We start from the raw sequence: 115343 nt of genomic DNA, 5'->3' as shown, positions 1-115343 counted from the left end.
GACTGGTCCAACGAATACATCACGATGACACCGAAGTATTACAGCAAGACGCAGCTCTCCTTTTTGCGGATGCTGGCTTCGGGATATATCTACCAGAGCGAGCACCCGGTCAACTACTGCACCCGGTGCGAGACCGCGATTGCGTTTGCCGAAGTCACCTATGATGACCGGGAAACCCAGCTCAACTACTTCGATTTTGATGGCGTGGAGATCGCGACCACCCGGCCCGAGCTCCTTGCCGCCTGCGTTGCCGTTGCCGTTCACCCGGGTGACGACCGGTACCACAAACTGAAAGGCCGGACCATGAAGGTCCCGCTCTTCGGCCACGATGTCCCGGTCGTGCAGGACGAGGCCGTTGACCCGGCATTCGGTTCCGGCGCAGTCATGATTTGTACCTTTGGCGACAAGCAGGATGTCCACTGGTGGAAGCAGCACAACCTCAATCTGAGGAAAGCCATCGACCGACAGGGAAAGATGACCGCAATTGCCGGCAAGTACCAGGGCCTCGACACCACGGCCTGCAGGAAGGCAATCCTCGATGACATGAAGGCACAGGGCATCCTGCACCGGCAGGAGAAACTCGCCCAGCGCGTGGGCACCTGCTGGCGCTGCAAGACCCCGATCGAGATCCTCTCCGAGCGCCAGTGGTTCGTGAAGATCAAGCCGGACGAGATCCAGAAGGCCGCCCACCAGATAACCTGGTACCCCGAGCACATGCTTCGCCGGATGGAGAACTGGGTGGACCAGATGGAATGGGACTGGTGCATCTCCCGGCAGCGGATCTTCGCCACCCCGATCCCGGTCTGGTTCTGCAAGAAGTGCGGCGAGATGACCGTGCCGGACGAGAAGGACCTCCCATGCGACCCGACGCTGACAAAACCGAAACACCCGTGCAAAAAGTGCGGCAGCACGGAATTTGAAGGAGAGGTCGACGTCCTTGACACCTGGATGGACTCATCCATCTCGGTCTTAAACGTCACCGGCTGGGACGGGAACGGGAATCCCCCCTACTTCCCGGCCCAGATCCGCCCGCAGGGGCACGACATCATCCGCACGTGGGCGTTCTACACCATCCTGCGCTCCGTTGCCCTGACCGGCAGCAAACCGTGGGACCAGATCCTGGTCAACGGCATGGTGCTGGGCGAGGACGGGTTCAAGATGAGCAAAAGCCGGGGCAACATCATTGTCCCGGAGGACATCCTCTCCAAGTATGGCGCCGATGCCCTCCGCCAGTGGGGTGCGATGGGAGCAGCAACCGGCTCCGACATCATGTTCAACTGGAACGATGTGGTCGCCGCGTCCCGGTTCCAGACCAAGATGTGGAACATCACGAAGTTCGCGCTCATCCAGCTCGAAAAGGGCGGCTTTGACAAGAACACCGAGGTTACGGCACTCGCCGACCGCTGGCTTCTCGTCCGGCTCTCGGACACCATCGAGGCGGTCAGCAAGGCGATGGAGGAGTACCAGTTCGATGTTGCGCTCAAAGCGATCCGCGAGTTCGCGTGGGACGTGCTGGCCGACAATTACATCGAGCTCGTCAAGGGCCGGCTCTACCAGCAGGACGGCTCCCGGGCCGGCGCCTGCCTCGCGCTCCACACTGCGTTCGACTCCCTCTGCCGGATGCTCGCCCCGTTCATCCCCTACTTTGCCGAGGAGTGCTACTCGTACCTGAACCCCGGCCAGAGCGTGCACAAGCAGCCCTGGGTCAACTTCACGTACGATGACGATGCAGCGCGGAAGGAGGGAGACACGCTCGTACAGGTCGTAGCTGAAGTGCGGAAGTACAAGCACGACAACAACATGGCCCTCAATGCCCCGCTTGGCAAGGTCACGATCTATGCCCCGCACTCGGTCAATGACGAGGGCGACACCGGCCGCACCATCAATGCCGATGTCCACTGGCGCACCGATGTGGCAAAGCTCGACCGGGCCATCACCGACATCGAGTTCAACCGCTCGGTCGTGGGCAAGACATTCCGGAAGGATGCGCAGGCATTCATGGACGCGGTGAAGGCACTGTCTCCAGCTGAACTGGAGAAGCCACCGAAGACACTGAAGATCAATGGCGTCGAGACCGAGATCCCTGCCGATGCATTTACGCCCAAGTTCTCCTATATGGAGGAGGGCGCGAAGGTGGATGTGCTGACGGTTGGGGATGTCATTGTGACGATTGCGAAGAAGGAATAGAATCGCATCCGTTTTTACGAATAATTATTCTAAATTTGTTTCTTGAATTGTGAATACAGTCTGTTTACCGTGACCTCATAGATAATAGTTTTTCCAATTCAATTGGACGGTAATCTAACAATTCCGCGCTGACATTTATCATGTGGGATTCATTATTTATCAAAGGGTGTTTTTGCAGATTGTTATTGTGATGGTGACCGTGAATTATCCACCGGGGTTTCCACTCTGTTATGATTTTACAAACCTCAGTATGAGCCAATGTTTCCTTGTTATGCCTTCCATCAGGGTCTTCACTATGTACGAGAAGAAGAGGCTCCCCATTGAATTTTATCACAAGGTATGGAAGTTTACATTTTAGGTAAGTGTCATGGTTTCCCCAAATAAAAATCTTTATTCCATTTAATTTGTGCAACCATCCTCTGATATTTCTCCCTTTATTCCTGGAAAAAACCAAATCGCCAAGAAAATAAACAGTATCAAATTTTCCAACTGTTTGGTTCCATCGCGAAACCATTTCATAATTCATCTGTTGAACATCCTCAAATTGGTCCCTATGACAATATTTCATTATATTCGCATGTTCGAGATGCAAATCAGAAATAATAAAAATTCGCGGAGTTTCCATATTATTGCCCTCCCAAAAATCGTTTACCAATAAATGGGATTTTACTAAGCCACGATTCTTGTTTGATTATTTTCTTTAGCGCAGTTTTTTCATTAGGATTATAATTTCCTTTAAAAAATTCTTCAAGAAGTTGAAATGTTTTTGTCAGTTCTTTCTTTGAAAGGGCTTCATTCCGATTTAACAATCGTCTCTGAAGAAAATCATATTCACATAATATTTTACTATTTTTGAGGATAGTGACCCGAATCAGAATTTGTTTATATTTTGGTTCTGTTTGAGTGTCTATATATTTCCGTATTTTGGCAAAATCTCGATCGTTTAGATTCATTGCCAATGTGGCATGGAATTTAAAATCCTGATTATAATCAAATTCTTTTAATTTGCAATAAGGAGTGAATTTTTGAGCAAGTGCCCAACGAAAATTTTTAAGATTTTCGTTTGGGTGTATATTAATAAAAACAACTCCTGTCGCATTTTCAAAATAACCAAATCCATCAACAGTATATTTACAGAGAGGTGTTTCCGAACATATTGACACAAAATCTTTGATGAGCCGACTTTCGTTATCAGTAGTTAAGCCACCAACAAGAGAGATATGAGGTACTGTCTTCCGAAACGATGATAAACGAAATTTCTTTTTAAGGTGATCAATCATACTTCGAATTTCATATTTCGAAGATCCCTGAAAACGATATTCAATTAAATAGTGTGCGTCATTCATTTTACCAAAATTCTGGTGTTTGATATTTTTTTCCAGGATTCCCCTTACCCAATTATAAACTCGTAATACTATACAATTGCTTGATAAATGAATCCTCTTTTATTAATCTTACATTTTTTCAATCTATTGGAAAACTATTGGAATAAAATTTTTCCCGTGCCCTAACAAAAACTATGAGTTTCATTTATCAAATTACGATGCCTGCCGCCGCCCCGAAGGGCGCCCCGCGGCGGCGTTAGTACGGTTTCATGTACACATGCAGGCCGTTGCCCCGCCGTGCCCCGTGAGGGGCCCTGAGGCGGGAAGCCTTCGTAATTCCATATGTTCATTTGAATTTGATTGTCAGTGGAAGAGTCAAATTACTACCCAAACCCCCCTGTGGAAATTCTGGTACATCAGAGCCCGCCACGGTCCCGGTTGTACCTCTTTTCCCTCATACCCCCAATTTTAGAGGTCATAATTCAGAAAAACACGGAATTGGGCCGGAATAATCGGGCGATTTTCGGCGGGAATAAATCAGGTCATATTTAGCAACGTTACAAGGACCGAAAACAAGGGAGGATGGGGTTTACGATGTGGCAGGGACCGGCAACGGGGGGATTTTCGGAACAATGATTGTGAAATGATACTATTTTTACACGGCATGACACATAAACAGTCCTTAGACATTTGCGTAACGCACTTATCTGTACAAAATCTTGATTAAAATTTACCCAGCGAAGCTCCGATAAAGCGGCGGAGCGACCCTCATCTGGGGGTGGGAATCCTCCATAATCCCGATACTTATTTTGGACTGTGAAAAAAATCCAAAAATAATTAATTAGATTCTAAAACGATCCATCCATTCTTCTTCTGGAGTTTTTTTCTTACTACTCTTTTTTGCATTTCCATTTATTTTCTCAATAACCTTTTTTATACAATTTTCTTCTTTTGGACTTCTCATTTTAATGTAACTGCGCAATTGGGCTGGAGTGATCATGTTTCGTTCAGCTTCTCTATGATGAGATTCACAGACTCCTATCATGTTAAGATATGTGTGCTTGCCTTGTGCTGCCCTTGGAGTAATGTGATGAACCGTTTGTGATTTACCATATGGACATTTTGGAATTTCACATCGATGGTTAGTAAGGCAGCTTTGAATATCTCTGCTTTGCGCTCCAGTAAGTTGTGGGGTGGTTAAGCTTTTTTTCTCTTTTTTCAGAAACATCGATGGAGCATCAAAACCGGATCCCATTTTTTTCGGCGGCATAATGTTACTAATCAAAATTATCTATGATTAATCTATTGGGGAAAAATTATTTTTTCATTTATCTTTTTTTTAAACGGAACAGCTCACTTCTTCCGGCCCTTCCGCTTCTTTCCAGTCTCCAGCTCCACCCGGATCGCATCCGCCACGAACCGGGCAACAATCTCCGGAGAAAGCATTGCATCCACGATCACGAACCGCGAGGGCTCGGCCTTCGCGTAGGAAAGATAATTGTTCTGTACCTTCTCGAGCGTCTCCCGCTTCTCAAAATGCTCCCGTTCAGTATCAGGCTTCAGCCGGGTGAGGGCCTCATCGATCGGCAACACACAGAGAAATGTCTTGTCCGGCACAATCGTCCACCCGTTATGCATCGAGCGCAGCCACTTCTCCGGCTCCGGCACAATGCCCTGCAGGGTCACGGACTGGTACGCATACCGGCTGTCGCTGTACCGGTCGGAGATGACAAGCCTGCCTTCCGCAAGCGCCGGGCGGACAACCTTTGCGAGATGGGCAGCATGGTCGGCGACAAAGAGCGTCGCCTCCGTGATCGGATCGATCTGCTCCTTGATCGCCCGCCGGACCTGGTCGCCCACCCACGTTGCCCCCGGCTCCCTGGTCATCAGCGGGTCGAGATCCGCGAGAAGATCTTTGAGCGATGCATGAAGCGTGCTCTTCCCGCTCCCGTCGATACCTTCCAGCGTGATCAGCATACCCTGCCCCTCCGGATCCAGTCAACCGGGATTTTTCCGTGATGCAGGGCTGTGGCAATGATTGCGCCATCGAACCCGGCATCACAGAGCATCGCGAGGTCGTCCTGCGATGCTACACCACCGCCCCAGAATAATTTCCGGTGATACGCAGCCCGCATCGAATCGAGCATTGCCGGATCGAGCCCGGTTTCGGTCCCCACAGCGCTGATATTCAGGATAATGCACCCGTCGAACTTCCAGCCGTTTGCCTGCCGCAGGAAGTCGACCGGGTTGCGCCCTGAGGGGATGACACGGCCGCCTTTCACATCAATACTGATAAACCCGCCCTGATACTGCGAGAGATCATTTCCTCCCGTCTCTGTGCCGACAATGTTCGTGATGTGGTACCCGTCGAGCAGGTCATCCGGCCCCCGGCACCCGCGGTCAACGTAACAGTGCCTGACAAGGGATGCGCACTGCCGGACAGTGGCGTCATGCGAACCGGTCCCCGTGATGCGGTCGAGGTCCGCAATATAGATGGACCGAGGCCGGATGGCCCGGACAAACCCGGGCGGATCCGCCGTCGGAGAAATGCCCCAGTCAAGCGGTTTGTAACGCTCCCGGTGCCCGGATTTGCCATGCACGACCAGATTCTCTTTCAAATCCATTGCAAGGACCAGTTCCATAGACGAACCCAAAACCACTATTATGTCAAAAGATCATTAAATCTTATGCAATTGTTGGTCAGCCCCAGCTCTATCGACGAAGCCAGGCACTCCGTCGCCGCTGACATCATCGACGTCAAGAAACCATCCGAAGGCTCGCTCGGTGCCAATTTCCCCTGGGTGATCCGTGAGATCAAGGAATTCGCCCAAAAACCGGTGAGCGCTGCCATCGGGGATTTCGACTTCAGACCCGGCGGGGCTGCCCTTGCTGCGTACGGCGCTGCCTGTGCCGGGGCTGACTATGTCAAGATAGGGCTCGCGTTCGAGGGAAAAGAACAGGCCCGCGATCTCATTGCCGCCGTTGTCAGGGCAGTCAAGGAACCGTTCCCCCGGAAGTTTGTCGTCATCGCCGCGTACTCCGACTACGAACGGATGCATACCATCTCCCCGTTCGATATGGCCCCCATCGCCGCTGAGTGCGGGGCTGACTTTGCCATGATCGATACCGGCATCAAGGACCGCCAGAGCACCTTTGCCTTCATGGACGAGAAAGCACTCCTCTCGTTCACAGAAGGAAACCGGAAACTCGGCCTTGGCACTGCCCTTGCCGGTGCCCTGAAGTTCGAGGACCTGGATGCACTCAAACGGATCAACCCCGAGATCATCGGTGTCCGGGGGATGGTCTGTGGCGGCGACCGGAATGCAACGGTTCGTGAAGACCTGATCAACAAGGCGCTTGCGCTGATCCGGTGATGATCATGTTTGTGGAAAAACTGGAAGTCCCCCTCTCCTTAACCTTCGACGATGTCCTGCTGGAGCCGCAGGCCTCATGGGTCGAACCGTCCGAGACCGACACATGCTCGCGGTTCTCGAAGAATATCGGCGTCAATATCCCGCTCGTCTCTGCTGCAATGGATACCGTGACCGAAGCACAGATGGCCATCACGCTCGCCCGCCTTGGTGGCATCGGTGTCATCCACCGGAACATGACGCCCGAGCACGAAATGCAGGAAGTCGTTGCTGTCAAGCAGGCAGAGGAGCTCATCGAACGCGACGTGCTCTATGTCGAGGACACGGCAACGGTCTCTGACGCCGAGAACCTCATGCACCAGTACAATATTGGCGGGGTTCCGGTTGTTGCGAAGGAGAAGATCATCGGTATCGTGAGCCGGCGGGACGTCAGGGCCATCGTGCAGAAGAGCGGTAATGAGAAGATCACCACCATCATGACAAGGAAGCCCATCGTGGGCGGCGAGGACATCACTGCTGAGAAGGCCCTTGAGATCATGTACACGAGCAAGGTGGAGCGGCTCCCGATTGTCAATGACAAAGGCAAACTGATCGGTATCGTCACCATGCAGGACATCCTGGAGAAACGCCAGTACCCGCTTGCCTGCCGGGACAAGCGAGGCAACCTCCGCGTGGCTGCTGCCGTCGGCCCGTTCGACTTTGCCCGCGCCGAACTCCTGGACCAGAACGGGGCAGACGCCCTTGTCGTGGACTGCGCCCACGGCCATAACATGAAAGTGGTTGCAGCCGTGAAGGAGATCGCGGGCAGCGTGAACGCAGAGGTGGTTGCCGGGAACATCGCGACAAAGGAGGCGGCAGCGGCACTGCTCGATGCCGGCGTTGACGGCATCAAGGTGGGAATCGGCCCGGGCTCCATCTGCACGACCCGCATCGTTGCCGGGACCGGCGTCCCGCAGATCACGGCCGTTGCGCAGGTTGCAGAGGTTGCCCACGAGGCAGGCGTCCCGGTCATCTCGGACGGCGGTGTCCGGTTCAGCGGGGATGTGGCAAAAGCCATTGCGGCCGGGGCAGACACCGTCATGATGGGCAGCATGTTTGCCGGGACCGACGAATCGCCCGGCAAGGTCATCACGATGAAAGGCCGCCGGTACAAGCAGTACCGCGGCATGGGTTCCCTTGGCGTGATGAGCAGCGGGCAGTCAAGCGACCGGTACTTCCAGAAGAAGGAGATCGGCAGCACGAAATTCGTTCCCGAGGGCGTTGAGGGAGTCACCCCCTATGTCGGCCACGTGGGTGAAGTGATCTACCAGCTCGTTGGCGGGCTCAAGTCCGCGATGGGATATTCCGGTGCAAAGACCATTGCCGACATGCACACGAAGGCCCGGTTCGTCCGGATCACCAACGCCGGCATGACCGAGAGCCACCCGCACAACATCATGATCACCGATGAAGCGCCGAATTACCGGCTCTTCGAGTAATTTTTCACCCGCGTTCTCCGGCAGGATAATAAGATCCGGCGGTTTACCGTATCCTAACGTGATCCTATGCATACTTCTTGCCTGAAATGGGGCGCATTTCTTGTCCTGCTCCTCCTCGTCCCCTGCGTGACGGCGTTCTCTGTCTCCTCAACGACCGTGGATCCCACCATCCTCAATCCCGGTGATTCCGTGAACGTGACCACGAAGGTGTATGTTGCCTCGGGCACCCCGTTCTCCGCCTTTGACGACCTCCAGTTCGTGACAACGCTCGACGACCCGGTCTGGGTCTATACGGTAATCATAGGCGGCGTAGAGAACACCCGGCCTGCCGATCGTGGGAAGATCCTGACCATCGGGGGATACGAGCTCTCTTATCCTGCAAACGAGGAAGTCGTTGTCGATATCGCGCTGAAAGGCCAGGTCCCTGCGGCTACTCCTGAGGGGACAGAGCTCCCCCTTATCACGGTGCAGGAACTGGATGCGCGGAGCAGGGTGATCACATCGTCAGTTACGGAGATCAGGCACCTCATCGGCAAACCCACCCCCACGCCAACCCCGGAGTACGGCCAGATTGTCATCACTTCGGAACCGGAGGGGGCAAACGTCTTCCTGGACAACACCCTGCGGGGGATTACTCCCGTCACCCTCAAAGCCGTGTCCAATGGCCGGCATACCGTGACACTGAGGCTTGAGGGATACGAGGACGTGGTCCGGGAAGTGACCGTTACCGCGGATTCCCCGCAGGTCATCGCATCCCTTGCCCGGCAATCGTCCATTCCGGCAACAGATTCCCCGTCAGTTCCCGCTACAGCAGTACAGGAGACCCCGGGCACCCCCGCACCACAGCCGGCAGCGGCAACAACCGGTTCCCTCTCGATCACGACAACCCCGCCCGGTGCGCTCGTGTTCATTGACGGGCAGATGAAAGGCATCAGCCCGGCAACCATCCCCGGGCTCTCTCCCGGGCCGCACAAGATCCGGCTTGTCCTGGACGGGTACCAGGACTTCGAGACCTCAACAGAGATTGCTGCCGGCTCGACCTCGGAATTTGTCACCGGGCTCTCCACCCGGAAAACAGTCCCCGGGTTTGAAACCGTTACTGCCCTTGCTGCAGTCAGCCTGGTTCTCATCGTTCTCTGCTGCCGGAAGAGGGATTCGTAACTTTCGGAAACGGGCATCTTTTTTTCATAATGCTTATCCCCTGACAGCACACCAGACAGGATGTGGATATCTATATTCTGCGGCACGGGAAAGCGGAGGAGAACACACCAGAAGGTGGCGATGCTGCGCGCCGGCTGACAAAGAAGGGCTCCGAAGAGATCCTCGGCGTCGGGCTCTTTTTGGCCGCGCAGGATCTGGAGTTCGATCTCATCGCTGCAAGCCCGCTTGCCCGGGCGCAGGAAACTGCCGCGATCATTGCCGGCGTCCTGAAATACAAGAAGAAGCCGGCATCATGGAATGTGCTTGTGCCGGGCGGCGAACCGGATGCCGTCTGCCACGAGATCAGCCGTCATGGGAAACCCTCTGCCATTCTTCTCGTAGGCCACGAGCCGCTCCTCTCCTCGCTCATCAGCAGGATCATCTCGGGAACCGAAGATGCGGGGATCGCGATGACCAAGGGAGGGCTCGCAAAGATCCGCGACGTCTCCTTCACCCAGCGCCCGTCCGGGGAGCTCCACTGGCTCCTCACGGCAAAGCAGATGACCCTGCGGAAGTGAGAGGGACGCTTTTTCGCATCCTATCGCAACACCCAAAAATCCCTGACACCAACGATTGATCCATGACAGGTGACCCGGTGTACCGGAAAGCCACGTTTGCCGCCGGCTGCTTCTGGGATGTCGAGGCCGCATTCCGGAACCTCGACGGGGTACTGGAAACGGTCGTGGGCTATACCGGGGGCACTGTCCCGGAACCCACCTACGAGCAGGTTGCCGCGGGCACCACCGGCCACGCGGAGGCAGTGGGCGTTGTCTTTGATCCGGCGGTTATCTCCTACGAGGCGCTCCTCGATGCGTTCTGGGAGATGCACAACCCGACGCAGGAAGGCGGGCAGGGGGATTATTCCGGCCCGCAGTACCGGTCCGTGATCTTTTACCATGACGAAGAACAGAGAGCGGCAGCAACAGCCTCCCGCGACCGGCTGGCGGCAGAAAGGCGGTACGGAGACCGGCCCATCAGGACGGAGATCCTCCCCGCCACGACATTCTGGCCTGCCGAGGAGTGCCACCAGCAGTTCTACGCCAAGTGCAGGCAGTCGTTTGTCACCAGCCGGCAGATATGGGAGTGAAGACCTCCCTGGCCCTGCACCCCGGTGGGCCGGGCAGGATCCGTGGTATAAGCGGCCCGATCTCCGCGTTCTTTGGTATAACCGCGCGGTTTGATCAGCGCACCTTCGCTATTTTACCAATATATGTGCAGCAGCACCCGATGTTCTGATCAGAGTGTTTCGTTTGCCCCATGCAGGCAAAGAAGCACTCGTATCCGGCAAGACCTGTCGTGGAGGTCTGCGGGAGAACGGCTGCCGGCACACTTTCCCCGGCACCCTCTCCCCGGTGGCCTTCCGTACATGTCCCGGATAGCACAGACCACCAGCGGGCTTACTGCCTTCAGGACACCAGCAAGCGTCCTGTGGCAAAAAGCCAGGAGACCATGCCATGACCTCACAAGACAACCCGGCCCCGGGCACACACCTTCCTCCCGCACACCAGAATGCCCGGGAAGGATCCCCGGCCGGCACCCGTGCACGACCGCACCGGATGCCGGCAATGGGATGGATCCGGGAGATCGCACCGAGCGAGAACTGGCGCACGACCACGATTGTTTCGCGCCACCGTGACTCCTCACTTTCACCAGCACCCTGATGTAACTGTCCTTTGCACACGGGACGGTTCAGTCATTGTTCCATACCGCTGTGCCGGGAGACCAGCCCGGCACAGTCCACTCCTCTTCTTAAAAAAAGGAAAAAGAAAAACAGTTACCGGATCTTCGTGCCCGGCTCGACCGGCTTCAGCGGCACGAGCAGCGAGGCCGCGTCCCCGGCAGCGAGCACCATGCCGTTGCTCTCGACCCCGAAGATCTTCGCGGGGGCAAGGTTCGTGACCACGACAACGTCCATCCCGACAATCTCCTCGGGCTTGTAGAACTGCTGCATGCCCGCAACGATCTGGCGCTTCTCGCTCCCGATATCCACCATCAGTTTTAAGAGCTTGTTCGACTTCGGCACGGGCTCAGCGGACAGGACTTTTCCGGTCCGCAGGTCGAGTTTCTGGAATTCTTCGAAAGTTACCACGGGGATCTTCTCCGCTTTCTTGTTCGCATCGGCAACGCGTTTCTGGAGGAGCGCGTCAAGCTCCTTCACCTGCGCCTCTTCCATCTTCACAAAGAGGGGGGTCGGGGGCTTGAGGCAGGCCTCGGGTACCGCGTGCAGCGCATCGCTGACCGGGTGTTTTGCCACCTCGTCATAGAACCCGAGCTCCTTCCAGCACCGCTCCGCCGCCTCCGGCATCACCGGCTGGATGAGGAGCGCGAGGGCTTTGACGATCTGGCAGGCGTTCTTGATCACCTGCGCTGCCGCAGCCCGGTCGGTCTTGACCAGTTTCCACGGGGCGTTCGTCTGGATGTAGGTGTTCCCGAACGCGGCAAGGCCCATCACCGCATCGACCGCTCCCTTGAACTCGTAGTCCCGCATCAGCTGGTCAACATTCGCGAGTGTCTTTTCAATCTCGGCCATGATCGCCGGGTCGACATCTCCCGCGGGAATACCTTCGAACTCTTTCTGGGCAAAGTAGAGCGTCCGGTACACGAAGTTGCCGAAGATATTGACAACCTCGTTATTGATCCGCTCCGCAAAGAGCGGCCAGGCAAAGTTCAGCTCCTTGGTGTGGCTCGTGTACGAGAGGAGGTAGTACCGGAGGTAATCGACCGGCAGGCCCTTGTCGAGATAGTCGTCGTTGGTCCAGACCACGTAGCCCCGGGACTTCGAGAACTTGTGGTCGTCGACTTTGACCATCCCGCTTGCAACAACCGCGTGCGGCACCCCGTACCCCGCACCCTTCAGGAGGGCGGGCCAGAAGATCGCGTGGTGGTAGATGATGTCGCCGCCAATGAAGTGTGTGACGCGGTTGTCCCCGCACCAGTACCGCTTCCAGTCTTTATTGTTCGCCTTCGCCCATTCCTCGGTGAACGCGATGTAGCCGATCGGGGCATCGACCCAGACATAGACCACGAGGTCGTCGCGGCCCGGGAACTTCACGCCCCAGTCAAGCGTCCGCGTGATGCACCAGTCATGGAGTTCGTCCTTGATCCAGCCGATGGCATAGTTCTTCGCATTGGTCGTGCCCCGGAGCTGGTCGAGATGCGGGAGGAGGAAGTCCCGGAACTCCGAGAGTTTGAAAAAGAAATGTTCCTGGTCCCGGAACTCCGCCTTCGTGCCGCAGACCTTGCAGACCGGGTCCTTGATCTCGCCGGGCTCCAGGTGCTTGCCGCATCCCTGGTCGCACTCGTCGCCCCGGGCCGGCTTGCCGCAGTGGGGGCAGACCCCCTCCACGTACCGGTCGGGCAGGAACCGCTTGCACTTCGTGCAGTAGGCCTGGTGGACGACCTGCTTGTAGATGTAGCCGTTCTCCTGGAGCCGCGTGACAATGTCCTGCGTCCGGTGGTGGTTGGCCGGGTCGTCGGTCATGCCGAACCGGTCGAAGACGACACCCATCCGCTTGAACGTCTCGTCGAAGTGCTTGTGGTATTTTTCCGAGAGCGCACGGGGCGTTGTACCGGCCTCCTCGGCAGAAACGACGATCGGGGTCCCGTGATTGTCCGAACCGCAGACGAAGACGACCTCCTCGCCTGCCCGCCGCATGTAGCGGACATACGCATCGGCAGGTACGTATGTTCGCAGGTGGCCAAGATGGCAGGGGCCGTTGGTATACGGCAGCCCGCAGGTGACGAGCAGCGGCGTTTGATTCATCACTATGTTTTAGATGGTTCTGCGTAATAAGATCTGTAGATGGCAAAACAGCTGGACCTCCCTACGCGGGCATTCGGTGCAGAACCCCCGGTCCCGGACCGTGCGGTGCTCGCCGACTGGATCGCAGAGCACCGGGGCAGGCTTGCTGACCTCATCACGTACCGCCTCGACCAGTCCCTTGCACCCCAGCTCCCGGCAGGGATCGGGACGCCCTGCGCCGGGGGAAGATTCTACGCGGACCGTATCCGCGAGTGCATCGAGGGGATCGCGGAAAACCGGGCAACCGGGGAACTGCATGCCGATACGCCCGACATCATCGAGGACGCGGCAGCAATCGTGGTACAGAAGAAGGACGCGTGGTGCGCCATGCCCGCGCCGCATGCACTCGGCATACAGGACGCGTATTACGGCGATGCCGATGAGTGGAACGATGCGATCTGCGGGATCTACCGCACGCTGATGCGGGCCATGCGGGACACGGGAGTTTTTGGTCACGTCCTGATCTGTGAGCAGGCGAACGACCCGGAACTTATCGCGCTTGCCGGCCAGAAGGTCTTCTTTTTCTCTCCCGGACCGGACCGCGAAACCCTTGCGGATATCCTCGAACACCAGCAGCAGGCTGCAATCACGCAAGGCCGGCTGGAGACACTCTTCGATCTCATGAACGAGTATACGGTCAGGAAGATCTTCCTGCTCGACCCGGACGACAGCGCAATCAGACTCGCCCGGACCCACTTCGACCCGGACCAGATTGTCGGCGCAGGATATTGCACGGATGAGTGCGACGCGTACTGGAAGGGTGTTGTTGAGCGGTCGGTGTACGTGCGATAGTTCCAGAATTATCGAATATCAACCAGGTTTTTTACCCATTTAAGAAATTATTCTGCGGGCATGAAAATCCCCGGGATTTTCATCAGCTTTCTATGCTGCTTCGCATCATAGCGCGTTACGAAATCGAGAAGAGCCATCAGGTTCTTCGAGTCGGCGGCGGCAGGCATCGCAATCAGGGGTATGGGAGCATCAGCCCCCATCTTTACAAATAGGGTTTCTTCAGAACAAGAAAGAAAAATTTTACCCGCTCATCACATGCTTCACGGACGGGATGCTGACCTGGTTGTAGAAATATTCCCGCTGCCCGTCAGGGAATGTGACCGTAGTCACCGAGGGAGAGAAATCCGCGGCAACGAGCGGCGCAAACCAGTAGTTCTTCAAAACCTTCTCGGCACGCTCGAATGAGACGGCCGGTGTTGTCATGACTGTTACGCCGTCTTTTGTCGAGACCGAAGCAAACGCGGGCACGAGGACACGGGCGGACGAAGAGGTTGCCGAGATCACGGTTACCCTGCCCGCAGATCCGGTGTCAAAGGCTTTCTGGAGTTCGCTTGCTGGGTCGGCGATCTTGAAGAAGACCGCCCCCTGTTCGAGGAACGTGAGCTCGTAGTTCAGGTCAACCTGTGCAGTGCCGGCCGGATCAAGGTCGATGGAAAGCGAATGCATGGTGAATGCCTGCGCCGGCACGACTACGAGAGTCATGAGGCAGATGAGGGTGATGGGAAGGATGAATTTCTTCATAAGATTCCCTTGGACAAGGGGGATGATAAAAACAGCGGATGGCCGGAGTGATATTAATCACCGCGTCGTCTCAGGTTCTGCACCCATGAAGCGGAAGACGGGAAGATCAGAACTTCTCGGCAACTTTTACCAGTTCATCGAAGTGCCGGCTCTTCTTGAAGAGCCACCAGGTGAAGCGCTCCACGACCGTGAAATGGAACGAACCGCCGGCAGCGCTCGGGTGCCCGCCGCCCCCGAACTCGCGGGCAATGAGGTGGCTGATCGGCGGGACCGACCGGATCGAAAACTTACCGTCCTTTCCGATGATCACCTCGATCTCGGTCTTCTTCTCGTCGCGGATGAAATGGGCGGTCTCGCTCGGATACCCGTACAGCGGCGCAAAGGCGATCCGGTATTTCGTCCCGGTGAACGTTGCCTGCCGCAGGCTGTGCTTCATCATCGACTCCATCTCGTTTCTGATATCCGCGTACTCGCGCTCGATCTGCTCGTCCGTGAAGATCCCGTTGATCAGGCAGTTGCGGACATGGTCACGGTTCTCCTTTCGCTGGAGCACCTGCCCGAGCACGGCCGAACGGGGATCGGCATGCTTCCAGAGATCGTAATCGCAGACAACCCGGGCAACTTCGGCTGCAACCGGATCGCCGGGCATGAGATCGCGGGCAACGATCCCCGTGCCACAGGTCGACGTGTCGACCCGGAGGAGGGAGACCGCACGCCCGATCTTCTCGATCTCCTCCTCCCGCCAGCGGTGGTGGTCGCGCCACTCCACGACCCATCCGTTCTTCTTCGCCTTAACCGCAATGGACTCCGCGTCCGGGTGGAACCCGAGATCGGAGATGGAGAGCAGGTCGCCCTTCCCGTCGCAGGAGGCGACCAGCGAGAAGAGCGCGGCGAACTTTCCCACCGAACACCAGATAGTAAAGACTCCCTCATTCCCGAACTTCATCCGGTGCACCGCGTCTGCACCCACCGCATCGAGATCATTGTGCGTTACGTGGACAACATGTCCTGCGCGGCTCTTTATCGCGTTTGTAAGGCCGGAGTCTTCGCTGCGGTTCGGCGATGCCATGGGTTATTACTCTCCTTTGGGCCTATAAAAATAAACGCCCGGGGCGCGGGTCATGGAGCAACGGGGAACAGATCATTTATTAGTCAACAGGAACAACATTTGTATCCCTGCCCTAGTAGCTCAGCCCGGGAGAGCGCCAGACTGAAGATCTGGTTGTCGCCTGTTCAAATCAGGCCTGGGGCACTATTCTTTTCCCGATTCGCGCACAAGGAGCATACGCCCTGTGCAGAGGAGCATCCCTACGATCACCATGAGCTCATACATCCTACCATTTCACATACTATTCCCGACAAACGATTCTTCGGACATACCGGAAACGGGGAGGACTGCGTAATGGAGTTCATGCTCGGCCTTGTCAGCATCGGGATCATCGCCATCCTCCTGCTTTATATCGGCCAGATGTTCCGGCTCCCGAGCATCGTGGGGTTCCTCATCATCGGCATGCTCGCCGGCCCGTACGGTTTCCGGATCATCTCCGACCAGGCAGCAGTCGAGACTGTCGGCGAGATCGGCATCATCCTTCTGCTCTTCACGATCGGCCTTGAGTTCTCGTTCGAGAAACTCCTGAAATCCTGGCGGACGGTTGTCATCGGCGGGCTGTTGCAGATCGTAACAACCATTGTCGCCGTCACCCTTGTCACGCATGCCCTCCACGTCCCGTTCACTTCGGCGCTCGTCTTCGGGTTCATCATCTCGCTCTCCAGCACGGCCATCGTCATGAAGATCCTCCAGGAGCGCCGCGAGGTGGATACCCTGCAGGGGCGCACGCTCTTTGGGATCCTGCTCTTCCAGGACCTTGCCATCATCCCGATGATGCTCATCCTGCCGGTCTTCATGGGAAGCGAAGGCATGGACTTAAACGACCTGCCGCTTGAGATTGTCAAGGTCATCGTCATCCTGGTCATGATCGTCATCCTCGCCCGCTGGGTCATCCCCGGCCTCCTGTTCCGGGTCGCCTCCCAGCGGAGCCGCGAGCTCTTCTTCATCACGATTGCCGCCATCTGCATCATCGTTGCCTGGCTCACGAACCAGGCCGGCCTCTCCTACACGCTCGGGGCATTCGTTGCCGGCCTCATCATCGGCGAGTCCGATTACAATATCGACGCGCTCAGCCACATCATCCCCTTCCGCGATGTCTTTGCCAGCATCTTCTTCCTCTCGATCGGCATGCTCCTCAACACGGGCGCGATCCTCTCGGACACGTCCTTTGTCCTCCTCATCCTTGTCATCGTCACGCTCATCATCGGCATCAAGATCCTGACCGGGGCGTTTGCCGCCGCAGCGCTCGGCATGCCGGCCCGGATCTGCATCTTCACCGGCTTTGCCCTCTGCCAGGTCGGGGAGTTCTCGTTCGTCCTGGCCCAGACCGGCCTCTCGTCCGGGTTCATCCCGGATAAGGTCTACCAGCTCTTCCTCGCCTCAGCCATCCTTTCCATGGCGCTGACGCCGTTCATGATGAGCGCTGCGCCCCGGTTCACTGACTTCTGGTACCGGGTCGCCCCCTACCGGGCGAAGATTGAGGCACCGTTTGCCCAGGAGAACGAACCCGCCCTGTCTATCCCGAAAGACCATATGGTCATTGCCGGCTATGGCATCACGGGAAAGAGCGTTGCCCGTGCAGCGGAGATCACCGGTATCCCCTACATGGTCATCGAGATGAAGCCGGAGATCATCAGGCGCGAGAGAGCGGCGCGGAAGCCGTACTTCATCTTCGGCGATGCCGCCCAGGAGGAGGTGCTGGAGCATGCCGGCATCCGCGATGCACGGACGCTCGTTGTCGCGGTCTCGGACCAGGAGGCGGTTCCCCGGATCGTCCACCGTGCCCGCCGCATGTCACCGGATATTTACATCATCGCCCGCACCGAGCATGTCCGCCACGCCCAGTACCTGCTGGACCTTGGCGCCGACGAGGTCATCTCGGAAGAGTTCGAGGCCGCCCGCGAGATCTTCACCCGTGCACTGAAAAAATACCGGCTGCCGGACACCGAGATTGCAAAGATTGTCAGCAAGATCCAGAACTGGGGCTATGCCAAGTTCATCAAGAACGGGGACGCGGCGCCACCTTCCACGGGGATGGACACCGTCCTCCTCTCGCTGCGCATCCACGTCCTCACGGTTGAGCCCGGTTCCTCTGCGGAGGGCAGGGCAATCCGCGACCTGGGCTTAAAGGAGCGGCATGGTGTCGCAGACTATGGCCTGCGGCGGAACAACACCATGATGACGGTCGCCAATGACACAGAAGTCCTCGCTGCCGGCGATGCCCTCCTGGTCTTCTGCACGGACCAGGTGGCAGCGGAGATCCGCCCCCTCTTCCGGCGGGGCGAGCCTCAGGTTTTGTAATACCCGGGGGAGTATGGGCGACAGTCTGCGCCACTATTTTTTTTGGTTCGGGGACGGGCGGGAAAAAGAATCATTTTTATGCCCCGGACGAGAGATTTGAGAACAGAACTGGCGATCCCCAGGGAGCTGTCCGAAGAACTTGGCAACGAGATGAAGAAAATCAAGAGGGAACACCACAAACTGGGCCTGGAAACCCAGATCCATGATCTTTCAGCGGAGATCAACCGGGCAGGCCATACGGTCTCGGAAGAGATCAAAAAAGCAATGGACGCTGGAACAGGATCAGCACCCGAAAACACACCAGAGTAACAGATTTCAGAGTAACAGATTTTTTCCCGGAAATGCACATCCCGACGGAGCCGGCGGGAGGGATCATTCCGGTTTCCCGAGGAACTTTTCGAGGCCGGCCTTCAGTTCCGGGATGGAGACCGGTTTCTGGAGCACCCCGAGGTAGGGGTCCTTCATCAGGGCGAGCCGCTCTTCCACCGAAGGGGATGCGGTGAAGAGGATCACGGGCAGTTCGCGGATATTGTACTCGGTCCGGAGTTTCTCTAAAAACTCCCAGCCGTTCATCGGCGTCATCATGATGTCGAGCAGGATGAGGGCCGGCGGATCGCTTTTCACGCGTTCCAGCGCATCCAGTACATCCGGCACGAGCACCGGCTCGTAGCCGATCCTGCGCAGCAGGATGTCCATCATATCGAGAATGGGCTGGTCATCCTCAACAAGCATAATCTTACGCATCATGGTGTATTTCCTCCTTGGGCAGGTGAATGGTGAAGGTGCTGCCGGCATTCACCACGCTCTCGACAGAGATGCTCCCGCCATGCATCTGCACAATCCTCCGGGCAATCGAGAGGGACAGGCCGAGGCGCTCGTACTTCCGCGAGAGGACGGTGCCATCTGCCAGCTGGAACGGTTCGAAGATCGAACTGAACTGGTCCTGCGGGATGCCGACGCCATTGTCCCGGATCGAGATATGATGCTGCCGGTCTCCGACCGGCGAGCGATAGAAGATCCCGATCTTCCGCGGGGGCTTGGAAAAATTGACCGCATTGGAGAGGAGCGCGTCAAGCACCGAGAAGAGCCGGTCCTTGTCACCAATGACCTGGATCGAGTCCTCGATGTCGACCGTGAGCTCGGCCTTGGTCGCATATCCCCCGGCATCCAGCACCTTCCTCACCAGCGGGGCAAGGGGGAACGTGGAGGGGGTCAGGTGGAATTTCCCGCTCTCGAGAACGGAAAGGTCAAGCATCTGGTTGATGATCTGCCGCTCCCGGTCAACACTGACAAGGCAGCGCTCGAGGATTTTCTTTGTGTCTTCCTTGATCCCGAACCCCTCGGCATCGGAAAGCAGAAGGTTGAGGTACCCGAGGATCGGCTGGAGCGGTGTCCGCAGCTCGTGGGCAACGGTCACGATGACTCCCCTCCGCCGCTCGTTGTCCTTGTGGATCTGGTCTTCAAGGCGCTGTTTTTCCGTTATGTCGACGATGTTGATGAGGGTGGCAGGGTTGCCCATGTGCACGACCTGGTTCGTGAACAGTGAGCCAACCCGCGTCTCCCCGGTCTTTGTCAGGAAGCGGAACTCCTTTGCATACTTTGTCGGGAATTTCTGTACCCACTTTGCGGAAAATTCATTGAATGCGTCGAGATCGCCGGGCTCGATAAACGCCGTAAGGCTCTTTCCGGTGATCTCCGCGGGAGAATAACCCACGAATGCGACAAACGAGGGATTGGCAAACCGGATGTACCCGTTCTGGATGATGAGGATGCTTGTCGGGGAGCCTTCCGTGAGCTGCCGGTATTTCATCATGTTGTCGTTGTTGAGTTTCTCGGCAAGCTTCCGTGCATTGATGTTGACGACCGAGCAGCTGACAGTTCCATCGCCGATCTGCCCCCACGAGAGGTTGACCCAGCAGGATGAACCGTCCTTTGCGGCGAAACGTGTCTCGAAATCGGCAGTCGTCATCTCCTTTCCAATCCGCTCAAGGAACCGGCTCTTCTCCCGGGGCGAGAGGAAAATGTCGAGCAGGGACTTTGCAACTACTTCATCCACCGTGTAATTGAGCATGGTGGCAAACTTTTCGTTGCTCTGCTTTATCGAGAAGTCCGCGGCATCAAAGAGGATGATCCCAAGCTGGGAGTTCTCGAAGACCGTGCGATACTTGAGTTCCCCGGCATGGATCCGTTCGATGAAATACGCGATGATGGCGGCGATGACAATGAAGAGGATCGCCTCTGCTGTGATGCTGACAAGGGCTACGGAATCGGGGTAGCTATAGAAATAGCCGATGGTCTGGTACGCGAAGGCGCATGCTGTTGCAACATAGACCCCTTTTTTAGGGGAGACAGACGCGGCATAGATGATGGGGATGAAAAAGAGCTGGGAGGTGATGATGCCAAGAATGCCGGATGAGAAGGAGACTACGGACGTGGCAATGCACAGGATCGTGAGGGAGAGGATGATGACCAGCCGGATGAGATCGGTTTTCTGTGTGCCGTGCGGTCCGATCCAGACCTCTGTCTCCTTCATACCTGATGCCATTTTGGTTCTCTTGTTATTTGAAGATTGCAGGCAGGGCTAACACTCCAAATAGTTGGGAAGAGGCGGCTCCTCTGCAACGGCTCACCGGTCTCAGGGAGAATCCTCCACATCAGCACGAAAGCCGGGCAGTGCCCGGCATCCGTAACGGGATCAGTGGTTTGATATAACTGGCCGGGTAACCTTCGATAGACTATGCGCCCCTACGTGATCGTCAACACAGCAATGAGTGCCGACGGCAAACTCTCCACCCGCGAGCGCCGGCAGGTGAAGATCTCCGGGGCGCAGGACTTCAACCGGGTGGACCGGCTCAAGGCCGGCAGTGACGCGGTGATGGTCGGTATCGGCACCGTACTTGCCGACAACCCGTCCCTGACCGTGAAGTCCGAGGAATGCCGGAACAACCGGCTCGCCCGGGGGACGAGCCTTCACCCGGTCCGGATCGTTGTGGACAGCCACGCCCGCACCCCTCCGGATGCAAAGATCCTGCACAAGGAAGAGGGGAAGCGGGTCATCGCGATCTCGAAACGGGCGGACCCGGCAAAAGTCCGCGAGCTGGAGAAGTTCGCAACCGTCATTGTCACCGGGAATGACCGCGTTGACCTTGCAGAGATGCTGGAGGAACTCGGCCGGATGAAGATCCGGCGGGTGATGGTCGAAGGCGGGGGAACGCTCATTGCCGGCCTGGTCACGGCCGGGCTCGTGGATGAGATCTACACGTTTGTCGGCAACATCATCATCGGGGGGAAGGATGCGCCCACGCTCGCCGACGGGCCGGGGTTTGTGAAGGAGTCCGAGTTCTGCCGGCTTGTGCTCCTTGAGGCACGGAGGATCGAGGACGGGATATTGCTGCACTGGAAGGTGGAACACCGGCAGTAAGCGAGTATGACAACATACCTCCCCATCCTCGTCCTTGCCGCAGTCTTCCTGCTCATCGCAATCAGGCAGGTCGGCCGGTTCAATCTCAAGATCTGGCAGATCATGCTCGGTGGCGCCGTTGCGGTTCTCGTCACCGGCCAGATCTCCCCGGCCGATGCACTCTTCGCCATCGACCCCAGCGTGATGCTCTTCCTGTTCGGCATGTTCGTAGTCGGCGAGGCGATGGTGGCAAGCGGGTACCTCTCCTGCATTGCCCACCGCTTTTTTGCCCGGGCGAAAAACCCGGACCAAGTCGTGCTCTTCATCCTCTTTGGCATGGGCATCCTCTCGGCGCTCCTGATGAACGACACGCTCGCTGTGATCGGCACGCCGCTCGTGCTCGGGCTTGCCGCGTCCCGGAAGATCTCGCCAAAACTCCTGCTCCTCGCGCTTGCCATCGCCATCACGACCGGCAGCGTCATGAGCCCGATCGGCAACCCGCAGAACCTGCTCGTTGCGCTGAACGCCGGCATAACCTCGCCGTTTGTCACGTTCGCGGTCTGGCTTGTCATCCCGACGCTCATCTGTCTCTCACTCTCGTGGGGCGTGCTGCGGTGGATATATCGCGGTGAATTCGCCCAATGCACGTTCGCTGAACTTCCGGTCCCGGCCTGCGATGACAAGCTGATGCTCCTCTCGAAAGTCTCGCTTGCGATTATCCTGCTGCTTGCGGCCATCAACATCACCGCATCGCTCGTCACCGGCTCCATGCTCGTGACTCTCCCGCTGATCGCGATCGGCGCAGCACTTCCCATCATACTCTTCTCGCACCGCCGCGTTGAGATCGTGAAATCGATCGACTGGTGCACGCTCGTCTTCTTTGCCGCGATGTTCGTCCTCATGGAGAGTGTCTGGCAGACCGGGTTCTTCCAGTCGCTTGTCAGCGGCGGGATGCTCGCGTCCATCCCGGCGCTGCTCGGGACAAGCATTGTCTTCAGCCAGTTCATCTCCAATGTCCCGTTCGTTGCGCTCTTCCAGCCGCTCGTGACGGAAGCCGGTGCCGGCACGGCCCAGCTCATGGCGCTTGCAGCGGGGAGTACGATTGCCGGCAACCTCACGATCCTCGGGGCGGCAAGCAATGTCATCATCATCCAGAACGCGGAGAAGCAGGGAGTGCCCCTGACATTTTTTGAATTTATGAAGGTCGGGGTACCGCTCACGGTGCTGCAGGTGCTGGTGTACTGGGGATGGCTGGCACTGGCGGGGTAAGCACGCTGCTAGCCCTGCCGCAAATTCCATTACTTCGCGCGACAAATTCCCGGGAATGCTTGTCTGGATCTGCTGGCTGCTCAGCCTCACCCTCGTGACCTACGCCTCGGTCCGGATTGTCCGGCGCTACCCGCAGTACGGCTTTGCGGCCCTGACCGGGTTTTACGTTGTGTACCTTGCCGCGTCCCAGGTCATTGCGGCACGGGTCGTGGACTTCGATCTCGGCATCTATGTTTTCACCGCCCCTGCCTCCGTCCTGCTCTACCCGTTCATCGCGCAGGTCATCGACATGATCAATGAAGTGTACGGCAAGGCGATGACCCATGCCGCGATCGCCATCGTTTTCGTCAGCCAGGTGCTGCTCGTGATCTTTTTCCTGATGGTGAACTCGCTTACGCCCGCAGCGGTCTTCACACACGAAGCGGCCTGGCAGGACATTTTCTCCATGAGCATCCGGATCACGCTCGCCAGCTGGATCGCGTTCCTTGTCTGCTCCACCATCGATGCCCATATTTTCTCTGCGCTGAAGCAGAGATTTTTACATCGCGAGCTTGCGTTCCGGCACCACACGATGCTCAACCCGTACGTCTGGCTCCGGTCCAGCGTGAGCGATGCCGTCAGCCTCACGCTCGACTCGATCATCTTTGTGACCATCGCGTTCCTGGGCGTGCTCCCAATCCTCCCGCTGATGCTCGGCCAGATCGTGATCAAGAACATCATCGGGTTCATCGACAACCCGTGGTTCGTGTGGTACAAGCACATGCTGAAGAAGGGGGAGATAGAGGGAGCAGGGCAGCAGAGGGCGGCCTAGCCCGTCAATGGATTAATAATAAGAACAGACCAACAACTCACCAACAGAGATCATGGATGCGCTCTCACTCCTCCGCGAGCATGAACCGGAACTTAAGAAGCGGTTTAGTGTAGCGAAGATTGGGATCTTCGGGTCATTCTCACGTAGAGAGGAGCGACTTGATAGCGATGTTGACATCCTTGTTACTTTCCAGGAAGGGAAAAAGACGTTTGACAATTTCATGGGAACAAAATTCTATCTTGAAGATCTATTTCAAAGAAAAGTTGATCTGGTGACGGATGCAGCGCTCAAACCGCTGATCCGCGAACCAATCCTGCAGGAAGTCGTGTATGCCTAGGTCGCAACTGCGGTACCTCAATGACATTACTGAGGCGGCAGGAAATACCGGTCCTATGTTGGCACCATGACATTCGAGGAGTTCAAAAATGACCGGATGCGGATCGATGCAGTTGTCCGTAACTTTGAGATTGTTGGTGAGGCAACAAACCACCTAAGCCCTGATCTGAAAGCACGGTACCCAAATACTGACTGGAAATCGATTGCCGGGTTCCGGGACACGCTCATTCATGGGTATTTCGGTGTTGATCTGGAGATCCTCTGGGATATTATTGTCAATAAGATTCCACTGTTGCAGGTGGAGATCGCAGCCATTGTCGCGCACGAGAAAGGAACCGGGAAATAATTTTCATTTCTCTCTTTTTCGAACAGGCTGAAACGTCACTTACCGCACGGCAGAGGGATTTGTAATCTCAGAATCGCATCTGGAGAACGTGACCACAAAGCACTTGGACCGCAAACAATCACCTGTCAATACAAACGTTCAGGTTTTTTTATGAACCCATCCATTCCCGGATGCGGAGAGCCGCATCCTTATACCCTGGAACAGCTTGGCTGGACAGAAGAACACAAGGAAGCATTCAGAAAATTTTCGGGACCGTACATCCCGGGGCGCGTTGCGTGCCGGCAGAAGACCGTCTGGGAAGTTTTTACCGGAAGCGGGCCGGTCATGGCCGGGATCTCCGGAGCCTTAAAAAAACTCGGACGGTTTCCGGCCGTGGGGGATTTTGTCGTGCTGCTCCACCAGCCGGAGGCCGGATCCATAACGATCGTTGCAATCCTCCCGCAAACGACGGTGTTCACCCGGGGAGCCTCCGGGCGGGAGGGAACGGACCAGGTCATTGCGGCAAACATCGACACGGTCTTTATCGTGACCGCAGCCGGCCCTGAGCTGAACGCCCGCCGGATCGAACGGTATCTCGCGATTGTCCACGCATCCGGGGCCCGGCCGGTGATCGTCATCAACAAATCCGATCTTGCAGATGATCCTGCTTCGCTGACCGGAACAATTATTCCGGTCTCGTCCGGTATTCCGGTCATTCCCGTGAGTGCCATGAGCGGTGAGGGGATCGGTTTGCTCGACCCGTATCTCAGGCCCGGCCAGACGATCGTGCTTATCGGTTCATCGGGTGTCGGCAAGTCCACCCTGATCAACCGGCTCCTCGGATGCGAAACGCAGAAAACATCGGGTATCCGCGAGGATGACGGGAAAGGCCGGCACACAACAACCGTTCGCCAGCTCTTTGTCCTGAACAGCGGTGCGCTCATGATCGATAATCCCGGGATCCGCGAAGTGGGCATCGGGACCGCTTCGACCGGTTTGAGTGACGCGTTCCCTGACATCCGGGAGCTGGCGGAGCGCTGCCGGTTTTCAGACTGCCGGCACGAGCGGGAACCGGGCTGTGCCGTGCAGGAAGCCGTGAAGGCCGGGAAACTCTCCGCGGCCCGGCTCGAGAATTTCCACCGGCTCAGCCGCGAGCTTGCATTCGAGCAGGACAAAGCGGAGATCGGCCTTGTCCGTTCTGAGAGAAAACGCTGGAAAGGGATTGCGAAACTCGGAAAGGAGATCCAGAAGGCGAGGAGGGAGTAGGGAAGCATCAGGTTTCTTCGACGTCCGACAGGTCTTCAGATCTGGAGGTGGAGAATGATGAAGGTCGTATGACCTGGATCAGGAGAAGACCATAGGTCTTCGACCGAAACCGCAGGTTTCTTCGACGGTGGGATATCCCACTCCGTCGTAAGAGGGGGCCGGAAAAGGGGGGTTCTTTTCATTTCATGGGCTCATGTCCAGAAAAAACAGCGATCCTTTGTACCAGAGCGACTATATTGACATTTTTTCGAGCCCATTATGACTTCTGTTGGGGGAATGAACGACATTTCGGAGGCATTTCGAAAACTGTGTATCGTAATTCGCAAAAAAATGCGATCTTCCAAAAAGCGGTTTTCCAAAATGGGCTCCGATTCGAAAACAAAACGATTTGCGGGGAGATTGCATTTCAGGGATTTCAGGTTCCAAAGAGCCCCTCAAGACTATGAGGTCTCCGTCGGTGAAACGGGCTTCCGACGGAGAGATCGCCCGGACCTCCTGTTTTGGAAATACCTCCAGGTGGATCGCATCAAACAGGGGGTCGGCGGATCCCGATCCGGGGCCTTATAGGGCTCCGTTCAGGAAAAGTAGTACATCGGAGCCCGTACAGGAGCCGGATTGGGTATGTACCAGATCCTGAAAAAGGGGGTTCCTGGAGGCGGTGCTCGCAGGCGGAATAACGAGTAACTGAACGGGCGGGGCGGAGATTTTTTGTGATTGTTACGAGACGGAAATTTTTAAAATTTTTTCTTAAATGGAAAAACTTTTGAGAAATTTTTTCCGGAAATTTTTTTGGAAATGAAATATTTGAAATGCGAGAGAGATTTTTCGATTTACTAATTTTTTATTCCGGTGGTATTGCAATAGTTTTGAGAGAACGAGCGTGACAAAGGGGAACTGGGAAATCCGCAGGTGGGATTATAATTTTTTAATCCTGTCCAATTCGACGGGTTTGAGATGACGCCCAAATCTCACAGGGGATATGGATTTTTTGTAGCAGAACCATTTAATTTTTTCAGGGTTGTTATCGTGAGATCGATAAATATTCCGGAAAAATGTTTGAAAAATATGTGGAAAAATTTTTCCGGACAGAGAAAATTTTCCAGAAAAATTTTAGCATGCAAATGAAGGAGAGCGAACGCATTTGTGATACTTTCCCGGTGCACACCACATAATATAACAGGAGGTTAATGAAATCATAAAATAAAAATTTGTCATGATATCCGGTATTTGCCCGCGTCATCAATTGGATCTCCGTAATCGATCGTAGGGAAAAAGTTGCCGGAAATCCCATACCGGAGAAATTGACATGAGTACCTCATTAAACCAAAAATCTCTTGATCTTCTCAGAACGGCATTACAGGATCCCCATGCAGAATTCCGGGCCGGGCAGTGGGAGATAATTGACCAGCTGGTGAATGAGAATGCTCACCTTCTTGTGGTCCAGCGCACCGGTTGGGGAAAAAGCATTGTATATTTTATCGCAACGAAACTGCTGCGCGACCGGGGCACCGGCCCCACGCTGCTTATTTCTCCGTTACTTGCGTTGATGCGGAACCAGATCTTAGCAGCGGAGCGAATAGGTCTGGCGGCAAGAACAATCAATTCGAGCAATCATGAAGAATGGGATCATATATATCACGATCTCGAAGCAGGGAAGATCGATATTCTTATTATTTCTCCGGAACGGTTATCCAACGAGGAATTCCGTGAAAAGCTAATACCTCTCGCCCGGACCTTGGGTCTTTTTGTTATTGACGAAGCCCATTGCATCAGCGACTGGGGTCATGACTTTCGTCCGGATTATCAACGGATTCTCCGGATTCTTCGGGTGCTCCCGGAAAATATTCCTCTTCTTGCCACGACAGCCACGGCAAATGACAGGGTTATCAAAGATATCCGTGCCCAAATCGGGGAACGTTTAGGGGTGTTCCGGGGGCCGCTCGGCCGGGCATCTCTTAGTCTTCAGAATATCGTCATACCCTCGCGCGCCATACGCCTCGCATGGCTGGCAGAAAATGTCCCAAAGATGCCAGGGAGCGGGATCATTTACACCATGACGGTGAAGGATTCGGACCGCGTTGCCCGGTGGTTGCAGTCGCAGGGAATTGATTCCCGTGCGTATTCCGGCGAATCCGATCCATCGTTGCGAGAGGAGATGGAGCAGGATCTTCTCGATAATAAGATCAAAGTGCTTGTCGCTACCAGTGCACTTGGCATGGGTTTCGATAAACCGGATCTCGGGTTTGTTATCCATTACCAAAGGCCGATGTCGGTGGTTACCTATTACCAGCAGGTGGGTCGGGCCGGCCGGTCGCTTCCTTGTGCATACGGAATTTTACTCGCGGGCGAAGAGGATCAGGATATCGTTGAATATTTTATCAAAACCGCGTTTCCCCGGGAAGATCACGTTACCACGATCCTTGAGGAGCTGGAAAAAACTCCCGAGGGGTTATCCGTCCCCATGATAGAAGCACGTACCAATCTTTCGCAGTCGCAGATCGAAAATGTTTTCAAAATTATTTCCATCGAGAGCCCGTCTCCGATCGTGAAAGACGGTCCCCGCTATCGTGCAACCGCTGCCGCTTACACCATAAATAAGGAAAAAATACAACGACTGACATCTCTCCGTCGCGCAGAGTGGGGCAGGATTAACGATTATGTGCGGAGCCGTTCCTGCCTGATGGAATTCCTCCAGCGGGATCTGGAAGATCCCAAAGCAATACCCTGCGGCAAATGTTCGGTTTGTATCGGCCATGCATTGCTTCCTGAGGAACCATCGGAGGAAGTGGTAGCAAGAGCGCGACGGTTCCTTTATTCGAACCAGCATGTCATCTCCCCGCGTCGTCAATGGCCGCCAGGGCTTTCATTCTCAACGGAAAAATGGCATGGGCATATTCCTGAGGAACTCCGGGCAAACCCCGGGCGGGCACTCTCTTCATGGGGTGACGGGGGCTGGGGAGAAGTTGTCAAAGCCGGAAAACACGCAAATCATTTCGATAATAAACTTGTAGATGCAATGCGTGATCTGATCGTTAACCAGTGGAAACCCAATCCCATGCCGACATGGATAACCTGTGTCCCGTCACTCAGGAAAAAGACTCTCGTAAAAAATTTCTCGATGGCACTCGCCGTGACGCTCAAAATCCCATTCGTGGACTGTATCCGGAAAATCAAGGAAACCCAACCGCAGAAGATGATGAAAAACAGCTTTATGCAGGTATCCAATCTTGACGGCGCCTTTGAGATCGATCAGGACTCTGTCATGGAAGGCCCGGTCCTCTTAATTGACGATATGGTCGATTCCCGGTGGACATTTACGATTCTTTCGGCCATGCTGCAATCTGCCGGAAGCGGCCCGGTCTATCCCTGTGCTCTGACAGATACGCAAGGCAAGGATGTCCTATGATACCGGATTCGATAACACCGGATACGCAGGTAACGTTCCTGCTGTGCGGGAGATTCGGACAGAACGAATCGTCAAAAACCCCACTGAATGCTGCGGAATATTTTTCATTATGCCAGTGGCTGAGAAACGAATCAAAGACTCTGCCGGACCTTTTTGATTCTGAAGTTGTCGATCGCTACAGTAAAATTTCCCGGTTCGATGCAAAGCGATTACCGGAATTACTAAACCGGGGCGGGGCACTTGCCCTTGCGGTCGAAGACTGGAACAATAAGGGGATCTGGATCCTTTCTCCAACCGATAAACATTATCCCCGACGATTGACTGAACGTCTTCCGAACAAAGCCCCGCCGTTATTATTTGGTGCCGGGAATCCCCAACTGTTATCGAAAGGCGGCCTTGCGGTCGTCGGGTCGCGGGATATCAGTGAACGGGCAAAACTTGCCACGCACAAGATCGGTCGTCTCTGCGTCCAGAACCGGATTCCGTTGATTTCCGGGGGAGCCCGGGGTGTCGACTCCGAAGCGATGCAGACGGTGCTTGAGGAGGGGGGACAGGTCATCGGGTTTATCGCGGACAGCCTCCTGAAAATGTCGTTAAACGGCAAATACCGTCAGGCTCTCCGGGACCAGCGGCTGGTGCTCGTGACATCGAACGATCCAAAGACCCCGTTCAGTGTCGGTAACGCGATGGCCCGGAACAAATTCGTGTACTGCCTGAGCGACTGGACCCTTGTGATTGCCTCCTCCTATAATGAAGGCGGGACCTGGGCAGGTGCCACGGAGAACCTGAAGAATAAGTGGGTGCCGCTGTTCGTGAGAGAGGATGTGGATGTTCCCGAGGGAAACTACCGGTTAATCGAGCGAGGAGCGACCGCCATCCGGTCGGATTCCTTTACGGATCCCGATGTATTTCTGACCATTCTTAAAAACTCACAGGCCATGGTGGGCAAGCCCTGCATCGTATGCGACCTCACGAGCACGTATTCGACATCGGAAGAAACTCCGGTCCCGCATGAAATTGCAGCAGGGCCCGTTGAGATCCCAAGCAGCACTCAGAAAATTTCCCAAGAGATAAACATTGGGCAGAAACCCAACGATCTCTTCCCCATTGTCTGGCCCTGCATTGAGAAGCAACTCGCGACACCCAAGACCGAGAAGGAACTTGCCGAATGCTTCAATGTTGAAGTAAAACAGATGCGGGCATGGCTTTCATCGGCTGTTGAGAAAGGTGACGTTCAGAAACTGGTGAAGCCGGTACGATATGTTCTCCCGAAGAAGCCGAAGGTTTCGCTGGATACGTGGATTGAAAATTAATGAAATTTTTTTTGAATTCGATTTGATCCCGTCTTAATTAGATCTGATGCGATGCCCCCCCTCCAATCGAAGGCTTCGCCTTCTCCAATCGACCCTCACTGATGTGACGGTCGATTCTCTCGTCCCCTCGCTGGGCAAGAGACTGTACGCAGATTCTCGTACAGGTAAGTGCGTAGCGCAATGTCGAGACTCATCAGAGTCGAGACACGAGAAGAACGCATAAGCGTTCTTCGAAAACCCGCGAGGCGTTTTGCGCGTGGGACTCGTAAAATATCAGAGGATTAGATCTGACAATTTTTTATTGTTTTCAGCATCCATTTGGTTTAGTATAACGATATTCGTGGGTTCGGCAGCAAACCAAACAAAAGATCCCCAAGATATTTCAGCAATATTCTTTTTATTGTAAGCCTCATCGGTTCTGCTCAGAAATGCTGTCCCGAATGCAACTTTAGCATTATATTCTCTGGTTCGTAAAAAGGCCATTATATTCTCTTTTCTTTCTTGAATCATCGATCCTGTTGACGCAACAACTTCGATGAATATTAATAAATTCTCAGAACGACCGTGATCTAGGTATTTATCCCACAGGATAATATCTGGTAAAATTTTTTTCTGCACAACGCTTGAAAAATCTAAATTGAGAATTTGGATAACTTGATCATCAATAGGCTGAAATGGTGCTTCAGAAGTACTAATAGCGATTACATGAGGTTCATGAAGAAAATTCTCTGAAAATTTTTCAATTACTTCTTTGATAATGAGAGAACTCTTGCCCGGAGGTAATTTCATCTCACTAATTATTTGGTGGTTTGGGATCTTGACCTTAAGGCGAGTACCAGAATCCGATCCCCTTAAAGCGGTCGCTCCCAATGCAGCTCTTGTAAGATGTGACCGTTGCCATTCAGAAATTTTTCTTGTTAACTCTTCTCCAGAAAGGTCCTGATCAAATAATATAGAAAAATCATGTGCTAATGCATATCGCGGCTCATTTTCTTGGCCGAGATCGATTTTGACTGCTGCTCCTAATGGGATTAGACCGAAGAGGATCACTTGTTTTCGAACTGATTCTTTTGTGGTGTCAGCATACCATTTATGAAGGCTCCGATCTGATGAAAATTCTCGCCTTTTGGCCCATGATCGACGAGATTCTTCATTTGTTCTTGATGCTCGTGCATCATCCATATTGAGCACGTGTGCCGGTTGAAACCATTCATTTCTTCCCTCTATTGCACCAATATAAAACATTACAAAAATTGTCCTAACCGCCATTTTCCCAATAATTTGGCTTCGGTGTTCAGTATCCATCGGGAAAATTAAAGGAAGCCTTTGATTGATCACATCTATCGAAGGTAATGACGGTAAAGATGGTGATTGTATATCAGACATGATGCTATCGCTCGTACATCATTTTTATAGCTAATTCAATCTCACTATTCGAAACGCCACTTTGGATTAATTGTTCGAGATGTCTAATGTCAGATTTGTTTGGTAATGGCAATGCTTTTAATTCAAAAGCCGAAACCGCAACACTTCCGTTAATCAGACGAAAAATTTTGTCTATCATTTTTGAATTCAATAAAACAGCCAATGTTTCAAGCGAGGCTAGGGAAGGACTCTTCGTCTGCTTGATAATATTCACATGATTTTCAATTACTACTCCACCATGCATATGGAGAAATTCCTTTGGGAGTGTTGTAGCAACAATCCGTTTTTTCTGCTCCTTCGCAGTGGTTCGTTGAATAAGGATACATGGTTTTTTCGTTACTAGAAACTCTTGATTCCTCTTTAGCGTTAAGTATGGCCGATGATTTCGTTTCTTCGCGCTAAACAAGAACCGTCCATCTGGATGGATGGATTCAGCCCAAATAAGAGGATAATTTCCCTCCTGTTTTTCAGTACTCATCTGATTTTTATGTCGGTTCCAAACAAGCGGGCCAGTATTGACTTCAAATCCAAAGTGGACGATTCTATTCCGCATCCGTTTGAGGTTATCAATAAGTTTAACCTGATCTGGTGCTTTCGGTATGATCCATGGCTCCTCACCACCATTTGGCAATAAAAATGTGCCAATTCTTTCACTCACCACAGGTTTTTCAGGACCATTTGATTTTAGATCATGAACGGTAACCCACTGATCGCGGGAGATTTCTTTTTCATTTTCTGTACGCTTGTACACCACAAGCATTGTTTCCTGAAGGACATCCTCAAAAACGCCTTTTCTATCAGAAATAAAATCCATTAGCACTGGTGGAGCATATTGGGAAAGGAGGGCACGAAGGGATTTGAAGTATTGCCCACCAAGGAATGAAGTTGGGGTTACATAAGCAATAAGTCCAGCTGGCTTCGTCCAACGGATTGCGATGTCAGTAAAAACACCATACAAGTTTGCGTGTCCATAAAGCGAACGGGAAAATATTCTTCTCTGATGCGGAGGAAGTGTAATCTTCCGATATGGTGGATTCCCAATTACGAGATCGACTTCTTCTCCATTATTTGGCAATGTTTCGAGCGTATCGCATACATTCACAATAATAGGAAGTCGAGTAGATGCATTGATGCAGATTTCTAACAAAACAATCTCTACAAGAACCTGCGACATCCATGCTGCAAAAGGATCAATTTCAAATCCCTGCAACCTCTTGGAGATCAACTCGAGGATGCGGGAAGGATTACCCCGATCTTTCACAGAATACGACTCTAACATCCGAAGAGCAACTGGGGAGAGAAACGCACCACCACCGCAGGACAAATCCATTACCGTACCATTTTTCCAATCAAACCCTTGGTCAGTCACCATACCGACTAAGCGATCGACAAGTGCGGGCGGAGTATAATATGCACCAAAATCCGCTTGAGTTTCTTGAGGTAATAAAGCGGTATATAATGTGCCGATAAGATAACTGCTCTCAGAAAATGGAAGTTGAGCTAGGATAGATCCAACATCACAGGCTTCCGACTCACCTGTTGATTCTGGTTTATCAAACTGAACAAATGACTCGCATATCTTCCAGTTACAACCATTCTTCGTGCAAGTGTCCGACCAGAATTCCTTTAATACTAATTGACAAATGGAGCGAGCGAATTTATTCCTGTTTTCCGGGTTTTTGATTTTTTCCGCTTCCGCTGTTAATAACACTTTCAATCGATTGAATTCAATTTTTAGCGGATTGTTTTGCATTGTTTATTCCATCGAGCATTACGAAGAATATGATAGTGAATATCGATATGTTTCGATTTAACACTGTCGAGAAAGTTGAATATATATTGACGCCATGCGCAGGGTGAAACTGATTCCCTCATCCCCTTCTTCACAGCACACACTTGCTACAATCCTGCTTCCCGCACGGAATATTATCAATCTTCCATTTCAGCGCCCACATCTTGATCCCCCGGATCACATCCACAAGTTCGAGCCCGCTCTTTGTCAGGGTGTACTCGCTCCGTACAGGAAACGTCGAAGCATCAACATGTTTCGTGATGACGCCCTCGTCTTCCAGTTCCTTCAGGCGCTCCGACAAAATCTTCTGCGTGATCTCGCTCAGGGAGTCCCGGAGCTCTGAGAACCGGCGCGTGTGGTCCGGACCCTTGTAGAGCTCAAGGATGATCAGGAGCGTCCATTTTTTTGTCAGGTATTTCACGGTCTTGTTGACCGTGCACGACTCGTCCATGGTATAGTTTCTGAAACTCTTTTCTATTTAAACTTGGTATACAAAAGAAACCTTGTAGCAAAAGAATACGAAAGGAGTTGAAGTCGAGTTATGTTCTGTTACCAGTGCGAAGAGACGGCCCGGGGTACCGGATGCACCGTGAAGGGCGTGTGTGGAAAGGAAGCGGCAACGGCCGGGCTGATGGATGTTTTGATCTATCTCTGCAAGGGGATCTCGGAGCGGAACCTTGCGGCTGCAAAGAGCGGGAAGGCGAACAAGGATGCCGGGCTCTTCATTGCCGAGGCGCTGTTTGCCACGCTGACCAACACGAACTTCGATGACGCCCGGCTCAAATCGCTCATTGCGCAGGCTGCTGCGATCCGCGATGCGCTGCCGCCCGCAGGAGCAAACGAGCCGGATGCCTGCACGTGGAAGCCGGCCAGCGATGCAACCATCGCGGCGAAAGCCGACCAGATCGCAAAGGACGCGGCAAACAACGATGACGTCCACTCGCTCCGGGCGCTCCTGCTCTTCGGGCTCAAGGGCATTGCCGCGTACTACCACCACGCGGCCGTGCTCGGGTACACGGACGAGAAGATCACGGACTTCATGCAGAAGGGGCTCGCGTCAACGCTCCACGATCTCCCGGCCGACCAGATGACGGCGCTCGTGCTCGAATGCGGGGGCGTAGGTGTCGCAACCCTCGCGCTGCTCGACACCGCGAACACGAAGATGTACGGGAACCCGGAGATCACGAGCGTGAAGACCTCGGTCGGGAAGCGGCCCGGCATTTTGATCACGGGCCATGACCTTAAGGATCTCGAACAGCTCCTGGAACAGTCAAAGGACAGCGGTGTTGACATCTACACGCACGGCGAGATGCTGCCGGCCAATGCCTATCCGGCGCTGAAAAAATATGCGCACCTGTACGGCAACTACGGCAGCTCGTGGTGGCACCAGAAGGAGGAGTTCGATGCGTTCAACGGCCCCGTGCTCGTCACCACCAACTGCATCGTCCCGCCGAAGGACACGTACAAGGACCGGATCTACACCACCGGTCCCGCAGGATACCCGGGCGTGAGGCACATCACGGCCGGAAAGGACGGGAAGAAAGATTTCTCGGCCGTCATTGCGCACGCAAAGAAGAGCCAGCCCCCGACCGCACTCCCGGCTCCCGGCCGCGACCTCATCACCGGCTGCGCCCACGAGGCCGTGCTCGCGCTGGCGGGAACGGTTGTCGAGGCCGTGAAGAAAGGCGATATCAAACGCTTCGTTGTCATGGCAGGCTGCGATGGCCGCCAAACCGAACGGGCCTACTACACGGAATTCGCAAAGGCCCTGCCGAAGAACACCGTGATCCTCACAGCAGGCTGCGCCAAGTACCGGTACAACGGCCTCGACCTCGGAACCATCGGCGGGATCCCCCGGGTCATCGATGCGGGGCAGTGCAATGACTGCTACTCGCTCGTGGTGATCGCGCAGGCGCTTGCAACGGCATTCAATGTCGGGATCAACGAGCTGCCGGTCTCGTACAATATCGCGTGGTACGAGCAGAAGGCAGCGCTCGTGCTCCTTGCGCTGCTCAACCTTGGCGTGAAGAACATCACGCTCGGCCCCAAACTCCCGGCCTTCGTCTCGCCCGGCGTTCTCGATGTGCTCGTCAGGAATTTCAATATCGGCAAGAACAGCACGGTCGAAGAGGACCTGAAGCGGATGGTACCGGCATAACCGCACGTGAGGAAGGATAGGATTTAATTTTCTTTACGCGTACAGAGCAGCGAGGAACAACAATGACCGACCCCCGGGAAGAACTCACCTCATCAGACAAAAAACGCGAGGAGCTCATCGGCAAAGTCCTTGCCACAAACGATCTCCTGCAGTACCAGGACGGGACAGTGGCAAGCCGGATGATCGTCTTCAAGAAGGCCGGCACCATCACGCTCTTTGCGTTCGACGCGGGCGAGGGGCTCTCCGAGCACTCGGCCCCGTACGATGCGATCCTTACGGTCACGGACGGGGAAGCGGACGTGACAATCGAGGGAAAACCCTTCACGGTCCGGGCCGGCGAGATGATCATCCTGCCGGCCAACAAGCCGCACGGGGTGCAGGCAAAGAAGCGGTTCAAGATGACGCTGACCATGATCCGGGAGTGAACGATGGTGGAATGGAAGCAGGAAGAGTCGGGAAAACCGGACAAGAAACGCGAGGAACTCAAAGGCAAAGTCATCCGGCTGCCGGACCTCGTGGAGTACGCGGACGGGACGGTCGCAAGCCGGATGGTGATCAACCGGAAGTGCGGGAGCATCACCATCTTCTCGTTCGACGAGGACGAGGGGCTCTCCGAGCACACGGCGCCGTTCGATGCCGTTGTCACGATCCTGGACGGCGAGTGCGAGGTCTGGGTCGCCGGGAAGATCTACCAGATGAAGACCGGGGAGACGATCATCTTCCCGGCCGGCGTCCCCCACGCGCTCTCGGCCATCACGAAGTTCAAGATGTCGCTCGTCATGATCAAGGAGGGCGACGATGGGCGGAAATGAATCGGACGGCTACTACTGCACGATCTGCGGGGGCGTTCCACCGGACAGGATCACCACGAAACAGGTCCTCATCGATGGCAAGGCAACCGGCATCGACCACCTTGACTGGATCTTTGCCGAAGTGAAGAAGCTCGGCCTTGTCAGCGACACCCGGCTCGCCGAGGAGATCCTCCTGCGGGTGCAGCAGTTCAATTACGTGCCCACGAAGAAGAAGAACGAGTATGCGGCCGGGCTCCTTGCTGCGTACAAGGAATCGCTCGCGAAAAACGAATGAAATTATTTTTTCTGTTTTGATTTTTCCACTTCGGCTTTGATATCGGCCTTTGCCTTGTCCATCTCGGCCTTGGCCTTGCTGAGGATGTCGTCGAAGGATTTCTGGACCTGGTCCGTTGTCTCCTTCACGGCCTTCTCGATGTGCTTCTTGCCCTCCTCGGTTGCAAGGAGGTCGTGGGTGGCCTTTGCCAGCTCGTCAACTGCGGAGATGACGTTCTTCGTCGCGGTTGTCAGGCGCTCTTCGATCTGCTTCTCGCCGGGCTTCTGCGCCGGGGCCACGGGCTCGTCCACCCAGATGCCCTTCTCGAAATGTCCCTTCTTTTCGGTCATGGAAATCACGGAATCTGATTGAATTACCATTCTTTTGGAATGAAACTACAAAAGGCTTCCATTCGGGAAGATGTGCCACGCATCCATCCCGCACTATTTTCCTCTTTTCTTCCACTGGCCGATGTTTCTGCAATCGTGATCGAACGGCAGCCGGTGCCGGTCACAGTAATACTTCCCGCAGTATTCGCAGTGGAACGGGAGATAGGCCCGCTCGCCGCAGGCAGCACAGGTCTCGTGCACCGGGTAGTCCTCTTTCTTCCCGATGAGATGCGAGAAGAAACGGTGAATGGAATCCCGGATGCTCATAGTGCAGATGTTGGATGGCCGGCTAAAAAAATAATCCGGAGCCTTGCAGTACCGTTTGGGATGTTTCGGATTCTGACCCATGAAACCTGCCCCGTTCACAATGATTATATCTCCATAACAAAGACACCACACAGGGAGGCAAGCATGCCGGAGCCGGAGAAGAAGAAGGCCGAACTGAAGATTACCGGAATGACCTGCGCCACGTGCGCCGTGAATATCGAAGAATCACTTTCGCAGCTGAAGGACGTGACAAAAGCCCGGGTGAACCTTGGTACGGAGAAGGCCCATGTCGAGTTCGACCCCGCCAGGGTTACGCTCTCGACGCTGGAGAAGGCGGTGAAGGACGCCGGTTACGATGTGGTTAACAGCGAGGTCACCATCAAGGTCGGCGGGATGATGTGCGCCACCTGTGTCGAGACCATCGAGGCCGCACTCCGGGCGCTGCCGGGCGTTGCAACCGTGTCGGTGAACCTCGGCACGGAAAAAGCGTACGTGACCTACAACCCATCGCTTTCGGACCTCTCCGATATGAAGAAGGCGATCGAGGATGCGGGATACCAGTACCTTGGGATCTCCGGGGAAGTGAGCGAGGAGGCGGAGAAGAAGGCCCGTGATGCCGACCTGCACGACAAGTTCGTCCGGTTCATGGTCGGGTTTGCGGTGAGCATCCCGCTGATGATCGCGATGTTTGTGCCGCTCCCCATTCCCATGCACACGCTCTCTTACATCATGCTCGTCATCGCGACACCGGTCTTCGTCTTTGTCGCAGCCCCGATCTTCCGGGCCGCGTGGGTCTCGCTGAAGAACCGGAAACTCTCGATGGATGTCATGTACGCGATGGGGACCGGCGTCTCGTTTGTCGCGAGCGTGATGGGGACATTCTCGATCATCCTCACGCACGAGTACATGTTCTACGACACGGCGATCATGCTCGCCGCGTTCCTGATGCTCGGCCGGTTCCTGGAGGCGCGGGCCAAGGGCCGGACCTCCGACGCGATCAAAAAACTGGCGGGGCTGCGGGCAAAGGTTGCGATTGTGATCCGGGACGGCACCGAACGCGAGATGGCAGTTGAGGAGGTTGTACCGGGCGATATCGTTGTGGTGAAGCCCGGTGCGAGCGTCCCTGTCGACGGCGTGGTGGTCGAAGGGGAGAGTTATGTCAACGAAGCGATGATCACGGGCGAGCCGGTCCCCCCGCTCAAGAAGAGCGGGAGCCATGTCGTGGGCGGGACCCTGAACACGAACAGCGTGCTGAAGGTCCGGGCGGAGAAGGTCGGGAAGGAGACGGTGCTCGCGCAGATCATCCGGCTGGTCGAGGACGCACAGGGGTCGAAGCCGCCGGTCCAGCGGATCGCTGATGTTGCAGTCACCTACTTTATCCCGGCCGTGCTGATCATCGCAACCGCATCGTTCCTGCTCTGGTACTTTATCTTCCACGCAACAGCGCTCTTTGCCCTTACCGCGTTCATCTCCGTACTTGTCGTTGCCTGCCCCTGTGCGCTGGGCCTTGCAACGCCGACTGCAGTAACCGTGGGTGTCGGGAGAGGCGCGGAACTTGGGATCCTGATACGGAACGGCGAAGCGCTTGAGGTAGCCGAGCGGGTGTCCACGGTTGTCTTTGACAAGACCGGGACGCTGACCCGGGGAAAACCCGAAGTCACGGATATCGTTCCGGTGGGAATCAACGAGCAGACACTTCTCTCCCTTGCCGCAAGCGTCGAGAAGAACTCGCAGCACCCGCTGGCCGAGGCGGTTGTGCGTGCAGCAGAAGGACGGGGCGTGAAGGTTGAGGCGGCAACAGGCTTTGACACGTTCGGCGGGCGGGGCGTTGCAGCAACTATCCTCTCCGAGACCGTGCTGGTCGGGAACCGGGCGTTCCTGAACGAAAAGGCCGTGGCCATTCCCGGCGAGATCGAGTCGCAGATCGTTTTGCTCGAACAGGAAGGAAAAACTGTCGTGCTTGTTGCTGCCGGGGGCACGATTGCAGGCCTGATCGCGATTGCCGACAGCATCAAGCCGACCACCCGCGAGGCGATCGCCCGGCTCCGCGCCATGGGGAAGGAGGTCGCGATGATCACGGGGGACAACCGGAGGACCGCGGACGCGATCGCCCGGCAGGCCGGAATCGATACGGTGATCGCGGAAGTAATGCCGCAGGACAAGGCCGCGGAGGTCCGGAGGCTGCAGGAGAAAGGAGGGGTCGTTGCCTTTGTCGGGGACGGGATCAACGACGCACCCGCGCTTGCGCAGGCTGACGTAGGGATCGCGATCGGCAGCGGTACGGATGTTGCCATCGAGAGCGGGGATATCGTGCTCGTCCGGGACGACCTTGTCGATGCAGTTGCAGCGATCCAGCTCTCGAAAAAGGTGATGGGACGGATCCGGGGCAACATCTTCTGGGCATTTGCCTACAACATTGCCCTGATCCCGGTTGCCGCAGGAGTCCTCTACCCATCATTCGGCATCACCTTCCGGCCGGAACTCGCCGCTCTTGCGATGGCAGCGAGCTCTGTCACCGTGGTCACGCTCTCGCTGCTGTTAAAAAAGTATATACCCGATGCAAAGAAAGGCAGGTAACTGAGGTGTTCTATGGCAATCGACCCCATCTGCAAGATGACTGTTGACGAGAAGACTGCGAAGTTCACGAGCGAGTACAAGGGGAAGAAGTATTACTTCTGCGCCCCGGGCTGCAAGAAGAAGTTCGACTCCGACCCGGCAAAATACGCAGCGTAATCCGGGCTCTCTCATCCGCGCGATTGCGGTTAACCAGTCATATTTCCCTTTTTTCTTGTTAGTCCCGGCGAATCTTGATATAGAAACACCCGGCAACACTTTTCTACGTACTGCAGATCCGTAATCCGCGATACAAAGGCGAAGCTATGGCAATTCCCCTTATCAGCCCCGAACTCTATGCATGGGTGATCCTCCCCCTCCTCATCTTCCTTGCCCGCATTGCCGATGTGAGCATGGAGACAATACGGGTCATCTACATCTCGCGGGGGATCAAGTTCCTTGCCCCCATCATCGCGTTCTTCGAGATCATTATCTGGCTGCTCGCGATGGAAGTGGTGTTGAAAGACCTCTCGAATATCGTATACTTCATGGCCTATGCATTCGGGTTTGCCGCGGGGACGTATGTCGGGCTCGTGATCGAGGAGCGGCTCTCGATCGGGACGGTGATTTTGAGAATCGTCACGACTGAGGAATCGACCGATGCGATCGCAGCATTCCTTGAGGCAGAACATTTCGGGGTTACATATCTCGATGCACGGGGCTCCCGCGGGAATGTCCGGATGATCCTCACGCTTGTCAACCGCACGGACGTGCCACGGATCACGGAGCACATCGAGAAGACCAACCCCAACGCATTCTTCTCTATCGAGGATGTCCGGTACGTGAACCAGGGCGTGTTCCGGCCCCGGGCACAGAGAAGCCTCTCGGGCATCTTTGATTCCCTTGTCCATTCCCACAAGCGGAAATAAGGAAATTCATCAAACCTCTCCTGTTTTTTCTTTTTCCTCACCGAAATGTGTATACTATAAATGCACCGGTACGAACTATTGTAATACCCACAGATCCTTGGGACGGTGTTCGGATCCGCCCCGGTGATTTTCCCATGAAGACCGAGATGCCCTTATCCAAGCCGATCCGGAGGATCCTTGCACACACCGAAGAGTTGCTCGATACCGAAGTGTCGCTCCTGCGCCAGCCGGAAGCGGAGCCCGGGGGCACACTCGTCGACAAGTTCACCTACGACATCGACACCAACGTCATCATCTTCCCGGCGCAGTATGTCGGGCTCTTAAAAGACTTCATCATCGCGAAACACTGCACGCACCTCCTGATCAAGGGCGCTGCGGCAAAGAAGGGAGAGTACAAGGTTTGCTCCTATAACGCTGACTCGGTGTATAACGGGATGAGGCAGATTTACATCGATGCCCTGAAGGATGAAGCAAAGAAGGAGAACAAGCTCCCAGTGCAGAAACTCATCCAGATGCTCTTCATTCTCTTCTCGCATTTCAATGACGACATCAACGAGATCCCGTGGAACGCGATCATCAACGCTGATGTGTATCACCGTATGCCGAAGATCCGGAAGACCCAGCTCTACCATATCATGAAGGAGAGCAAGAACGACATGGACGAGATGATGGAGCAGGAGTCCATTGTCCCGCGCCGGTATTTCGTTCTCAACAAGGCAATGTTCTATGCCCGGGACATGTACCTTGCAAAGACCCTCCCGGCAGACGAGCTGATGCCGGTCCTGAATATCCCGCAGATGAAGAAGTTCAACCATCTCGAGGTCAAGGAGATGCTGACCACCCGGTGGACGCACACGGCCTGGTACCAGTCCAAGGTCTTTGGGGACAACATGCTCTCCATCATCGAGAAGCCGCTCGGGCCGGTGGACTGGAAGGAAGAGCCCACGATCGATTACTATTACGACCTGTACAAGGTCGGGAAACTGTTGACCGACAACCTGATCGGGTACATGACCATGCGGGACTGGTTTGTCTGGGAACCGCCCAAGCATCTGCTCGATGCCCACGACCACAAAGCGGAGCACGAGAAGGGTGCGCTGAAACGGATCTTCGGCGATCTTATTACCGATACACTGGAGGGGGCATGAAGATGAACGGCGGAACTGTTTTTGGAGGCGGGGTATGGCACTGAAGGAAGCCGTGGAGCTGGCAAAGAAGGGGCTCTCCTATGCAAAGAGGACGAAATACAAAGAGGCGCTCGCCTATTACAACAAGGCTCTCACGCTCGACCCGAACTATGCGGAGGGGCTTTTCCTCCGGGCCTCGGCGCTGATCGAGTCCGGCAGGTACATGGAGGGGCTCGCCGACTGCGACAAGGCCATCTCCATCAACCAGAACCTTTCCGAGGCCTGGTCCAAGAAAGCGCTTGCCCTCTTCTATCTGGAACGGATCGAGGACGCCCTTGCTGCGAGCACCCGGGCGTCCACCCTGAACGCGAACGATGTCACGGCATGGTACATCAAGGGGGTCTGCCTCGACGAGATGGGCCGGGGCGACGAGGCCCAGGAAGCATACGGGAAGTCGCTCGAACTCGAGATCATCCTCGACATGCACGCGGAAGCAAAGAAGATCCGCAACCAGCGATAACCCGCTCCTGCCGGCGGGCATATCTCTCCTTTTTTGCGGCTATCGAAACTATTATCAAACGGAAAACCAATTTCACGATCTGACGGAGGAATCCGCATGTTAACGAAGTCTATGGAAACTGCATTAAACCGGCAGGTCAACCGCGAGATGTATTCCGCGTACCTGTACCTGGCAATGTCTGCGTACTTTGAGACCGCAAACATGAAGGGCTTTGCAACATGGATGCGGATCCAGGCAAAGGAGGAGCAGGCCCACGCGATGAAGATCTATGATTACATCATCGCACGCGGTGGCACGATCGCACTCGAAGCAATCGAGGCCCCAAAGGCAAAGTGGACATCGGCCGGGAAGGTCTTCGAAGAGACTTATGCCCACGAGCAGAAGGTCACGGGCATGATCAACAATCTCGTGGACCTTGCCATCAAGGAGAAGGACCACGCAACCTTCGAGATGCTCCAGTGGTTTGTCAGGGAGCAGGTTGAGGAGGAGCAGAATGCCAGCGAGATCCTCTCCCAGATCAAGGTGCTTGGCGATGTTGTCGGCCACCTCTTCTGGCTCGACCACCAGCTTGGCAAGCGGGAATAATTTCTCTCCTTTTTTCAGGTATCCCTCATCCGTGTCTTCATCACGGGGACCGGCGATCTTTTCCTCCGGTTAACCGGCGGGATTATACGGTATGGGTGTCAACACTCCCCGCAGGGGAGTGTTCGTAGTGAAGAGTCCCGTGTATTTTGCGAGCCTCCGTGCGTTTTCCGACAAGGAAGCGACAACGGAGAAAGTGCGACGGCTGTTCGATGTGGCCGGGTTTTCCGATCTCATTGCGCCGCAGGACAAGACCGCCATCAAGCTCCATTTCGGCGAGGTGGGGAGCGACGGGTTCATCAGCCCGGTCTATGTCCGGCAGGTTGTGGAGAAGGTCAGGGAGTGTAAAGGCCTGCCGTTTCTCACCGATACTAATACCCTGTACCTGGGGGCACGATCGAACGCTGTCGAGCATATCGGTACTGCAATCCTCCACGGGTTCGATTATGCTGTTGCCGGTGCCCCGGTCATCATTGCAGACGGGCTGAACGGGAAGAACATCCACAAGGTGAATATCGGGAAGAAACATTTCAACGATGTGTCGATTGCCGGGGATATTGCCGCTGCCGACAGCATGATCGTCCTCTCCCACTTCAAGGGCCATATCGTCTCCGGGTTCGGCGGGGCGATCAAGAACATGGCCATGGGTTGTGCACCGCCGGAAGGAAAGCGGGCACAGCACAATGCACGGCCGTTCACGATCCCGGAGAAGTGCACGGGCTGCGCTTCGTGCATGAAGGTCTGCCCGAAAGATGCGATAACCGTGAAGAAGAAAAAGTCCGTTATCGACCACGAGCTCTGCATCGGCTGCTTCGAATGCATGCACGCATGCCCGGAGCATGCGATTGATATTGACTGGGAGACCGAGATCCCGCAGTTCATGGAGCGGATGGTTGAGTACGCGTGCGGGGCAATGAAGGGGAAAGAGAAGAAGGTCGGGTTCATGAATTTCCTGATCCGGATCACGCCGGACTGCGACTGCTTCCCGTTTTCCGATGCGCCAATTGTGCCGGACATCGGCATCCTTGCATCAAAGGACCCGGTAGCAATCGATGCCGCGAGTTTCGATCTCGTGAACCAGCAGCAGGGGTACAGGGACTCGCTCCTCACTACCCACCATCACCCGGGGGAGGACAAGTTCACGGGCGTCCACGTTCAGACGGACGGGTACCGGCAGGTGCGGTATGGCGAGGAGATCGGGATGGGGAGACGGAAGTACGAACTCATCAGGATCTGATTTAAAAATTCGTGTACCAATCCGCTCCCTCTTTTTTTCATTTTTTCTCGGCAATTTCCCGGAAATCCGGAAGAAAAGATCGTTTGGGTGCGAGCGCAAAACAAAATATTTAAAGGAGGGTGGAAAGCAACGGCTTATTAGTGAATAGATATTAAATGTAACCGGCTTGTGAAGAGCCCGCCTCCAGACAACACCATCGATCAGCCGGGGAAATATGCGCCTTCGATCCGAACGCTCGGTGAAAAGAGCTGGATTTTTCTGCGGCTAAAAAATATCCGGTGTTACCTGGGAAGAATACAAAACCCATTTATGGATCATTCAAGTGATGTATCATACGGCAACAAGCGAGTGTGAATTGCATGACTTCTTTAAAAAATAAGTACTTACAGCAGGTGTATGACGGGGTCGTCAAGAGAGACCCCGACCAGAAGGAATTCCACCAGGCAGTTTTCGAAGTGCTCCAGTCTTTCGAACCGGTCATCAAGAAGACGCCTGAACTTTTTGAGAACGGACTTCTCGAACGGCTCGTTGAACCCGAGCGGGGCATCCAGTTCCGCGTTGCGTGGGTGGATGACAAGGGCAAGACCCAGGTCAACCGCGGGTACCGCTTCCAGTTCAACTCGGCAATCGGCCCGTACAAGGGAGGTCTCCGGTTCCACCCTTCGGTTACCGCCTCCATCATCAAGTTCCTCGGCTTTGAACAGATCTTCAAGAACAGCCTGACCGGCCTGCCCATGGGTGGCGGCAAGGGTGGCTCCGACTTCGATCCCAAGGGTAAGTCCGATGCCGAGATCATGCGTTTCTGCCAGGCTTTCATGACCGAACTCTCCCGCCACATCGGGGCAGACCTCGATGTTCCCGCAGGTGACATCGGTGTCGGAGGCAGGGAAGTCGGGTACATGTTCGGCCAGTACAAGAGGATCCGGAACGAGTTCACCGGTGTCCTGACCGGCAAGGGACTCTCCTTTGGCGGTTCACTGGTGCGGACCCAGGCTACCGGCTATGGCCTGTGTTACTTTGCGCAGGAAGCGATGGCCGTGATGAAGAAAGAATCCTTCAAGGGGAAGGTCACGGTCATCTCCGGTTCCGGCAATGTGGCTACCTACGCCGCAGAGAAAGCCATGCAGCTTGGGGCCAAGGTTGTTGCAATGTCCGACTCCTCCGGATATATCTATGACCCCAAGGGGATCAAGCTGGATATCGTAAAGCAGATCAAGGAGGTTGAACGGGCACGGATCAGCGAGTATGCCAAGCGTGTCCCGGGCAGTGAATACCATGATGGCTGTAAGAAGATCTGGCAGGTCCCGTGCAAGGTTGCACTCCCGTGCGCAACCCAGAATGAGCTCGATGGCGAGGATGCAAAGGTCCTCTTGAAGAACGGCGTCATCGCGGTCTGCGAAGGCGCAAACATGCCCTGCACGCCCGAAGCGGCTGAGGCATTTATTGCAGCAAAGATCGTTTTCTCTCCCGGAAAAGCCTCCAACGCAGGCGGTGTCGCAACCTCCGGTCTCGAGATGTGCCAGAACTCCGAGCGTTACTCCTGGACAGCCGAGGAGGTCGACGAGAAACTCAAGGGGATCATGGTGAACATCTTCCACAACTCCTACAATGCATCCAAAGAATACGGCATGGAAGGAAACCTCGTTGCCGGTGCAAACATCGCTGGTTTCTTAAAAGTCGCCAACGCCATGAAGGCCCAGGGAGTTTTCTAATCCCTTTTTTCTTTTCTGATCCGGCAACGACTGCTTCGCACCGTCTCCGGTTATCTGTGATCCCGGCCAGAAATCCGCCAACCGGGCAGATACGTCCCTGCAAGGCAGATGGTTATTTACTATTACCACAGAGATTCATTGTCATAACCATGATCCCGTGGCTCAATGCGAATTTCCGGCATTTTAAACCGACAGCGGCCATTGCCATCAATGCCACGCGGCACATGAATAAGATTGAGAGAAGGAAACTCTTCTCCCCGGATATCGAGCCGATGCGGACTGCTGAGGGCCGGTGGTTCGAGGCCATTGTCTACGAGATGTTCCTTGACATCGCAAAGAAGACCGACACGATCCAGTATATTGCCATGAAAGGTGCCGATGCCCCCCGCCGGCGCGAGAATGTGAAGGTCGGGCAGAACGGACTGTTCTACTCAAAATACGGGGATATCACCATCCGGGGCAACGGCCAGGACCTTGCCGAGTTCGACATGCTGCTCGTGGATTCGGACAACCATGTCGCTTTTGCCGAAGTGGTAACCTCGCCGGCTGACTTAAAGGAGTTCGAGATCGAGATCGCGTACAAGAAGAAACTGCTGGGATACCTGTACAACCAGAAAATCACGCCGTTCCTCCTTGTCTCATCGTTCGATCTCTCCAACTATTCCGTTGTCAAACGGCTGGCAAAGGACAAGACCAACGCGATCATCCATACCAGTTCCTGCGAGGAGATCAAGTCGCTTGTCAAGCACTACCGCCCCCGCATCATCTATAACGTGCCAGAGGAGCACCCGAAACTGATCCGGGCAACGGATATCAGGATGAAACACCCGTTCAATTACAAGGGCTATCATGACGAGGTGAAGAACCGGATCTTTACCGGGATCGCCCATACACCCGGCCGGATCAGCCCTGAAATCCCCGGGCCTACCGGCCAGCTGGTCAAAAAGGTGCTCTATGGCGGGCTCTTCCCCCCCGCGATCAGGGCGGTCTGCGAGACGTGGGGGATGACCGTGAAAGGGAAAAAGATTGCTTTTGAGGATTTTTCCCGGCAGTATTCCAAAGCGATCATCGCAACCGATCTTCCCGGGTATGAACTGATCATCTACCTCAGGTCACGGCAGAAGAAAGAGTACCATAAACTCGTGCAGATGAAAGACGGGCATTTCAAGTTTGAGCGCCCCACACCCCCCAAGGTCGGTTTTTTCCTCTGGCTGGAGACCATCCAGCCCACGCTCGGAGCGCGGATCACGCTGCAGATCATTGACGCGTTCACCATCCATGAACGGCAGAGAACCCAATAACGGTTTTTCATCCACATTTTTAAAAAACGCAGGAGATTTTCCCCGGGAAAATTCCTCCTTCCGGTATACGCTCAAACCGTGATTCCGGAGGAACCGCCTGCCAGGGAGTCGTCGGGGATTTCCCCGTTTCCCGGAAAGATTGCTTTTTCCACCGGCAGTATGTGGATGTGAATGTCAATCCCCCGCGCCTGGCAGGTGTCCATAAGGGTGCTGATGAGCTCATCCGTCCGGGAATAATCAACAACCATCTCGAGCTGGATCCACGGCAAAAGATTTGAATCCCGGAAACTCCTGCATGCAAAAAAGGAAGAGGAGTGTCGCTTTGCCGTTCCCTCAACGGGTGTGAAGAGCATACGGAAAAAACCGTTCTCTTCCAGCGCTGCGGTGATGATCGTTATCTTGTCAGGCGGGAAGAGTGCCCTCACCAGTTTCAGGGTCTTCACACCCCATTCTTCTTGGCCGGTTGTGAATTCGCAAGATCCAGCCAGACCATCATCTCTTCGTCCTCAACACTGGTCGTGAATTCAACAGGAGGATTGGATGCCGGGACACCAAACGTCCCGCCCACGGGTTTTTCCTCTAATGTCTCTCCCGTCCGAATACGGATGGCCCGTTCAACCGGCATCACAAAGATCCGCCCGTCTCCCACCTTTCCGGTACGGCATGCTTCCGAGATCGTGGTGACAACACGTTCGACCTTGTCATAATCAACCACGATCTCGATCTGGATCTTGGGCAGGAGATCAACGGTCATGTGGCCGCCCCGGTACTCCAGGGTGATCCCTTTCTGGTCGCCCCGGCCCTGGACCTCCGTCACGGTCATGCCGGGAAAACCACTCTCTTCCAGCGCTTTCTTTACATACTCAAACCGTTCCGGTTTGATGATTGCTTTGATCATTTTCATACTGGTTCACCCCCATTCAGCAGCGCTCACCGTGCTGCGAGAGATCAAGGCCGACATACTCTTCTTCTTCCGTCACGCGCAGGCCGATCGTCTTGTCGATGGCAACTGCAAGGATGTAGGTAACAACGAATGCGTAGACAACCGCTGCAAGCGCTCCCGCTGCATTTGCCACGAACTGGTGCACGTTTCTTTCGATCAGACCTGATGCACCGTTAACGGCAGCCACTGCAAAGATACCGGTTGCAAGTGCACCCCAGAGACCGCCCATGCCGTGGATTGCCCACGCGTCAAGGCTCTCGTCAAGACCTTTCCGGATGCGCCAGAGCATGATGCAGTAACAGAACACGCCCCCGACAGCGCCGATCACGATTGCTGCCATCGGTGTCACGAACCCCGCTGCCGGTGTGATCGAGACGAGCCCTGCAACTGCACCGCTGACGAATCCAAGGGAACTCGGCCGGCCGTTGAGCCAGCTGACCAGCATCCAGGCAAGCGCACCCGCTGCTGCTGCCGTGTTTGTTGTTACAAACGCATTTGCTGCAAGGCCGTTTGCCGCAACCGCGCTGCCGGCATTGAACCCGAACCACCCGAACCAGAGGAGCGCAGCCCCGAGAATGGTCAGCGGGATATTGTTGGGTTCCATCACGTACTTGCCAAAGCCCACGCGTTTGCCGATGACGAGTGCAAGCGCTAGTGCCGCAAACCCTGAACTGATGTGGACTACCGTTCCCCCGGCAAAATCCAGCGCACCGAACTGTGCCGCCCAGCCGCCACCCCACACCCAGTGCGCGAGCGGGTCGTAGACAATCGTTGTCCAGATCAGGGCAAACACCAGATATGCGCTGAATTTGACGCGTTCGGCAATGCCCGAAGTTACGATGGCCATCGTCACCGCTGCAAACACGAGCTGGAAGACCATGAACAGGAGCCCCGGCACGACCGGACTGAATGCTCCGGGTTCCATGGTCACGTTGTTCAATCCCAGGTACTCAAGGTTCCCGATGAATCCGCTGACATCCGATCCAAACGCAAACGAGTACCCGATCACGACCCACTGGATACTTACCAGTGCAAAGGCGACAAACGACAGGGTGATCATGGAGATCAGATTTTTCCTGCGTACTAGTCCCCCGTAAAAGAATCCCACCGCGGGCGTCATCAGCATGACAAGCGCCGTTGAGGCAAGGATCCATGCAGTTGCTCCAGAATCTAGTGCCATTCGTTTCACCTGTTATCTGTTTGCATTATCCCCTTGGCAGAAAGACCACTGATTTTCCAGGGATCTTACCAGGAACATCTCCTTCCAGGGAGGCTAATGCCGGAAGATAAATCCGGTGCCTCTCCTGCCGGGAGCGAGTTCCCGTTCATTCCAGAGACCACATATACACGGTTTTTCGTTTCAGTTTGGTAGAAAGAAATTTCCTTCATAAATATTTAAAATTATTGTTTTTAGCAACCAATGGGGTTTTCTCAATGAGTGAAAGATATACTCAGACTAATCCGGGTACATGGCCTCAGATGAGTTGGATTTTTTCAATCCTTACAAAAACAAAACAAAGGAAACGAAAAGGAATTTTTTAAAAAAAACGTGCATGAAACCGAAGGGTTTCACACCAGAGCGAAAAAAATTATTTCAGCACAATATGCAGGCTGGTTAATTATTGGTGGCAAATCTTAAAATTTTCTTGACAAAATCCAGAAATTTTCTAACCGTATTTCCCCGCCCATTTTCTTTATTTACAAAGGACAGTCTGGGTTGTGATATCTGAATAAACTTCAATCCCGGAAGCTGCAACCACATGGATGACATGGGCAAGCTGATCATTCCCGCCCGACATCTCCGCGATAACGTTTTCCTGATCCAGGATACGGTGGGCGTTGAAGACAACATCTTTCTGCCCATCGAAAATTGCCACATAGAATATGCCGGACTCTACAATATCCTGGAAGAAATGGCTTCCGTAGGATAATTCCGGCATGAACCCGGCTTCCATTGAGGCCACCTCCCCGATAATCGCCATGTTGCTGATCTCGGCAAATCGCACCGGCACCCCCAGCATCGGGGTCGTTGTACCCCATCTTCCCGGGCCAAGCAGCATCACATTCTTTCCTTTCAGCCTGCTGTTCAGAACCCCGATCTGCCGTGCAACTGCATGCTTGTCCTGCTCGCTGAGCTGCAAATACTCCTGCGGGCTGATATAGATAATAAAGTCGAGCGGAATCCGTACATTCCCTCCCATGAAATTACCTTTGCCGGAGAAGATGCAGTCATTTACATCAGCAAGGTACGGCAGCTCAACGGTCCGGCCAAGACCCCTCGTCTGGAGCGGACGACACTGTAAAAGATTCACCCGGAAGTTGCTTTCCGATTTGAAATTCGCAGTGAACTCGATATCAACCGGATAGTCGTATACGGTTGAAAGCAGCGCGAGCATTTCTTTCATCAGTGCAGGAAATTCCGTCTCGTTGAGCAGGTTCCTGAAATCAAGTATGTAAGGTACTTTAATATCAGTCCGCCCGATCTCCCGCAGCCGGTTCACTGTCTGGGAATCGACACTCATGAAGAGTGCCCGGTCGACCTTCAGATCATACGAGACAAATTCTTCCAGTACCCGGTTGCGCCACGCATTCTCCGAAAGCGAGAGGACATCGACCATGTGCTGGGAAAATTTTTTTTCATCGCCATAACTCATCGGGGGCAGGCGCGACGGATCGTCCAGGCAGACAATCCGTGCATAATCGCCGACAGTCCGGTCCACGGCGCGAGTGCCGAGCCCGAAAACCAGCCGCAGCATCCCGGCATCAATATCCATGGTTTTGTCCCATATGTAAAGGTTCGAAGAGTTGCCCACACCGGCAATGTGCGGGAAATAGTCATCCTCGTACTGGTCCCCGGACACCCGCTGGACCAGGATTGCCATCTGCTCGTCCTGGTCAACGAGCCCCCGGGTCATCCGGTAATCGAGAGCGTCCTCACCCATGGTGCTGGCATATACCGTGCGGACGGCTTTTTCAAATGCCTCGTACCGTTCTTCAGGACTTCCCTGGTTTGCACAGAAAACGCTCTCGTACTTGCCGGAAAAGGAATTCCCGAAATCATCCTCGAGCAGCGAGCTGGAACGCACAATGATGGGCGACTGGCCGAAGTACTCCAGCATCTGCATGAACTGTTCACGGATTGTATTGGGGAACATACCCTGCAGGAGTTTTTCCTGGAGATCGGGTGCATACTTGTAATATCCCTCCCGCGTTTTCTGTTTCGTACGGAGACGCCACCACCCGTTCTGGACAATATAGGTGTAGAAGATATCAGATCCCAGGTAGAACGAGTCGTGCGGTTCTAAAAAGTGCAGGAACCGATTACCCCCGTCCTTCTCCAGGATCTTCCGTGCAAGCAGCATCCCCACACTCTTCCCCCCGAGGAATCCGGTCCCGACTTCCCGTGAGGCTATCGCAAGGATATCGGCAAGGGAAAAATACCGGGCACAGAGTTCAAACATCCGGGAAGGCCTGCCAATCAGGATGTTCATGAGCGACCGCTTGACCGGCTCCTGCTGCTTTGGGGGGAGGGTAAGGGCTTCGTGTGCGCGATCAAATGCCACCGTCCAGTAATCCAGCCTCTCGCCTTTGCGCTCGACACTGGAGAAGAGCTCCGCAACTTCAGAACTGGCCGTGATGCAGACGGCCTCGTTCCCACGGATCAGGTGCGGGAAGAACATTGTCGGGGAGTATCGCTGCCAGACCTTGAGCGGGTGAATATAGATCCTGCCGTTCACGAGATACAGATCGAGAAGAAGCTGGGTTGTCTCCCGGATACCGGCAATGGTCCCGTACGTATGGGCATTCCGGATAATTGCAAAGTAGGCAATCGTGTCCAGTTCGTACAGGAAGGGGCAGCTGACCCGGAAAAAGTTACCGATCATCAGGTCGGAATACCAGTACTGCAGCAGATCCGTCAGGCTGTCGAAAACATAGAATGCCTTCTTCCCTTCGCGTTCAACGAGGGTATGTACCTCCGTTGCAAAGTGCTCGAATCCCAGCGTTGGATCAACGTGGTAAACCTGGATCTCCGCTGCATCCTGCAAAAGCGGCTCGTGGCTTCCGAACCGGACGTACACCATCCTCCGTCCTTCTTTGAGGGCCTGCATAACATAGGGTTCCACCATCCGCTGGTAGTCAGGGATCGAATCAACCTGCCAGACAACATTGTCCCCGAGCCGGAGGCCATCGATGACCCGGTCGAAACCAGATATACCCGTGCTTACCCGGTCATGCATCTTCGCACCTGCCCGTGATGGAATGACAAACATCGCTTTCGCAGGAGCGGCAGGATCGGTTTGCACGTCCGGGGCCGTACCTCATTTCTGGTCGCCGAAAGAAAAATACTGGAACGTGGATTGCGCGATACATGATGATGGTGACTCCCCGCATCCCGTTTTTCCGTTCTTCAGGTATTATCCGGCGTTCCATATCCTTCAGGGGGATTCTGTCTTAATACGTTGCAAGGTAACGGTCAAGCTCCCACGGGTGAACCGTGAGCCGGAATGCATCGGTCTCCATCTCTGCAATGCGGCTGAGGTTGTCGACAACATGAACGCCCAGGGTATCGCAGAGCACGTCATCCCGGAGAAGCGCAGCATTGGACTCGGCGAGGCTTCCCGGCAGCATGTCGATACGGAGCTTCTTCCTGAGCTTCGCATCCATGTGATAGATGTTGGAATTGGTCATATCCGGCGGCATGATCTTGTTTTTAACACCATCGAGACCTGCGGCGAGCATACAGGCAAAGGTGAGGTACGGATTGCACATCGGATCCGGGCTCCGTAACTCAGCCCGCGTGCTGTTGCCCCGTGCTGCCGGCACGCGGATGAGGGCAGAACGGTTTGCTGCGCTCCAGGAGATATAGCAGGGTGCTTCATAGCCGGGAACGAGGCGCTTGTACGAGTTGATGGTCGGGTTTGCCACGCGCGTGATCGCCTTTGCATGTTTCAGGAGACCGCCGATATAATACATCGCGGTATCGGAGAGCTGGAGCTCTGCATTGGGATCATAGAACGCGTTTTTGCCATTCTTCGAAAGGGAACCGTGGGTGTGCATGCCACTTCCATTAATGCCGGCAATCGGTTTTGCCATGAACGAGGCATGCATACCATACTGCAGGGCAATGGACTTGGCTGCAAACTTGAAGGTGATGACCCGGTCTGCCGTTGTGAGAACATCCCCGTACTTGAAATCAATCTCGTGCTGGCTGTCTGCGACTTCGTGGTGGGATGCCTCTATCTCGAATCCCATATCACTGAGGGCAAGAACGACATCGCGGCGGACATCTTCAGCAGCGTCTGTGGGCGCAAGATCAAAGTAAGCCCCGCGATCCTCGAACTCTGTTGTCGGCACGCCATCGATCATCCGGAACAGGAAGAACTCCAGCTCCGGGCCGGTGTTGAAGGTGAATCCCATCTTGGCTGCTTCGGCGATGGTCCTGCGGAGCACGTTGCGGGGATCGCCCTCAAACGGCTTGTTGCCATACGTCTGGATATCACAGATGAAGCGGGCGACTTTACCTTCACCGGGCCTCCAGGGCAGCACCGCGTATGTTGCGAGGTCCGGTTTGAGGAGCATATCGGACTCCTCGATTCGCGCGAAGCCCTCGATGGATGAACCGTCAAACCAGATACCGTCGGTCAGTGCTTTCTCTGCCTGGATAGCCGGGATGGACACGTTTTTTGGCAAACCCTGGATATCCGTGAACTGCAGGCGGATGAATTTGACATTCTCCGCTTCAATTTTTTTCAAAAATTTTTGTATGTCCGTTGTCATACTGGAAGGAATGTTCCACCCACCAATATAAATAGTTATTGAACTAACCTGATTATGCAGCCTTGCAACCACTTACTGGATCAGGATTCAGTGTCCGGAAGGAGAAAACAGGGAAATTCGTGATGCTATGTGTGGAATAATTGGTGTAATTGACCGGAGCCGCCAGTGCATGGACGGCTCAAAAATCCGGGAGGCACTTGCTTCGATGGACGAGCGGGGCAGCGGCGAAGGATCCGGGTATGTTGCGTACGGGATTTATCCGGATTACAAGGAGTACTATGCCCTCCATGTCTTCTTCGATAATATCCGGGAACATAAGGTCCCGCTGGAGGAACTCCTTGAGAAATGGGGCATGATCATCCACGATGAGCAGATAAAAACGTATGAGCAGCCCGGTTTACGCAAGGTCCATACGCCATGGCGTTACTTTTTCCGGCCTAACCCGAGTATGATGCCAAAGAGCACCTCACCGGAGGAGGACATCATCACCTCGCTTGTGATGAAAGTCAACAGCGAGAGAAACGGCGCACTGATCTTTTCCTCCGGAAAAAACCTCGGCGTCTTCAAAGCTGCCGGCTGGCCGGAAGATGTGGCGAACTTTTACCGCATCCAGGATTACAAGGGGTACCTCTGGCTCGCGCATAACCGCTACCCGACCAATACAGCCGGCTGGTGGGGTGGCGCACACCCGTTCAACCTGCTGAACTGGAGCGTTGTCCACAATGGCGAGATCACGTCCTACGGCACAAACCGGAGATACATAGAAAGTTTCGGTTACAAGTGCACAATGCAGACGGATACGGAAGTCGTTGCATACCTCATCGATCTTCTGGTACGGAAGCACGGGCTCTCAGAAGAGATGGCAGTCCGGGCTTTTGCGCCCCCGTTCTGGGATGAGATCGACCGTATGCAGAAGAAAGACCAGGAACTCAACCAGGCTCTCCGCCTTGCATACGGCCCTGCCCTCATGAACGGACCATTCGCAATCTGTGTGGCAAAGGAGAACCTGCTCTGTGGTTTCACCGATCGCATCAAGCTCCGTCCCCTTGTTGCGGCAGAGAGTGGCGACCGGCTCTTCATCTCCAGCGAAGAGGCGGCTATACGGAGGATCGATGATGATGTCACCAATATCCGCATGCCCAGTGCCGGTGAAGCGGTAATCGGGAGGTTATACGCATGAGCATCGGCAGCACTCCCCTGAAATACCGGGTGCGGATCGAAACGGAGCGGTGCATGCAGTGCAAACGCTGTATCGAGAACTGCTCGTACGGGGTGTTCCGGGAAGAGAGTGACGGGATCGCGATACAATCACGCAACTGCGTTGCCTGCCACCGCTGCCTTGCCTTCTGTCCGCGCGATGCAATCGAGATTGAAGAGAAGCCCGGGGATTACCGGAGCCATCCCGTCTGGACGCGCGAGGCACGGGAAGCGATCTTCAACCAGGCAAAGACCGGAAAGATTGTCCTTGCCGGCATGGGAAATGCACTTCCCTACCCGATCATCTTTGACCGGCTCCTCCTTGACGCCTGCCAGGTGACCAATCCCAGCATCGACCCGCTCCGGGAGCCCATGGAACTGCGTACCTATATCGGGAAGAAGCCGTCATCCCTTAACCTGCGGCAACTCGAAAATGGCGACATCCAGCTCTGCACAAAACTCTCACCCAACCTCCAGATCGAGACTCCCGTCATGATCGGGCACATGAGTTACGGAGCAATCAGCCTGAACGCCCAGACTGCTCTTGCAAAAGCCGCAAGCCGCATTGGGACATTCATGGGTACCGGAGAAGGGGGGCTCCACGAATCGCTCTACCCGTACCAGGACCACATGATCGTCCAGATAGCATCCGGCCGGTTCGGCGTGGATATCAATTATCTTGAGCGGGGAGCGGCCATCGAGATCAAGATCGGTCAGGGTGCAAAACCGGGTATCGGGGGACACCTCCCGGGGGATAAGGTCTGCGCGGACATTTCCTGCACCCGCATGATCCCGGAGGGCAGCGATGCAATCAGCCCGGCACCGCACCACGACATCTACAGCATCGAGGACTTAAAACAGCTTGTCCGTGGCCTGAAAGAAGCAACCGAATGGAAAAAACCGGTCTTTGTAAAGATCGCAGCGGTTCACAACTCGGCTGCGATAGCGGCGGGCATTGCCCGGTCCGGTGCGGATGCCGTTGTCGTGGACGGGTTCCGCGGGGGCAGCGGTGCAACGCCCCGGGTGTTCCGCGATCATGTCGGCATTCCGGTTGAAGCCGCCGTGGCAAGTGTTGACGCAAAGCTCCGCCAGCAGGGGATCCGGAACGAAGTCTCCATCATCGCAAGCGGCGGGATCCGGGAGAGCGCCGATGTAGCGAAGATCATCTGCCTTGGCGCCGATGCCGTGTACATCGGGACATCCGCGCTCATTGCTATGGGCTGCCGGGTCTGCGGGACCTGCTACCGCGGCACCTGCGCATGGGGAATCGCCACCCAGAAACCAGAACTTGTTGCCCGGCTGAACCCGGAGGCGGGCGCAGTCCAGGTGGAGAACCTGATCCACGGGTGGACCCTCGAACTTGCCGAACTGATGGGAGCCGCCGGGATCAACAGTATCGAGAGCCTGCGCGGCAACCGTGACCGGCTCCGGGGATACATGCTCGATGAAGGACTGATGGATGTGCTTGACGTAAAGACGGTAGGAGCATAGGCGATGGGAGAAGTTCGTATCAATGCAAAAGATATGCCGTACCAGGCCCTCAACCAGCGGGTCCGGGCTCTTGTTGCCAGCGGCGAGAAGGATATCATTCTCGACAATGTGCTCGGCCAGCGGTTCATCGGCGACGGGATCCGGGGAGAGGATGTAACCATAACGGTCAATGGCGTACCGGGCGGGGATCTCGCCATGTTCATGAGCGGTCCGACGGTCATCGTCAACGGCAATGCCGATCATGCGCCCGGCAACACCATGGACAACGGGAAGGTCATCATCCATGGCAGTGCCGGGGATGCGGTAGCCCACAGCATGCGAGGCGGCCGGATTTATGTCCGGGACAATATCGGGTACCGTGGGGGCATCAACATGAAAGAGTACCAGGAGAAGCGCCCCATTCTTGTGGTTGGCGGGGCAGCCCGGGCGTTCCTGGGCGAGTACATGGCGGGAGGTCTCGTGATTGTCCTCGGGGTGGACGGAGTTACTCCCGTCAGCGAGCGGGGTGTCGGCAGCGGCATGCATGGCGGTGAGATCATTGTACGGGATCGCATTGACAACACCTGTCTTGGGGGTGGAGCGGAACAGAAGAAACTCACCGAAGATGAGAAATCTGCGATCCGGCCAATCCTTGAAGATTTTGTCCGGACATTTACCATCGATCCGGACCCGATCTTTTCCGCAGACTATTCGAAGATCGTACCGGCAAGCAGGCGGCCTTTTGCCAGCAAATATACGTGGGAGTGAGCGCAATGGCACAAAAAAATTATCTTGATCTGAAAAAGGAGGTCTGGGAGACCGGTATATGCTCGGGCTGTGGTGCCTGCATTGCAGTCTGCCCGGCGGATGCGCTATCGTTTCCCCACGGGGAGATGGTCACAAGCCCGGTCAGTTCGGGCTATTGCAAACAGGCAACGGATTCTGTTGCCTGCGGCGCATGTTATGCTGCATGCCCGAGGACCGGGCCGCAGCCGGAGGAGACACTGGGCACGTATCTCGAACTCCTCTCAGCCCGGTCAGCATCGGAAGTTCCCTATGCGCAGAGCGGCGGCGCAGTCACGGCAATCCTTGCCCACGCATTTGATGCAGGGCTCATCGATGCGGTTGTTACCGTGAGCGAGGACCGGTTCACCCTGAAGCCATCGTCTGCGATCATAACAAAGTCCGAAGCACTCATCAGTGTTGCCGGAAGCCGGTACAGCTGGTGGGTGCCGCTCCTTGCAGCGTTGAAAACCGCAGTTGTTGAGAAGAAATACCGGCGGATTGCAGTTGTCGGAGTTCCCTGTGCAGTCCAGGCTCTCGGAAAGATACGCACGAGCGACAACGATCTCCTCAGGCCCTATGCCAAGGCCATCCGCCTTGTGATCGGCCTGTTCTGTACCGAGTCGTTCGACTATTCCTCGCTCATCCACACCCAGCTCCAGGTGCGCAACAAGATTGAGCCCTTCCAGATCAAAAAACTCGATGTGAAAGGAAAACTCACCATCGAGAAGACCGATGGCAGCAGCACAAGCATTCCCCTCCCGGAACTGGAAGCCTGCATCCGAAAAGGCTGTCATTCCTGCACGGACTTCACCGCTCTGGATGCGGATATTTCAGCCGGTTCCGTTGGCAGCCCGGCAGGCATGACCACGTTCCTCATCCGGAATACCACGGGGAAAGCATTTGTTGACGCGGCAGTTCAGGCCCAAAAACTTCTCGTTAAAGAAGGAGCGGATATTCCTGCAATAGAGAAACTGGCAAAGGCCAAGATCAAAAAGAACCGGAAGAAATAATTTTTCAGAGCACCGGTCCCGCATCTTTTTCCGGAACGAGTGTGAGTTCCAAAAAGGAGACCTCTGGCAGAAAAAAAATCTGTAGAAAAGATATTCTCTTAAACTCTTTTGAAGTAATGATGGGGGCTGATGCCCCCATACTCCCCATGAAGATGCTTGCCGCTGAAGTCGAAGATTCTCTGATGGGATTCGGGGCAACAAGTGCGATGCGCAAATCGGATATTTTTACTGAATTTTGAAACGAAAACTGAATTAGAATTATTTCCCACGCACGATAAATAAATATTTTCCTGATTTCTGTTCAATAAAAAAATGATCAAAAATGTAAAGCGCGCACAGGATCAACTCATTTTTTCAGAGATTTTACGCTCAATTGGGCCCAGGTCACTGCCGCGTGGGCTTCCCTATGTAATTTTCAACTGTTTTTAAGACTGAAAAATTTTTTAAAATAATGTCAAACTTACTTCGCTTTAAGAGGTCTCAAGACCAGATTGATAATATGGACCATTCATATGAGGAAATTCGAAAAGCTACTGTCGATATCCTTTCCGGAAGAGAAAACTCATCATATACTCCAAATCAATTTGTTCATCTGCGAATTGGAGTTGCCGAAGTCATACAAAAACGGGATAGGAGCACCCCTGATCCATATCCGAGAGAGGCACAACTTTCTCGAAATGACCAGGATCTTTTCCAAGAAGTATTCTGGGACCTCTTCAGGCAGAACATCATAACTCTCGGAACCAGTGGAGATCCTAACGCTTCATATCCATGGTTCCGGGTTTCCAGTTTTGGTAAGCAGGTCTTGGTAAATGATGAAGTATATTTTTTCCATGATCTCACAAGCTATGAAAAAATAATTAGAGAAAACATTCCGGAAATCGATGAAATTACTTTGTTTTATCTAAAAGAGGCTATGCAGGCTTTCATAGTGGGATGTCGCCTTTCCTCTGCTGTAATGCTTGGCGTTGCATTAGAATATTCCCTTGAATCTCTTTATGATGTGATTAAGGAGAATGCAGCGCACTCAGCTCATTTCCAAAGCGTGTCGAAAGAACAGACATTACTCCGAAAATTCAATAAATTTAAACAAAAGCTTAACGAGAAAAAGTCAGATTTGCCCAAGGAATTAAAAGAAGATCTCGATACCAATCTCGATATGATTGTGTCTCTTATCAGAAATTACAGGAATGAATCCGGTCATCCGAATGGCAAGGTAATTTCACGTGAACAATGTTACGTAAATCTTCAACTGTTCATCCCCTGTTGCAAGAAAATTTATGAATTGATGTCATACTACAAACAGTGAGCCGGTCCGCGGAGCATGTGCGAGCACGGCGTAGTCGTGCGAAGCGGGGCGGCGGTCCTCTCTCGGTGTTCGCGTGATAGGAAGACGCTCGGTCATGTTCGTCTCCACGGGCTGACCGCCCGTTCCGCTCACATCACCTCGCTGTATCTCTTCGGTTGACAGGGCAGACGAAGACGCACCCCCTTGCTCGCAGGCTCGCGGCGGGGCTTGCTGTCCGGCCCGCTCCTCACACCATGCTTTGCATCGTGTTCGTCGCTGTTGATGGTACTCATATCGTACGTTCAGTGACTCACTCGCACGACGCATCAGGGGCTCGGACTCGATGCTGATGCATCTCGTTACCTTCGCACCCTGAAGCGGTGCTCGTTCGGGCCACTGCGGCCACGACCCGCCGCCCGCTTCGCTCCTCCCGCCCTTGAAAGGGACGGGCAGTCATTAGGATCACCACGGGGTAAGGTTTCCGGTTGGGGGTGGGAGGATGCGAGCCGGAACACGGCGACCATCGCCGTGTCGCGTGAGCATCGGGCGGGTCCAGGCAGACCAGGACGGCCCAATAGAACAGGCACATGGGTGCACGGCGGGGGGCGGGAGAAGGCGAGCCGGTTACGGGACCGCGACGCGGGCCCGTCGCGTGAGCCTTCGGGGGTGGGCCAACTTTGCCAAGAAAGATAATCCCGGACGCCGATATTGTACTAACCCGGTGCAGGACTCGTGATTGGCCTCATGGTGTTCCTGCCCGGGCCACTTTTTACCGACAGAAAAAGATGATTCGCATCTTCATCCTGTGCAGCCACCACCGGAGACTTTTCCACATTCCAAAAATGGTATTCCGGTATTTCCTTCGCTCCCAGAACTCGCGCCGGCTGATCATGCGATCCCCTCAGTACTCCGAGGCTGTCCCGGTCGGCAGCGGGTCGCAGATCCATGCGATACGGTCGAGCTGCCGCCGCTCTGCGATCAGGGTGTCGAGGCCCTCCCGCTCTGCCCGGATTTTCCACGAGCTGACGATCTCATCATGCCTGTGGCGGAGGTCCTGCGCATCGGCCTGCAGCATGAAGGCCCGCTGCTCCTTGTCCGTGTATTCAATCTCGATCCGTTCGAGCTATTCGAGGACCTTGAGCGGCATCGCATCAAAAACAGTGGGGGTCATGCCGGCACCCCTTCCACTGCGGTGGCCGGGGCCGGGGCATTCGCCCCGAGCATGAAATCCGCTGCCTTCTCTCCCCTGCCCGCTGCATACATCACGAGATCGGCGTCGGCCTTGATCGCCTTCGCCCAGTTCTGGAGATAGGCGGCCTGGTTCTGGATGATTGCTGATGAGTCGATACCGGTGAGGGCTGCCAGGTATGCACTCCCGATCTCTGCGACCAGTTCCTCGCGCCCGTAGGTCTCGGACCCGAAACAAACAGAATCGGTCCGCTTGAACCGGTCGAGCCGGGGCCCGGTGGAGTGGATACACTCATGGAACATCGTCGCATAGTAGTGCTCGGAGCTCCTGAACTGGCCGATCTCCGGGCAGGTGATGATATCCATTTGCGGGGAGTAGGCGGCCCGGCTGCCATCGGTGATCCGTATTGAGTGCCGGCCCGTGTATTCCTGGATAACTGTATCACATCCAAGAAGGTGGGCGTTCTCTTTCACGTCCGGCAGTTGGTAACCCTTCTCCTTGTAATCAGTCTGGGCGATATTGAAGACCGTGAAGGCTTTGAGGGAACGGATCTGTTTCCTGCTCTCTGTCTCTTCGCCATTCTCATCGGTCTTCGTGTCGGTCTTCACGGTCCGGCCCGCGTAGATAATCCCGGTCCCGTGTTCTCCGAACTGGACCTGAAGACCTGCGGCGTGATACTGGCGGTAGGTTGCCCAAAAGGGGAGAGAGTAAGAGCTGAGCCCGAGGATCAACCGGTTCAGCCCGGTGTAGGCCCTGCCGCTGAAAAGATTTCGCGGGCTGTTCTCGGTCCACGGCTTCAGCCAGGGGATCTTTCCCTCCGAGAGGGACTTAATGATCCTCTCGTTGATCTGCGCCTTAACGTCCGCTGCCTTCATGCGTGCACCCCGGCGGGCTGCATGGTTGCGACGTGCGCATATTTCCGCTCCCCCTTGATCATGCCCTTGATCTGTGCGAGCGGGGTGACATATTGCACATCGTTGATGGAGATCATCACAGCTTTACCGGACCGGGTGATCCATGCCTTCCCGACCGGGTCCGCGTCCGGGTTCTTCATCACATCAGAGATATCATAGACCGAGGCGGGCCAGTGGTCTTCAAGCCTGCGGACTTTGCCGGCAGGGATAACCGCCTGCATGGTCTTCACATCGATACGCACCAAGCCATTATAGAGGCGGGCAGCCCCCCCGTAACCGCGCCGTGTGGCCATGACCCGCCCTTTCGGTTTCCTGTTGGTACGCGATCACCACGGCTGGACCCCCCCGACAAAGCGAGCGACCGTCCGCTGATGCGTCCGGTAACCGTCGCTTTGTCTTTCCCACCCTTGCCCTGAAACCGACCCCCGTTCTATCGCAATGACTGCCCTCCCTTTCAAGGTAGGGAGGAGCGAAGCGGGCGGAAGGTCGCTCTTGGCCAAGCGGCCCGAGCGAGTACCGCGACAGGGGCGCGAAGGTAAGGAGCCGCATCAGCGGCGAGTCCGAGCCCCCTGTGCGTCGTGCGAGCGAGTCACCGAGCGTCCGCGTTTTTGCATCAACAGCGACGAGCATTCCGCGAAGTATGCCATTAACCTACGGAACCTGAGGAGCAATCCCCCCGATCTCAGATTGTCTTCAATAGCGGGGGTTATCTGGAAAACTTGATCTTTCGACAGAATCTCCATAATAATACAGCAGCAACCACACCGAAAAAAAAGATAAAACCCGGAAATATTATTGATTCATTCCGGGATTCAGGAGTATATGATAAATACTCTTCGTGAGGGGAATCAAGGGAATGGGTGACAGCTGATGGGGAAAGGACATTCCGAATAAGAGATTTTAACGGACTGATGTTTTCCCGTATGTCGGATGATCCGATCACTCCATAATAGAGTATATATAAGTTGGTTCCGGGATAACCGGTTGTTTCATATATTGTAAAAAAGCCTGAAGTATCCCGGCTTTCATACTGGGTAACATTCCAGTGATTTGATGTATTTCCATTTTCATCTGAAATGGCAATGGATATATCAGTAACATTTCCGTTTTCCTTCAGGTAATTGAGCAATTCCTGTTTCTTATCAACTAATTGAGATATATCATTAAAGAACCAGACTTCCGAAACGTACTGGTTTCCGTTTTTGAGATAAGCCATTTTTTTATATCCCCGGTATGGAGAAAGATCCGGGAAAAATGGCATAGCGGTATCCTGTGATACATTACAGCCCCAGTAGGCAGGGGGTTGAGGATTGGCATCGACAAGGTTGAAAATTTTTTTCACAATAACGTCCCGGATCCCTTCGTCTGCATCTTTCAGGCTGGCGGTTCCAGGCACGCCATAATCAGATATTTTTCCTTCCCAATAGGATATGGAACCGGTTGTACCGTAATAAGAAATCCGTAATTTCTCCCCGGGAAATGTAGGAGTATTGTGGAATATAAAATAACCTGATGTCGAATCACTTTCATACATCATTACCGTAACTTGCCTTTTTGAAATATTCTGGAGATATGGATTTTTTGTCTTAACAAGCGCAGAGGAAAGGTCTATCGTTGAATTTTCTATTGACCCGTGTTCGCTCAGGAATCTGATTAATTCTGTCTGGGTTGTTGTGAATGTCAGGTTATCGTCACAATACCAGTCCAGGGATATCAGGGTCATACTATGGGGAAAATCGATATATTTTTGCATTCTCCAGTAACCTGACAATACCGGAAAAAGAGGAAATGGGGATTCGGGATGTGGGTTTTCAACCGGATCCAGGTAATCCGTCTCCATAAAACGTTCATTTACAGAATAATCCGAGGCCGCGAGAATATCCCATGAGAATATTGTCTCGTTATATGCAGCATCTGGTGATACTGCCATATTTGCCGGATAATAACTCACTGCATCGTGAGAAACCGGTAGCATATACCCTACCCTATATTCCGGGGGCGGTGCACCGGCGTTGGCAACACTAATAATTAACGAGATGGCAATGACAAAAAGGAAAATGAGAGGGTGCTTTTTTTTGTTACATTTTACCTGGTGTTGATTCATGTGAAATCAGTTCCCTGTTGTTCTAACCAAAAAATAGATGGATTTATTTTTAATCCTTTTTTCTGGTGAAGTTCCTTTTCCATCTGACATCACGACTGGTGAATGCAGTGTTTTCAGATTGCCGTGGTCGATACGCTCTCTTTCAGCTCTGTGCTGTTCGGAACGAATGTAAATGCCTTTGCGGCTGATGACTGGGCTGCTGCAATCATAGACTGGTCATTCACTTCGATAATATATGGAGTTTGATCCGTACCAATACCTGTTGATGAACCATAACTCATCGACAGTCCCATATAATTACGAACAATCAATGTGAGCGTATTGGACCCTGCATTCATACCTGATGTCAGTTCCAGCGGCGCATGCTGATGTGCATAGTGGCCTTCGGCATCGAACTGTATCCCATTTGGAGTATCAACAGTGAAACCGTCATCGGCATACGTTCCGATAAGTTCTGAGCTGCTGCCCGAGAGATACACGCGCCCGTTCCCGTCCCAGTTACAGGAAAATGTCATAGGATCGGACTGCGGCCAGTTTTGCGGATACATAGTTGCATCAAATGCATCCCCTGCTTGACAAAGCGGTACGATTGCAGGGAGTGCCTCTTCTTTAAATGTGGCAGTGATTGTGTGGTCTGAAGTTACATCTGAGAACGTGTAAGGGTTCTGAGTAACGGGTGAATTATCGACAAGGATTTGATCAATGATATAACCTGAATCGGGAGTAATGGTGAAAACTTTCCCGGTACCTGTAGGTACCTGAACAGTTCCTGCCGGATCTATAACTCCATGAGGGCCGGCAGAGGATGTAATTGTGTAGGTATAATCCGGTCGCACGTACGTATTCAATGCAGCCAGGACCCAATTTCCGAATCGGATGTGGCGATTATTACTATAGTCCCATGTATCGTGAATCGTGATATATTTTTGAGAGCCCCAACTTTGGTAGGTATACCCCACTGCGGCAACACTATGGAATCCATATGGTGTTGTTGGGCTTTCTTCAGGCGCTCCCCCCCACATCATTGAAAGGACGAAGGGGCGTTCGGCATCAATTTCACTTTGTATTGCCGGCCAGCTGTATGCGGTCACGAGTGCGCTACTGGATGTATAGTGATAACCGGAATTGATCGCGGTAATTCTGTTTATGCCATATGCAATCATCCACGGCCATGTCGACCCTTGGGCATCTGTGCCCATTTCAGCCGCTAACTGTTGATTTAACGGATCTCCGGTTGGCCATGAGGCATCAGGCAGTCTTGTTAACCCCCGTCCACGCCAGTAACCAAGCACCATTGCTGCAGATGTGGGTGAACATCCATGTGTCCAGTTAAAATATGGAACACCAGAAATTGTTTTTTCAATAGCGGATAATGCCGATGCAGATTTGACTTCGGCCGTTTTCGTTGATGAAGATACACTCATTTTATCAATTGTATCCCACTCAGCCTGTGCTTCCAGTTTTTTCTGTTTCTGGAATTTTTGGATTGATGTTTGATTAAGAACTGTTTGTGCTTCTTTTTGTACAGCGATCAATTCAGTACTGACAGCGGCATTCCTGGAACCGGAGACCGTTTCTGGATTAATAATCCTCATATCATAAAGGTCAACAAGGATTTTGTCCTGGCTTTGTTGAGAAGTACTTTTCACAGTACTGGTCTTTTCAACCGGATATTCTATATAAAAGAAGGTTGCCCCAAGATAAAGTGGGCGTCCTGCACCAAGAGTGGCCTGCTGTGACTTCGCATCAGCTGCTGCAAGTTCCGCGCCTTTTACCTGATTGGATATCTCACGGTCGGGGGTCCTGCCTTTGGAAAATTCCAGCAGAGGATAATTATCCCGTGTTGCAGAAATCATCAGGTACCCGGCATACTGTCCATTTACAAGAACATCAAACGAGTAAGCAGATGCTTTCCCATTAAGATCATAATAGGTTGTTGCTTTTTGAACAGTTGCCCCTTTCCAGTCCGGATATTCTTTCATCGAACCAGAGACTTGCTCAACATAATAATTGGCAACTGATGTCGCTTTTTCCACACTGACAAAATTTTTATCCGGAATAGTATTATCCGGTTCAGCGCTCACTATCGGTACCATAATCATCGCTGCGAGCAACAATACGAGCAGGATGACTGCAGGTTTGAATAATCTCATATGTTTCAATACCTCCTTTTATCGGTTTTTTTCAGAGGCATGATACAAATCTTCATAAGAATAGAAGAATATTGTATAATGCCTACGGGCAGGCGAGGTTCATCTGACTTCCAAGGTAGGGTGAGCTTCGTCCTACAACTTCTTGGTTATTCTTACGATCATATATAATCGTAAGATGCGGGTTGTTCGATAACGATTTCTCTTAAACAGCGCTGATTGAAAATTTTAACGCGATTATGAGATTATAGCAGCATTAAAATTTTTAATGGTATTGTAACAATCTTCAAGAAATTCTTAACAAAAAAATCGAAGGGATAGTCCATCCAATCATCCCCCCATCCCCGTAATCAGCCCAACAATCTGCTGAGCTGTCGCGGGATCTACGACCCGGGCCAGGACCAGCCCGGCCATCGAGATAAAGAAGGTCCAGAAGACTTTCTTCACCTGCTCGTTCTTGCCGAACGCCTCGATCGTCGCATCCGTGTCCGCCTTCATCGCCCGCTGGATCAGCTTCGGCAGGAACACGAACAGCGGCAGGAACAGGATCGCAGCCCCGATGAATGCCAGGCTCGCGTCAGTCCGGCCCGCCATATAGATCCCGACCGGGGCCGCGAAGGTTCCGGCAAGGATCGCAGCCATCTCCACCTCGCCGAACCAGAAATAATGCCGCTTCTCGGCATACGTCAGCCGCTCGATGTCTGTCAGCTCAGGCAGTTCGAAGATGCCGAGCGTGTTCAGCATCCCGTACCAGACCGCATGAGTCTCTTCAGGGTCGGCGATGATACCGAGGAAGAGGATGATGACCGGCAGGATTAGCAGCAGGAGCGGGAAGTGTGCCAGCACGAGAATGCGGGTAGAATCGAGAACAGAAAGTTAGAGAGAATAGATTCTTTTTACCCTAATTTCTATGAATCCGCTGAAGAAAAACACATATGATATTCCAATCTCTTATGCCTGCCGCAGATAAAAAGATGCATCCACGGAAGAATTCGGACGGTTCTTCGCAACCACCCAGATACTATATCCACCTTCAGTGAATCCAGAAGTGTTCAGGGCAAACGACCATACATTCTCCACATCTCCGGCAGTAACATTTGTCGAATAAGTGCCCGAACCGCAGAACATATCAGGGTCGCATTTTGTTGTATGGTAGGGCTCTTTTATCCAGGCTATGTCCAGCACTTGTCCGACTGGCAATGTTGTTGTCCCACGGATTATGATCGTTTTGCCGGCCGGATATTCAGGGATGGGATTGACTGTGATAATATCAGTATCTGGCAGTTGTGTAGTAACAGATGGATGAACTGATCCCGTCTGAGGGAGATTGTCCTTCAATCCAGAAGCACCGTAAATATGACCTGCCCAGTAAAAGCCGAGGATAAGGATACCGCACAATAACAGTCCGGCAATGACAACGAGGTTTTTTTTATCAGTTTGCATTACCATTCCCCGGATTGTGCTAAATCACGGAAATGAGATCACATAAATGAACCCGATGGGATCTCGTGCTGAACAAATATCACAACCTGGCTTTTTTCATCGACCAGGAAATCCCAGGCAGTACCATTATGCAACACCCGGAGCGCCGGTGCACATGCAGCGTCGGAATAATCCTTTGGTGTCGGGTGACACTGGTACAGGACACCTTCGATCATACCCCCTCCGGCAAGAAGGGTGCGAACACGATCATCAGCAATAGCAGCTTTAGCGATAGCATTTTTCCGGGCCTCGTTCATCGGGTGAGCCGGATCATCTCTGCCAATGAACCGTATTGCCGTGTAATTCACAACAAAGACCGGGACGCCAGTCATTCCTGTTAGTGTCGGGACAACCGAATAGACAGGTGTTGGAGTTGTAATAGATGGACCCGGAGAAGATTCCGGGATTTTTCCATTAGTGTCCCGGCCAACGCAGCCTGAAAAACCACTGGTGATGATCAACAGGAGAAAAATAAGAGAGAGTATCTGGTTCTTCATCGTGGATCTTCCGGGTGTATCAGTTCGCTGTATGTAATTTCACTGATGAAGGATTTGAAATAATCTGCACGCGGAGCTGGGTCAGGGGTGCGTTCGGGTTGATATTCTGTCCCCAGACAATCGGAACTGTGCTTCCGCCAAGGCCGGACAGGAACTGCATGCTGCTGAATGTTGTGTCCCCAGGAACATCCGTATTATCATCAATTTTTGTTCCTTCGAGAGCAACAAATGTTGCTAAATTACGATCAGTACTGATATCCGTTGTGTATTTTGAAACAGTTTGGCCGGCCCCGTTGGTGAACATAATGAGCCATGCATTCATTGACGGTCTCCAGACCATCTGGCCACGTACGGTTTCCCCGTCATTCACCCGGACTCGGGAACTCGGATATCCGACACCATTCCTGAGGGACCATGCTGCACCGGTCCAGTATAATCCTGTGCTTGGCTGGTTCCACTCAAGGACCGGCTGAATAATTGCATTCCCGGCAGAGGGCTGGATTGCATTGAACAGGAATATTGCTTCCTGACTTTCCGATGAGGGCGGGTGAGATGGAGCTACCCAGTATGCAGAGAAATAACCGATCTGCGGGACATTGTTGTCAAAAGCATCCTCGATCCAGCCGGTAAAATCCGGGTTTACAAGGACTGCGTTAGTATCAGCAAGTGCTTTTTCATCGGACATGTCCCCCGCGCGGTCATTAATGACCGTAAAGAGGACTTCTCCGCCCGAAATGACATAGGTCACCGTTCCGACTGTTTTCAGGAATGCACCTGAGGGGACTTGGTGGATTCGGGATGCGGGTAGCATCTTGCCTGATGGTGTTGGAACGAGTGCGGCTTCGTCATCATTTGCGTACAAGACCTGTTTTCCCGATCCATCGAAAACCCGCGTAATGTTATCCTTGGAATGGCGGATTATTGAACCGGGGGAAATCGTGGAAATCCCGTCTCCCTCCTCGGATGTGAGACTTTGTTTCACGGTCACTTTTTCAACGTTATCATCGATTGTTAAATCACGAACAGGTATTTTCGAAACATCTACAGACATCATCCGGGATTCTTCGGCCAGTTGTGCGGAACTGATATGTATCGTCGCATCGTTCGCCGCACTCACCATCGGTACCATCACCATCCCTGCCAGTAGCAGTGCCAGCAAGATGACGCTTAGTTTGCGTAGTTGCATTCTTTTTCATCTCCTTTCATTCATTCGACAGCATCCGCTAGGTATATCGAATCAATTCCGTTATGAATAAACCAAAACTGACGACAACCTGCGGATGTGCTTGGGTTCAGGTCGTGTGCAATGCAGCTGAACCCAGGTGTTCTTTGTTTCCGGGACAACCTCCGGCTGTCCACACTGAGCGGTTTAACTTGGGATTATAAACGATTTGTCGGTCAAAACTTTACATGTCAAAAATGATCCTGTGGATCTCCCGTAACAGGTATTTCATTCAGGAGGGATGTGTGAAAAACGATGGATAACCTGCATTTATGCTTTCAACCCATTACCTGTTTTTTATTCCGAACAGTATCATTCCCGTGATTCCCAGTGCAACAAACAGAAGAGTGAATGGAAGTGAAGCTGTAGCTGTTGTCGGGGATGTGGCTGGGTGGAGCGTCGTGATTAATTGTGTCGGAGAATCCGCCACCGTGGTCTTTTCCGGCGGTATTGTTGCCAGAGTTGCTGATGGTGGTATCCTGGAACCGGTGTGCCTGCCTGTCATCTTGAATTCAGCTTTGCCGAATACTGGCTCCCCGCTCAAAGGTGAGACCAGAACCGAATATTCATCAATTGCAAATGTCGATGTGTTCACTTCAATTGACCAGAGATTCCTGTTTATTCCCTGAACAACCTGTGCCGTTTCGCCAATATAATGCGGGGGATATTTTGTGAATTCCTTTGGCCCTGCCTGAATCCACAATGTCGTGTTTACCGGAAGGTTTGTCGTTCCGGAAATTGTAAGAATATCTCCAACAGCATGATCCCCGATAGAATTAATGGTAATATAGCGGGATTCCTCCGTCATCCCAAGGCTAGGACACACACAGAAACAGCAGGCAATAATGAGAATTAATACCGGACATCTGCCCGTTGGGATATTTTTCCTTTGTATCATTCCTGTTCCTCGAAGAGTATTCGGATACATTCTATTCGGTTTTCGCAAAAAATGGTTAGTTTCCTGTACTCAGAACAACCGAACTGGGCCAGTTGTTTTTATTCACAGCCAGGAGGTTATTACCGCTGTACCAGGTAGTCGCGACATATCCGTTCACCGATGATGCCGGCGGAGTGATGACCGTTCCGGCGGTTGATCGTAATACATTGTTGGTAAAGGTTATCGCTCCAGGATAATATGCACGATTAACTGGTTGTTGGAACCCTTCAAGCATGAGGGCTGCCTGGCAGCTTGAAGTAGACACAAGATTTGACCACATAGGAGAAATGTCCCCGGAATTTACATCCTTGATCGTAACTTTCCAGTAACTCATGGATGAGTCCCATGCAATATCTCCGACAATCGTGTGGCCGGCCCTTGCACCATATTGCGTTGATTTGTACGTTCCGCTGGATGATACTTCCCAGACTCTGATCGTATATCTCAAATCACCATTCTCATTCCAGGCAAGAACCGGTTGGATCACTCCTGATGCTCCGGAGTTGCGGTGAAGTCCATTCCAGATTGTGGTAATCTGGCCGGATTGTGTAGAAGATGGCGCAGTGGGAACCGTCCACTGTGATGTGAACCGACCAACAGCTTGAGTAGGTGTATATTCAACACCTTCAATGTATTGTGGAGGCCAATCAGATGGAGCAGCCATAATTACACCGCTTACTGCCGAAGTCTCGGTGACTTCAGTCAGAATTACCGAATTCTCATAAATCGTATATTTTCTGTCTCCCTGAGTGTTAATAAAAGACCCTTCGGGAACTTCATGAACATACGTTGCAGCCTGGGGTCCCTGGGGCGTGAAGACCTTTGCAACTTTCATGTCATCCGCTGCAAAGAGCTGTTTTCCGGACGAATCAAATACCCGGGTTATCCCATCACGGGAATGGTAGATAATTGATCCATAGGGAATTTTGGATACTCCCTGATTTCCGGCTTTGAATTCAGAAGTGAGGAATTTAGAAGGTACGGTATTTTTATCCGGATTTAATCCTTGATTCACATCAACAAATTTTTGTGATGCCTCAAATTGCAATTCAGGTAATATGATTTTCTTAACATCAATCGTTGGTGCCTGAATTGCTGTCGCTGATGATGTTCCGGTATTATCTGCACTTACCATCGGTATGATCGCCATCGCTGCCAGCAGCAGTGCCAGCAGGATGACACCAATTTTAATTCGTTTCATTCTTTCAGTTCTCCTTTCATTTTTTTCAACAGCATCCGCTCGGCGCATCGCATCAATCCCGTTGAAGAAACCAAAACTGACGACAACCTGCGGATGTGCTTGGGTTCAGGTCGTGTGCAATGCAGCTGAACCCAGGCGTTCTTTGTTTCCGGGACAACCTCCGGCTGTCCACACTGAGCGGTTTAACTTGGGATTATAAACGATTTGTCGGTCAAAACTTTACATGTCAAAAATGATCCTGTGGATCTCCCGTAACAGGTATTTCATTCAGGAGGGATGTGTGAAAATCGATGGATAACCTGCATTTGTGCTTTCATCTCATTACCCGTTTTTTATCCGGAACAGTATCATCCCCACGATCCCCAGTGCAACAACCGGAACGAGGACGGTTACCGGTGCAGGCTGTCCCGCCGTGGCATTCGCTGGACCGGTTATTGCAGGTTGTGACCGGGTCAAATTCCCGGACCCGGGTTTACGCAGGTCAGGCTTGTCCGGGATCGATGCAGATTCGGATTGGTTGAACAGGTAGATAGTCTCATCATCGTTAACTGTAACAAATTGATAATCCCCGACATTAATATCATACGCCCATCTGTTCCCGTCGTTGTCAACTGTCCAGAACCCGGTGGTATTCAATTGATAACTCCAGGTGTTCATGCCCGGGCTCCCGTTGACCACAACCGTATAGCCCCAATGCTCTGACCGGATACAGGAACCCACCCTGCAGCCCCCCAGATGCATACCAACCATAAGTTTTCGCCCGGCAGGAAGGGACGTAACGCCACGGATCGTGAAAACATCTCCTGCGGTGTGGTTCCCCACGGGATCAAGCGTGATCACCCTGTCAGACAGGTCTTCATCGTACGGCGTATCCGGCAGGATGTGTGACGATACTGCACTGACCGGGATGAAAAGGGACAAACAGAAAAGACCCGTAACTACAATGAAACCAAACCGGTTTTTCATTGGAAAAAAAGGGGTCATAGGATTTCCCTCAATTGGCGGTGTTCAGGATAATCCGGCTTGGCCATGAGTTTCCGACACTCAGTCCTGGAAGATTTGTCCATACCGAATTGACTCCGCTCCCGACGGTACCGGGCATAACATTCTGCCCATTGGTATTCACCAGATAGAAGTTCGTGAAGGTGGAATCGCCGCACATGTTATTATTGTTCGGGATCGAGGCGCGGTTTGCCGTTTCAAGATAGATCTGGATTTTGACATTCGTGTTTGGCATAGCATTCTGGCTCGTCATATAGGTAGTCTGGATGTTCCGGGTAGTGTCTCTGAATGTAATCGTCCAGTAGTTGTAGAGTGCCATAATTACTGTCCGTTTTGTTGACAGAGTTTATGTCCGCTGGATAGACATTTTCTGTTTTTATTGAAATTGGTTTTGTTGTTGTAAACGGAAGAAGGCGTCATCCAGTTCAGGATCTCCTGTTTACGCCAGTTGTTGTAGAGCTGGTCAAACCTCCAGAGTTCTTTCCTGAAATGGCCCAGCGAACGGAATTGCTTTAAAGCGATGAGTTCCCGGTAGAGAGTCTTGTGGTACCGTTCGATCTTCCCACGGCCACGGGGGTGATAAGGTCTGCCGAAGATCAGTTTGATGTTATGTTTTTGGGCTTCCGCTTTGAACAGTTTTGAGACGAATTGTTTCCCGTTATCGAGATAGATCTCCCAGGGAATCCTGCCGGCCCGAAGTGCCCATTGAAGGGCATTAACCGCTGAGGCAGCATCCTTGTGCAGGTATACTTTGCTTTTCACACGATAGCGAGAACAATCATCAGTGAATCCGGTGACGTAGACTTTACCAACGCCACGGATCCGGAACTGGAAGGTATCCCCCTGCCACATACTGTCGACATGACGACGCTGGAACCGTTTCCCGGACGGTTGGGGTTTAGCTTTGATCCGGATGAGGAGACCATGTTTCTTGAGGATCCGGTGAACCGTTCTCCAGGAACACGAGAGTTCGAACTGGTGTTTGATCCGTCGGGCTCCCCAAGCCGGATACTTTCCCTTGAGCCGGATGATCCGTTGTTCCAACGATTTCGGAATTGCCCAACGGGTCCGTCTCCGCGGTCCGGTCTTCTTCGGTTTCAACCCGTTCTCGGGATCGTTGCGATGGTTTTGTGCCCATCGTCTCACGGTTCTTTCGGAGATGTTGTACGTCTCTCCAATCTCTTTGGCACTGTGTATCTTCTCTTCGTAAAATACTACTGCCTTTGTCCTGATCTCCATTGTCGCTTTCACCCGCAAGCACCTGCACGGTGCTCTTGAAAGCGGACATAAATTATGTCACTATTTTAGGACAGAAACTCTGGCACGCTACACCTATGTTCCGGATTTGAAGTCAGGGTAATCCGTATATTACCGACATCAACAATACTTGATGTGTGTGTTTTCCACAACAATAATCCGTGGTGAATCGACAAATACAACCTTATGTGCGTCAGGGTCTGGCAACCTGTTGGCATCTGCCTGTGCACTAACTGCGGGCATAAATGTAACCGCTACCAGCAGGAATGCCAAAGACGATAAACCAGAATATAATGGCGAGGAGAAGAGTTGCCGCAATAACAATCCATACAATATAGTTGAGGAGATTTTTCCGGGGGGCCGGATCCGGAAATGTGCTGTCAGCCATGGATATTTTCTGTGGGTTGCCGGGTCTGTTGACATTTCCTGTCCCGGTGAATGATTAGGGGGAGAGGGAGGGATAGCACTCCCACTTGCGATGAGGATGGGATGAGCCTGTTTTTTCCTTGGGCTTTTCTCCCTTATCATATACCGGTGCGATGAAGGAGGATTTGCTCCGTCTCCAAGCCCTGGATGGTGTATTCGAGTTTTTCCCGGAACGTGGCATCATTGACTTCGGTATCTGGTTTCTCCGGCATCAATTGAATACCCCCGTCAGAATACCGGCTGCTGTCGATCCACTGAAGGGTTGTTTTTGCGTTTCCCGGATACCGGTGAAGGTAGTTCAACGAAGAAACGGACATGTATGTTGGTGTGATATAGGAAAAATTGGTTGACTGATCCCCCCGCCGGTAGTAGTACCCCCCGTCACCGGCATATCCCTGCTCTATCCATGATATACATGCCTCAGGATTATCAGGAGAAGCTGAAAGTGTATCCAGTGACCCTAAAGCATAATATGTTGAGGCCAAATCCGATCCCCCGTAACCATAACCTCCGTCACTATTCTGGAACTGGTTGATTTTCCGGATTATACTATCTCTTTGAGCTGAGTCCAGGGGGTGATCCGTGGCCTTTACCATCTTCAGCAGGTAAAAGACCTGTTCGAGATCTCCCAGCTGGTCCGGGGATATAGAATACGTTGTAATCTGCTGTTCCGGTATATTCCGGAGGGTGGCTGCCTGTGGGACGGACTCCCCCAGTTCGTGATATGTCATTACAAGGTAATACTGGTCTTCGGGAGAAAGTGAGGGATCAGCCATCCTTGCATCAAGCCAGGGTTTGACTGCCGGAATCGCAGGGTTGTGCGGGTCCAACCTGGTCAGAACCTGGGTTGCATAAAATGTATCTTTCAGGGAAGGGGTAATCTTGAACGCAGGGCGGAATCCCCCGTACCGGCTCTCATGCCTCCGGATGAACTCGATTGTCGTGTCGTGAACTGGAGATCCGATATCGGACAACAGCTTCATTGCAAGATATGTTCCCTGGGACTCACCATAATCACCCAGGATCGCATTATATCCTCCGTCTGGTAACTCCAGGGAGTACACGTAATCCTGGATTTTTTGGGAAATTTCCGGTGTGAGCTTTCCGGAGAAACGTACTTCGGTTTCGAGAGCTTTGAGCGTAAACAGATCTGGTTTTTTCCCGGGCAGAGCCTCCAACTCGGATTTCCATTTCCCTGCATATCGTTCCTCAATGCTTTTTTGTAAACGGGTGCTTCCTTCCAGGTCCGGGTCGATACCGGTCAGGTGGGATACGGGGAGCAGGACCTGTGTTTCAGTAAGTAAATAGTCTTCATCCTCAGAAATCTGATCGTATTGATATTGCCGGGCTAGCCACTCGCGGGTGATATCCATATTCCCGGTATTGTTTCCGATAAAATCCAGGATTTCCAGGGCCCGTATGGTATCCAAAGATGATCCTTCAAGTCCGGGCCTGTCCGCATACGATCCATCCGGCTGGCTGTACTGTTCAACAAGGGACATGATCCCTGAACGGTTTTCCGGGAGGATATCGTAATTTTTCATGCAGCCGGTCAGGTAGTACAGGTCCTTTAGAGTGACCTGGGAAGGATTTGCGATTAATTCCCGTTCCCGGGAATACAACCACAGGTCTGTCTGTTCTTTCTGCATCAGGTCAATATGATTATTTTTCAATGCCAGAGAAAAGTAATAGGTTGAATACAAATCAGGATCGTCGGGAGCAAAATCCGCGTAGCCCCCTTCAGGGGCATGGGAGTACCCGATTTTCTCTGTGGTTTTTTTATTCCAGGATTCATGAGGTGAGGGTATACCCGTGTTAAGGACAAAAAAAGCACAAACGCCAGCAAGGCTGGCGATGAGAAGCAGGATTCCAATACGCCATTTTATTGACATGATGCACCGAAAAAAAATTGAAATTATCAGACTGACACGTATGTGTTTACCGTGTAATCTGAATAACTGAACCGGAAGGTACCCGAATCACTTTCCGCAACTGAGGGAACTGTGGCCCAGCTCTGTGCCAGGAAGTTTGAGTAGCTGTGGGACACTGCATATGCGGTGGTCCAGTAGTCTGAATAACTAAGCCGGTTACCTCCGATATCCTGGTATCCCATACTGCCACCCGGCATACTAATTGAGACGCCGACACCAGAAGCAGAAATCAGGGACGATAAGGTAATCTTATCAGCATAATATGGGCTGCTTCCCTGCCAGTTGGATACGAGATTTCCGTTTATGGTCTTGGTGTAAGGTGAGATCCATCCCCCGTCCTTTGTTCCGGATACCTGGGTTCTCTGCCAGATGGAGCTGCCAAAAAGCGGCATGGTGGCAGTGTTCGAACCAGATATCGGGGTTCCAGATTTCACAGCAGCATTCATCGTCTTCTTGTTCAGGTTTTCAATCAAGTGGTTGACGCTTGCTGTCTTGTCATCGGTTTTTCCGGTAAAGACATACGTGTAAGGGTCCGGCTGTGTGACAATTCCTTTAAGGGAAGCATCAATTACCCCATCGTTTGATACCTTCAGGGCATCGTCAGCCTGCGCCTCCGCAGCACTCACCATTGGTACCATCGCCATCGCCGCCAGCAATATTGCCAGCAGGACGACGCCAATTTTTCGTAGGTTCATGTTTTCATTACCTCCATTTTTTTCATTTTTCGATACGCTCCGCTAATAGCAAAAAGACACGACCTTAAATGTCAGGGACGGTGTGAGTTATGCCAGCGGAAAGGAGAGGGGGGATGTGAATACGGGTATGCTTCCCCCTCCATTCGGATGACTCGGGACAACCTCCGGCTGTCCACACTGAGCGGTTTATTTCCGGGTTATAAACGATTTGTCGTTCAAAACTTTACATGTCCGGAAATACAGGTCCGGCGGATCCCGCGCAAAAGGAATTGAATCGTCTGGATCAAGGGGAATATAAAATTTGGAACCAAACGAGTCCGGAGAGAGAATAAGGTTGTGATACCATGATCTCTCCGGATCGGCGGGTATCGTTCAGATAACCGCATCACAAATACCCAATCCTTCTATAAACGATCTCTCATCCAAAACTTTACACTTCAGCAACGTGTAAAGTTTTGACCGACAAAAGGTATTAATCTGTAATTGGAACGCTTTCCCGTGATACCATGAAGGTTCACTGGTTAGCACTGTTGTTAGTTATCGGTGCGGCACTGACCGTACCGGTTGTATCGGCAATGATTGTTGAAGAAAAAGACGGGTATGTCGTGACACCTGGCGACAATACCCTCAGGCTGCCGGAACTATCCCGGCTTAGTTTGGCCTCGATTTCCCAAGGGCAGACCCAATGGTACTCAACCTATGTCTCTTCCGGAAAAACGTCGTTCTTTACTGATCTGTACTGGGGCACCCCTTCGAATTCCCTCTCGCTCACGATTGCTGCTCCAGATACCACACTCGGTCCCTACTATGATTCAGCGGACGGGCGGATCGATGGCCGGATTAACCTGAGGATTTCCAAATCCAGCGGTCTTGCGTCCGGCACATGGTGGTCGAAGGTTTATGGATACCGGGTAAGTGGCGTACAAAGCTACACGTACTCAGCATCCGCGAGTTAGACCATAATCCTTTTTTTATCGTACCCTGAATATTCATGGATGAAGAAAATGATCAGGTACGGAATCATCCTGATTCTTGTTCTTTGTTCATTTTCGTTAATACCATCCGGTTCCTGCGGGTTTCATAATGGATACACGGTCGAACCGGTAACACCAGATATGGATACGGGTACGCCGCTGGAAACCGTGCCGGTCGATTTCTGGGACCTTCCCCCGGGAATGATGTTGCTCGCACTGGCTCTTTCTGTATCCTCCTTTATCGGATTCCCCGTTGAACTCTTCTTATTCATCAAACTATACGCATATCTGGGATACCGGAATGTCACCCGGTCAATTGTTTTCCATAACAACACCCGGAATCTTGCCTATCGTTATATACAGGATTATCCCGGTATCTACTTCAATTACTTAGTGCGAATGACCGGCATTAAACCAGGAACTCTCCGGTATCATCTCATCATACTCATGACGACAGGAAAGATCTCCGCTATGAATACAAACGGCCATACACGGTATTTCGAAAATTCCAGGAAATTTTCAGAGGTAGAGAAAACGGTGTTTAAGCATATCCGGAATGAGACTGATAACCGTATTCTCATATTACTGCTTGATAATCCCGATACGAACAGGAAGAATCTGGAAGTGATGATGGGAATATCAGGACCATTGGTTACATGGTACATGAGAAGACTTAGTGATGATGGAATTGTCTCCATACAAAAAAACAGGAAAAATGTCCGGTATGAGATCTATCCTGAAGTGCGGCAATATCTTGAAAAATATCTTGTCCCAAACAGGGGGGTGATGCCGGTGTTATCCCTGGAACCTTCTCCCGAATCTTCATAATGCAGAATTCCAAGAGTTTATTTCAAGCCTGAAAAAACCGGCCCTTTATCCTGAATGGAGAAAAAAAGGTGGGCGATGGTATACGACCTTCGGTTTTCACCCACACATCCCCGTAATCAACCCGACATCTGCTGAGCTGTCACCGGGTCCAGCACCTGTGCTAGGATCTGCCCGGCCATCGAGATGAACAGGGTCCAGAAGACTTTCTTCACCTGCTCATTCTTCCCGAATGCCTCGATCGCCGAATCGGTGTCCGCCTTCATCGCCCGCTGGATCAGCTTTGGCAGGAAAACAAAGAGCGGAAGGAACAGGACCGCAGCGCCGATGAATGCAAGACTTGTGTCCGTCCGGCCTGCCATGAAGAACCCGAGCGGGACCGCAAACACGCCGGCCAGCATCGCGGCCATCCCGACTTCGCCGAACCAGAAGTAGTGCCGCTTCCCGGCATAGGTCAGCCGCTCGCTGTCCGTGAGTGCCGACAAATCGAAGATGCCGAGCGTGTTCAATATCCCGTACCAGACCGCGTACGTCTCTTCCGGGTCAGCGATCATGCCGAGGAAATTATGGGTTTATTCTCTCAATAGGAATCGCCCGAAGATCATTGCGGGATTCGCCATACGAATCCGATTTAAAAGTCCCGGTGATTATCACCGTATCGCCGTTATTGATCCCGTCAATGGACAAGTCCGGCATCAGGGTCTGATTCTGATCAACCATTAACTTATACCAGACCTGAAGATCTTTTCCCTAGCTAGTGATAGTGAAACGAGGACAGAGCAGTTCGTGGATCTGGGATTCCCCGGTGTTTTTCTCGCAATCGCGAATCCAAGAAATATTGGATTTCAATATTATTTTCTCTTTCTTCTCATCCAAAAGAGAATGCCACCCCCGATTACTATCATGAATATCACAAGAAGGGGTGTGATATCAATATCATTTTGTCCAAATTTCATAACGGACGAATCCAATTCATAATTAATCCCGGTATCCAGATTTGGGGATATAGAAACGAATAACTTTGTCAAAGGATTCAAATAATCTTGAACGTCTGTCGGTCCAATGATACCGATATAAATAATGTAACAATTGATACCAGGATACCGGGAATCTTCATGTACGATGAAATATCCTGAAGTATCTTTTCCCAAGTATTTTGTAACGTTGAATTGCCGGCTTTTCAATCCGGAATAAACGGAATTGTTAGAAATTACGAGTTCATCAGACAGGTCAAGTGATTCTTTTGATACCTGCCCATGGATCTGTAAATATTGAGATAATTCTTTTTTTCTGGTTTGAAATGTCCCCCAGTCATCAAAAAACCAGACCTGTGCGACATATAGTTCACCAGTTTTTAAATAGAGAAAATGCTTGTAAGCCCAGTATTGGGAGAGTTCTGGGAAATACGTTAAAGATGATCCAGATGTTACAATTCTGTCTCCGTACGCATATACCTTCCCGGGACCTACATAATCCAAAGTAACGAACCGATCATCAGTCGATTTATTTGATGAAACAAAAAGATCATACGATCGCATGGTCGTATTATAATCAATTTCTGAACTGGGGAGTAAAAATTGAATGCGTGATTCTGGTGGCGGGGGGGTGGCATGGGCGATTGGAATCAGAAATATGAATAGAATTAAGAGGGACATGATATTAATGAAAATTTTCGATTTTTTTTGAGGTTGATAGTACATTTATTTTCCTCTCCTCCCCCATCACGGTATTAAAAAAAAATTCTTATCCTTATAAGCAATTGTCGTATTTACCACCAATCCTTTCTTGTCCAGTACAACAACCAGATACTTTACGCATTCATTTTATATTGCCGTGGTCGATACGCTCTCTTTCAGCTCTGTGCTGTTCGGAACGAATGTAAATGCCTTTGCGGCTGATGACTGGGCTGCTGCAATCATAGACTGGTCATTCACTTCGATAATATATGGAGTTTGATCCGTACCAATACCTGTTGATGAACCATAACTCATCGACAGTCCCATATAATTACGAACAATCAACGTGAGCGTATTGGAACCTGTATTCATACCTGATGTCAGTTCCAGCGGCGCATGCTGATGTGCATAGTGGCCTTCGGCATCGAACTGTATCCCATTTGGAGTATCAACAGTGAAACCGTCATCGGCATACGTTCCGATAAGTTCTGAGCTGCTGCCCGAGAGATACACGCGCCCGTTCCCGTCCCAGTTACAGGAAAATGTCATAGGATCGGACTGCGGCCAGTTTTGCGGATACATAGTTGCATCAAATGCATTCCCTGCTTGACAAAGCGGTACGATTGCAGGGAGTGCCTCTTCTTTAAATGTGGCAGTGATTGTGTGGTCTGAAGTTACATCTGAGAACGTGTAAGGGTTCTGAGTAACGGGTGAATTATCGACAAGGATTTGATCAATGATGTAACCGGAATCGGGAGTGATGGTGTAACTCCAGCGTGTTCCTGAAGGAACGTTTATAGTACCTGCCGGATCGATCTTCCCATTTGATCCGGCACTAGATGTGATTGAATAGGTACGCGATCTCACCCAGGTATTCATCGCAGCTGCCCAATTGTTGTATCGAATCATATGGTCATAATACAACGAGGGGGTTTCCCATGTATCGTGTATTGTTACAAAATTGTCAAAACTTGTAACCATATACCCGACAGCAGCTACACTATGGTGATTGTAAGGTGTATTTGGTTGATCTTCCGGGGCTCCGCCGGATGTCATCGAAAGTTCAAAAGGCCTGCCGGCATCAATCTCATTTTGGAAATCACTCCATGAAGGGAAGTAAATATTTCCGGCATTCCACCCATATTGCGAATTGGTGATACCATATTGGTATTTATTCAATTCTGAATTAATTCCAGGTGCAATCATCACAGGAACAGTAAATCCGCATAATGGATTGCAGATTTTTTTATTAATGATCGGAATAATCCAACACTGACAGTAATTAGAGCCATACAGTGTCCCCATTGCATCGGCCAATTCTTTAGTGACTGGATCCCCTGTTATCGTATTCGTAGAAACCGGGATTCTGGTAAGTCCTTGATCTCGCCAGTAACCAACAACCATACTACCGGCAGTTGGTGAACAACCATAGGTCCAATCATAATAGGGAACGTGATCGATGTATTTTGTTTGTCCTGATTGAACCGCTGATAACTCAACTGCGGGTTGGTTCACACCATTTTTGGTTATTTTTCCATCAATCGCATTCCACTCAGCTTGCGCTTCCTGTTTTGTCTGAATCTGGAAGTTTTGGATCGCTTTTTGATCGAAAGTGATACTTGTTTGTGCCTGAGCTGCGGTAGGTTCGGTATTGGATGATTGGCTTGTGCTTAAAGTACCAGAAACCTTCCCCTGATCTACAATTTTTCTTTCGTAAAGATCAACATAGATATTTTCCTGGCTCTGTTGTGTTGTAGTTTTAACAGTACTGGTCTTTTCAACAGGATATTCCATATAGAAGAATGTCGCACCCAGGTAGAGCGGGCGTCCTGAACCAAGAGATGCCTGTTGGGATTTTGCTACTGTTGTGGCTAATTCCTTTGCTTCTGTTTGAGTTGACATCTCTCGGTCTGGAGTTTTCCCTTTGGAAAATTCAAGTACCGGATAATTATTCCGTGTTGCAGAAACTATGAGGTAACCGGCATACTGTCCATGTTGAAGGACATCGAACGAATATGCAGATTCTTTCCCATTTAAATCATAATATGTAGTGGCTTTCTGAACAACTGCACCTTTCCAGTCCGAATATTTTTGAGTCGAGCTTGAAATTTGGTTAACATAAAAGTTAGCAACAGTCGTTGCTTTTTCTACACTAACAAAATTCACATCCATTACTTTATTCGGTGCAGCACTCGCTATCGGTACCATAATCATCGCTGCGAGCAACAATACGAGCAGGATGACTGCAGGTTTGAATAATCTCATATGTTTCAATACCTCCTTTTATCGGTTTTTTTCAGAGGCATGATGCAAATCTTCATAAGAATAGAAGAATATTGTATAATGCCTACGGGCAGGCGAGGTTCATCTCTGTTTCGACTCAAGGTGAACCCCGTCGTACGATCTCCAGTTTAATCTTACGATCATATAAAATCGTATGATGTCGATCGTTCGATATCGATTTTCGATAAAGAACGTCTATTGAAAATTTTGACGTCATTATGAAATTATAACAGCTTTAAAATTTTTAATGTTATTGTAACATATTCATGGTGTAATCAAAAAAAATCGGAAAATTGTCGAATGGGGAGATCCAATCATCCCTCCATTCCCGTAATCGTCTCACAATCTGTGGGGCTGTTGCCGGGTATGGCAATTCCTGCAAAACACGAGCGGTAGGTCGTAAAGGCCAAGCGGCCCGAGCGAGCACCGCAACAGGGGCGCGAAGGTAAGGAGCCGCATCAGCGGCGAGTCCGAGCCCCCTGTGCGTCGTGCGAGCGAGTCACCGAGCGTCCGCGTTTTCCCATCAACAGTGACGAGCATTCCTCTTTCGGAACTGGAGTCCTGCATCCGTACAGGCTGTCATTCCTGCACGGACTTTACTTCACTCTATGCCGACATCTCTGCCGGATCCATTGGCAGCCCCCAGGGGATGACCACGCTCCTCATCCGGAACACCACCGGCAAGGCATTCGTCGATGCAGCAGTACAGGCCCGGAAACTCCTCGTCAAAGAAGAGGCAGATATTCCTGCAATAGAAAAACTGGCAAAAGCCAAGATCAAAAAGAACCGGCGGAAATAATTTTTCCAGCCGGCCCTGAATCTCTTTTTTTTAAGGTTGTGACTTCCAACAGAGAATCGCTGGCAGAACTTTATGCTTTGTAGGAAAATTCCTTTTGGATAATTGCCCCCCTTGCGCCAGTCCTGCCCCCAATGGGGGCGGGGGCGCTGAGGATGCCTCTGCATTACCTGATAGTGATACTTCGACAAGGAGTTGTTTTCGTAAAAAGGAATTTGAGGCCGCCGCGGGGCGCCCTTCGGGAATTGAATGGTTCATCAGAGCCATGAAATCGAGAAGAACCATCAGGTTCTTCGAGTCGGCGGCGGCAAGCATCCTGATTGGGGGTATGGGGGCATCAGCCCCCATCATTGTTTCAAAGAATTTCTACAAAACATAGCTTCGTAATCTATTCGCATTTCAAATCTGTTGACGGCTGACTTAGCCAAAAAGAGTGGGGGAAAATTCAGTAGGTTGCCAGGTACCGGTCCAGTTCCCACGGGTGGACAGCAAGGTTGAAGGATTCGGTCTCCATTTCCGCAATGCGTGTCAGGTTCGAGACAACGTGTTCCCCGAGAATTTTGCAGAGCACATCGTCTTTCACAAGGGCGGCATTGGACTCCATGAGGCTTCCGGGCAGCATTTCGATCTTGTTCTTCTTCCGCGTCTTCTCATCCATGTGGTAGATGTTGGAGTTTGTCATCTCCGGGGGCATGATCTTGTTCTTGATCCCATCAAGACCAGCTGCCAGCATTGCAGCAAAGGTCAGGTACGGGTTGCACATGGGATCCGGGCTCCGGAACTCGGCACGGGTGCTGTTGCCGCGGGCGGCCGGGACGCGGACGAGTGCCGTGCGGTTGGCAGCACTCCACGAGATATAACACGGGGCCTCGTACCCGGGGACCAGACGTTTGTACGAGTTGATGGTCGGGTTTGCAAGGCGGGTGATCGCCCTTGCATGTTTCAGGATACCACCGATGTAATACATCGCGGTGTCCGAGAGCTGGAGTTCTGCGTTCGGGTCATAGAACGCATTTTTCCCGTTCTTCGAAAGCGAACCGTGTGTGTGCATCCCGCTCCCGGCGATTCCTGCGATCGGTTTTGCCATGAAAGACGCATGGAGACCATACTGCAGGGCGATGGACTTGGTCGCAAACTTGAACGTAATGACCCGGTCAGCAGTGGTAAGGGCATCGCCATACTTGAAGTCGATCTCGTGCTGGCTGTCTGCAACCTCGTGGTGGGACGCCTCGATCTCGAATCCCATATCGCTGAGCGCGAGAACAACATCACGGCGGACATCCTCTGCCGAATCGGTAGGTGCAAGGTCAAAATAATCCCCATGGTCCTCGAACTCGGTGGTCGGGAGACCATTGAACATCCGGAACAGGAAAAACTCAAGTTCGGGGCCGGTATTGAACGTGAAACCCATCTTCGCAGCTTCGGCAATCGCCTTATGGAGGGTATACCGCGGATCGCCATCAAAGGGTTTGTTCCCGTAGGTCTGGATATCGCAGATGAACCGGGCGACCTTTGCCTCTGCCTGCCTCCAGGGCAGCACCGCGTACGTTGCCACGTCCGGCTTGAGGATCATGTCGGACTCTTCAACCCGCGCAAAACCCTCGATGGACGATCCATCGAACCAGATGCCTTCGGTCAGTGCTTTCTCAGCCTGGATGGCCGGAATCGAGACATTTTTCGGCTGGCCCTGGATATCCGTGAACTGGAGCCGGATGAATTTTACCTTGTCCGACTCGATCCTTTTCAGAATTTTCGTTACCGCTGCTGGTTTGTTAGACGCCATTTTCACCCACCATGATGATCTGTTTTCCCGTAGTGCTGCTCATCCCGGTAAATAATTCATTGCCCATAAGGAAGTGCTCGACAGTACTGAATCAGTTTCTATTCTCATAATAGATGTGGTGGGAAGCGTAAAAAGGCCGGTGCTGCCCGGTAAGGGAACGATCCATCCGGATGCTATGGGCACCCGGGGGTACCTTACGGGTCTTCGCCATCCCAGTCAGCTCCCGTCTGCGGCGCCGGAGGTACCGCACCGGCCCCGGCACCTGGTCGGGCCGCACCACGGTCCCGGCCGGCAGCGGCTCGTAAAAAAATCCGGCCCGGCTCGCTGCCACCCTCAGCGCTGCCTGCCAGCCGGAGTCCCGTAGTTCTGGAGCTTCACCTGCATCTCCGGACTGAGCTGCTTGACCAGTTCTGCATTGTACGAACCGGACGGCAGGGGATCGGTCGTGAGGTTGAATATCTGGTGAGCCGCGATTGCATAGGACCGGGACATGGCAGCAGGGGATCCGTCACTGACCGACGGATCAACATTGGTTGCAAAGATGGAGACCGTATTGTCGCTGTTGCGGACAATCTCAAAGGTGCGGAACTGCTGGGGGAACTCGCGTAACGATGCAGTCTCAACCTCCCAGAAGCCGAGTTCAGGATGGGCTGCATCCGGGGATTTAAACGCGGTGATGGTGTTCTGATGCCGGTGCCCCGCAATCCAGAGGAGAAGATTGGTATACGTGTGAAGTTTTGCCACCAGGTCCGTATCAGATACGGCAGCATATTTGTCCCAGGCCATCAACGATCCCAGGCCGGTCTCTGGCAGTTCCACACCTATCGGGGTGTGTGCTGCAATGATCATGAGCTTTCCTTCAGCCTGGCCCGTATCGAGTTCATGGACCAGCCACGCATACCGTTCCTTATCCAGCGACCCAAGTCCGTTGCTGGAGCCATCCGGCATATTCTCGTCTTTCATGGTATCATCGAGTACAATGATCTTGACCGGTACATCCGATGCCGGTTCAAACGAATAACACGCAAATCCCGTTGTTATGTCAGACTGGCTGAACCCGTGTCCTGCCGGGCCGGATGAGGTACGGAAAAATTCACTGATCCACTCGGTCCGTGAAAGGAACCGGCGATCGGGATCAGCAGGTACGGTGGGAGGCCCGTCCGGAAAGTCGCTTACATTCCCTGCGCCGGTTATGTCCCCGTAGGGTGTCCGCCCATCGACAGCCCCCATATAAAAACCACGGCTTTGTATCCGGAGTCTGCTGGTGAGGACATTGCCCATGTTGAGGATGGAATTGTTGGTAAGGGTACTTTTGATGTAATTGTCCGGCGGGAACAATCCCATCCAGAAATGATCGTGGTTGCCGATTGCCTGGTACCAGGGAATCGATGCATTCAGCCCTGCTGCCTTGAACCGGTCCTGGTAATCATTGAGCGGCCCGGAGACGGGATCGTCCATCTCCCCGGAATCGGGTTTTATCGTTTTGCCGTCAAGCACATCGATATACCATCGCAGTTCGTTGTACTGGCCGCTGTTGATCGCGTCTCCCAGAAAAATACCAAAATCAAACGGTTTTTCCTCCTGAAGGACGTTTACCGTCTGAACCGCTGCATCAAGCACCTGGGTTGAATACAGCATTACCGGAGAATATCCGGAGATCATCCCCCACTTATAGCCATAATAGATCACCTGCCCCGGAGATTCTTTGTCCGTGATGTGGATATCGGTCATGACAAAAAAATGAAGAAGCCGCGCAGCGGGAACAACGTCGCCTGCGGAATATTCTGCGGGCATCAGGTCCAGTCGTTTCTCATAACCAAGCCCCTCGCCAAACCGCCACTGGCCATACCCGTTGGCGGAGTAGTCTGAGACCTGGTGCGGGAGAAGAACCGTTGCACCGGGAGGCACAGGGACCGGAATGATGGTCCGCTCAACGGTGGTATAGACCGTGGAATTTATCGGATACTCCCCTATGGGGCTCCCGGTTTGTAAGAGAACCAGCGATCCCCCGATTACAGCAATAAAAAAACACGTCAGGATGATTCCGATCTTCAGCTCTTCTTTCATAGGGCTAACGTTTGAAAACTCTTGGATTAAAACTATCCTGCCCCGCGTGTACAGGCCAAGGTCCGCCGTGCCTTCCTTACTCTAAATTTTTCCGGCAGACCCTGCTCATATTTTTTTCAGCAGACCATGCGTGAAAATTTTTTTCAGACTTTGCTCAAAAATTTTTGGCGCGATCACGACCCTGGTTAAAAAACAAATCCGGAACAACCAGGCCTTGCCAGAAAATTTTTTCACCAGACTTTACTGCAAAAAGTTTTACCGGGTCTTTTAGCGAACGTAACCGGTCCCGCCCGATCGCGATCCGGTTTTTTCCATCAACCCGGTTGAATGCAATTTTTTTTATTTTTAAAAACGAGGAATTCCTTCAGGCCCCGGACCCGGTCTGCGACCGGGTGATCCCGATCTGACGGTACAGCGCCTCCGTCCCGGGCTCATGCCCAAGGAAATTGTATAAGAGAACGCTGCCGTCCGCCATGTTGCCCCGGGCAAGGATCTCCTGCCGGAATTTCATGCCGGTGGTCTGGTTGGTCATCCCGTCCTGGCTGAACGTGTCAGCGATATTCAGGGCGTACACTTTCGACCAGAGATAACTGTAATACCCTGCATCGTACCCGTCCATGACATGGTCGAACGATGCCGGCTGGTGCGTGCCTGCGGGCGCGGGTATCCCCCACACCTCCTCGTACGTCTGGTACCATATGCCGGTCACGTTGACGGCTCCTGTTGCCGTGTGGAAGCGCATGTCCTCCAGCGATTTCTCCATCCGGCTGCTGTACTTACTTCCCATCGTGGCTTTATGTGCGGCAATGACCCGGTCGCGGAGGTCCGGGGGGATCCTGCGGGACGTATTGGTATAGTGGCCTGACAGGGATTCCAGTACCTGCGGGTCCCAGACCCACTCCTCAAGGGCCTGCGAGGGAGTCTCGATGAAATCCCACTCAACGCTGGTCCCGGACATCGTACCATAGGGCGCGGTCGTGAGAAGGCTGTGCATGGCATGCCCGCCTTCATGGAAGAGCGTCTCCAGATCGTACGGGGTCAGGAGCGAGGGCCGGTCCCCCGACGGGGCCGGGAAATTTGCAACAATGGCCACAACCGGGACCGTGTATGAACCATTGTGCTGTCTCCCTTTGATAACCTCTGACTCGGAGAACCACCCGTCCTTGCCTTCCCGGGGATACAGGTCGAGATACAGGTACCCGACCGTGGCGTTGTCGGAGATGTTTCTTACAGCGAACAGGCGCACCTCGGGAGACCAGACCGGGGCCCCCTTCACCTCATCGAACCGGACGCCAAAGAGGTTGCCATAGATCGAGAACATGCCCGCAAGTGCGTTGTCCATCGGAAAGTATTGCCGTACCTCCTCGTCGCTGTACATATACTGCCGTTTCTTCTGGATCTCCTGCAGATATGCGATATCCCAGGGATCGAGCGCTGTTGCCCGGGGATCGATCTCGTTCTTGATCGCGAGGAGCCCGGAAAATTCTAAGGCGGTCCTCTCCATCAGGGGTTTCTGTAGCGACGTGAGGAACGTCATGGCATTCGCGGTGTTTTTTGCCATCCGCCCGTCCAGCCGGAAGTCGGCCCAGGTGGCGTACCCGAGCTCCTGTGCAGCCTGCTGGCGGAGAACGATCGCCTGTTCAAGCAGGGGGGTGTTCGCCTCTGCCTGCCGGTTATAGTAGGCAGCGTACATCTTCTTCCGGGTCTGGCCCGGTTCAGCGTTCGCCATCACGGCTGTGTAATCCGGGTATTTTGTGGTGACGAGATACGTCCCCTGCGGCGTCTGCTTGAAGCCGGCAATCGTTGCAGCCGGGACGCCGCTCAGTTCCCCTGCGGTGAACTCAAGCGTGGTGTTGTCGTTGTTCAGGTTGTACATGTACTGCGATTCAATCGCACTCAGGTCTGCCCGCAGTGCCCTGACTTTTGCGAGACGGTCATCAGGAAGCGCAAGCCCGTTGTGCTCGAACTCCCGGAGGGTCTCGTTGTAGAGCCGGGATTCATCCGGGGTCCGCGGCACCGGGCCCTTCAGCGCATCGTACAGGTCGCGCCGGGTCGTTACCCCGTTGAGGAAGATCTGGGAGGATGTTGCCACCTCGCTGCCTTCCGCGGCTATGGCAGGATCCGGGTACACAATCCGCATGAGGATGAGGGGACCGACGGCATCGTTGTAATCCGAGATCACCCGGTCATACGCAAGGAGAGTGTTGTCGACCGTACGGTCTTGTGAGGGAATTGCTGCGATTGCGTTGAGCGAGGCATTGGCGGTTTTTTCTGCCTGGTGATTCAGCCGGGTAATTTCCCCGGCCGCATACCGGGCCGGGATCGGTGCTGCCGGTCCCGTGCCATTCTGTGTTGGGGTGCCTGCCGGCGTACCGGTCGGAAGACATCCTGCGATGAGTAAGAGCGCGATAATGAGCGCAACCGCGCTCGCTGCAAGAGAATAATACAGGGTGTTCCGGAGGTCTGTCTGCATGGACGATCAGTACTACCTGCGCTATAACGGACGATAAAAGATCCGGGGGTGGGACCCGGGTATCCCTTCGGTGATCTTTTTGTGGGGAGCCCCGGATCCATCGATCCAGCCGCCGGAATACCCCCTCTATAGCCCGATCGTTACTGACTTTTGCGATCTATTAGGGTTCTATTAGCGCAATTTGGGCCTGCCGTCGTAAAACCCTCAAAATCGGAGGCTGAAATGAGCGTTTCCGTACGTTTATGTCAGGTGATCCGGGTGAATATGTCATTTTCGCGGTACCCGTGAAAACCCGTCCGGGACAAATACGGTTAAAATGGGCTCTGATCAGCGAAAATCGACTGGATTTCAATCCAGGGGATTGAGAAGGTTCCAAGAAGGAACCTTCGAAATAAGCCCGATTTGAAAAAGAGATCCTTCAGGGGGCGGGGGTACTCTCCTTAGGATCTTTCACCGTCGGAGAGGGCCCTTCTGGCGGGGAGATACCCCGCCCAGCCGGGACCAGCTTTCGGGCCTTCGCCATACCGGCCAGCTCCCTTCTCCGGCGCCGGAGGTACCGCACCGGCCCCGGGACCTGGTCGGGCCGTACTACAGCACCGGCCGGCAGGGGCTCGCCATCGCTCCCGAGCTCGATGATCCCGTTGTCCATGACCCGGAAGAACCGGATGAAATAATCCTGCGAGACGCCCCAAAGCTCACGGGAGATCTGCGGGCAGGATGGGTACATCTTCAGGCCCGCGATCTCATTCGCTGCATCGCGGTTGAGCGACTCTCTCGTGCAATCCATCCGCCGCAGCCGCTTGATCCGGACTTCGGCAAGCAGCCCCGGCCGAACGATCGCAAACGTTGCGATGCTGCCCGGCCCGCGTTCGTACATCCGGACGAGTCCCCGTTTCACCGCAATCTCCATCGCGGCTGCGAGCGCTTTTACCGGGAACCGGCCGCGGGGCATCCGGAAGCCTCCTTGTGTGGTGTTTTTCTTCTGATGTGGAGCATCTCCTGGTTTGATGTACATTTTGTTATTAAAATTAATGTATATATTTTGAGTGGATGGGGGAGGTTGGATTAAGGATTTTCCAAAAAGGTTTTTCGAAAACATTTGCGGGAAATATTTTGGAAAAATTTTCCGACTATTCCCGGAATTTTTTAAAAAATATTTTTTAGATTTTTTTCTTTTGCGGTAATCAGAATTTGGTACAAGGAGATGCCTCCCCCTCCCCGCTTATGCGGGGAGTCGCTTGGGGGGGGGGGCTCGTCGCCCCCTCGCTGGGCAACGGCCCGAACGCAACCAAGAATACCAGTAAGTGAGTTGCGCAATGTCGAGACTCATCTGAGTCGAGACACGAGAAGAATTGCAGGGCAATTCTTCGAAGAGTCGGCAGACCTTTTGCGCGTTGGGCTCACAAATTTCAGAAACTAATTTGAAAACTTTGAGAGAAATTTTTTTATTTCGTAATACACGCCATTAGTTTTGTCAGCCGTTCATTCAACTTAATTAAATCCGGATCATCTGGGGATTTGCATTTATTCCACGACCAACCTTTACCACAGTTCGCAGCGGACGGATGTGGGAGGAAAAAAACATACTTACTTTTTAGTAACGGGTGATCTGGTCTCTCTTGAAAATATCGTTCTACATCTCTGCCCAACAGAATGAGGATCTTATCGTTCAGGTCATATTTGATACATTCAAATTCAAACCATTTGTCGGCACATATCTTCCCATTTGGATATGAAAACTGAGGAAATCCCTTGCCGTGTTTGTCAGTGGGACATTTGTGAAAATGAGTCCAGTAACAATTCAAATCGAAAAATGTATGTAATTTCTTCGCTTCAACCGAGTCTGGTGTAAATCCCATGAACGACTGAATACGTTTGCACAGCCATTTTGGTGGGACTTCACCGTTACTAAATTTAAAATTTCCCTTTGTGATTATGGGTTCTTTCCAAGGTTCAATGAATGCCGAAGTGGGATCACGAGAGATAATACACCCTTTGATGTCATTCGATGGCAACGGGATGCATATAGGATGATCTCTATTTTGTTGATTATCCAGATCGCATTCTGCGCACCGTCTCATATGCTTGCATTACGGACGTTTTAATGTTAACACTTACGCTATTATCTTCCAACTTTTGACAGAGCGGTACAGATGGTGGATGTTGAAGAATAATTTTGACCAGCGTTAAAGAAACGTCACTTCCCCTTCCCCAAACTCACCAGCGGCGAGCACCGGCCAAAGAACCCGCCAATGAACGATGCAAAGCCCGGGCTCCAGCACGCCGGGCCTTCGTGCACCTTCCACCCGTTTTCAAACGCCTGCCGCACATGCTTCCCCAGGCTCACCTGCAGCATGCCTTCGGACCGGAGCAGGTCGCCGGCATGCCGGAACTCGCGGGGGACTTCCGTCTCGTACCGGCCGTTGACGATATAGGGGCCGGGCAGGTCGGACATGAGATACTTGGCCCGGAACTTTTCCGCGTTGACCCGGTTCCAGACCGGAGGACCGGCATGGCTCCGGATTGCCGGCAGCCGGGAGACCAGCAGCTCGACAAGGATCAGGGATTCCTCTTTTCCCATCCGGTAATCAGCGTGGTGCACCGCAAAACCATTCCGTTCAAGGAACTCGCTGATCGCAAGGGTGCTGCGTTTGAGCTGGGGAACCACAATCTCCTCAATGTATGGAGGAGTTGCAAACGTGATGGCAAAGAGCGATGTCCCGCGTCCGTCCAGGAGTTTTTCGAGATCTTCCCGGGCGATGGGGGGCTCCTGCGGCAGCTCGAAGAACGCTGCCGATGGCGATTCGAGATAGCCGCGTGCAAGTTCCACAAACTCTGCCATCCGGTCGACCGAGACAGCAGCGGCAACATTCCGCTTCGGGTCAACCGGATCGATCATGACGAGCGGTTCGTCGAACTCCTTGGCCACATGGTTCTCCACATCGATCAGGGTCCGGGGTTTCCATTCGGCCGCGGCATTCAGGAGCGGAGTGAAGCCACCGTAATGGAGGACGAGAAGCTCGCAGAGGTACCCGGAGAACCCCTCGGTCATCTGGTCGGAACCATAGATCCCGCCGGCCTTCGCGAACCGTTTGAGGAGGAGGACATCATCGATCAGGCCATTGATCTTCTCGGTGATATACCGGGTGTGGAACGGGGTCCGGTCGACAGCGCTCTGGATCCGCGCTGCACTCTCCACCTTGTAGCAGGGGACGAGGTCCACGTCAACGTCATCGATCGTGGCATTGATGTACGGGTGCTCGGCGTACTTCTCGTGGTAGTTGTCGGTGAAAGCCGCTGCTATGCTCCGTGCCAGTGCCAGGCCTTCGGCTTCGAGTTGTTCCCGGGACAGGGATGGATCGAACAGCATGAACACATCAAGGTCGCGGTCTCCCTTCACCCACGTGTGCCGGGCAATCGATCCCACGACCATCCCCTCGGCCTTGCCACCCTGCCGGATCTTCTCTAAGATCCGCTGGGCAATCCCGCAGACATGGTCCCTCTCTTCCTTTGCGGGGCGCAGGCCGGCAAGCACGGCCTCTTCAAGAGAACTCCGGTTCACCATTTCACCTCCAGCAGGTCCTCGTACACCGGGCCCCGGGGGGTCAGGGTGCTCTTCTTGAGTTTCATGCCGCTGACCAGGCATTCGCCATAGGTCCGGCCTTTGAGCTGGTCAAGAACGGCAAAGAGCGACGGGTCGGAATACTTCACCCGTGCCACCGTTGCGTGGGGCGTGAACTTCCGGCTCTCGCGGGGAAAGCCAAGGGAAGAGAGGGCATCCTCAACAAGGGAGAGGAGCCGTTCGCCGTTCCCGTTATCACCGATCGCACACCAGACGGTATGCGGGCGTCTCGGGTTGTTCACCGTTACGTTCCCGGCCGAAACGGGAAACGGCTGGTACTGTACCGGTTTCAGGGCGTCCCTGATCCGTGCGAGCATCTTCTCATCCACTTCGCCAAGGAACTTCACGGTGATGTGGATAAGGGACGGGTCGACGAACGTAAGCCGGGAAGAGCTGGTCTTCAGTACGTCCTGGGCCTCCTTCAGCCGCCCGCGTACCGTTTCGGAGAGCTCCAGCGCGACAAACGTCCTGACCATTACGGTAGTTATTGTTCCAATTCCCTGATAAGGGTAATCGCCACGGTAATCGGGACTGGACAGTGCTTCGCGAACCATGATTTTTTTATTTACGTACCACATAATGGATCAATAACAGAGTTGAGGGTGTTTTTGGTGACTGATTCTCCACAGCTGATTGTATACACACTTGAGCACTGCCCGAACTGCGAACTCCTCAAGACCTTCTTAAAGACCGGGGGATACACTTATGTCGAGCGCGACCTGTCCAGTGCCGAATCGCTGACCGAACTGCGCGTTAACGGCGTGTTCGTCAACGAGGCACCGGTGCTCCAGAAGAGCGAGGATTTCTTCACTTCGGCTGACCTCTTTCCTGCAGGAAAACTCAACAATGAGCACCTCATCCAGCTGATCGCGGGTGAATGATGCCCCGGCAGGAGACCCGCCAGCAGACCATTTTCGGTGAGTATACACCATCCCTCCCCCCGGTTAGGACGACCGACGGGCATATCGTTGAATGGGACCGCAGCCGCATCGTCCGCCAGATCGTTGAAGAGACAAAGCTTGTCGAGACATTCTACGGGTACAAGGGCGCAACCGAGGAGGCCGCCCAGGAAATCGCCCTCGATGTCGAACACAAGATCAAAAACATGGGGCTCAAGTCCCTCTCCGGCCCGCTCATCCGCGAGATCGTCAACATCACCCTCCTTGAGCGCGGCATGGTCCAGTACCGGAACGTCTCGACCCGTGTCGGTACGCCGGTCTTCGACGCCCACCTGATCGATGTCGGCAAGGGGTTCGAAGCCCATGACAACGCGAACCTGCAGGAGAATGCCGAGACCTCGCACAAGAAGAAGGCAGACAAGATCTCGAAGGAACAGTACCTCCTCCAGCTGCCCCCGTCCCTTGCCGACCACCACCTCTCGGGCGAGATGCATATCCACGACCTCGAATATTTCGGCACGCGCCCGTTCTGCCAGGACTGGGACCTGCGCTACTTCTTCTATTACGGCCTGATGCCGGACGGCAACGGCACCAAGGCGTCGGTTGCCGGGCCCGCAAAACGTGCCGAGGTCGCCATCCTCCATGCGGTCAAAGCCCTCGGGTCCGCCCAGACGAACTTTGCCGGCGGGCAGGGGTATTATAACTTCCTCACGTTCCTTGCCCCCTACATGGAGGGGATGGAATACGATGAGATCAAGCAGATGGTCCAGATGTTCGTGTACGAGATGACCCAGATGATGGTTGCCCGGGGCGGCCAGCTGGTCTTCTCCTCCATCCAGCTCTCTCCGGGCGTCCCCACGCTCTGGCAGGACAAGCCCTGCGTGTACAAGGGTAAGGTCTGGGACGGTTCTTCTGCACCGCACCGGACGTACGGCGAGTTCGAGCGGGAAGTGCGGCTCCTCTTCAAGGCCCTGATGGAAGTCATGCTCGAGGGCGATTACTGGGGCAAACCCTTCAACTTCCCCAAGCCCGAGATCTCCATCGAGCCCGACTTCATGCAGGAGCGGGAAGAGTTCAACAAGGCACACCCCGACCTCCCCACGTACCAGGACCTCTACCTCATGACCTTCGAGCTGGCCTCGAAGTTCGGAACACCGTATTACGACAACCAGCTCCCGGCCTACCGCGGGGCCGGCAAGGGGATCTCCTGTTACCAGTGCTGCGCCTACCAGTTCTCGGCGGTAGCGGACGAGGACTCGGACTTTGACAAGAAACTCTTCTTCGAGAACGGCCGCCATTTCTCGATGGGGTCCTGGCAGGTCGTATCGGTCAACTGCCCCCGTGCGGCGTACAAAGCGGAGGGTGATGACGCACGCCTCTTTGCCGAGCTGAAGAAACTCATGGACGTCTCGGTCGAGATCTTCAAGATCAAGCGGCGCTGGATGGACCTGATCCGGTCCAACAGCCGGATGCCGTTTGCCATGCAGCGCCCGAAAGACCCGAACACCGGGGAGCGGGGCGCCCTTGCAGTCGATCTTGAGGGGCTGGTGTACACGATCGGTGTCGTCGGTGTCAACGAGATGGTCCAGCACCATACCGGCAAGCAGCTCCACGAGTCAAAGGAGGCATTCAGGCTCGCCATCCGGGCCATGACCGAGATGGAACTCTACGGCCGCGAGCTCTCGCAGAAGAACAATATGACGATTGCCCTTGCCCGTACTCCGGCTGAAACAACCGGCCAGCGGTTTGCCGTGGCAGACCTGCTCGACCGCCGGTACCATGACGCTGCCGTGAAGGTGATTAAGGGAGACCTGGATTACAGCCTGCCGAAACTCGGCAAGGTCCGCGACCTGCCGATCTATTACACGAACGGCACCCACGTTGCCCCCGGGGCGAACGTGCCGCTGACCAAGCGCATGGAGATCGAGCATGTCTTTTTCCCGATTGTGGACGGCGGCAACATCTTCCACATCTGGCTTGGCGAAGCCCGGCCGGACCCCCGGGGCCTCATGGACATGGCAATGAAACTCTGCCGGAACACCCAGATCGGGTACTTCGCGTTCACGCGGGACATCACCGTCTCGCTCCGGCAGTTCCACGAGATGAAGTCCGGGAAGAAACCGGTCAGCCACACGGCACCATCCGATTTCCCGGTGAAAGTGTAATTTTTTGGACTCCGTTGAAATCCTCTTTCCAGATACTTGACCCCCCTTGCGCCTCCGACTGGTTTGAAAAACCAGGAGGATGAGAAGAACGCGGATGCGTTCTTCGACTTCCGCGGCCGTTCATCACAACCGGGGGTTATGGGCGCGCATCAGCCCCCATCATTACTTCATAGGATTTCAACAAAGTCCTTCTTTGCATTCTTTTCCAAAAAGAGATCCTGACAGGATCCTTCCACGAAGGACCGCATAAATACAATCTGAAGAAAAAATCAGAGATATTTGATCTTCTTTAACGAGATATCCATCACGCCGCGGTGGACGCGGTAGTAGCTGTGGACACGGTCTATGGGTCCTTCGAGCATGATGGTCGTAATCCGGTCATCGGCCACGATCCGCACACACTGCGTTTCGATATCCGCAAACGGAGCATTTTTCAGGTCTATAGGAAGCTCTGCAGTGATGAATATCTCATCATCGGTCTCGACAACCTCATACGGGATCTCACCTTCGTCATCAGGAGTATCGATCCTGAATACTTCCGGATCGCCGCCCGCAGTCTGGCGGGTGATGATCGTGTACCCGATGATGCGTGCGTTCTGGCTCTCGGGCATGTTCTTCACGATGTCTTCCACGATCCGTGCAAGGTTTTTGAAGACATCGTCATAGGGCCCGCCGGGATTATTCTGCATACACACCCTCCATGAGGTAGCGGTCTTTCTCCTTTTTTGCAATTCCCCTCCGTTCAAACTGCTTTATGATCTCGGCAAGGCGCGACCGGGGAAGTTCCGTGGCCTGTTCGAGCTCTGCAAGGGTGAGCGGCTGGTGGGACAGGGCAATCACAACACTGATCTCTCCATCGCTTTCGAATAAATCCTTATGGATCTGGGCAAGGTCGTTGATCTTGCTCTCGATGTCATGGTTTACCTGTTCGAGACTGGCAAGGATCTGGTCATGCGCCTGGATCATCCGTGCCAGCATGGCAACGGACTTTTTCAGCTGGTCGTTTTTTAGTGATTCAGGGTCCGGCACAGGAGCTGCGATCCGCAATTCCTTGAGACTGACATCGATGAGGATGTCATGGGCAAGGTAATAGTATTTTCTCCGCCGCTCATCCATCTCGCAGGAGAGGATAGCCTCGCGCTCCATCATCTGGAGATGATCGATGACCGCCTTGGGTGAGAGCATCAGGGTCTCGGAGATCTCGGTGACAAAGCAGGGCTTCTGGCGGAGCAGCTCGATAATGCGCCTCCGGTTGCGGTTTCCCAGGATGTCGAGGAGACGTGCAACCTCAAGAGCATCGTTCATGTTTACGTTATGTTAGTGTGGTTACTATTTAAAAATCGATCTCATTGGTTCTGGTGCATCCTCGTGACTTCGTGACTTGAAACGTGGCGAGGTGTGCGGCGTGACTCAACACTATTTTTAATCCATCAATATAAGGTCAATGTGAAGTAGTGATTGATTAGATTCTCTCAAAAAATAATGAAAATCACTTGACATCGGCAAAGATGGTCCGTATTAAGATTGGTTTAACAGGGAATCGATGGATATTTATGATTGAGTTGGCAACAAAATCAAAACAAATTCTTTTTCACTCGATCAATTGGTCATTGACAATTCATTGTATTGATAATGCGATAATTTGATATATTGAATTCGTCTATATCTATAATCATTATAATCGCTATCGTCCCTTTTGGAACGATAGTAATTCATTAATTGGTGGTTTTTTTGAATGGTAGAGCTGTTGTTCTAATCGATGGTGGATATCTAAACAAACTCCTTCTTGCTGTTTTACCCGGCCGTAGAATAGATTATGAAAAATTTTCAGATTTGGTGTGTGGAGATTGTGAAAGATTACGAACATATTATTACAATTGTATGCCCTACCAAAGTTCTCCCCCAACTGAAATTGAAAAACAAAAATACGCAAATATGAGCAAATTTCTCCACAGATTAGAACAACTATCAAGATTCCAAATTAAATTGGGAAGATTACAAAAATATTATAACGAGCGTGGGGAAGTTGATTTCAGACAAAAAAGGATGGATGTTTTACTGGCTGTAGATTTGGCACAATTGAGTTGGACAAGAAATATTGGAACAGCAATCCTAATTGCAGGTGATAGCGATTTTGTTCCTGCCATTCAAACTGCAAAAGATGCTGGGGTTCTTGTAAAACTCTATTATTCTGATTTTTCTGTTCATGATGAATTACTCACAGCAGCCGATGATAAAATTTTAATTACGAGACAAATATTGGAATCTGTGGCCTTTCATTAATTTTCAATCTTCACATCTCGTTTTGCACCAACGATAGTGTAAACACTAAAAGTCACTAAGATGCACCAGAACCATCTCTTTTCAGACACAGAAGATAGCGAACAGAATTCCTGCCATGCCCGATAAGGCCAGGATCGCCACCAGGACGGCACTCTGCCACTTATCGATCTCCGCTGATCCAAGGGAGGTCCTGCGGCGGTATCTCCGGATTGCATAGCCGTCTGACATGGATGTATCGTATGAGAATGGGGGCGAACGGGATATGAATTGTACAAATCCCGCAGGTTGTATCAGGGAACCTGCAGGTTCAGGGAAAAGAGAGGAGTGAGTATGACTAAAAAAAGCGAGTGCGATGGAGCCACGGTCATTTCTTCAGGGGGGTGACAAAACGGGCATTCACAGAATCCCAGTTCACGATGTTCCAGAAGCCTTCGATGAACTTTGCCCGGTCATTTTTGTAATCGACATAATACGCGTGCTCCCAGACATCGAGGGCCATGAGGATCCGGAACCCGGGGACAAGGTTCACGTTGTGCTTCTCGATTTGCATGATGATGAGCCGGTTGGTCTTCACGCAATGCGTCAGCACAGCCCACCCGGAACCCTCTGCGCTGGACGCAGCCTGGGTAAACTCCTTTTTGAACCGGTCGAAGCTCCCGAACTCCGCATCGATCGCCTTTGCAAGTTCGCCGCCCGGCAGGCCGCCCCCGCCCTTTCCTGCAGGAGCAAGGTTCTCCCAGAAGATGTTGTGGAGACGGAAGCCTGCGATATGGAACGAGAGCTCCTTCAACGTGGCTTTCATGTCAAGGTCAGCCTTGTCCTTTCTTGCCTTGTCAAGTTTCCCGAAGACCGCATTTGCACCGGTCACGTACGCCTGGTGGTGCTTTGTGTGGTGCAGGGTGAGCTGCTCTTCGGAAATGTACGGTGCCAGCGCCTTGTACTCGTACGGCAGTTTCGGCAGGGTATAGAGTTTTGATTCCATAAAAGTTCCTCTTCAAGGGAGTATGTGGATAGTATCCTGATCCACGTATATTAGTCATTGCGTTGCTGCAGTACCCCACAAATTCCGCTGTGACAGGGCAAAATCCGGATTAAATTCCTGACGAAATGGAAACGAAAGGGATTACAGGAAACGGTATTTGCCCTTGGGCACCCGGATCTCGAACCGTATCCCGGCTTCCGGAGTACCGTCCTCCTGGATTGTTATCCCGGTAAACCCGAGCAGCTCGCGGATAAGGAAGAGCCCCCGCATTGTTCCGGTATCATCGCTCCCATCGAAGATCTTCTCCTTCTGGTCCCGGGGGATCGAGTACCCGGTATCAGTATACACAATGAGAAGATCGTCTGTTTCTCTCCGCGTGAACAGGGAGATCTCCGGTTTTGCCCTGGTATTGTTGCGAAGCGAATTTTCCAGCAGGTTGTAAAAAACACGCGGAAGAAGCGGATCAGCAAAGATCTCCACATCGCCCACTTCCGATATGATGGATGCACGGTGTTTCGGCAGCAGGAGTACCGCATCGCGGAACGCCCGCTCCACCCGCTGCCATTTGGGCGAGATAAAACCCAGTTCCTGGAGTGCACGCATGTACGCAATCTGGTTGCGGATGGCCTCGATGGACCCGACAGTTTTGTCGAAGAACTGCTGCATCTCCTCGTGCGTGTTTTTGAGCTGGGCCCGTTCGAGATGGTTCATGATAACCGACAGGTTGTCGAGGATATCGTGCCGGGTGATGGAAAAGAGGAGGTCCATTTTCAGGTTGATGTTCTGCTGGCTGACGTCCTCGGAGATCCCCATGATGTACTGGGGTGTGCCATGCGAGTCAAAGACCGGGACGATGATCATGTGGTTGATCGTTCCCCCATGCTCCCGTCTTGAGATGATCTTGTTGCGGACTTCGCCCGGGCGGGTAAAGATCCCGCTGTTCTCCGCCCGGATATCATTGACAACATCAGGAGAGAAGAGGTCTGCATCGGTCTTCCCGAGAGTCTCTGATGCCGGGATCCCAAACAGGTGCTCGCTCATCTTGTTCCAGAAAATGTACTTCCCGTCAGAAGCACGGGTGATGAAGATGGCTACCGGGAGCTGATCGATCATCTCGTTCTGGAAGATCTCGTCGTCCTTCATCTTCTGGAATGCCGTTTTGAGTGAATCGACCATGGTGTTGATGCCGGTCTCAAGGATCGCAAACTCGACATTTCTTGTCTCACGGATCCGGTGGTTGAGGTTCCCCCGCGCAATGATGCCGACATCTTCGACAATTGCATGGATTGGCCGGGTCATGTGGCGGGAAAGGAAAAACGCCAGGATACAGCCGGTGATGATCGCAATCAGCGCAACAACGATATGATAGATCAGCAGGTGGTTGAGAGCATCCTCAATCAGGCTGGTGTTGTACGTGATCATCACGATCCTGCTCGGATCCGACCCATACTTTGTGTCATGAAGATCGATGAAGAGGAAATGCGTTATCCGGGAATTGGCGGTATCGACAATTTTTAGATTGCTGCGGGTACGGATCACTTCCGCAAGCTGGCTCTTTATGGGTTCAGGGGGAGCCGTATTGTTGTTGACACGTAATCCTAACGTGTTGAATGAGGTGTATCCCTCAACATACAGGTTCGATGAGATGATTTTTTTAACATTTTTGTGATCATCCAGGGCATCGTTGATAGCATCGAAGGATTCCCCGCCCAGGCCGAGTTCAAGAACATACCTGTGGTCGGCCGTGGGCATGTACGCATATTTCCGGTACTGCCCTGCCCCGAGAAGCTCGTGGACAACGCGGTCCGGATAGAACCCATCCGCATTCCGGATCTTTGTCAGGTACTGGTAAAAGTAGGGGACGGAGCGGAAGTCCTGGCCAAGTTCAGGGGGATAGGTTGTCTCTACGATCACACCGTTCTCGTCAATGACGTAGATATCATACCCGTCCCCCAGTTCCGCCTTGAGCGCGGCGAGATCCATGTGGGAAGGATCGCCATTGACCCGCTTGTACTCGGCGTTGACCCTGGTGAGCCCCACCCGCATCTTGTCGTTCAGGCTGTCATCGAGGATGTTCGTCGCAGTGTCCGTAAGCCGTAACGCTTCGACAACATTCCATTCTGTCTGGAATTCCAGGTTCTGGTATTCACGGTCGAAGTTTTCCCGGGTGAAGACATATGCATTGACCGTGAGAAGACCTACGATACAGACGATCAGGAAGATCATGAAGATGAGAAGATAGAAGGAAAAGGACCGGTTCGGTCCCCTGAAGATTTTTCCCATTACCATACCACCCATTCACTTCCAGGCCATCACTATGCAGCCATCTGATCCGCGCTGATGCTGTCAGGATAGTAGCGCGACCGAAAACCCAAATACCAGGCAGAACCCTCGGGACATTCCTGCAGGAAAGCCTGCAGTCTCGGTAGCGATCCGGTCTTTTTTTGATAGAATTTCGGATAATAAAAAAGAGATCTTTTTGATTTATGGTGGTGCGTTCAACAGGGTTTCCGGGATTTTCAATGGATTACCGGAGCGCTTCCGTTATTGCTTCCCGGATTTTCTCATCTTTCTCTTCAACCAGTGCCGCCTTCAGCGCATCGTCCGCTTTCGGTCCGCCGATAGTACCGAGTGCACGGACTGCCATCATCCTGACGTAGGGATTCTCGTCCTTGAGGAGGATGATCATGGGCTCGATCGCGTCGGAGTCCCCGAGGTGCTTAAGACCCTTCGCCGCCATGTACCGCACATGGTCGCGGTTGTCCTTCAGCGCCTGGATGAGAGGTTTTACCGCTTTCTCGTCTGCAATCCTGCCAAGGGCCTCGGCAGCGCGGTACCGTGTCTGCCACTTTGGCTCATGCATGGCCTCGGCAAGGGGCTCAATTGCGGCCTTTCCAATCCGGGAAAGCGCAAGGGTCGCCTGCTCCCGGACAGACTTGTCAAAGTCCGCAAGGGCCTCGATGAGCGGCTGGACTGCCCACGGGTTGTGCGCCTTTCCAAGGAGGTAGGCTGCGTACTGCCGCACAAGGGGATCGGTATTGTTGCGGAGTTCCCGCGCAAGGTCCTCAAGCCCCAGCGTTTCGAGATGGCCGGCGTTCTCCGGTTTCTGTGGTGCATTCTCTTCCATGGATTGATCGTTTGTCATACTGCTTCATTGAAGTATCGCCTGTTGTTGTATAAAAAGTTCCATGACTGCACTGCAGGAGGAGACGGGAAATGCCGGGAAAAATGAACCGGGATGTTGTTCAGCCAACGAAGGATGACAGCCAGCAAAAAGGTATTGCCGGGCGCAGGATATCCCTATAAGTGCCAAAAAAATCGCAGTATACGGCGGTTTTTTATATTTTCTACGGCGATGGACTAGTATGAACCAGAAAGTCATCGTGCTCCTGATCTTCTGCATTGCCGTTGCCGCTGCAGCGGGATGTACAGGACTCCCTGCCAGTACTTCCGGGTATACATCCTCATCACAGGATGTCGTCCGGAGCGAAGCGATCTATGACAACGGATGGAGTGGCACGCCACAAAAAATAAGTGGAACTGTCGCCGTTGCCCCCATGCCCGCATCGGCTTCTGAGTATTACGGTGCGGATTCCGCCACAGTCAAGACAAAGATCATCAAGACCGCTGACATAACCGTGGAGGTCAGGGACGTTACCGGAGCCGCGGAGTCGCTCAAGTCCCTTGCAACATCCCACGGGGGATACCTCTCATCGACCAACATCCGGAAGAATTACCAGAACCAGCTCTCGGGAACGGTGACCATCCGTGTCCCGCAGGCATCGTTCGATGCCGCCATTGAAGGGGTAAAAGCTCTCGGCACGCTCAAATCGATATCCACGAGCGGCGAGGATGTGACCGAGCAGTATGTGGATCTCGAGGCACGCAAGGCTTCATACACGAACCAGCTCGCGCAATACAACGCGATCATGAAACAGAGCACCCGTGTCGAGGACATCATCAAGGTGCAGGAACAGATCGACCGGGTGCAGACCGAACTCGACCGGCTCAATGGCCGGCTGAATTACCTCAACAGCAGGATCGATCTCGCAACCATCACGGTCTATCTCCAGGAGCCCGAGCCGGTTGGCGGGCAGGCAGGCCATGATTTCGTGTCAGCAATCAATGAAGGGATTGCCGGTTTCCTCGGGATGATCGATGCGCTGATCATCCTGTTGTTCACGCTCCTCCCGCTCATCATCATCGGCGCGATCGGGTACGGGATCTACACCTGGCAGAGAAACAAAAAAGGCCCGGCTGCCCGGACCCCTGAAGAGAAAAAATAAGACTATTATTTTTTTTGCTGCTCAAGCAGCTGCCGGATCTTTTTGAGTTCGTCAAGGATCAGGATGCTTGTGCCGGTTGTCGCTACCGGTGATTCGGCAACCGGGGGAACACTCGCGCCGGTACCCGTCCCGTCGCTTCGGGCACTGCATGCACGGACATATCTGCGCAGGATCTCCCGGAGTTCCTCTGCCTGTTCGATGGCCTCGATACGGATCTCGGGCACTGCCTGGCCGGAATACCCTGCCGTCTGGATGGAGATAGTTGAGATCCGCAGCCACCGCATTACCGGGCCCTGCCGGAGGTCCAGGTTCGTGATCCGGTTATAGGGAACGATGCCGGTTGTCCGGAACCATACACCCCTGCGCCAGCGCAGCTCGTCCTCATGAAGTTCGTACTCCATGGTAGTGTAATAGAGCCGGGTCCAGACGATAAAGAGGACTGCGATGAGAAGAAGGCCGGCAATCACTACGCCAGTCACGATACCATCAATCTCCGGTCCGGCTGCCATGAACATCGGGAGGACCGTGAAGATGGCAATGAGCCCGAGGAGAAGGAGGAAATCAATGATGAACCACGGGACAAATGCCGGTGAAGGTTTGAAGGGCACTTTTTGGGGAAACTGATCAGGTGCTGTCATACTATCATCACAGTAGTATGGATCTCCGCAGGATAAAAGATTGGGAAAAACAGGGAGCCGGGGAGGGCTTTGCACACCCGGGCTTTACATCTGCCCCGGCAGGGGACCATGAGGCAAGGGTTGTTGCCTCAAGCCACTGCCGGAAGAACCGCACCTAACTTCCGGTATCGGCAGAGACGCTCACTTTGCCGTACGATTCGTTCGTTGCATCACTTTTCAACAGGGTTCCGTCCTTATAGATCGCAACCGAGAGCTCGTGTTTTGTCGAACTGTCCTTCTTCTCGAAATCGGCCTGGACCGTACCCGTTGCATTCACGACCTCGAAGAGCCGGGAACCGGAACTTTCCACTTTCTGGAGATCGGACGACATCCCGTAGGTCCCTTTGTAGCTGCCAATGTAACTGATCATTACCCAGACTCCGGAAACGGGGACCGTGGGGGCTGTAGTTTCCTTAACTGTAATGGATGCAACACCCGTGTTGGACAGCGGCCCTGATGGTGTTGTGCTTCCGCTGCTGCCTGACGGCGTCTCTGTTGCCGAAGGTTCGCCGGAAGACGAAGGTTCTCCTTCAGCAGAAGCGCCGGACGATATCATCGGGTACACGACAAATGCAGCTGCAGCAAGCAGGACAACGAGAACAATAACGATGACACCCGCCATAAGGACGTTCTTTCCCGGCATCATGCTCCGCCGGGGACTCCGTGCCGGTGCTGCAGGCCGGGGCGTTGACGGCTTCTTCTTCGCGCCTCCGAAAAGCCCGGACAACAATCCCTTCTTTGCCGGCTTCTGCTGGGGTATGCCGGGGCGGGCAGCCTGGGGTGAGGTCATCCGCGGGGAATCCAGGGGAACACCTGGAGCGGCGTTTTCAGAGTCGTACGCCCGGGCCGGGGGAGATGTTTGCTGCCGGACAGGAGCAGCCTGCCGGGCAGGCGGGGCAGATGCGACAATGGGGGTGCCGCACTTGTTGCAGAACGCGGAATCTGAAAGGACCGGGTTCCCGCATTTTGTGCAATACACAACGTCATCAGAGGCCGAACCCACAGACATTCCCCCTGCCGGTGCCGGGCTCTCGTACGCCCTTGTCTGGGTACTCCGCCTCACCGGAACATTCTGCGGGGCGTTGACCGCCTGACGTACTGCAGCGCCACGGGCAGCGGAGACTTCCTGCTGGATTATCCGGACCCATTCATCACGCACGCGTGACCGGTTGCCACCTTCCCGCTGCGGGAAGGTCAGGATCATCTGGCGGTTCTCGCCGGTCGCGGTCTGGACGGTAAGGGTCAGGATCTCCTCACCGATCGCATTCTCCCCGATCTCGGCCTCCATAATCATCTCGTACGCGACCTCCTTTGTCGGGAGGATGTTCTTCGCACGGTCCACGAGAATGATACGCATATTGGTGAGGATGCCCTCAAACGGGATCGACTTGACTGAGACCCCCGGCGTCCTCAAAAGGACCTGCTCACCACGGTAAAGATCTGGATCGCCCATACAATCACGCCTGAAGTATTCTCTGGTTGCTAGTTGTTCAACCTGACACGGGAAAAAGATATTTATCGGGATGCGCGTGGGTGTCGCCTCCGCTGCAGACGGCAAACCCTGTTACCGCACGAAGACAACGGATTCCGGCAGGGCGCCGTTCCGTGCAAGAACCTCCCTGAACTGCTTTGAGACCGCCATCTGGGCCTTGATCTCCGATGAAATGGTAATACCCATCTCGCTGGAACGGGGGTCGTCCGGGGCGCAGACCATCATATCTCCGGCAAGGTTCTTGTCAAAGATGGACTTTATGATGTGGTTCTGGACAAACGTTATCTCGGTCATCATCTTTTGGTCAGGAACAACGGTTGATGCAAACGTAAACCGGATAACGTCCTCGAGTGGGTGAGGGAACGATTCAACGGAGAGCTTGAGATGGCACTCGATCTCGAACCGCTCGTTGTCAACTTTTCTCACCGAAGAGTGCTCGATACTCATCATAATCACCCGCTCCGCAGGGATCATATGGATATGGTGATCTTTGTCAAGCATGGCAATACTGGCTGAAGGCATACAACTCATCTCCTAACAAGATTCTCTGCGGCCCGGGATAATAGCGCTTTTGACTGGATGCATTGAACCCGGGGCATCCACCAATCATTTAAACCCCTTCAGCCATGGTATACGCTATGGGCTATCCTTCCCGGCTGTGGCTCCTTCCATTATGCATCGCCTGTTTCCTGGTTTCTGCCGGTTGCGTTGCCGAGGTACCGGCACCGCCGGTGGTTGAGACCCTGATAACACCGGTCCTCACCTCAGCACCCGAGAGTCCGGTCGTGACAGCGCCTCTTGCAGACCTGGCACTCCAGAAGGAAGACCTCCCTTCAGACTATCACCTGAAAGACCGGACGGTCACTTCCTATGCCGGAGCAGGCCAGGTCTTCCGCGACCTGGGCTGGCAGCAGGGATACCAGGTCACGTACTACCGCATGGACACAGACCTGAATGATATCACGATGATCACCCAGGAGATTGCGGTGTATCCCCAAAAGACCGTCCGGGATGCGTATTCCCTGAAAAAAGAGAGACTGCTTCCCGAAGAGGACAGCCGCACGGATTACCAGGTGCCGTTCCCGCAGACTGGCGACCGGAGCATTGCATGGCGCGAGGTCAGCACTTCCGGCATAACGCCCATTGTCACCTATACGGTAATCTTCACAAAAAAGAATGTGTACGAAAAGATTGCACTGACCGGCACCAGCACGGACTACGAACTCTTAAAATCACTTGCAGCCATTGCTGCTGAAAAAATCCGGTGAACCGGTATACTTCGATCCCTTTTTTACCCCGCCCCTCCCTGACTGTATGTCAGGTTACAACCATGGTCTTCTCCTGCCGGCAGTGCGGCACCTGCTGCATGTTTCTGGGCGATTATATCGCGATCGAAGAGCAGACCGGGCCGTTCTCGTTTGCCTGTGAATCGGTCTCGACCGGCACGCCGTTCATTGCCGAAGTTGACGATGACAAGCGTGAGATCTTCCGGGATCATGCATTTCCCGATGCGCACCCCCATGCCTGCCGCTTCCTCCGCCCGGACGGGGATCTCCTGCGCTGTACTATCCACCGCGACAGCCCGCCCCAGTGCAAGTTCTACCGGTGCGTGGCACTGCGGGTATCCGATAAACAGGGCAGGTCTCTTGGGTACGTAACCGGGGCGCTCGCCCTTCATTCCGAAGACCCCGAGCTCAGGTCTGCATGGAATGAGGCTGAACGGGGACGGCCACGGTCCGATGAAGATGCTGAACCCTGGATCGCTGCATTTCTCCGGCAAAAAGGATTCCGGGTGGAATGACCGGGTTAACCACAAGGCTTGAGTCAGTTCCTTTTTCCTGAGTGTATAGTAAAAACGTGTTAGATTGCGTTATAGGGCGCAACCGGCACGGCAGACATGCTGACAGTACTGATGAAGAAGTACATCGCCAGCAGCACAAGGACGATGAGCGGCACCATCACGCCAATGATCATGGCAACGAGCGCCTTTCCGCTGCCCATTTCCTGCAGCTCGCGGATGCCGATGATCTGCAGGACAACCGACCACAGGCAGAAGAGGAAACCGACAAACGGGATCCATCCCAGCAGCATTCCCGGGGTCATTCCGTAGATGACGGCCTTCGCCGTTTCAAAAAGTCCCTTCCTCCCCCCAAGGAGATATACCCACAGGTGCAGCCAGAGCGAGAAGAGGATTGTAACGATCGCCCCCCCGATCAGCACGCCAAAGAAGATCACGACCGGCATCGCGAACCGTGGCATCATGGGCGAAAGCATTCCCATGACGCTGATGCCGACAAGGGAAATAATCGCCGTCATGGCGGCATGGACGAGGAGCAGGGTAATGAGGTAGGGCACGACCGCATCCGTCCCATCGGGACGTGCAGCCTGGAAACTCTCAACAGGGCTCACGATGAACCCCTTCACCTTCGAAAGTATTGCATCGATCATCATGGGGAAAGGTGATACCCGCTGATATATTAATTACGCCGGGGAGTTCTGGTTTTAAGCCTGCATTGAATCGCCTGCTTTCGGATACAAGATTTTATGTCCGGTCCCATCCACATGCAGTGCATGAAACCATGGTACTCCCTCTGCCTGCTGGGTGTTGCCGCAGTCCTTGTCTTCTGTGCCGGATGTGCCGGTACATCATCCCCTGCCGCAACACCGGTTCCAACCACTCCGGTTGTATCAGAAACCGCTGCAACGCCCTCCCCCACAGCAACACCCTATCCCGGTGCACTGTCCCTGGGAGCAGACGCTCCCTTCGGTACAGGCGGGAAGACGGGTTCCGCCAGGGTTTACAAGGCAGACCTTATGGCAGACTATATCTGGACATCCCCATCATTCAACAGCCCCAGCGAGCAGAGACTGACGGGTGAAGCGCTTGAGACACAAAAAGGGTATAACACACAGAAACCTTCTGAAGGAAATGCTTTCCTTTTTGTCTTTGTGAAACTGACTGACACCGGATCGGACAGTATTGTTGCCCCCTCACCGGCGCAGTTCATGGTCAACTATAACGGGAACAATTTCCAGTACCGCTCACTCCCCGGCCCTGACGTCAGTATAGGGGGTGTCCGTGGTACCCAGTACGATTACCGGATCGGGAAAGGCGGTGTATCCGGATATATCCTGCCCGGGGAGAGCAACGCCGCGGACGGGTTCCTCATATACGAGGTTCCCGCATCCATCGATCTCACGAAAGCTTCCATGGTCATCACCCTTGATGCGCAGCATACCTCTGCCTGGCAACTCGGCTGACCGGGCAATCCGGCCCTGGACACCCCTTTTTTATTACCTTCCCGCGGGAACCTGCTCCCGGGCAAGGCAGCCATGGTTACATTATGTTAGAGAGCATATAGTAGAGTGGTGATTCGTTCTTTTCCACCCTGAAACGCATGTGTTTCACCATCACCAGGACCCATCATGAAAGAAACAACAATGAAAGCAATCTCATTTGCCCCACCCGAGGTTTTCAAGCCTACCGCGGCTCATCTCGCTATCCTCCGGGCTGTTGCAGACAACCAGAGTTGTCGCATCGGGCAGGTTGTTCAGGCACTGTATCCCGGTTTCAGCGAGAGCTGCATCCGGTCCAGCGTCAGGGGTCTCTTGTCCAGGGGGTGTCTTGACGGGGGTAAATCCAGCAGTGAAATCGTTCTCAGGCTCACTTCCCGGGGGCGCCTGCTGATCCAGCCGCCTGCCGCCGAATAAAATTTCACGATCCCATGGATTTCTGATCGAATCCTGCGGTATTCCGGATGCACCTGTCGCAGGGGATTCCCCCTGTTTCAGTATTTTTTTATGGTTTTGGACCAAGAGATTCCGGCCATGAACCAGTGGGCACCGATCCTCATTTTTCTCCTGATCACCGGACTCCTCCTTGCTGCCGGCTGCACCGGGGCCCTGCCGGCGCAGAAGAGCCAGAGCCAGACTCCCGTTCCCCCGGCTTCCCGACCTACCGGGGAATCCTTGGCAAAAGTCACCCTTGCCGGCCTGACAGGTCAGGTGAAGGAAGCCGTTGCCTTTGCGCAGGAGAACGGCAGGGAAACGGCGATATCCGCATTCAATGATCCGAACGGTTCGTTTGTCAGGAATGGCGTATACATCTTTGCCGAGAGTTATGACGGCACCGCACTTGCAGAACCGTTCGAGCACGAACTCGTCGGGACAAACATCCTGGACATGACGGACAGGTATGGCGTCCCGCTGGTAAAAAAGCTGGGTGAAACCGCCCGGTTCGGGATTGGGTATGTAAGCTATGATTACCCCAACCCGCAGGACACAATGGTTGCCAGGCCAAAACTCTCTGTTGTCGCTGATGTTGACGGGACATACTATGTCGGCGCCGGCACCTATGCCGGGTTCGGGATGGTTTATCCCTCGACCGGCATTGGTCAAAAGAACCGGGACTACACGACCGGCGACCTCACCGCGTTCGTGAAGAGCGCTGTTGCATATGCAAAGGCAAACGGGAAGGAGAAGGCGCTCGCTGCATTCAATGATCCGAAAGGGCAGTTCGCAGACGGGGAACTTACGCTCATTGCCGTGGACTACAACGGCACGGTGCTCGCCAACCCCCTCACGCCGGATACCGCAAACAACCGGATCAACCTGATCAACTACCATGACCCGGATGGTGTCACCACCATCCGCGAGATGCGGGACCTCTCCCTCTCGGGCGGCGGGTTCTCGTACACGGTTGTGGCCGCGACAAAGGGCGGTAAGACATGGTATGCACCCAAGATCGACTATGCCGAGCCCGTTGATGACACTTACTGGGTCTTCTCCGGTATCATCGTGCCGGAGTACGAGCAGCTCCGCGAGGGCAACCTGACCGGCATCACCGTGCGCAATCACACGCGGACGGAACTGTACGATCTTGTCGACCGGACAGTAACCTATGCGAAAGCAAACGGGAGGGAGAAGACTCTTGCAGAGATCAACAACCCGGGCGGGCAGTTCGTGAACGGGGACCTCTTTGTCTGGGCCGAGGACTTCAATGGAACGATCCTCGCCGATCCCTACTGGAAAGAGGGCATAGGGAAAAACTGGATGGACTACATGGATCCGTACGGCTCAAAGACAACCGTTCTCAACATCAATGCTATCCGGAGCGGCACCGGGTTCACGCACGCGATGTTCATGGACACGGCCGCAGGGCAGAAATCTTCCGTGCCGAAACTGCTGTACGCACAAGCTGTTGACGACACATGGTGGATCGGCAGCGGGATCTATGGCGTGCAGGGTCCCTGAAGGAAAATACGAATACCATCATTTTCCCATTTTTGATACGCTCCGCCAATCCTGACAGGGCAGGGTGTCAGATGGACCCACTCCCGTTGCCAGAGCAGAGAAAAGCGTCTTCTGTTAAGAGAAATCAAAGAAGATTACACCTGAATCGGGAAAGAAACGCGAAAAGAATTACGCCCAGGTCGGAATTCGAATCCGAGTCGATTGCGTGACAGGCAATCATGATAGGCCACTACACTACCTGGGCAATTGTTACAGTAATCCCGCCTCCCAGATTCGAACCGGGGACATCGCGGTAGCCGCGCAGTTGCCTGAATCGGCAAACCATACTACAGCCGCGCACTCTACCAGGCTGAGTTAAGGCGGGGCACTGCGCTACTAATGTAGGGCAAGTTTACTATTAAACGTATCGTAAGAACCCCGATACTTCCAGAAAACACTGCAACGGATTATCCCGGAACATGGTTCAGGGAATTATAACCTGCGCATAACCCGGACATTCCAAAGATGCTGCCAGCCACAAGACAACGGCATCATTATAGTATGACTGATCCGGCCATCCAAGTGAATGAAACAGACCCGGCGTGGTGCAGCGATTGTTTATATAACACGCGGGCCAATAATTGTGTATGACAGCTCGCAAGGATTTTGCGGGGGATCGTCTTCTTCACCGATAGCGCAGCTCGTGAAGAAGTAACTGTTTTTGACACAACATTACGTGACGGAGAACAGACCCCTGGTATTGCATTCACATTCGAACAGAAACTCGAGATTGCCCGCCAGCTCTCCGCAATCGGCATCCATGCGATAGAGGCAGGGTTCCCTGCATCATCGAAAGCCGAGAAAGAGACGGTAACGGCTATCAAGAACCTCGGCCTGGAATCGAAAATTTGCGGGCTTGCCCGTTCCGTGAAAGCCGATGTGGACACCTGCCTTGACTGTAACGTCGACATGGTGCACGTCTTCATTCCGACTTCGGATATCCAGCGCGAGAACACGATCAAGAAATCGAGGATGGAAGTCCTGGAGATCACGGCCGACATCATCGGCTATATCCGGAAGCATTCCGAGCTCTGCATGTTCTCTGCTATGGACGCAACGAGGACGGACTGGGATTACCTCATGAAGGTATTCCAGACTGCCGCAGATGCCGGTGCTACGATCATCAACGTGCCCGACACGGTGGGAGTCATCTCGCCTTCAGCGATGAAGACGCTGATTACCCGGATCAACAAAGAGGTCCGGTGCCCCATCGATGTCCACTGCCATAACGACTTCGGCCTCGCGGTGGCTAACACCATCGCGGCAGTCGAGGCCGGCGCCTCGCAGGTGCAGGTGACCGTGAACGGCCTTGGCGAGCGTGCGGGCAATGCCGACCTTGCCCAGACCGTCATGATCATGGAGTCAATGTACCGGATCAGGACAGGAATTGCAAAAGAGCGGCTCGTTGAGACCTCACGCCTCGTCTCCCGCTTCTCCGGCCTCGGCATCCCGCCCATCCAGCCGGTTGTCGGGGAGAACGTCTTCTCCCACGAGAGCGGTATCCACTCCCATGGCGTGCTCCAGAACGCAGCCACGTTCGAGCCGGGCATCATGACGCCCGAAATGGTCGGCCACCGCAGGAGGCTTACGCTCGGGAAACACGTGGGACACCACGCGGTGCGCCAGATGCTCGCGGATGCCCACATCGATCCCAGCGACACACAACTCAAAGCAATCATCGAGAAGGTCAAGACCATTGCCAACCGTGGTAAACGGGTAACGGATGCCGATCTCTATGAAATTGCCGAGAGCGTGATGGGCATCGAGATCAACCACAAGATATTCGACCTCCAGGACATTGCCATCATGACGGGCAACCACGCCATCCCGACAGCCAGCGTCCGGGCAAAGGTGAACGGTACGGAGCATGTCTTCTCGGCGGTAGGGAACGGCCCGGTTGACGCAGCGCTGAACGCGATCCTCGGGATCACTCCTGCAAAACTCCAGCTCAAGGAGTTCAACATCGAGGCTATCTCGGGCGGCTCGGACGCGATGTGCCACGTCACCATCGCGGTCGAGGATGAGCGCGGCCGGATCTTCGATGCCAGCGGCAGCGGAGACGATATCGTGCTGTCGTCCGTCGAGGCGATGGTCAACGCGGTGAACCTGATCAACCGGGCGTAACCGGAATCACTCTTTTTATTTTTCGTGTTCTGTAGAAGACCTGTGAGGGATAGTGTTAGATAGGGATGGAACCACGGGCGCTCGGGATCTTCCGACCCTCACCCCGTGGAGCTTGGCCGTATGTAAGCCTTAAAAAAATTGAAAACCGGGGGGTCAAGGGGGCTTGCCCCCTTGGGCTGTCTTCGCAGCCATCGGACCGCGAGACGAGAAGGTGCGCGGCATCTTCTCGCCCTCGAAGAACCCATTGGGTTCTTCTCCTTCCTCATGGTCCTGATGGACCATTCGGATTCCCCCTCTGGGGACCGACCGAAGGGAGGTCGAGAAAAACGCCTTTAGTGTTCTTCGAGCGAGAGAGGGAGTCACACGCGTAATTCCACTGAATGTGTTGTGAAAAGGATTTCTACGGAGCAATTTTACAGACATTTTTCTGCCATTTCCTCATCTTTCCCTGATATTTATCGCAATAGTAAAATACGGTTAAGTTCTATTTTATAAAACTGAATTTTACCATGCTGGTGCCGGATGAAAAAACTCATCTATCTTATACTGGGAATTGCAGCGGTCGTTGCGATCACAGGAGGTCTTTTATATGTGACAGGCCCCGGACCGGTTGCAGAAGCCAAACCAGTTGACCCGATGGAATCGATCCGCCTGTTCATCGGGGATTCGGAAGCAGTCGTGGTCTTTGAAGAGAGAATGGTGAATGTTGCGGGCGAACCGTATGATTCATACCGGGTGAATGACGATCGTTTTATCGTTGATCCGGATACTGGAATGGTAACCGGGGCCCAGTTTGTTCAGGTCCCGAAGAAAATTCAAGGCCCCCTCAGCCTGGAACAGGCAAAAAAATCTGCGAGAATATTTGCACAACTCCACTATAGTAACTTCAATTCCCGGAATATGGTGCTGACAGAATCGCAGGCGCTGGACCATGGTGATGCAGCAACCGAGTATTCCTATACCTGGAATGAACAAGACCAGAATATTAATACCGGCAACCTGGTCCATGTTTCTCTCAACACGGACGGGAGTGTCAGGTCTTATCATGCCCGGGACAAGACCGCACCAAGGTTGGAACCGGCCCGTATTTCGAAAGGCCAGGCGATTGATACAGCCACCAGGTACGTGATCGAGACTACAAAAGTCAGCAACATCAGCAGTACTGAAACGTCGGCACTACTGACCGTAATGCCGGGCGACAATAACCGTGTAGTCTGGATAGTACAGGTGGTGTTTCGGTATATGGATCTCCGTTTCGGGTTTGAAGATCACCGCGGAGGCGCAGTCTATATCGATGCCATGACCGGAGAGGTCATGCAATTCGACTCTTGTCTGTAATGCTGATAATTAGAGGAGAGTCTCGGGAAGTGAGAAAAAAAAGATTTACGCAGCCGTCGGGGCGCCCTTCCCCTCGATGGCTGCCTTGATCTGGGCCTGGAGCTGCTCGAACTTGCCCTGGAGCATCTTCTCCTGCTTCTCTAAGGACCTGATGCGGAGCTCGAGGGTCTCGACCTTCTCGGCAAGCTTCGTGTTCACGACATCCTTCTTCTTCTGCATCATGACCGTGCCAACGCTCATGTACATGACAGCGTCCTCGGGCGAGTCCGCGATCTCTTCCTGCGCACGCTTTGCCTCGCGGACAGCCATCTCGAACTGTGCCTTCTGCTGGAGAATCGT

Annotated in this window: 111 protein-coding genes and 3 tRNA genes (2 of these 114 cut by a window edge); 54 read left to right on the top strand and 60 right to left on the bottom strand. The window is 53.3% G+C overall.

From position 1 onward, the window contains the following. Window positions 1-2187: the 3' portion of a valine--tRNA ligase gene (locus tag METFOR_RS06335; RefSeq protein WP_015285283.1), read on the top strand. It extends 411 nt beyond the left edge of the window; only the last 2187 of its 2598 coding nucleotides appear in the window; the start codon falls outside the window, past its left edge; the stop codon is at window positions 2185-2187. A gap of 64 nt (window positions 2188-2251) precedes the next feature. Here the strand turns inward: METFOR_RS06335 and METFOR_RS06330 are convergent, their stop codons facing one another. The 5 genes from METFOR_RS06330 to METFOR_RS06315 form a co-directional block, all read right to left on the bottom strand. Next, window positions 2252-2812, bottom strand: coding sequence for a metallophosphoesterase (locus METFOR_RS06330; RefSeq protein ID WP_015285282.1), 561 nt, complete (start codon window positions 2810-2812; stop codon window positions 2252-2254). Between the two features lies 1 nt (window position 2813). Beyond that, complete coding sequence (locus METFOR_RS06325) at window positions 2814-3467, bottom strand: 2'-5' RNA ligase family protein (RefSeq protein ID WP_233504467.1); 654 nt, start codon at window positions 3465-3467, stop codon at window positions 2814-2816. Window positions 3468-4353: 886 nt separating this feature from the next. Continuing rightward, window positions 4354-4782, bottom strand: coding sequence for an HNH endonuclease signature motif containing protein (locus METFOR_RS15290; protein ID WP_148277614.1), 429 nt, complete (start codon window positions 4780-4782; stop codon window positions 4354-4356). Between the two features lie 83 nt (window positions 4783-4865). Continuing rightward, window positions 4866-5489 (bottom strand): dTMP kinase, encoded by a 624-nt coding sequence (tmk, locus tag METFOR_RS06320; RefSeq protein ID WP_015285279.1) that lies wholly within the window; start codon window positions 5487-5489, stop codon window positions 4866-4868. Then, entirely contained in the window at window positions 5483-6154 is a 672-nt protein-coding gene (locus METFOR_RS06315; RefSeq protein ID WP_015285278.1) for a HisA/HisF-related TIM barrel protein, read from the bottom strand. Before METFOR_RS06315 ends, tmk begins: the two co-directional genes overlap by 7 nt. 45 nt (window positions 6155-6199) lie before the next feature. Between METFOR_RS06315 and METFOR_RS06310 the strand changes: the two genes are divergently transcribed. The 7 genes from METFOR_RS06310 (at window position 6200) to METFOR_RS06285 (ending at window position 11222) form a co-directional block, all read left to right on the top strand. Then, entirely contained in the window at window positions 6200-6886 is a 687-nt protein-coding gene (locus METFOR_RS06310) for a (5-formylfuran-3-yl)methyl phosphate synthase (protein ID WP_015285277.1), read from the top strand. A gap of 5 nt (window positions 6887-6891) precedes the next feature. Next, complete coding sequence (gene guaB, locus METFOR_RS06305; RefSeq protein WP_048111212.1) at window positions 6892-8361, top strand: IMP dehydrogenase; 1470 nt, start codon at window positions 6892-6894, stop codon at window positions 8359-8361. A gap of 66 nt (window positions 8362-8427) precedes the next feature. Then, window positions 8428-9522 (top strand): PEGA domain-containing protein, encoded by a 1095-nt coding sequence (locus METFOR_RS06300; RefSeq protein WP_015285275.1) that lies wholly within the window; start codon window positions 8428-8430, stop codon window positions 9520-9522. A gap of 62 nt (window positions 9523-9584) precedes the next feature. Next, window positions 9585-10079 carry a phosphohistidine phosphatase SixA gene (gene sixA, locus METFOR_RS06295; RefSeq protein WP_015285274.1) on the top strand — a complete coding sequence of 165 codons (495 nt, stop codon included), beginning with the start codon at window positions 9585-9587 and terminating at the stop codon, window positions 10077-10079. 62 nt (window positions 10080-10141) lie between these two features. Continuing rightward, entirely contained in the window at window positions 10142-10648 is a 507-nt protein-coding gene (gene msrA / locus METFOR_RS06290; RefSeq protein ID WP_015285273.1) for a peptide-methionine (S)-S-oxide reductase MsrA, read from the top strand. Window positions 10649-10818: 170 nt separating this feature from the next. Next, window positions 10819-11019, top strand: coding sequence for a hypothetical protein (locus METFOR_RS15285; protein WP_148277613.1), 201 nt, complete (start codon window positions 10819-10821; stop codon window positions 11017-11019). Further along, window positions 11016-11222: a hypothetical protein gene (locus tag METFOR_RS06285; RefSeq protein WP_015285272.1), complete on the top strand. Its 207-nt coding sequence runs from the start codon at window positions 11016-11018 to the stop codon at window positions 11220-11222. Before METFOR_RS15285 ends, METFOR_RS06285 begins: the two co-directional genes overlap by 4 nt. Before the next feature lie 113 nt (window positions 11223-11335). On the opposite strand, the gene metG is transcribed toward METFOR_RS06285, so the two are convergent. Next, window positions 11336-13324: a methionine--tRNA ligase gene (gene metG, locus METFOR_RS06280; RefSeq protein WP_015285271.1), complete on the bottom strand. Its 1989-nt coding sequence runs from the start codon at window positions 13322-13324 to the stop codon at window positions 11336-11338. 39 nt (window positions 13325-13363) lie between these two features. Here metG and METFOR_RS06275 point away from each other — a divergent pair, with 39 nt between their 5' ends. Further along, entirely contained in the window at window positions 13364-14155 is a 792-nt protein-coding gene (locus tag METFOR_RS06275; protein ID WP_015285270.1) for a hypothetical protein, read from the top strand. Window positions 14156-14202: 47 nt separating this feature from the next. Here the strand turns inward: METFOR_RS06275 and METFOR_RS15540 are convergent, their stop codons facing one another. From METFOR_RS15540 to METFOR_RS06265, 3 genes are all read right to left on the bottom strand, one after another. After that, complete coding sequence (locus METFOR_RS15540; RefSeq protein WP_015285269.1) at window positions 14203-14355, bottom strand: hypothetical protein; 153 nt, start codon at window positions 14353-14355, stop codon at window positions 14203-14205. A 40-nt stretch (window positions 14356-14395) separates the two neighbouring features. Then, a complete protein-coding gene (locus tag METFOR_RS06270) occupies window positions 14396-14896 on the bottom strand; it encodes a hypothetical protein (RefSeq protein WP_015285268.1) in 501 nt (166 codons plus the stop codon). Between the two features lie 106 nt (window positions 14897-15002). Further along, entirely contained in the window at window positions 15003-15965 is a 963-nt protein-coding gene (locus tag METFOR_RS06265) for a DHH family phosphoesterase (protein WP_015285267.1), read from the bottom strand. 109 nt (window positions 15966-16074) lie between these two features. Here METFOR_RS06265 and METFOR_RS06260 point away from each other — a divergent pair. From METFOR_RS06260 to METFOR_RS06250, 3 genes are all read left to right on the top strand, one after another. Next, a tRNA-Phe gene (locus tag METFOR_RS06260) sits at window positions 16075-16148 on the top strand. Between the two features lie 150 nt (window positions 16149-16298). Continuing rightward, window positions 16299-18305, top strand: a complete 2007-nt coding sequence (locus METFOR_RS06255) for a cation:proton antiporter domain-containing protein (protein WP_015285266.1) — start codon at window positions 16299-16301, stop codon at window positions 18303-18305. A 96-nt stretch (window positions 18306-18401) separates the two neighbouring features. After that, entirely contained in the window at window positions 18402-18614 is a 213-nt protein-coding gene (locus METFOR_RS06250) for a hypothetical protein (RefSeq protein ID WP_015285265.1), read from the top strand. A 63-nt stretch (window positions 18615-18677) separates the two neighbouring features. Here METFOR_RS06250 and METFOR_RS06245 read toward each other — a convergent pair whose 3' ends face one another. Both METFOR_RS06245 and METFOR_RS06240 read right to left on the bottom strand, forming a co-directional pair. Then, window positions 18678-19052 (bottom strand): response regulator, encoded by a 375-nt coding sequence (locus METFOR_RS06245; protein WP_015285264.1) that lies wholly within the window; start codon window positions 19050-19052, stop codon window positions 18678-18680. Continuing rightward, window positions 19042-20838 (bottom strand): PAS domain-containing sensor histidine kinase, encoded by a 1797-nt coding sequence (locus METFOR_RS06240; protein ID WP_048111210.1) that lies wholly within the window; start codon window positions 20836-20838, stop codon window positions 19042-19044. The genes METFOR_RS06245 and METFOR_RS06240 overlap by 11 nt, the downstream gene beginning before the upstream one ends. Window positions 20839-21042: 204 nt before the next feature. On the opposite strand from METFOR_RS06240, the gene METFOR_RS06235 reads away from it, so the two are divergent. The 9 genes from METFOR_RS06235 (at window position 21043) to METFOR_RS06195 (ending at window position 30431) form a co-directional block, all read left to right on the top strand. Continuing rightward, on the top strand, window positions 21043-21726 hold the full coding sequence (locus tag METFOR_RS06235; protein ID WP_015285262.1) for a 2,5-diamino-6-(ribosylamino)-4(3H)-pyrimidinone 5'-phosphate reductase: 684 nt from the start codon (window positions 21043-21045) through the stop codon (window positions 21724-21726). Between the two features lie 6 nt (window positions 21727-21732). Continuing rightward, window positions 21733-22974 (top strand): ArsB/NhaD family transporter, encoded by a 1242-nt coding sequence (locus METFOR_RS06230; protein ID WP_015285261.1) that lies wholly within the window; start codon window positions 21733-21735, stop codon window positions 22972-22974. A 55-nt stretch (window positions 22975-23029) separates the two neighbouring features. Beyond that, complete coding sequence (locus METFOR_RS06225) at window positions 23030-23785, top strand: queuosine precursor transporter (RefSeq protein WP_015285260.1); 756 nt, start codon at window positions 23030-23032, stop codon at window positions 23783-23785. A 52-nt stretch (window positions 23786-23837) separates the two neighbouring features. After that, window positions 23838-24122: a nucleotidyltransferase family protein gene (locus METFOR_RS06220; protein ID WP_015285259.1), complete on the top strand. Its 285-nt coding sequence runs from the start codon at window positions 23838-23840 to the stop codon at window positions 24120-24122. Between the two features lie 66 nt (window positions 24123-24188). Beyond that, entirely contained in the window at window positions 24189-24467 is a 279-nt protein-coding gene (locus METFOR_RS06215; protein ID WP_015285258.1) for a HepT-like ribonuclease domain-containing protein, read from the top strand. A 150-nt stretch (window positions 24468-24617) separates the two neighbouring features. Continuing rightward, on the top strand, window positions 24618-25712 hold the full coding sequence (gene rsgA / locus METFOR_RS06210) for a ribosome small subunit-dependent GTPase A (RefSeq protein ID WP_015285257.1): 1095 nt from the start codon (window positions 24618-24620) through the stop codon (window positions 25710-25712). A 954-nt stretch (window positions 25713-26666) separates the two neighbouring features. Then, window positions 26667-26837, top strand: coding sequence for a hypothetical protein (locus tag METFOR_RS15535; RefSeq protein WP_158491356.1), 171 nt, complete (start codon window positions 26667-26669; stop codon window positions 26835-26837). Between the two features lie 181 nt (window positions 26838-27018). Beyond that, the gene (locus METFOR_RS06200; RefSeq protein ID WP_015285255.1) at window positions 27019-29118 is read left to right on the top strand and encodes a RecQ family ATP-dependent DNA helicase; all 2100 of its coding nucleotides are present in this window, start codon (window positions 27019-27021) and stop codon (window positions 29116-29118) included. Beyond that, window positions 29115-30431: a DNA-processing protein DprA gene (locus METFOR_RS06195; protein WP_015285254.1), complete on the top strand. Its 1317-nt coding sequence runs from the start codon at window positions 29115-29117 to the stop codon at window positions 30429-30431. The genes METFOR_RS06200 and METFOR_RS06195 overlap by 4 nt, the downstream gene beginning before the upstream one ends. A gap of 273 nt (window positions 30432-30704) precedes the next feature. On the opposite strand, the gene METFOR_RS06190 is transcribed toward METFOR_RS06195, so the two are convergent. From METFOR_RS06190 to METFOR_RS06180, 3 genes are all read right to left on the bottom strand, one after another. Beyond that, complete coding sequence (locus METFOR_RS06190) at window positions 30705-31817, bottom strand: BsuBI/PstI family type II restriction endonuclease (protein WP_015285253.1); 1113 nt, start codon at window positions 31815-31817, stop codon at window positions 30705-30707. 4 nt (window positions 31818-31821) lie between these two features. Next, window positions 31822-33609, bottom strand: a complete 1788-nt coding sequence (locus METFOR_RS06185) for an HsdM family class I SAM-dependent methyltransferase (protein ID WP_015285252.1) — start codon at window positions 33607-33609, stop codon at window positions 31822-31824. A gap of 130 nt (window positions 33610-33739) precedes the next feature. Then, on the bottom strand, window positions 33740-34099 hold the full coding sequence (locus METFOR_RS06180; protein WP_015285251.1) for a winged helix-turn-helix transcriptional regulator: 360 nt from the start codon (window positions 34097-34099) through the stop codon (window positions 33740-33742). 90 nt (window positions 34100-34189) lie between these two features. Between METFOR_RS06180 and hcp the strand changes: the two genes are divergently transcribed. From hcp to METFOR_RS06160, 4 genes are all read left to right on the top strand, one after another. Continuing rightward, entirely contained in the window at window positions 34190-35806 is a 1617-nt protein-coding gene (gene hcp, locus METFOR_RS06175; RefSeq protein WP_015285250.1) for a hydroxylamine reductase, read from the top strand. 62 nt (window positions 35807-35868) lie between these two features. Continuing rightward, a complete protein-coding gene (locus METFOR_RS06170) occupies window positions 35869-36231 on the top strand; it encodes a cupin domain-containing protein (protein WP_015285249.1) in 363 nt (120 codons plus the stop codon). Window positions 36232-36234: 3 nt separating this feature from the next. Further along, window positions 36235-36618, top strand: coding sequence for a cupin domain-containing protein (locus METFOR_RS06165; protein ID WP_015285248.1), 384 nt, complete (start codon window positions 36235-36237; stop codon window positions 36616-36618). Next, entirely contained in the window at window positions 36605-36892 is a 288-nt protein-coding gene (locus METFOR_RS06160; protein ID WP_015285247.1) for a hypothetical protein, read from the top strand. Before METFOR_RS06165 ends, METFOR_RS06160 begins: the two co-directional genes overlap by 14 nt. A 2-nt stretch (window positions 36893-36894) precedes the next feature. On the opposite strand, the gene METFOR_RS06155 is transcribed toward METFOR_RS06160, so the two are convergent. Together METFOR_RS06155 and METFOR_RS06150 are read right to left on the bottom strand one after the other, a co-directional pair. Then, a complete protein-coding gene (locus METFOR_RS06155; protein WP_015285246.1) occupies window positions 36895-37221 on the bottom strand; it encodes a hypothetical protein in 327 nt (108 codons plus the stop codon). Window positions 37222-37314: 93 nt separating this feature from the next. Next, a complete protein-coding gene (locus tag METFOR_RS06150; RefSeq protein WP_048110847.1) occupies window positions 37315-37527 on the bottom strand; it encodes an AN1-type zinc finger domain-containing protein in 213 nt (70 codons plus the stop codon). A 144-nt stretch (window positions 37528-37671) separates the two neighbouring features. Between METFOR_RS06150 and METFOR_RS06145 the strand changes: the two genes are divergently transcribed. The 9 genes from METFOR_RS06145 to METFOR_RS06110 all read left to right on the top strand — a co-directional run bounded on the left by METFOR_RS06145 (window position 37672) and on the right by METFOR_RS06110 (window position 47488). Continuing rightward, window positions 37672-40104: a heavy metal translocating P-type ATPase gene (locus METFOR_RS06145; protein WP_015285244.1), complete on the top strand. Its 2433-nt coding sequence runs from the start codon at window positions 37672-37674 to the stop codon at window positions 40102-40104. Window positions 40105-40116: 12 nt separating this feature from the next. Next, window positions 40117-40260 (top strand): YHS domain-containing protein, encoded by a 144-nt coding sequence (locus tag METFOR_RS15930; protein WP_015285243.1) that lies wholly within the window; start codon window positions 40117-40119, stop codon window positions 40258-40260. A gap of 146 nt (window positions 40261-40406) precedes the next feature. Further along, the gene (locus METFOR_RS06140; RefSeq protein WP_015285242.1) at window positions 40407-41009 is read left to right on the top strand and encodes a DUF2179 domain-containing protein; all 603 of its coding nucleotides are present in this window, start codon (window positions 40407-40409) and stop codon (window positions 41007-41009) included. Between the two features lie 134 nt (window positions 41010-41143). Next, a complete protein-coding gene (locus tag METFOR_RS06135; RefSeq protein WP_015285241.1) occupies window positions 41144-42157 on the top strand; it encodes a hypothetical protein in 1014 nt (337 codons plus the stop codon). A 34-nt stretch (window positions 42158-42191) separates the two neighbouring features. Further along, window positions 42192-42656 (top strand): tetratricopeptide repeat protein, encoded by a 465-nt coding sequence (locus tag METFOR_RS06130; RefSeq protein WP_015285240.1) that lies wholly within the window; start codon window positions 42192-42194, stop codon window positions 42654-42656. Between the two features lie 96 nt (window positions 42657-42752). Beyond that, complete coding sequence (locus METFOR_RS06125) at window positions 42753-43241, top strand: ferritin (protein WP_015285239.1); 489 nt, start codon at window positions 42753-42755, stop codon at window positions 43239-43241. A gap of 91 nt (window positions 43242-43332) precedes the next feature. After that, on the top strand, window positions 43333-44475 hold the full coding sequence (locus tag METFOR_RS06120) for a DUF362 domain-containing protein (RefSeq protein WP_015285238.1): 1143 nt from the start codon (window positions 43333-43335) through the stop codon (window positions 44473-44475). 359 nt (window positions 44476-44834) lie between these two features. Then, on the top strand, window positions 44835-46187 hold the full coding sequence (gene gdhA / locus METFOR_RS06115; protein ID WP_015285237.1) for an NADP-specific glutamate dehydrogenase: 1353 nt from the start codon (window positions 44835-44837) through the stop codon (window positions 46185-46187). Between the two features lie 149 nt (window positions 46188-46336). Beyond that, entirely contained in the window at window positions 46337-47488 is a 1152-nt protein-coding gene (locus tag METFOR_RS06110; protein ID WP_015285236.1) for a hypothetical protein, read from the top strand. A gap of 71 nt (window positions 47489-47559) precedes the next feature. On the opposite strand, the gene METFOR_RS06105 is transcribed toward METFOR_RS06110, so the two are convergent. From METFOR_RS06105 to glnA (METFOR_RS06085), 5 genes are all read right to left on the bottom strand, one after another. Beyond that, entirely contained in the window at window positions 47560-47931 is a 372-nt protein-coding gene (locus METFOR_RS06105; protein ID WP_015285235.1) for a P-II family nitrogen regulator, read from the bottom strand. Next, window positions 47928-48392: a P-II family nitrogen regulator gene (locus METFOR_RS06100; RefSeq protein ID WP_015285234.1), complete on the bottom strand. Its 465-nt coding sequence runs from the start codon at window positions 48390-48392 to the stop codon at window positions 47928-47930. The genes METFOR_RS06105 and METFOR_RS06100 overlap by 4 nt, the downstream gene beginning before the upstream one ends. 16 nt (window positions 48393-48408) lie before the next feature. After that, on the bottom strand, window positions 48409-49611 hold the full coding sequence (locus METFOR_RS06095; RefSeq protein ID WP_015285233.1) for an ammonium transporter: 1203 nt from the start codon (window positions 49609-49611) through the stop codon (window positions 48409-48411). Window positions 49612-50125: 514 nt separating this feature from the next. Continuing rightward, entirely contained in the window at window positions 50126-52669 is a 2544-nt protein-coding gene (locus METFOR_RS06090; protein ID WP_015285232.1) for a PEP/pyruvate-binding domain-containing protein, read from the bottom strand. A gap of 214 nt (window positions 52670-52883) precedes the next feature. After that, complete coding sequence (gene glnA, locus METFOR_RS06085; RefSeq protein ID WP_015285231.1) at window positions 52884-54209, bottom strand: type I glutamate--ammonia ligase; 1326 nt, start codon at window positions 54207-54209, stop codon at window positions 52884-52886. A 127-nt stretch (window positions 54210-54336) separates the two neighbouring features. Between glnA (METFOR_RS06085) and METFOR_RS06080 the strand changes: the two genes are divergently transcribed. The 6 genes from METFOR_RS06080 (at window position 54337) to METFOR_RS06055 (ending at window position 59981) form a co-directional block, all read left to right on the top strand. Continuing rightward, on the top strand, window positions 54337-55389 hold the full coding sequence (locus tag METFOR_RS06080; protein ID WP_015285230.1) for a class II glutamine amidotransferase: 1053 nt from the start codon (window positions 54337-54339) through the stop codon (window positions 55387-55389). Beyond that, window positions 55386-56897, top strand: coding sequence for a glutamate synthase-related protein (locus METFOR_RS06075; protein WP_015285229.1), 1512 nt, complete (start codon window positions 55386-55388; stop codon window positions 56895-56897). The genes METFOR_RS06080 and METFOR_RS06075 overlap by 4 nt, the downstream gene beginning before the upstream one ends. A 3-nt stretch (window positions 56898-56900) precedes the next feature. Further along, the gene (locus tag METFOR_RS06070; protein WP_015285228.1) at window positions 56901-57644 is read left to right on the top strand and encodes a GltB/FmdC/FwdC-like GXGXG domain-containing protein; all 744 of its coding nucleotides are present in this window, start codon (window positions 56901-56903) and stop codon (window positions 57642-57644) included. Window positions 57645-57649: 5 nt separating this feature from the next. Beyond that, a complete protein-coding gene (locus METFOR_RS06065) occupies window positions 57650-58672 on the top strand; it encodes a Coenzyme F420 hydrogenase/dehydrogenase, beta subunit C-terminal domain (protein WP_015285227.1) in 1023 nt (340 codons plus the stop codon). Between the two features lie 41 nt (window positions 58673-58713). Next, the gene (locus tag METFOR_RS06060; RefSeq protein WP_048110846.1) at window positions 58714-58911 is read left to right on the top strand and encodes a hypothetical protein; all 198 of its coding nucleotides are present in this window, start codon (window positions 58714-58716) and stop codon (window positions 58909-58911) included. Window positions 58912-59123: 212 nt separating this feature from the next. Further along, the gene (locus METFOR_RS06055) at window positions 59124-59981 is read left to right on the top strand and encodes a DUF4145 domain-containing protein (RefSeq protein ID WP_015285226.1); all 858 of its coding nucleotides are present in this window, start codon (window positions 59124-59126) and stop codon (window positions 59979-59981) included. A gap of 880 nt (window positions 59982-60861) precedes the next feature. Here METFOR_RS06055 and METFOR_RS15530 read toward each other — a convergent pair. The 17 genes from METFOR_RS15530 to METFOR_RS05980 form a co-directional block, all read right to left on the bottom strand. Further along, window positions 60862-61035: a hypothetical protein gene (locus METFOR_RS15530; RefSeq protein ID WP_015285225.1), complete on the bottom strand. Its 174-nt coding sequence runs from the start codon at window positions 61033-61035 to the stop codon at window positions 60862-60864. Window positions 61036-61127: 92 nt separating this feature from the next. Then, window positions 61128-62024, bottom strand: a complete 897-nt coding sequence (locus METFOR_RS06050) for an ArdC family protein (RefSeq protein WP_015285224.1) — start codon at window positions 62022-62024, stop codon at window positions 61128-61130. Then, the gene (locus METFOR_RS06045; RefSeq protein WP_015285223.1) at window positions 62021-62356 is read right to left on the bottom strand and encodes a hypothetical protein; all 336 of its coding nucleotides are present in this window, start codon (window positions 62354-62356) and stop codon (window positions 62021-62023) included. The genes METFOR_RS06050 and METFOR_RS06045 overlap by 4 nt, the downstream gene beginning before the upstream one ends. A 413-nt stretch (window positions 62357-62769) precedes the next feature. Continuing rightward, complete coding sequence (locus METFOR_RS06040) at window positions 62770-64167, bottom strand: hypothetical protein (protein ID WP_015285222.1); 1398 nt, start codon at window positions 64165-64167, stop codon at window positions 62770-62772. Between the two features lie 113 nt (window positions 64168-64280). After that, the gene (locus METFOR_RS06035) at window positions 64281-66320 is read right to left on the bottom strand and encodes a C39 family peptidase (protein ID WP_015285221.1); all 2040 of its coding nucleotides are present in this window, start codon (window positions 66318-66320) and stop codon (window positions 64281-64283) included. A gap of 327 nt (window positions 66321-66647) precedes the next feature. Then, window positions 66648-67163 (bottom strand): hypothetical protein, encoded by a 516-nt coding sequence (locus METFOR_RS06030; RefSeq protein ID WP_015285220.1) that lies wholly within the window; start codon window positions 67161-67163, stop codon window positions 66648-66650. 105 nt (window positions 67164-67268) lie between these two features. Beyond that, window positions 67269-67760 carry a hypothetical protein gene (locus METFOR_RS06025; protein WP_015285219.1) on the bottom strand — a complete coding sequence of 164 codons (492 nt, stop codon included), beginning with the start codon at window positions 67758-67760 and terminating at the stop codon, window positions 67269-67271. A 38-nt stretch (window positions 67761-67798) separates the two neighbouring features. Continuing rightward, window positions 67799-68296 (bottom strand): hypothetical protein, encoded by a 498-nt coding sequence (locus tag METFOR_RS06020; RefSeq protein WP_015285218.1) that lies wholly within the window; start codon window positions 68294-68296, stop codon window positions 67799-67801. A 19-nt stretch (window positions 68297-68315) separates the two neighbouring features. Then, window positions 68316-69482 (bottom strand): hypothetical protein, encoded by a 1167-nt coding sequence (locus METFOR_RS06015; RefSeq protein WP_015285217.1) that lies wholly within the window; start codon window positions 69480-69482, stop codon window positions 68316-68318. A 322-nt stretch (window positions 69483-69804) separates the two neighbouring features. After that, window positions 69805-70326: a hypothetical protein gene (locus METFOR_RS15275; RefSeq protein WP_148277611.1), complete on the bottom strand. Its 522-nt coding sequence runs from the start codon at window positions 70324-70326 to the stop codon at window positions 69805-69807. A 145-nt stretch (window positions 70327-70471) separates the two neighbouring features. Next, on the bottom strand, window positions 70472-71704 hold the full coding sequence (locus tag METFOR_RS06005; protein ID WP_048110843.1) for a hypothetical protein: 1233 nt from the start codon (window positions 71702-71704) through the stop codon (window positions 70472-70474). A gap of 273 nt (window positions 71705-71977) precedes the next feature. After that, a complete protein-coding gene (locus tag METFOR_RS06000) occupies window positions 71978-72577 on the bottom strand; it encodes a hypothetical protein (RefSeq protein ID WP_148277610.1) in 600 nt (199 codons plus the stop codon). 73 nt (window positions 72578-72650) lie between these two features. Continuing rightward, window positions 72651-72977, bottom strand: coding sequence for a hypothetical protein (locus METFOR_RS05995; RefSeq protein WP_015285213.1), 327 nt, complete (start codon window positions 72975-72977; stop codon window positions 72651-72653). Between the two features lie 2 nt (window positions 72978-72979). Further along, a complete protein-coding gene (locus tag METFOR_RS05990) occupies window positions 72980-73909 on the bottom strand; it encodes a DDE-type integrase/transposase/recombinase (protein WP_148277609.1) in 930 nt (309 codons plus the stop codon). Between the two features lie 235 nt (window positions 73910-74144). Then, a complete protein-coding gene (locus METFOR_RS15525; RefSeq protein WP_015285211.1) occupies window positions 74145-74303 on the bottom strand; it encodes a hypothetical protein in 159 nt (52 codons plus the stop codon). A gap of 136 nt (window positions 74304-74439) precedes the next feature. Continuing rightward, complete coding sequence (locus METFOR_RS05985; protein ID WP_015285210.1) at window positions 74440-76233, bottom strand: prenyltransferase/squalene oxidase repeat-containing protein; 1794 nt, start codon at window positions 76231-76233, stop codon at window positions 74440-74442. A 26-nt stretch (window positions 76234-76259) separates the two neighbouring features. Then, window positions 76260-76967 (bottom strand): hypothetical protein, encoded by a 708-nt coding sequence (locus tag METFOR_RS05980; protein WP_015285209.1) that lies wholly within the window; start codon window positions 76965-76967, stop codon window positions 76260-76262. Between the two features lie 506 nt (window positions 76968-77473). Between METFOR_RS05980 and METFOR_RS05975 the strand changes: the two genes are divergently transcribed. Both METFOR_RS05975 and METFOR_RS05970 read left to right on the top strand, forming a co-directional pair. After that, window positions 77474-77923: a hypothetical protein gene (locus METFOR_RS05975; protein WP_015285208.1), complete on the top strand. Its 450-nt coding sequence runs from the start codon at window positions 77474-77476 to the stop codon at window positions 77921-77923. Between the two features lie 39 nt (window positions 77924-77962). Continuing rightward, entirely contained in the window at window positions 77963-78769 is an 807-nt protein-coding gene (locus METFOR_RS05970; protein WP_233504466.1) for a winged helix-turn-helix transcriptional regulator, read from the top strand. A gap of 116 nt (window positions 78770-78885) precedes the next feature. Here METFOR_RS05970 and METFOR_RS05965 read toward each other — a convergent pair whose 3' ends face one another. The 3 genes from METFOR_RS05965 to METFOR_RS05955 all read right to left on the bottom strand — a co-directional run bounded on the left by METFOR_RS05965 (window position 78886) and on the right by METFOR_RS05955 (window position 82707). Beyond that, window positions 78886-79320, bottom strand: coding sequence for a hypothetical protein (locus METFOR_RS05965; protein ID WP_015285206.1), 435 nt, complete (start codon window positions 79318-79320; stop codon window positions 78886-78888). Between the two features lie 297 nt (window positions 79321-79617). Beyond that, window positions 79618-80421: a hypothetical protein gene (locus METFOR_RS05960; protein ID WP_148277608.1), complete on the bottom strand. Its 804-nt coding sequence runs from the start codon at window positions 80419-80421 to the stop codon at window positions 79618-79620. Window positions 80422-80589: 168 nt separating this feature from the next. Beyond that, entirely contained in the window at window positions 80590-82707 is a 2118-nt protein-coding gene (locus METFOR_RS05955; protein ID WP_015285203.1) for a C39 family peptidase, read from the bottom strand. A 547-nt stretch (window positions 82708-83254) separates the two neighbouring features. Here METFOR_RS05955 and METFOR_RS14810 point away from each other — a divergent pair. Next, entirely contained in the window at window positions 83255-83524 is a 270-nt protein-coding gene (locus METFOR_RS14810) for a Coenzyme F420 hydrogenase/dehydrogenase, beta subunit C-terminal domain (RefSeq protein ID WP_233504465.1), read from the top strand. Window positions 83525-83966: 442 nt separating this feature from the next. On the opposite strand, the gene glnA (METFOR_RS05950) is transcribed toward METFOR_RS14810, so the two are convergent. From glnA (METFOR_RS05950) to thpR, 6 genes are all read right to left on the bottom strand, one after another. Then, window positions 83967-85304 carry a type I glutamate--ammonia ligase gene (glnA, locus tag METFOR_RS05950; protein ID WP_015285202.1) on the bottom strand — a complete coding sequence of 446 codons (1338 nt, stop codon included), beginning with the start codon at window positions 85302-85304 and terminating at the stop codon, window positions 83967-83969. 333 nt (window positions 85305-85637) lie between these two features. Continuing rightward, window positions 85638-87371 carry a TIGR03768 family metallophosphoesterase gene (locus tag METFOR_RS05940; protein WP_015285201.1) on the bottom strand — a complete coding sequence of 578 codons (1734 nt, stop codon included), beginning with the start codon at window positions 87369-87371 and terminating at the stop codon, window positions 85638-85640. Window positions 87372-87735: 364 nt separating this feature from the next. Then, on the bottom strand, window positions 87736-89844 hold the full coding sequence (locus METFOR_RS05935; protein WP_015285200.1) for a M3 family metallopeptidase: 2109 nt from the start codon (window positions 89842-89844) through the stop codon (window positions 87736-87738). A gap of 418 nt (window positions 89845-90262) precedes the next feature. After that, a complete protein-coding gene (locus tag METFOR_RS05930; RefSeq protein WP_015285199.1) occupies window positions 90263-90796 on the bottom strand; it encodes a hypothetical protein in 534 nt (177 codons plus the stop codon). Between the two features lie 1245 nt (window positions 90797-92041). Further along, window positions 92042-93409, bottom strand: a complete 1368-nt coding sequence (gene cca, locus METFOR_RS05925; RefSeq protein ID WP_015285197.1) for a CCA tRNA nucleotidyltransferase — start codon at window positions 93407-93409, stop codon at window positions 92042-92044. Next, window positions 93403-94020, bottom strand: a complete 618-nt coding sequence (gene thpR, locus METFOR_RS05920) for an RNA 2',3'-cyclic phosphodiesterase (RefSeq protein WP_233504463.1) — start codon at window positions 94018-94020, stop codon at window positions 93403-93405. The genes cca and thpR overlap by 7 nt, the downstream gene beginning before the upstream one ends. A gap of 57 nt (window positions 94021-94077) precedes the next feature. On the opposite strand from thpR, the gene METFOR_RS05915 reads away from it, so the two are divergent. Both METFOR_RS05915 and nrdD read left to right on the top strand, forming a co-directional pair. Then, on the top strand, window positions 94078-94347 hold the full coding sequence (locus METFOR_RS05915; protein WP_015285195.1) for a thioredoxin domain-containing protein: 270 nt from the start codon (window positions 94078-94080) through the stop codon (window positions 94345-94347). Beyond that, window positions 94347-96530 (top strand): anaerobic ribonucleoside-triphosphate reductase, encoded by a 2184-nt coding sequence (gene nrdD / locus METFOR_RS05910; protein WP_015285194.1) that lies wholly within the window; start codon window positions 94347-94349, stop codon window positions 96528-96530. Before METFOR_RS05915 ends, nrdD begins: the two co-directional genes overlap by 1 nt. A 269-nt stretch (window positions 96531-96799) precedes the next feature. Here the strand turns inward: nrdD and METFOR_RS05905 are convergent, their stop codons facing one another. Both METFOR_RS05905 and METFOR_RS05900 read right to left on the bottom strand, forming a co-directional pair. Beyond that, a complete protein-coding gene (locus METFOR_RS05905) occupies window positions 96800-97219 on the bottom strand; it encodes an alpha-crystallin domain-containing protein (protein WP_015285193.1) in 420 nt (139 codons plus the stop codon). Continuing rightward, a complete protein-coding gene (locus METFOR_RS05900; protein ID WP_015285192.1) occupies window positions 97209-97835 on the bottom strand; it encodes an ArsR family transcriptional regulator in 627 nt (208 codons plus the stop codon). The genes METFOR_RS05905 and METFOR_RS05900 overlap by 11 nt, the downstream gene beginning before the upstream one ends. A gap of 426 nt (window positions 97836-98261) precedes the next feature. Between METFOR_RS05900 and METFOR_RS05895 the strand changes: the two genes are divergently transcribed. Next, window positions 98262-98813 (top strand): NYN domain-containing protein, encoded by a 552-nt coding sequence (locus METFOR_RS05895; protein WP_015285191.1) that lies wholly within the window; start codon window positions 98262-98264, stop codon window positions 98811-98813. Window positions 98814-98894: 81 nt separating this feature from the next. On the opposite strand, the gene METFOR_RS15520 is transcribed toward METFOR_RS05895, so the two are convergent. The 4 genes from METFOR_RS15520 to METFOR_RS05880 form a co-directional block, all read right to left on the bottom strand. Beyond that, window positions 98895-99041, bottom strand: a complete 147-nt coding sequence (locus tag METFOR_RS15520) for a hypothetical protein (RefSeq protein WP_015285190.1) — start codon at window positions 99039-99041, stop codon at window positions 98895-98897. Between the two features lie 136 nt (window positions 99042-99177). Then, entirely contained in the window at window positions 99178-99795 is a 618-nt protein-coding gene (locus METFOR_RS05890; protein ID WP_015285189.1) for a superoxide dismutase, read from the bottom strand. A 141-nt stretch (window positions 99796-99936) separates the two neighbouring features. Continuing rightward, a complete protein-coding gene (locus METFOR_RS14500; protein WP_015285188.1) occupies window positions 99937-102078 on the bottom strand; it encodes a PAS domain-containing protein in 2142 nt (713 codons plus the stop codon). Between the two features lie 244 nt (window positions 102079-102322). Beyond that, complete coding sequence (locus tag METFOR_RS05880) at window positions 102323-102940, bottom strand: HEAT repeat domain-containing protein (protein WP_233504461.1); 618 nt, start codon at window positions 102938-102940, stop codon at window positions 102323-102325. Window positions 102941-103160: 220 nt separating this feature from the next. On the opposite strand from METFOR_RS05880, the gene METFOR_RS05875 reads away from it, so the two are divergent. After that, the gene (locus tag METFOR_RS05875; RefSeq protein WP_015285186.1) at window positions 103161-104081 is read left to right on the top strand and encodes a DUF4349 domain-containing protein; all 921 of its coding nucleotides are present in this window, start codon (window positions 103161-103163) and stop codon (window positions 104079-104081) included. Between the two features lie 5 nt (window positions 104082-104086). Here METFOR_RS05875 and METFOR_RS05870 read toward each other — a convergent pair whose 3' ends face one another. The 3 genes from METFOR_RS05870 to METFOR_RS05860 form a co-directional block, all read right to left on the bottom strand. Further along, entirely contained in the window at window positions 104087-104719 is a 633-nt protein-coding gene (locus tag METFOR_RS05870) for a PH domain-containing protein (protein ID WP_015285185.1), read from the bottom strand. 154 nt (window positions 104720-104873) lie between these two features. Next, on the bottom strand, window positions 104874-106211 hold the full coding sequence (locus METFOR_RS05865; protein WP_015285184.1) for a zinc ribbon domain-containing protein: 1338 nt from the start codon (window positions 106209-106211) through the stop codon (window positions 104874-104876). A 111-nt stretch (window positions 106212-106322) separates the two neighbouring features. Then, entirely contained in the window at window positions 106323-106781 is a 459-nt protein-coding gene (locus METFOR_RS05860) for a hypothetical protein (RefSeq protein ID WP_148277606.1), read from the bottom strand. Window positions 106782-106888: 107 nt separating this feature from the next. On the opposite strand from METFOR_RS05860, the gene METFOR_RS05855 reads away from it, so the two are divergent. Both METFOR_RS05855 and METFOR_RS05850 read left to right on the top strand, forming a co-directional pair. Then, window positions 106889-107518 carry a hypothetical protein gene (locus METFOR_RS05855; RefSeq protein ID WP_015285182.1) on the top strand — a complete coding sequence of 210 codons (630 nt, stop codon included), beginning with the start codon at window positions 106889-106891 and terminating at the stop codon, window positions 107516-107518. Between the two features lie 62 nt (window positions 107519-107580). Further along, complete coding sequence (locus METFOR_RS05850; RefSeq protein ID WP_015285181.1) at window positions 107581-108051, top strand: YkgJ family cysteine cluster protein; 471 nt, start codon at window positions 107581-107583, stop codon at window positions 108049-108051. Window positions 108052-108110: 59 nt separating this feature from the next. Here the strand turns inward: METFOR_RS05850 and METFOR_RS05845 are convergent, their stop codons facing one another. Next, window positions 108111-108701: a Yip1 family protein gene (locus METFOR_RS05845; protein WP_015285180.1), complete on the bottom strand. Its 591-nt coding sequence runs from the start codon at window positions 108699-108701 to the stop codon at window positions 108111-108113. Window positions 108702-108821: 120 nt separating this feature from the next. Between METFOR_RS05845 and METFOR_RS05840 the strand changes: the two genes are divergently transcribed. The 3 genes from METFOR_RS05840 to METFOR_RS05830 all read left to right on the top strand — a co-directional run bounded on the left by METFOR_RS05840 (window position 108822) and on the right by METFOR_RS05830 (window position 111503). Next, window positions 108822-109511, top strand: coding sequence for a hypothetical protein (locus METFOR_RS05840; protein WP_148277605.1), 690 nt, complete (start codon window positions 108822-108824; stop codon window positions 109509-109511). Between the two features lie 165 nt (window positions 109512-109676). Then, window positions 109677-109961, top strand: coding sequence for a hypothetical protein (locus METFOR_RS14800; protein WP_015285178.1), 285 nt, complete (start codon window positions 109677-109679; stop codon window positions 109959-109961). Window positions 109962-110078: 117 nt separating this feature from the next. Next, on the top strand, window positions 110079-111503 hold the full coding sequence (locus tag METFOR_RS05830) for a cache domain-containing protein (protein WP_015285177.1): 1425 nt from the start codon (window positions 110079-110081) through the stop codon (window positions 111501-111503). 171 nt (window positions 111504-111674) lie between these two features. On the opposite strand, the gene METFOR_RS05825 is transcribed toward METFOR_RS05830, so the two are convergent. Next, a tRNA-Asp gene (locus tag METFOR_RS05825) sits at window positions 111675-111747 on the bottom strand. A 14-nt stretch (window positions 111748-111761) separates the two neighbouring features. Beyond that, a tRNA-Tyr gene (locus tag METFOR_RS05820) sits at window positions 111762-111867 on the bottom strand. Window positions 111868-112148: 281 nt separating this feature from the next. Between METFOR_RS05820 and METFOR_RS05815 the strand changes: the two genes are divergently transcribed. Next, window positions 112149-113666 (top strand): 2-isopropylmalate synthase, encoded by a 1518-nt coding sequence (locus METFOR_RS05815; protein ID WP_015285176.1) that lies wholly within the window; start codon window positions 112149-112151, stop codon window positions 113664-113666. Between the two features lie 522 nt (window positions 113667-114188). Beyond that, the gene (locus tag METFOR_RS05810; RefSeq protein ID WP_015285175.1) at window positions 114189-115004 is read left to right on the top strand and encodes a PepSY domain-containing protein; all 816 of its coding nucleotides are present in this window, start codon (window positions 114189-114191) and stop codon (window positions 115002-115004) included. 45 nt (window positions 115005-115049) lie between these two features. On the opposite strand, the gene METFOR_RS05805 is transcribed toward METFOR_RS05810, so the two are convergent. Next, window positions 115050-115343, bottom strand: the 3' portion of a protein-coding gene (locus METFOR_RS05805; protein WP_015285174.1) for a prefoldin subunit beta. It continues 69 nt past the right edge of the window; the window shows 294 of its 363 coding nt (coding positions 70-363); its start codon lies off the right edge, out of view; its stop codon occupies window positions 115050-115052.

Origin of the sequence: Methanoregula formicica SMSP (assembly GCF_000327485.1) — an archaeon.
In the GTDB taxonomy this organism is placed as follows: Archaea; Halobacteriota; Methanomicrobia; order Methanomicrobiales; family Methanospirillaceae; genus Methanoregula; species Methanoregula formicica.
Note: the sequence above shows the minus strand (reverse complement) of the source record. Positions and strands in the feature narration are given on the sequence as shown.

Bases quoted from the DNA above. Each gene is read 5' to 3' on its own strand.
- METFOR_RS06330 (WP_015285282.1), bottom strand. From the start codon at position 2,812: ATGGAAACTCCGCGAATTTTTATTATTTCTGATTTGCATCTCGAACAT.
- METFOR_RS06325 (WP_233504467.1), bottom strand. From the start codon at position 3,467: ATGATTGATCACCTTAAAAAGAAATTTCGTTTATCATCGTTTCGGAAG.
- METFOR_RS15290 (WP_148277614.1), bottom strand. From the start codon at position 4,782: ATGCCGCCGAAAAAAATGGGATCCGGTTTTGATGCTCCATCGATGTTT.
- tmk (WP_015285279.1), bottom strand. From the start codon at position 5,489: ATGCTGATCACGCTGGAAGGTATCGACGGGAGCGGGAAGAGCACGCTT.
- METFOR_RS06315 (WP_015285278.1), bottom strand. From the start codon at position 6,154: ATGGAACTGGTCCTTGCAATGGATTTGAAAGAGAATCTGGTCGTGCAT.
- METFOR_RS06310 (WP_015285277.1), top strand. From the start codon at position 6,200: ATGCAATTGTTGGTCAGCCCCAGCTCTATCGACGAAGCCAGGCACTCC.
- guaB (WP_048111212.1), top strand. From the start codon at position 6,892: ATGTTTGTGGAAAAACTGGAAGTCCCCCTCTCCTTAACCTTCGACGAT.
- METFOR_RS06300 (WP_015285275.1), top strand. From the start codon at position 8,428: ATGCATACTTCTTGCCTGAAATGGGGCGCATTTCTTGTCCTGCTCCTC.
- msrA (WP_015285273.1), top strand. From the start codon at position 10,142: ATGACAGGTGACCCGGTGTACCGGAAAGCCACGTTTGCCGCCGGCTGC.
- METFOR_RS15285 (WP_148277613.1), top strand. From the start codon at position 10,819: ATGCAGGCAAAGAAGCACTCGTATCCGGCAAGACCTGTCGTGGAGGTC.
- METFOR_RS06285 (WP_015285272.1), top strand. From the start codon at position 11,016: ATGACCTCACAAGACAACCCGGCCCCGGGCACACACCTTCCTCCCGCA.
- metG (WP_015285271.1), bottom strand. From the start codon at position 13,324: ATGAATCAAACGCCGCTGCTCGTCACCTGCGGGCTGCCGTATACCAAC.
- METFOR_RS06275 (WP_015285270.1), top strand. From the start codon at position 13,364: ATGGCAAAACAGCTGGACCTCCCTACGCGGGCATTCGGTGCAGAACCC.
- METFOR_RS15540 (WP_015285269.1), bottom strand. From the start codon at position 14,355: ATGGGGGCTGATGCTCCCATACCCCTGATTGCGATGCCTGCCGCCGCC.
- METFOR_RS06270 (WP_015285268.1), bottom strand. From the start codon at position 14,896: ATGAAGAAATTCATCCTTCCCATCACCCTCATCTGCCTCATGACTCTC.
- METFOR_RS06265 (WP_015285267.1), bottom strand. From the start codon at position 15,965: ATGGCATCGCCGAACCGCAGCGAAGACTCCGGCCTTACAAACGCGATA.
- METFOR_RS06255 (WP_015285266.1), top strand. From the start codon at position 16,299: ATGGAGTTCATGCTCGGCCTTGTCAGCATCGGGATCATCGCCATCCTC.
- METFOR_RS06245 (WP_015285264.1), bottom strand. From the start codon at position 19,052: ATGATGCGTAAGATTATGCTTGTTGAGGATGACCAGCCCATTCTCGAT.
- METFOR_RS06240 (WP_048111210.1), bottom strand. From the start codon at position 20,838: ATGAAGGAGACAGAGGTCTGGATCGGACCGCACGGCACACAGAAAACC.
- METFOR_RS06235 (WP_015285262.1), top strand. From the start codon at position 21,043: ATGCGCCCCTACGTGATCGTCAACACAGCAATGAGTGCCGACGGCAAA.
- METFOR_RS06230 (WP_015285261.1), top strand. From the start codon at position 21,733: ATGACAACATACCTCCCCATCCTCGTCCTTGCCGCAGTCTTCCTGCTC.
- METFOR_RS06225 (WP_015285260.1), top strand. From the start codon at position 23,030: ATGCTTGTCTGGATCTGCTGGCTGCTCAGCCTCACCCTCGTGACCTAC.
- METFOR_RS06220 (WP_015285259.1), top strand. From the start codon at position 23,838: ATGGATGCGCTCTCACTCCTCCGCGAGCATGAACCGGAACTTAAGAAG.
- METFOR_RS06215 (WP_015285258.1), top strand. From the start codon at position 24,189: ATGACATTCGAGGAGTTCAAAAATGACCGGATGCGGATCGATGCAGTT.
- rsgA (WP_015285257.1), top strand. From the start codon at position 24,618: ATGAACCCATCCATTCCCGGATGCGGAGAGCCGCATCCTTATACCCTG.
- METFOR_RS15535 (WP_158491356.1), top strand. From the start codon at position 26,667: ATGACGCCCAAATCTCACAGGGGATATGGATTTTTTGTAGCAGAACCA.
- METFOR_RS06200 (WP_015285255.1), top strand. From the start codon at position 27,019: ATGAGTACCTCATTAAACCAAAAATCTCTTGATCTTCTCAGAACGGCA.
- METFOR_RS06195 (WP_015285254.1), top strand. From the start codon at position 29,115: ATGATACCGGATTCGATAACACCGGATACGCAGGTAACGTTCCTGCTG.
- METFOR_RS06190 (WP_015285253.1), bottom strand. From the start codon at position 31,817: ATGTCTGATATACAATCACCATCTTTACCGTCATTACCTTCGATAGAT.
- METFOR_RS06185 (WP_015285252.1), bottom strand. From the start codon at position 33,609: ATGCAAAACAATCCGCTAAAAATTGAATTCAATCGATTGAAAGTGTTA.
- METFOR_RS06180 (WP_015285251.1), bottom strand. From the start codon at position 34,099: ATGGACGAGTCGTGCACGGTCAACAAGACCGTGAAATACCTGACAAAA.
- hcp (WP_015285250.1), top strand. From the start codon at position 34,190: ATGTTCTGTTACCAGTGCGAAGAGACGGCCCGGGGTACCGGATGCACC.
- METFOR_RS06170 (WP_015285249.1), top strand. From the start codon at position 35,869: ATGACCGACCCCCGGGAAGAACTCACCTCATCAGACAAAAAACGCGAG.
- METFOR_RS06165 (WP_015285248.1), top strand. From the start codon at position 36,235: ATGGTGGAATGGAAGCAGGAAGAGTCGGGAAAACCGGACAAGAAACGC.
- METFOR_RS06160 (WP_015285247.1), top strand. From the start codon at position 36,605: ATGGGCGGAAATGAATCGGACGGCTACTACTGCACGATCTGCGGGGGC.
- METFOR_RS06155 (WP_015285246.1), bottom strand. From the start codon at position 37,221: ATGACCGAAAAGAAGGGACATTTCGAGAAGGGCATCTGGGTGGACGAG.
- METFOR_RS06150 (WP_048110847.1), bottom strand. From the start codon at position 37,527: ATGAGCATCCGGGATTCCATTCACCGTTTCTTCTCGCATCTCATCGGG.
- METFOR_RS06145 (WP_015285244.1), top strand. From the start codon at position 37,672: ATGCCGGAGCCGGAGAAGAAGAAGGCCGAACTGAAGATTACCGGAATG.
- METFOR_RS15930 (WP_015285243.1), top strand. From the start codon at position 40,117: ATGGCAATCGACCCCATCTGCAAGATGACTGTTGACGAGAAGACTGCG.
- METFOR_RS06140 (WP_015285242.1), top strand. From the start codon at position 40,407: ATGGCAATTCCCCTTATCAGCCCCGAACTCTATGCATGGGTGATCCTC.
- METFOR_RS06135 (WP_015285241.1), top strand. From the start codon at position 41,144: ATGAAGACCGAGATGCCCTTATCCAAGCCGATCCGGAGGATCCTTGCA.
- METFOR_RS06130 (WP_015285240.1), top strand. From the start codon at position 42,192: ATGGCACTGAAGGAAGCCGTGGAGCTGGCAAAGAAGGGGCTCTCCTAT.
- METFOR_RS06125 (WP_015285239.1), top strand. From the start codon at position 42,753: ATGTTAACGAAGTCTATGGAAACTGCATTAAACCGGCAGGTCAACCGC.
- METFOR_RS06120 (WP_015285238.1), top strand. From the start codon at position 43,333: ATGGGTGTCAACACTCCCCGCAGGGGAGTGTTCGTAGTGAAGAGTCCC.
- gdhA (WP_015285237.1), top strand. From the start codon at position 44,835: ATGACTTCTTTAAAAAATAAGTACTTACAGCAGGTGTATGACGGGGTC.
- METFOR_RS06110 (WP_015285236.1), top strand. From the start codon at position 46,337: ATGATCCCGTGGCTCAATGCGAATTTCCGGCATTTTAAACCGACAGCG.
- METFOR_RS06100 (WP_015285234.1), bottom strand. From the start codon at position 48,392: ATGAAAATGATCAAAGCAATCATCAAACCGGAACGGTTTGAGTATGTA.
- METFOR_RS06095 (WP_015285233.1), bottom strand. From the start codon at position 49,611: ATGGCACTAGATTCTGGAGCAACTGCATGGATCCTTGCCTCAACGGCG.
- METFOR_RS06090 (WP_015285232.1), bottom strand. From the start codon at position 52,669: ATGCATGACCGGGTAAGCACGGGTATATCTGGTTTCGACCGGGTCATC.
- glnA (WP_015285231.1), bottom strand. From the start codon at position 54,209: ATGACAACGGACATACAAAAATTTTTGAAAAAAATTGAAGCGGAGAAT.
- METFOR_RS06080 (WP_015285230.1), top strand. From the start codon at position 54,337: ATGTGTGGAATAATTGGTGTAATTGACCGGAGCCGCCAGTGCATGGAC.
- METFOR_RS06075 (WP_015285229.1), top strand. From the start codon at position 55,386: ATGAGCATCGGCAGCACTCCCCTGAAATACCGGGTGCGGATCGAAACG.
- METFOR_RS06070 (WP_015285228.1), top strand. From the start codon at position 56,901: ATGGGAGAAGTTCGTATCAATGCAAAAGATATGCCGTACCAGGCCCTC.
- METFOR_RS06065 (WP_015285227.1), top strand. From the start codon at position 57,650: ATGGCACAAAAAAATTATCTTGATCTGAAAAAGGAGGTCTGGGAGACC.
- METFOR_RS06055 (WP_015285226.1), top strand. From the start codon at position 59,124: ATGTCAAACTTACTTCGCTTTAAGAGGTCTCAAGACCAGATTGATAAT.
- METFOR_RS15530 (WP_015285225.1), bottom strand. From the start codon at position 61,035: ATGCTGCAGGCCGATGCGCAGGACCTCCGCCACAGGCATGATGAGATC.
- METFOR_RS06050 (WP_015285224.1), bottom strand. From the start codon at position 62,024: ATGAAGGCAGCGGACGTTAAGGCGCAGATCAACGAGAGGATCATTAAG.
- METFOR_RS06045 (WP_015285223.1), bottom strand. From the start codon at position 62,356: ATGGCCACACGGCGCGGTTACGGGGGGGCTGCCCGCCTCTATAATGGC.
- METFOR_RS06040 (WP_015285222.1), bottom strand. From the start codon at position 64,167: ATGAATCAACACCAGGTAAAATGTAACAAAAAAAAGCACCCTCTCATT.
- METFOR_RS06035 (WP_015285221.1), bottom strand. From the start codon at position 66,320: ATGAGATTATTCAAACCTGCAGTCATCCTGCTCGTATTGTTGCTCGCA.
- METFOR_RS06025 (WP_015285219.1), bottom strand. From the start codon at position 67,760: ATGCAAACTGATAAAAAAAACCTCGTTGTCATTGCCGGACTGTTATTG.
- METFOR_RS06020 (WP_015285218.1), bottom strand. From the start codon at position 68,296: ATGAAGAACCAGATACTCTCTCTTATTTTTCTCCTGTTGATCATCACC.
- METFOR_RS06015 (WP_015285217.1), bottom strand. From the start codon at position 69,482: ATGCAACTACGCAAACTAAGCGTCATCTTGCTGGCACTGCTACTGGCA.
- METFOR_RS15275 (WP_148277611.1), bottom strand. From the start codon at position 70,326: ATGACGGAGGAATCCCGCTATATTACCATTAATTCTATCGGGGATCAT.
- METFOR_RS06005 (WP_048110843.1), bottom strand. From the start codon at position 71,704: ATGCGCCGAGCGGATGCTGTTGAAAAAAATGAAAGGAGAACTGAAAGA.
- METFOR_RS05995 (WP_015285213.1), bottom strand. From the start codon at position 72,977: ATGGCACTCTACAACTACTGGACGATTACATTCAGAGACACTACCCGG.
- METFOR_RS15525 (WP_015285211.1), bottom strand. From the start codon at position 74,303: ATGGCTGACAGCACATTTCCGGATCCGGCCCCCCGGAAAAATCTCCTC.
- METFOR_RS05985 (WP_015285210.1), bottom strand. From the start codon at position 76,233: ATGTCAATAAAATGGCGTATTGGAATCCTGCTTCTCATCGCCAGCCTT.
- METFOR_RS05980 (WP_015285209.1), bottom strand. From the start codon at position 76,967: ATGAACCTACGAAAAATTGGCGTCGTCCTGCTGGCAATATTGCTGGCG.
- METFOR_RS05975 (WP_015285208.1), top strand. From the start codon at position 77,474: ATGAAGGTTCACTGGTTAGCACTGTTGTTAGTTATCGGTGCGGCACTG.
- METFOR_RS05970 (WP_233504466.1), top strand. From the start codon at position 77,963: ATGAAGAAAATGATCAGGTACGGAATCATCCTGATTCTTGTTCTTTGT.
- METFOR_RS05965 (WP_015285206.1), bottom strand. From the start codon at position 79,320: ATGATCGCTGACCCGGAAGAGACGTACGCGGTCTGGTACGGGATATTG.
- METFOR_RS05960 (WP_148277608.1), bottom strand. From the start codon at position 80,421: ATGTCCCTCTTAATTCTATTCATATTTCTGATTCCAATCGCCCATGCC.
- METFOR_RS05955 (WP_015285203.1), bottom strand. From the start codon at position 82,707: ATGAGATTATTCAAACCTGCAGTCATCCTGCTCGTATTGTTGCTCGCA.
- glnA (WP_015285202.1), bottom strand. From the start codon at position 85,304: ATGGCGTCTAACAAACCAGCAGCGGTAACGAAAATTCTGAAAAGGATC.
- METFOR_RS05940 (WP_015285201.1), bottom strand. From the start codon at position 87,371: ATGAAAGAAGAGCTGAAGATCGGAATCATCCTGACGTGTTTTTTTATT.
- METFOR_RS05935 (WP_015285200.1), bottom strand. From the start codon at position 89,844: ATGCAGACAGACCTCCGGAACACCCTGTATTATTCTCTTGCAGCGAGC.
- METFOR_RS05930 (WP_015285199.1), bottom strand. From the start codon at position 90,796: ATGCCCCGCGGCCGGTTCCCGGTAAAAGCGCTCGCAGCCGCGATGGAG.
- cca (WP_015285197.1), bottom strand. From the start codon at position 93,409: ATGGTGAACCGGAGTTCTCTTGAAGAGGCCGTGCTTGCCGGCCTGCGC.
- thpR (WP_233504463.1), bottom strand. From the start codon at position 94,020: ATGGTTCGCGAAGCACTGTCCAGTCCCGATTACCGTGGCGATTACCCT.
- nrdD (WP_015285194.1), top strand. From the start codon at position 94,347: ATGCCCCGGCAGGAGACCCGCCAGCAGACCATTTTCGGTGAGTATACA.
- METFOR_RS05905 (WP_015285193.1), bottom strand. From the start codon at position 97,219: ATGCAGAATAATCCCGGCGGGCCCTATGACGATGTCTTCAAAAACCTT.
- METFOR_RS05900 (WP_015285192.1), bottom strand. From the start codon at position 97,835: ATGAACGATGCTCTTGAGGTTGCACGTCTCCTCGACATCCTGGGAAAC.
- METFOR_RS15520 (WP_015285190.1), bottom strand. From the start codon at position 99,041: ATGTCAGACGGCTATGCAATCCGGAGATACCGCCGCAGGACCTCCCTT.
- METFOR_RS05890 (WP_015285189.1), bottom strand. From the start codon at position 99,795: ATGGAATCAAAACTCTATACCCTGCCGAAACTGCCGTACGAGTACAAG.
- METFOR_RS14500 (WP_015285188.1), bottom strand. From the start codon at position 102,078: ATGGGAAAAATCTTCAGGGGACCGAACCGGTCCTTTTCCTTCTATCTT.
- METFOR_RS05880 (WP_233504461.1), bottom strand. From the start codon at position 102,940: ATGACAAACGATCAATCCATGGAAGAGAATGCACCACAGAAACCGGAG.
- METFOR_RS05875 (WP_015285186.1), top strand. From the start codon at position 103,161: ATGAACCAGAAAGTCATCGTGCTCCTGATCTTCTGCATTGCCGTTGCC.
- METFOR_RS05870 (WP_015285185.1), bottom strand. From the start codon at position 104,719: ATGACAGCACCTGATCAGTTTCCCCAAAAAGTGCCCTTCAAACCTTCA.
- METFOR_RS05865 (WP_015285184.1), bottom strand. From the start codon at position 106,211: ATGGGCGATCCAGATCTTTACCGTGGTGAGCAGGTCCTTTTGAGGACG.
- METFOR_RS05860 (WP_148277606.1), bottom strand. From the start codon at position 106,781: ATGAGTTGTATGCCTTCAGCCAGTATTGCCATGCTTGACAAAGATCAC.
- METFOR_RS05855 (WP_015285182.1), top strand. From the start codon at position 106,889: ATGGGCTATCCTTCCCGGCTGTGGCTCCTTCCATTATGCATCGCCTGT.
- METFOR_RS05850 (WP_015285181.1), top strand. From the start codon at position 107,581: ATGGTCTTCTCCTGCCGGCAGTGCGGCACCTGCTGCATGTTTCTGGGC.
- METFOR_RS05845 (WP_015285180.1), bottom strand. From the start codon at position 108,701: ATGATGATCGATGCAATACTTTCGAAGGTGAAGGGGTTCATCGTGAGC.
- METFOR_RS05840 (WP_148277605.1), top strand. From the start codon at position 108,822: ATGAAACCATGGTACTCCCTCTGCCTGCTGGGTGTTGCCGCAGTCCTT.
- METFOR_RS14800 (WP_015285178.1), top strand. From the start codon at position 109,677: ATGAAAGAAACAACAATGAAAGCAATCTCATTTGCCCCACCCGAGGTT.
- METFOR_RS05830 (WP_015285177.1), top strand. From the start codon at position 110,079: ATGAACCAGTGGGCACCGATCCTCATTTTTCTCCTGATCACCGGACTC.
- METFOR_RS05810 (WP_015285175.1), top strand. From the start codon at position 114,189: ATGAAAAAACTCATCTATCTTATACTGGGAATTGCAGCGGTCGTTGCG.